Here is a 115,343-nt window from a genome sequence, read left to right as displayed (position 1 = left end):
AATTCTAAAAAACAATCCCGTCTGGTAGATAAGGTCATACCGTTCCCCAAGGCTGACCAGCATTTGCCAAGCCTGGCCCATGATTATTCCTCTTTTCTAAATATTAATCCATGTCTTATAAAATATGCTTCGGATTCATCATGTTTGCGTAAAAGGGCCTGCCGGGAATCTGCCCCTCCGGGCCGGCTTAATTCCTCTTCATGTTTTCAGAACAAAGACGCATTACGATAAAGGCCAGGAAAAGACAGAAGCGGCCGGTTTTATTCTAAATAAAACCGCACGCATTCCATCTCTTTCTGGCCTTTGGCAAGAGTGTATCTGATTATTTCACTTCCTTGATCCAGTTATATCTGGGGTCATCCGTCCGTGTTGTCCAGGGATTGCCCGGAAGATGGCGGATCATCCAGCAATAGTACATGGGAAATCCAGGTGCCGTTACCTGGGGGTGGGTCCTGCCGCCGGGAATGGCCGCACAGCTTCCATCCTTGATCTTAAAGACGTCTTCCCCAATAAAGCAGCCTCCAAAGCCCTCCGGCCGCTCAAAACGGTAATAATAGACCTCAGGCTGAGGATGATCATGAGGGGTGTAGCTGGACCAGCCTCCCTGGTGTGTGATGACTTCCCCGTTTACCATATTGGAGTAGGGGGCATTATTGTAGTCAAAGATGGTACGGACCGTCCGCTTCATCTTGTTTTCCCAAAGCCCTTCACCAAAAGTATCATTGGTGCAGTCCTCCGGCCTATAAAAAACGCTGTCAAATTCCTGATCATTTTTCGTAGACTGAACCAGAACCTGACTGTCTTCCTTCGCCAGCACGTTCACCAAAACGCCCCTTGAAACATGCAGGCAGTACGGCCCTTCTTCCATCAGGCTGCTTCGTTTTCCCCATTCCTTTCTGTCTTCCCAGGAAAACCGGATCTCCCCGGTAAGGAGAAGGACTGCCATCTCATCCGACCGGCTGGTAAAGGACCGCTCCTCTCCTGCCTTCATCTCATAAATGGCAATGTCCATCAACATATCATTTTCCCTATCCCCTGCTTTTGTCAGGGTCTTTACTCCTTTGAGATCAAATTCCGGATAACTGAATATTTCGCTCATGGCAGCTCCTTTCTCCTCCTGTCTCCTATCTCATGAACCTGCGGTTCCTGAGCAGCATTCACCGTTCGCGCCGATGAGCAAGCTCATCTTCGCTCTCTTGCGCTCATTACATCATGATTTCAGAAATCTTTACAGGCCGGTGCTCCTGCACGGACTTTTTGGCGGCGATCCCCATTAATACAGGCTTTAATCCGTCTTCCACACCAAGAGGGGTAGGAGTATCATTCTCAATGGCCTCAATGAAGCAGTTCACTTCCTTTGCAAAGGACTGCATGTAGCGCTCTAAGAAGAAATAAAGGGGTTTTTCACCTGTAACTCCATCAGCGGTGCTCAACACAGCGCTGGATTCGGTATCATTAGCGGTTGCTACCATGCCCTTGGAGCCAAATACTTCTGCCCTCTGGTCATAGCCGTAAGCGGCTTTTCTGGAATTATCAATGACTGCTATGGCGCCGTTCTCCATCTTCAAGGTGATGACAGCCGTATCCACATCTCCGGCTTCCCCAATGGCCGGATCCACTAAAACAGCGGACTGAACGTAAATTTCCTCTGCATCGCAGCCTGCTAAGTAGCGGACCATATCAAAATCATGGATGGTCATGTCTAAGAACATGCCGCCGGATACTGCTGCATATTCTGCGCTAGGCGGCTCCGGATCTCTGGAGGTCACCTTAATGATGTGAGGCTCGCCTACTTTTCCGGCTGCCACTGCATTTCTCACCGCTTCAAAGTTATGGTCAAAACGGCGGTTAAAGCCTACCTGATATTTCACCTTACTGCTCTTTAATGCTTCCATGACCTCTTTGATCTTTTCAATGTCATGATCAATGGGTTTTTCACAAAATACGTGCTTTCCCGCTTGAATGGCTTCAACGGAAATGGGGGAATGGGTGTTGGTAGATGAGCAGATCAGCACTGCGTCGATCTCCGGATCTGCTAAAATCTCCTTGTAATCCTTGGTGGTATTGGGAACTCCCATGCTTTTTGCCCATTTCTCTGTTTCCTCATTCATAAACGGATCGGCAATGGTTTTGATCTTTCCGTTCTTTACCAGGTTGCAGATGCTGGTAGTATGTACTTTTCCAATTCTTCCTGCTCCAATAATTCCTACTGTTACCATAATATCTTCTCCTCTCTCTTTCTTCCTCTTAAAGACCGGTCTTTTCGGCGATGAATTTCCTTGCGCAGATGGCATATTCCAGTGGATTTGCCTTTGCAGGATCCTGCTCTGCTTCCACTACCATGTATCCCTTATAGGCAGCCTCTTCCAGCACCTTAAAAATCGGATCAAAGTCAATGCAGCCATCTCCCGGAATGGTGAACGCCCCTGCCCGGACCCCTGCCAGGAAGCTCATCTTTTCATCTCTTACCCTTTTTACGATCTCAGGGCGGATGTCCTTTAAATGTACATGCTTGATGCGTCCCACATATTTTTCCACCATTGCCACCGGATCCTCGCCGCAGTATGCAAAATGGCCGCTGTCAAAAAGCAGGCTCACATATTCCGGGTCAGTGCCCGCCATCATGCGCTCTACTTCCACAGCGCTCTGGACAACGGTTCCCATGTGATGATGGAAGGTCAAAGCCACCCCGTATTTTTCCTTGGAAAGTTTTCCAAGGCGGTTTAAGCCCTCACACAGCAGATTCCATTCCCTGTCATCCATCTCATGTTTTCCTTCAAACACCGGCTGGTCTAAAATCCCCTGGGTGCTGTAGCTTTGCTCGGAAACACCTACCACCTTAGCTCCCATGGCCGCCAGGAACGCCACATGCTTTTCAAATTCTTCTTCCGTCTCCTCATATGGCCTGCTGATCAAAAAGGTGGAAAACCATGCATTGCAGATCTCTACGCCCCGAAGATCCAATGCCTTTTTTAAAGTTTCCACATCTCTTGGATATTTGTTGCCCACCTCGGAACCGGTAAATCCGGCCAGAGCCATCTCACTGACACACTGTTCAAAGGTGTTTTCCTTCCCCAAATCCGGTAAATCATCGTTGGTCCATGCGATTGGTGCGATTCCTAATTTTACTTTCTCCTTGTTTAACATCTTTGCATCCCCCTGTTTCATAATATTTTTTATACCGCCGTTTTTACGGCGGATACCCTCTTTGTCATTTAAAATCCAGTCTCATGCAGCCATATGTATTTCTCATCTTCATTACGGTCAGTCTGATTCCACGGATTACCATCCAGATGGAGGATCATCAATACTTTCTGGCTTCATTTCTTCCTTCCTTAACCTTTTCCCACGCTTCCCTCACGCTGCTTTTTTCTGAGGTCGTGGCAATTCCTACGTTCCACCAGGATTCATACCCATCCGACATGGTCTTAGGGATCACCTTTAAATCAAACAGGCAGGCCCTTTCCTGTGTTTTGGCATCTTCCAGAGCCTCTTCCAGTTCTTTGATGGTTCTGCAGGTATATGCTTTCAGGCCGTAGCCCTCCCCGATTTTGGCATAATCAACGGGAATTAAATCCCCTGAGGGCTTTTTCCCGTCCGTATAGCGGAACTCCGTGGCAAGGCTTCCCATTCCATGGTTCATTTCCAGATTATTGATGCAGCCAAAACCGCAGTTATCAAATATCAGAATATTGACCTTCTGCCTTTCCTGCATAATGGTCATGATCTCACTGTGGAGCATCTGGAAGCTGGAATCACCTACAACGCAGTAAACTTCCGTTTCCGGCTCTGCAAATTTAACGCCCAGAGTGGCTGCCACTTCATACCCCATACAGGAGTACCCGTACTCCGCATGGTATCCGCCCCGTTTGTCAGTGGTCCACATGCGCTGCATACAGCTTGGGAGGGAACCTCCTGCCGTAATGATGGTGGCATCTTCATCAATAACCCTTCTGATTGCTGCAAGAGCGGCGGTCTGGGTGATCGTTCCATTGGTTAGGCGGACAAACTCCGGAATGGTCCTTGGATCCCGCGCTTTTATGTTGGGTTCAAAATCATCTCCAGTGTATTCAATGCTGCCTAAACGCACCATCTCTTCATCCCATTTTCTTTTTGCATCAACGATCTCGTTTTTGTACTGGGACACATACTGTTTTTTTCTAAGCTTCTCCGCCAGGGCCTGAACAGTTACCTTTGCATCCCCCACAGCCTTGACCGCATCCATCTTATATGCATGAAATCTGCTGTTATTGATGGTAACAAATCTGACATCTTCCTTTTGATACAGCCATTTAGAGCTTGTGGTAAAATCGCTCAGCCTGGTTCCGATGGCAATCACCACATCTGCATCCTTTGCGATCACATTGGAGGCATAAGTTCCGGTAACTCCGATTCCGCCAAGGCAATAGGGATGACTTGATTTACAGGCACTCTTCCCTCCCTGAGTCTCTCCAAAGGGTATTTTAAATTCCTCGCAGAATTTTTCTACGGTTTCTCCCGCATCAGAGTAGCGGACTCCCCCGCCTACAATTACAAGGGGCTTCTTAGCTTCTGCAAGGATGTCTGCGATCTCATCCAGTTCTTCTTCTACTGCAAGAGGTCTGGTGATCCGGTGTACCCGCTTCTTAAAGAAATAATCCGGAAAATCATAGGATTCTCCTTCTACATCCTGACAGAGGGAAATGCAGCACGCTCCGGTTTCTGCCGGATCCGTGAGCACACGCATGGCATTGATCAAAGCGCTCATGATCATTTCCGGTCTGGTGATCCTGTCCCAGTATTTGCATACCGGTTTGAACGCATCGTTGGTTGTGATCGCAAGGCTGCTGCTTTGTTCAAGCTGCTGCAATACCGGGTCAGGCTGTCTGGAGGCAAAGGTATCCGCCGGAAATACCAGCAGCGGAATGTTATTAACCGTTGCGGTAGCACAGGCTGTTACCATATTGGCCGCACCCGGTCCCACAGATGAGGCGCATGGAATGATTTTCTTCCGGATGTTCTGCTTTGAAAATGCGATGGCAGCATGGCACATTCCCTGCTCATTTCTTCCCTGAAGCACCCGAAGCTGTCCAGGGTCCGCATCCAGAGCCTCACCTAAGCCAACCGCGATTCCATGACCGAAAATAGTAAAAACACCTTCAACAAACTTTGTTTCCACTCCATCTGCAGAAACATACTGGTTATCCAGGAACTTCACAAGTGCCTGTGCTGTTGTCATCCTTATTGTTTTTGACATGTTCCGCTCTCCTTTATATTTTTATACACGGGCGATCATTTCACCAAACTTTTCCTTTTCTTCTTTTATAAATGCATGCACTTCCTCAGGTGTTGGCAGGGAATCCGAACAGTTGTTGCTCTTTACCATCATAGAAGCCTCTGCTGAACCAAACTCCAGACAGTCTATGATATCCCAGCCCTGATACAGGCCATAAAGGAAGCCTGAACCATATCCGTCGCCGCCGCCAAATCCTTTTCTGGCCTCCACCGGGAACGGTTTGATGGAAAATGACTGTCCGTCACTGGTATATGCGGTAGACCCCTTCATTCCATGCTTAATGACCACGATCCTGGCGTGATAGCTCTGCCACAGGACTGCACTTTCTTCGTCTGTCATGCCCTGTTGGATCAGTTTTTCCGTCAAGTTAAATTCTTCTCTTGAGCCCATAATAATGTCAGCTTCTTTGGCAACTGCAGAGTAGTAAATGGATATTTCATCCCCGTTTTTCCAGTTATATGCTCTGTAATCAATATCAAAGATAATTCTTACATCGTTTCTCTTTGCCAGCATGACCGCCTTAAGGGCTGCTTCTCTTGACGGGCTTTGTGCAAGCGCCGTGCCTGATATCAAAATTGCTTTTGCCCTTTTGATATACCCTTCGTCTATGTCTTCTACGTCCAACTGTAAGTCAGCAATGCAGTTCCGGTACATCAGGATATTGCTGTCACTGGAAGAAAGCATTTCTGTAAAGGTCAGTCCCAGCTTTTCTCCATTTTTGCATTTTGTGATATGAGAGGTATCGATCCCTTGTTCGTTGAAATAATCCACTACAAATTCACCGAACTGGTCATCGGATACTTTCCCGATGAATCCCGCCTTCATGCCATGTCTGGTCACACCTACGGCGATGTTAGCCGGAGAACCGCCCACAAACTTTTCAAACATGTGCACTTTCTTTAAGGGCTTGAATTCTTCTTTCACATACTCATTGTAAGCCGGATTGAAATCAATTGCCACCCTTCCAAGAAGAATTAAATCCATCTCTCTGGTTTCATCAAATTTTACATATTCCATCGTTGCATTTCTCCCATCCCGTTTTGCGTGCCATTGTTCTTATTTTCTCCCGGTAAGCTATGTTTCTTATTGAATTTTTCCGGTCAGTTTTCGAATCCTGCTCCCGTCATCCCCTTAAAACATGTCAGACCGGCAGCCATTTCATGGCGTGAAAAAACACACTGCAAGGTTTTGATCCGCCTTGCAGGGCGTTTTTATCTATCATTGGCCGGTAACCTTTAGATTGTTCCATCCCAGGTATTCACGTTTGTGGATTCTCCGGTTTCTTCGTCGAACCATCTGGTGGTTACAACTTTATTTTCCGTGAAGAACCGATATCCATCCTTGCCTAAGCAGTGCAGATCTCCGATAAATGACAGCTTATTGCCGTTGAAAGGAAACATGCCAACCGGAACCGGAATTCCCACGTTGATACCGATCATACCGCCGTCCGTGTGTCTGGCGAATTCTCTGGCATAGTGACCGTTCTGAGTAAAGATAACAGAACCGTTTGCATATGGATTGGCATTCATGATCTTCAATCCTTCTTCAAAAGTCTTCACTCTCTTAATGCACAGCACCGGCCCGAAGATTTCTTTTTCCCCTACGCTCATGCCGGGAGTCACATGGTCAAAGATTGTGGGCCCTAAATAAAAGCCGCCTTCACAGCCTTCCACTACAATATCCCGTCCATCCAGTACAAGCTCTGCGCCTTCTTCTATTCCTGTCTCGATCCACTTTACGATGGAATCTCTATGAGCCTTATTTACTACCGGACCCAGTTTTGTACTCTTATCATAGGCCGGTCCCACTTTAAGAGTCTTGGCCTGAGCGATGATCTCCGCCACAAGGGCATCTGCGATTCCCTCCTGTACCACTATAACGGGCAGGGCCATACACCGTTCTCCTGCGCATCCGAAAGAAGAATTGATAATTCCCGCCGCTACACGCTTGACCGGAGCATCATTTAAAACCAGGGCATGATTCTTGGCTTCACAGAGAGCCTGAACTCTCTTACCCGTGGCCGCAGCCGTGGAATAGATATGCATACCTACAGAGGTGGAACCCACGAAGCTGATGCCTTTGATATCGGGATGAGTGAGAAGAATCTCTGCCTCTTTTCTGGAGCAGGTAACAATATTAATAACGCCGTCCGGCAGTCCTGCTTCTTTATACAGTTCTGCTATGCGCATACAGGACTGAGGAGTAAAGGATGCTGCTTTAAGTACGATGGTGTTGCCGCAGGCAATACACATGGGAGCCATCCAGCCCATAGGGATCATAGCAGGGAAATTAAATGGCACGATACCGGCAAATACACCTAAAGGCATACGGTACAGCACCGTATCAAATCCGGTGGAAGCATCCATCAGGCTTTCTCCCATCATCAGTGAAGGGGCACTTATGGCCTGTTCGGTTCCTTCTTTGGCTTTCAGTACATCGCCCTGAGCCTCTTCCCAGTTTTTACCGTTTTCCTTTGCCACCAGCATGGTCAGTTCGTCCATATGCTCCATGAGCAAATCCCTGAGCTTATAGAGTACCTGAACTCTTTTTACCACAGGGGTAGATGACCAGGACGGAAACGCCGCTTTAGCTGCCTCCACCGCCTCTTCCACTTCTGCCGGAGTACAGCATGGTACCTGGGCAATTACTTCGCCGGTACTGGGATCATAGGCATCAGAATACTTATCTGTCATTGATTCCTTCCATTGACCATTTACAAGATACTTTAATTTTTTTACTTCTCCCATTTTTATATCCATTCCTTTCTCTTCGCTCAAGACACAAAACGTTATGAAAAACGGGTTCTTTAAGCGGTTTTATTTTTATAATTTTTATACAGGGAACTCGGTACACTGCAAATCACGAAAAAATGCTCGGATTATCCGGCGTTCCGGATAACCATCTTTATATATGTAGTCCGCCTTTTTAAGCACAAATAAATGGGCTTCGGACACGTAACCTCATTCTTATTGTTAATCCGGCAAGATCCTGTTCCGGCAAATCTATCATGGCCGGAAGTTTTCCTTCTTCAAATCCGGTATGTAAACCTTTCATTACATCATACTGATTTACGCAAGCGGCTCCACACACTGGAAGATCCGGATATGCTGCTTTACATTCTCATACACTCCCCGGACCATAGCTTCATTCAGCCCGAAGTAATCATGTTTTCCTTCCGATTCCAGATACTTTCCAGCTTCTTTCGTAAGACTGTCAAAGCTGGCCGTTGCAATGTTGATTTTCCGGATTCCAAGGCCTATGGCTTTCCGGAAGTCCTCTGGGGTAATTCCGGTCCCGCCGTGAAGAACCAGAGGCACATGGGTCTTCTGATCAATGGCTTCCAGAACATCAAAGGCCAGTCTGGGAGCCACCGGATAATTGCCGTGGGCATTGCCGATGGCTACTGCCAGTGCATCTACCCCGGTCCTCTGGCAAAAAGTTCTGGCATCATCAGGATTGGTACAGCGGATTCCCTCATCAACGCTCCCATCCTCACTGCCGCCCACCAGGCCAAGCTCCGCTTCTACGGTCGCTCCGTATTCCCTGGCCAGATTCACCGCTTCCAGGGTCTTTGTTATATTTTCTTCAAAGGGAAGGGTAGAACCATCCATCATCACGGAGGTGAACCCATAATCCAGCGCCTGCTTTAACACCTCAACGGTCTTGCCGTGGTCCAGATGAACGGCAATATCCACCTTTGCATTCTTTGCCGCCTCCACCATCATGGGCCCCATAAGAGTCATGGGGGAATGGGGAAGGCGCACTTCCGCGATCTGTAAGATAATGGGGGTGTTCATTTCTTCAGCCGCCTTTACAGCTCCCTTCACCATCTCAAGGTTTCCCACACTGAAGGCTCCAACCGCCATGTTCTTTTCTGAAGCCTGATTCAGCAATTCCTTCATTTTTACTAATCCCATACTTCTTCTCCTTTATCCGGTTTTCAATCCCACAGACTGTGGAAAATCTCCGCCACATCATCCCCAGCCATCTCTTTTCTGGTATTGGAGGAACTCCCCTTTTCAGCGCTATAAGGAAATTGCATTTCTCCCCCTGATAGCTATTCGGTCCGGCAGCGATCACAGCATCCCCAGGCTCTCCGCTGATTCCTGAAAAGATATTGCAGGCAATTCTCTGCTCTTCCAATGCCCTGACCAGAGCATCAATATTTCCTGACTCCACCATCACTTCATCAGTAAAGGAAGCGCTTTTTTCTCCTTTTCCTTTTATGAGTATGTTTTGATTCTATTCATGTCATATTATGGCTATATTTTAGCATTCATTTGAAAAATAGTCAAGAAATTCTTCTGTATTTTTTCTATTTATGGTTATGTTTTGGTTACTTCTTGATATTTTCCAAAGCATCTGTTATAATCTTACCATAACAGCATGCCAAAGTGGCTGCCAAGTAAGGAGCACACCTATGAGAATTTCCCGTATCGATCAACTGGAACAATATATATTGGAGCACAAGACAGTATCCAATGATGCCCTGTGTGAAGAATTTGAAATTTCAAAAAATACCCTGCGCCGGGACTTGGAGATCCTTGTCTCCAGGGGGACCGTGGAAAAGGTTTACGGAGGCGTGGTCGCATGTGAAAATACGGCAGCCATTCCGAATCTGGTCACCTTCCATGAACGTGCCGGAAGAAATGCCCAAAGCAAGCAGAGGATCGCCGCTTTAGCCGCTTCCTTTGTCCGGGAGCGGGATATTATATTCATTGACAGCGGAACCACTACCATGAATATTGTGGACCACCTGGCCCATTTAAGCTCGGTTACAGTCATTACCAACAGCCTTCAGGTCATTAACAAGTCCATGAATTATCCCAACATCAACTTAATTGTCCTGCCGGGATCTTTAAAGAGGGATACCGCTTCCCTGGTGGGCAGCTCCTGTGTGGAATACTTAGAGGATTATAACATTGTCCGGGCATTTATGGCCTGTACAGGGCTCTCCATCCAGGCCGGAGTCTGCAATGCTTCCACAGAGGAATACACCATTAAGAAAACGGCATTAAAAAAGAGCCAGAAGCATTACCTTCTGGCAGATTCCTCAAAGTTTGGCCGCACCTCTCTTATGACCTTCGGAGAGATCGGGCAGTTTGATTCTATCCTGACCGACCGGATGCCTGATGACGCCTTCTGCTCCTGCTGCAGGGAGTTAGGCTGTGCCATTGAGATGGCCCCTGAACCATAGGCAGGATCTTTGCCTGCCATGCAGAAAAAGCGTATCCCGGAGTTTCTTCCTGACCGAACTCCCAGATACGCCTTTTATATTTTTCGTTAAATTTTCTCCAATATTTTTCTAAGAGCTTCATAAGCCATGGTAAATGCTTCTTCTCCGCTCATCTTTCTCTTCTGGGAGGAATTTTGCTCCAAAGCGTTAAAGCCTGCAAAATCGCTTAAATGAGGCTCAAGGGATAAGAATCCCTCATACCCCCCGGCCTTCAGCAGCTTCAGAATCTCTTCCACATGTCCGTCTCCCATGCCTGCCGGAACTACGCTGGCATCAGACCACAGGGCATCCTTTACATGAATGTAGGCGATATAGGGCTTTAACAGTTCATAAGCTTCCAGGGTCTCCTGTCTGCACTGGACGAAATTGGCAAAATCAAAGACAGCCTTAAAATGCTTCCCATGGAATTCCTTCATGATCTCCAGGCAGCGGTCCGCCACATCTCCGTAAATATCCTTTTCATTCTCATGAAGAAGCACAGCATGGTTGGCCTTTGCGTAATCCGCAAGCTGTCCCAACTGTTCCATGACCTTTCCCCGGTACGGGACATAACTTTCATTTTCAGGCATGAAAAAGCTGAACATGCGAATGTATGGAGCTTCCATCTCGTGGGCAATTTCCACTGTGTGCCTGTAAAGCTCCATGTGAGGGGCAAAATCATCGGTGATCTTGATTTTTCCAATGGGAGAGCCTACAGAGGACAAACGGATTCCCCCTTCCTCAAGCTGCTTTTTGATTTCCCTTACCTCGTTTATGGAATGCTCTACCAGGCCCTTTCCGTTAACGCCCCGCATTTCCACATGATGAATTCCCAGCTTCCTTAATACATCAATCTGCTTACCTAAGTCCATATCGATTTCATCTGCAAAACCTGATAATTGAATTCCATCCCACATAATCATTTCTCCTTTTTATCTCCTAATAGCTTCCTTTTGTGTCAAATACCACGCCGGTCCCTTCTTTTTTCCCGGATTCCCTGCGGCGCTTATTAAGCTCCTCCAGGAATAAGTCCTCGTCAAAGGGGATCTCCACCTCCCGCTTTAACCAACTGGACAAATGCATGGCGTTTGATAAGGTCAGCCCATTGATTCCTTCCATGCCATCGGCAACCAGAGGGGTCCCGTGAAGGATCTTCCCTGCAAATGCCTTTAAAACTCCCACATGCTGCTCATTCTCTCCGTCTGTCTCAACCTCTGTCACCGTGCATTCCGGGGTATCAAACCCGCCCTTAGCCGTCTTGCAGAAGGTACGCTCGTTTTCCGCCAGCTTATGAAGCATGAGCTTGTCGTTTTCACAAACCAGCTTGCCCATTTCCAAAGTGATCTCAAACCGGTTGGTTCCCGGCGCGTCTGCAGTGGTGGTGACAAAGACTCCTGTAGCCCCGTTGGGATATTCCATATAAGCCGTTACATCATCTTCCACTTCAATGTCATGCCATTTTCCGTTGTGGCAGAATGCCTGTACCTTGCAGGGCATTCCGCAGATCCACTGAAGTAAGTCCATATTGTGAGGGCACTGGTTTAACAGCACGCCTCCCCCTTCTCCGTCCCAGGTGGCTCTCCAGCTTCCTGAATCATAATAAGACTGGGTACGGTACCAGTCTGTCACGATCCAGTTGACCCGCTTAATGGCCCCCAGCTCTCCGCCTGTCACAAGTTCATGCATTTTCCGGTAAATACAGTTGGTCCTCTGGTTGAACATCATGCCAAAGACCCGGTCGCTCTTTTTCGCCGCTTCGTTCATTTCCCGGACCTGCTTCGTGTAAACTCCCGCAGGTTTTTCACACATCACATGAAGTCCGTGGTTCATGGCGTCTATGGTCAGTTCCGGATGCTGGTAGTGAGGCACTGCAATCAAAACCCCGTCGCATACACCTGCTGCTATGAGATCTTTTCCCTCCTCAAAAACAGCAACCGACTCCGGCAGATGCTCCTTTGCCCAGGCTCTTCTGCACTCCTGGCGGTCTGCTACAGCCGTCACTTCCATCTCCGGGACCTTTCCTTCCAGAATGTTCTTTAAGTGGCCGGTTCCCATGTTTCCAATCCCGATAATACCCAGTCTTACCTTGTTCATGTCTTATCTCCCCTCATTTCTTGCAGAATCATAAATATCCATCATGGTGTAAAATGTATTCTGAACCGAGGCTAAGTCATTGAAATAATCTCTCCCGGTTTCCAGACAATCATAAAAATCCCGGATACAGGCCTGGTGACCGTTTCCCCAATAGGTCTTTCCCGGAAGGGAAGCTTTTTTCCCCTGCCAGATCACCGGCTCCTCCTGTTCCCCGGTCTGATGCCAGACAGAATTTCCTTCCAGGCGGACAAAGCCCTTTTCACAGACAAGTTCTAAGAAAACCGGCGCATCCACGGCGTAAGCAGTTGTTGCATAAAAGCTGGCGCTTACCGGCTCCTCTCCTTCTGTAAAGGCCATGTAAGCTTCCAGGGTGTCCTCCACCTCCACGATCCCTTTTAAATGATGGTTGCTCATGGCCGCCTCTGTTCTCACAGGCGTTCCAAGCCAGGACAGGAGTAAGTCCAGAGCGTGAATGGACTGGTTGATCAAAGCCCCGCCGCCTTCTGTCTCAAGCTTTCCTCTCCAGCCGCTTTCTGTGTAATAGGGAGCATTCCTGTGCCAGGTCACAAAGGCCCTTCCGCCTTTTATTCTGCCAAGCATTCCCTGGGCCAAAAGCTCATTTACCTTTTTTGTGGCTTCATTATACCGGTTCTGGAAGCAAATGCCTAACCTGCCCCTGCTCTGGGCGGAAATTCTTAAAAGCTCTTCAAACTGTTCTCTGCTTATGGCAGGCGGCTTTTCCATGAATACATGAAGGCCTTTTTTTAATGCCTCTAAGGTCATGGGCACATGGCAGTGGTGAGGAGTGCAGATATGGACTACATCCAGTTCTTCCTTCTCAAGCATTTCTTCCATGGATCCATAAGCCTTTGCTTTTCCAGCCGTAAACCGGGCCGAATATTCCTCCGCCCGTTCTAGCCGTATATCTGCCAGAGCGCAAAGCCCGGCCTCCTCTATCTCCTTCAGTACCATGGCGTGAACTCCCCCGATGTTCCCGCAGCCAATTATCCCAACCCGAACCATGATTGCCTCCTCTTTTCTTTTTTTTCATTTTGTGATAGATTTATTATATAATGTTTTTAACGCAATTTGTTTGCGCAGATTGACAAGAAATATGCGTAAATTGTTTACTTCAGGAGGATCTTATGAAAAAGGAAAGCCCTTACCATTACAGCGAATTTTCCGAACCCTTCAGTTGTGATTTTACCACCAGCCAAATGGCCGGAAACGTGGATTTTCACATGCATAACAGCCATGAAATCTATCTGCTCATGGACGGCAATATCCAGTACTTTGTAGAAAACGCCTGCTACGATATGAACCCGGGAAGCCTGATCCTGTTTTCCAACCGGGAAATCCACAAGGCCATCAATACCACTAACGAAGCCTTTACCCGGCTGGTCATCCACGTAAACCCAGCCTTTATCCGCCCTTACTGCACTCCCGACACCAACCTGCTGGGATGTTTCCACCGGGAACCGGCCAAAGGCAATCTGGTCCTGCTTTCAAAGGAGGAATACGGGCACCTGGTTTCCATGGCCCAAAGCCTTCATGAGGCAATAAAAAAACGCTGCACTTACGGCAGCGACTTAACGGCAATGACCACATTGATTCAGATTCTGATTCTCATTAACAAGGCCTGGCAAAAGACAAGCTCTGCCAGAACAGCCCCAAAGCCTCACCGGGCCCAGGCGATTATGAGCTACATTGATAAAAACTTAACATCTCCCATGACCCTGGATTCCATTGCCCAGGCTCTTTCCCTTGATAAATATTATATCAGCCACTTATTCAAATCCGAGACAGAAAGCAGCATCTTCCAGTACATCGTGGTAAAACGGGTGGCCCTGGCAAAAGAGCTTCTCTCCCAGGGGCACACGGTTTCAGAGGCCTGTCATTTGTCGGGTTTTCATGATTATTCCAACTTCATCCGCACCTTCCGCCAGACCACAGGCTATACGCCCGGACAGTTTAAAGGGTTAAACCATTAGGCTTACCGGTGCTTATAGGCAGGATCTGCCGGATATCCGCCCCGTATCTTCTGCATTCCACGCTGCAGGGCGTCCTTTGACTGCTTCCAATCCGCATCCCGGTTTAAGTAATCAAACTTCTCCACGAACCAGTCGATATCGCCGGAGATCCGTTCCATATTCTCTTCCATAAGTTTAAAAATGACAGGATAGAACTCGTTCCGCTCCCTGTCATTTAAATGCTCATCTGCCCCGCTGCATAAGTCTGCAAAATGGCGCAGGCAGAATCCCCTGCTTTTTTCCAGCCTTTCCCGAAAGACAGGATCCTTTTTGTACAGGTGGAAAAAGGTGACCACATACCGCTCATAGGTTTCAGAAAACCGGTCGCATATGTAGCAGGTCTTCATCTTCCCCTGAATCCAGGCGCCCACGGAATTGTGATTCCCCGTCTTTCCTGTAAGCCGCTCTTTTAAGGAGGTTTTTCCGGGAGTATACTCCTTAAATTCCTCCTTCATTTCCTTTATCAGATTTTTATAATAGGTTTTTAGTATCCAGCCGTTTCCCAGGGCGTTGCCGTAATCAAACATTTTCTTTTGATGAATCCGGCAGAAGCCTGACCGGTCCGTGGCTTCTCTTGTATCGCTTTCCATATAAGAAGCGCAGGAACCTAACACAAAATCCATAAGCTCCTGTTCCGCTTTTCTCTCAAGAAAGCAGAACAGGCACTCATCATCGGCATCCATGGCATCATTTAAGGGAATCTCAAATAATTTTTCCTTCATCACTTACACCTTAAACCGGTAGCCAACTCCCCAAATCGTCTCAATATACTGGGGTTTTGCCGTATTGAATTCGACCTTTTCCCTGATCTTCTTAATATGGACGGTAACCGTGGCAATATCCCCGATGGATTCCATATCCCATATTTTATTAAACAATTCTTCCTTGGTAAATACATGGTTTGGATTCTGGGCCAGGAATGTTAAAAGGTCAAATTCCTTGGTGGTAAAGTTCTTTTCCTCTCCATTGATCCATACCCGCCTGGCTGTTTTATCGACTTTAAGGCCCCGGATCTCAATGATTTCATTATCCGGCACTCCGCATCCGATGAGCCTTTCATAGCGGGCCAGATGGGCTTTCACACGGGCTACCATCTCACTGGGGCTGAAAGGTTTTGTAATGTAATCATCGGCTCCCAGGCCCAGGCCGCGGATCTTATCGATATCTTCCTTTTTGGCGGAAACCATAATAATGGGGGTGTTCTTTATCTCCCTGACCTTCCGGCAGATTTCAAATCCATCCACTCCCGGGAGCATTAAATCCAGGATCAACAGATCAAAATCCTCATGGAGCGCCATATGAAGTCCTTCTTCCCCGTCATTTTCGATCTCAACTTCAAATCCGCTCAGCTCCAGATAATCCTTCTCCAGCTCTGCAATGCTCTCTTCATCTTCCACAATCAGTATCCTGCTCATTCCTGTATGACCTCCTGGTATTTTCTCAAAACAAAATGTATCTCTGTTCCAATGCTTTCCTTGCTGGTGGCCCAGATCCGGCCTCCATGATCCTCAATAATCTTCTTAACGATGGACAGGCCGATCCCGCTTCCGCCCTGAGAAGAATTCCTGGAGGAATCGGTGCGGTAAAACCGGTCAAAGATGCTGGGCAGATCCTTTGCCGGGATCCCTTTTCCGTTATCCTCGATCTCCACCTGGATGAAATCTCCTACATCCTTGATCCGGATATTGATGATTCCGTTCCTTTTATCCATATATTTTACAGAATTGCTGACAATATTATTAATGACCCGGCGAAGCTGCTCTGCGTCCGCAATGACCACTACGTCCTCATCCACATAATTAAAGTATCCCAGCTCAATGCCCCGGTCTTCCATCTCAAGCCCTACTTCATCCACGCAATCCCTGAAATAGCCTGCCACATTGATCTTGGAAAAGGTATATGGAATCTTATTGGTGTCAATTTTGGAGTAAAAGGTCAATTCATCAATCAGCTTGTCCATGTCATTGGCCTTATTGTAAATGGTGCGTATATAACGGTCCAGCTTTTCCGGAGAGGAAGCCACTCCATCCATGATCCCTTCCACATACCCTTTAATAGCGGTGATGGGAGTCTTTAAATCATGGGATATATTGCTGATCAGCTCCTTGTTTTCCTTATCATACTCCACCTTTTCCTCTGCGGATTCCTTAAGACGGATCCTCATCTCCTCAAAATCCTGGCAAAGCTGCCCGATCTCATCGTCATTTTCCACCTCAAGAGAGAATTCCAGATTCCCATCCCGAATCTTCTTGGTGGCAACCTGAAGACGCCCCAAGGGGCTTACCACGGACCGGTATACCCACATCATCAAGATGGCATCGGTAAACACGATGATCATTATGATGGCCATGAGCATTTCCGCCATCATGACCTTGATCTCAGGAAGAAGGCCGTTTACATTGGAAACAATGAACACACTCCCCTTATTCCCATCGGGATAAAGAAAATCCATCTGCTTTACCAGATGCTGGGTTTCCCCATCCAGATAGATGGCACCGTCAATGTTGCTGTCCATTTCTTCGTATTTGGGAAGCTGGCCGTAAAGGCCCTGGGTAATGTGGCTGTTCCCGTCAAAAATAAGGGAGTCTTCCTTTCGGACGATCATATAAGCATATTTTGAGGTCAGATTATCGTTAAGCTTTACCAGATAATCTGTATCCAGAAACTGCCCGGGGTCGCTTTGAAGGATCTGACTGATTTCCTTTTGCTCCGTCCTGGTCAGACGGTTAAAGATCTGCAGGGAATTGCTTGACAGAAGGTCGATCTGCTCCGTCAGATTATAGGCTTTCCGGAACGCCTTCATCTGGTAATTGCCAAGACCTGCAACCACTGCAAAAATCAGGGTCAGGGGGATTACCGTTATAATCAAAAATGCCACGACCAGACGGGTTTTCAATTTTAATTTCACTATTCTCGTCTCTCCCATGCTCTGAAACTTCATTTATAACGAAAAATTAATATTACTTACGGGTATTATAACACACATGGGCAAGAGAATTTATAAAACAATTCTAAAATTTAAGACATTACTGCAAAATAACCGGATTTTACCATTTATTTGTTTCAATTTATTGTTTTCTCACGGAAGAAAAAGCGGCTGCAGATCAGGCTCTTCTGCCGGAGGGCAGCGGCTTAAGCAGCCATACGGACTTTGTCCAGGGCCCGGAGCAATGGGGAAATGCTTTTTGATCCATTGGTGGATTTTCTCATAAAAAAATGCTGTATCCCTCCAGTAATGAAAGGATACAGCATACATAATTATTTCATATTTCCCCTTTATTTACAGTTCCTTTGGATCTATACCAAAATGATCAAAAAGGATCGTTTCCGCTTCCCCATTCCATAATCCCTTATGGGCCTTACAGGATTCACTGAGTTTCTTAAACAGCGGATCGTTCTTTCCCAGCTCTTCAAAATCGTCAATGGCTGTTAAAGGCATATCAAATTGTGTATAGGTAAGCTTCTTTCCTCCAGGAATGGAAGGCAGATTCTTTGTGGCCTCTGCAATGCTGTCGATCCCACCCACATGGGTCACCATAACAGCCGCTTCGATGGCGCCTTCTGCCGACAGCTTATTGGCCTCCACCAAATCATCTGTGTTTCCGCCGGTAGTACCCATAATATGAGTGCTTGTGTAGTGGCAGTTATAAAGATTGATTTCCGCCTTAAACTGGCTGTCTGAAGGACCGGCAAAGAAGTTCATGCAGCCGTCAAAGGCCAGAAGCTTATCTCCCATCTCTGCAACCTCTTTTACAGGAACATATACGAACACATCATCATAGCCCTTGCCATTGGTGATCGCCGTCAGTTCAGAAATTGGATCAGCCATTTTAGCTGTATTTACGTAAAGAAGCTGGATTCCTCTCTCCATTGCTGATTCTTCCGAAATCACTTCCTTTGCCCGGGCAATCCGCTCGTCACTGATATCCGTGACCACGATCCTCTTAGGCTTATTTTCAAACTGAAGGCCATAGCTGACTGCTCCCAGTCCCATAGGGCCACAGCCTCCCATGATCAGGAGGTTTCCGTCCACTTTTGTTCCCATGGCATGATCATAATTTCTTTTGTTGGTATGGTAGTTGGCATGGAATCCACCTATAATACAGCTCATTGGTTCCCCCAAGGATGCCTCAAAAAAGCTCTCTCCCGTGTAATCCAACAGGCAGCCCAGCTCCATAACCTCCTTTGGCATAATGCAGTAAGTACAGGCGCCTCCGCAGAATTCATAAGAATATCCCGGGGAATCCAGTTTTCCCATATAATTTAAAGCAGGCTGCAGAGAAAATTTCTGCCCCGGCTGGAACTGTCCCTGCCACTTTTTACCGACTTCCACAATCAGGCCTGAACATTCATGGCCAACGATCACCGGATTGGTATCTATATTCTGAGGCGCTCTTTTATGCTTTTTCCCCTGCTTTACCAGCTTATAGGTGGACATGCAGATACTGTCGCTCATGATTTTTACAAGAACCTCATCCTCCTTGATCCGGGGAAGCTCAAACTCCTCCAGTCTCAAGTCATCCGTACCATACATTCTTACCGCTTTTGTTTTCATATTTCCATCCTCCAACCTTATTCATCAAATTTCACTCTATATTTCCAACAGCTCTACCTGCCTGGCCAATTCATCTACCAGACTGCGGTGGGGCGGCTTGGTCCCTATGCTGGTGACTGCGCCAGCCGACGCCCCCATGCATAAGCGGATGCAAGTTTCCAGGGGAAGCTTTTCATCCCAGCCGTAAGCCATGGCCCCTACCAGGGCATCCCCGGCTCCCACGGTGGAATGCGCTTTTACCCGAAGCCCCGGACACCGGTACCCTTTTTCCTTTGTTAAAAATATGGCTCCCATCTGTCCCAGGGAGATCGCAGCCATGGAAGCACCATGGTCCAAAAGCCTCTCTCCCATGGAAACCAGCTCCTGCTCAGAAGCCCTGTAATCCATCTGGTAATGCCGCTCCAGCTCGGAGCGGTTAGGCTTTAACATATCAGGCGCCCCTTTTAGGGATTCAGAAAACAGCGGGCCGTCTGCATCCAGCAAAACCTTTGCCCCTTTCCTATGAACCTGTTCCGTGATCCTGCGGTATATATCAGTTGGTATGCCTGCCGGTATGCTTCCTGCCAGAATAAACAGGGTATCAGGCTTTGCATAGCCATCCAGCCTGTTAAGTAAATCCTCCAACTGTTCCTTTGATACCTCCGGTCCAGGCTCATTAAGCTCTGTCACTTCTCCTGTTTCCTCCACCACCTTCAGATTCGTTCTCGTCTCCCCTTTTACTTCTACGAAATCTGTCTGGATACCAAGGTCAGCCAGGACCTGTCTGATGATAGTGCCGCTGGTTCCTCCCACAAAACCCGTGGCAATGCTTTCCCCGCCTAATTCCCTGATTGTCTTGGAAACGTTAATGCCCTTACCTCCGGCATCCAGCTCCACACGTTTTATTCTGTTTAAATCTCCCCGTTCAAATTTGTCAATGTCCACCGTTTTATCAATGGCAGGATTCATGGTAACTGTAACAATCATCAGGAACACCCCTTTCCAGTAAACATGGTATGGATCTCTTGTGCACTGCACTTAGTGATCCGCTCCACATCCGCCGGATCAGCAAGACACTCCGCAATGACGGAAAGTATCTCCAAATGTTCCTCTCCTGCCCCTGCAATTCCTATGACCAGCTTTACCATTTCTCCTCCCCAGTCTGTTCCTTCAGGAAATACCATAACTGCGATGCCGGAGCGCCTGATGTTTTTTTTCGCTTCTTCCACACCGTGGGGAAGTGCGATCCCATTGCCGATGTTGGTGGGAAATGACAGCTCCCGCTGAAGCATTGCCTCTATGTAGGATTCCTCCACGCAGCCGCTTTGGCAAAGCATCTGTCCCACTTCCCTTATGACCGCCTCCTTTTCTCCAGATCTGCAATTCAAACGGATATTACCAAGTTCCAGAAGCTCTGTATTCTTCTCTTCATTCTTTTTTCCGTATCCAAACACACTCTTGCCCTCCTGTGTCAACGTTCTAAGTAAATTATAGGGGGTGCATCTCCTCTTTTTCAACGAAAACAAAATGGCATTTGGCGCCATCTGATGGCGCCAAATCTGAAATGCATCATAAAAAGGCGGGATCAATATCCTTATCCGATTGCAATTACTAAACGGCTTGTAGGTGCTGTATTGTCAGAACATGGAACTCAAAAAAAGGTTTATAAGCCCATAGAGCTTATAAACCTTTTTTTGAGTTCAGGAAAATGTATAACACCTGTCTATTTTTTTTGATATTCATAAGTAAAATGGTAAATCATCGCCTGATGAAATTTTTCATAATCGTGCTCATAAAGCGCTTTTATTATACGTTCGTGCTTTTCAATCGTTATCTCAATGGATTTCGAGGAGAGCTTGGTGGTGTAATATTTGTCATAAGCCCAAAAGAAATCAATGATGGAGGAAAGGAGTACATTGTCTACTTTGGAAAACATGGTCTTATGGAACATGGCATCCGCTTTTGCAAATTCAATGCCAAGCGGCTTTGTTCCGCCATTGTCCACACCAAGAAGGCTTCGCATGATGGCCACCTGTTCATTCATCCGGTCAATATCCATCAGCCCCAGACTGCAGAAGGCTTTCTGATCAAAACCCAGCTCCAGGACATGACGTAACTCCTCAATATAATCCTTAATCTTGCTGTCATTGGAAGCGTCTACGTGAGAAATCAGCGAAGACATGAAAAAATCGGAGTTAAATTCTCTGATAATGATGCCGACACCTGGCTTTGAGGTCACGACGCCTGTGATTTCCAGGGATTTAAGTGCTTCCCTGAGTACGTTCCGGCTCACACCTAATGACTCGCAGATCTCCATTTCGGTGGGAAGTTTATCTCCTGGCTGAAGATCATGCTCCTTGATATATTGCTTGATTTCATCGTATACCTGTAAATACAACTTTCTGGTTTTTAAATTTTTCATCAGTCAACAATCCAATCTTAATTATATTTGTAGTACAAAGTATTAACTTTCACAATATTATAATTTATAAATATAAGTGTGTCAATGAAAGAAACATAAAAACTAAAACAAAAAACTTTTCGAAAGAAAAATATGTGAAAAATAGACAAATAATAGTATGATATTCAGCGATATTGTTAGTTGACATTTTAAAAAAAGTTAATTAAACTTAAAATATCAGTTACAAGTTTATAGTTTATACTACAAAGTACAAATTAAAAATGGAGGTTAATTATGAAACAAAAAAAACTTGTGAGCATCATATGTGCTGCATCCCTGGCAGCTTCACTCTTGAGCGGCTGCAGCGGAAAACAACAGCCAGCATCAGAGACCACAGGAAGCGGGACAAAGACGGAGAATGCCAGGTCCGGGGATTCGACGACAGGGATTCAGGGTACAGAAAACAGTGAAAAGCTTGGAACACCACTTGCAGATTTAAGAGTCAGACAGGCCCTGGCTTATGCAATTGACATGGATGCAATTGTTGGGACACTCTTTAACGGCAAAGCGGAGGCAGCAAAAAGCTTTACCGCCCCCGGAGATTGGCTGAATGCAGATATCCCTACATATAAGTATGATCCGGAAAAGGCAAAAGAGCTTTTAAAGGAAGCTGGCTGGCCATCGGATTATACCCTTGATGTGGTATATTATTACGATGATCAGCAGACCGTTGACCTGATGACCATCATTGGGCAGTACTGGCAGGAGGTAGGGGTTAAGGCCCAGTTCAGAAAGCTGGAAGGTGATCTGGCCGCACAGCTTTGGGTACCTCCGGTGGACCGGGTAAAAGGTCCTTCTGCAGTAAAATGGGATCTGGCTTATGCTGCGGTGGCTGCATTGGCAGAATCCGAATTCTATAACAGATTCAGTTCGACTGCTTCCAATAACTCCACCGTTCCAAAGCAGGAGGGGCTTGATGAATTAATTATTTCTGCCAATGGGACTATGGATACCAACGAGCAGAAAAAGGCGTTTGGTGAAATCCAGAATTATGTGGCAGAGAATGTTGTTGCACTGCCTCTTTATCATCAGGTCTGCTTTATTTATACCAGCAAAGATCTTGATATGGCAGGGGCAGGATTCGGGAATGATCAGTTCTCATATGAGAAGCACATCCTGGACTGGAAGATCAGCCGGGACGACCATACTTTGTATACAAATGGCGGGCCGCAGGAATTTTTCTGGTATCCTTTGGTAAATCCGGGACTCCTGATTAATACGGAATTGATTTTTGATAAGCTTATAAACGCAGATGAGAACCTAAATCCTAAGGAAGGTATGCTGGCCCAGGACTATAAGGTAAGTGAGGATTCCAAATCCATCGAGTTTACGCTTCGTGACAATCTGAAATGGCACGATGACCAGCCTCTTACGGCAGAGGATGTCCAGTTCACGATTGAGCTTATGCTTAAGGCTCCCGGTACCAATGCGGTTGCTTCGGAAGTCATGAAGGCAATCCATGGCGCCCAGGACTTTATTGACGGAAAAACGGACCATTTAGAAGGCGTAGTAACCGATGGGAATAAGATCACGGTCAATTTTGATCAGGTTTCCGCCAATGCACTTTTAGTATTTGCTCAGTGGCCCATTCTTCCCAAACACTGTCTTGAAAATGCAGACCCGGCAGCTCTGCAGCAGGATGGATTCTGGCAAAAACCAATCGGATCCGGACCATACAGGGTTGATGACGTCGTGCTGAACAATTACGCAACCTTAAAAAGATGGAATGGCTATTACAAGACCGGAAACGGCAATATCGAAACAATTTACATGTTTGCAAGCAGTGAAAATGATGCAAATCTTGTAAAGAATGCGGGAGCAGGCAAGATTGACTATGCATGGTCTAAGTCTACGGATGAAGCAAAGGCAATCGAAACCATGGATCGTATGAAAGTCAATACGGCAAATATCAGATATACAAGATGCTTTTTTATCAATCAGTTTCCCCATGACGCAAATATTAAGTAATCTCAATTGATGAAGCATATAAACGGTGGATCTGACACGGTTCACCGTTTATAACAGGAGGAATTAAATGGCTACTTATACAATCAGAAAGATTTTATCATTAATTCCAATGATGCTAGTCATCAGCTTTCTCATTTATTTGGGAATTGAACTGATGCCAGGCGACGCGGTTGATTTCCTTATTCCGCCGGATGCGCTTTCCACTATGTCGGCGGAACAGCTTGATCAGATGAGAATCTCTCTTGGCCTGAATGATCCGTTTGTCATCCGGTACTTTAAATGGCTGATGGGTATCCTGCACGGTGACTTTGGCTACTCCCTTCAGTCTGGAGTACCTGTTGCGGAAATTATGAGAAATCATATTTCGGCAACAATTGAATTATCTGTAGCATCCCTGATCATGTCTTCCGTATTCGGTATTTTTCTGGGGGTGATCAGTGCCCTGAAAAAGGGAAGTGTACTGGATCATATCCTGGACATAGTGGGAATGATCGGTGTGGCGATCCCACAATTTTTATTCGGCCTCATCTGTATCAATGCACTGGCTCTGCATCACAGCATTCTCCCGGTAGGAGGGCGGATGGCTTATGCCGGACAGAGCTTCATTCAGAGATTGCCGTACTTAATCATGCCGGCTGCGGTCCTGGGCTTTTCCATGACAGCCGGTGTTATGCGGTATGCGCGGGGCAGCATGCTGGAATCCATGGGCAGGGATTATATGAAGACCGCAAGATCAAAAGGAATCCCAGAGTGGAGGGTGAATCTCCTGCATGGTCTCAGGGCGGCGGTGACCCCTGTTGTGGTATTGATCGGATTCCGACTGCCCATGCTAATCGGAGGTGCTGTTGTTGTGGAGGAGGTATTCCAGTGGCCTGGAATCGGCGGCCTGTTCATCAAGGCCGTGCGTGCGCAGAACACTCCTCTTGTCATGATGATTGGATTTTTTTCCGTGCTGATCGTTCTGGTGTCAAGCATTTTGGTTGATTTAGTCACCGCTATGCTGGATCCCCGAATAAAACTGAGTTAGGAGGAATGGGATCTATGAGTGCATTAGAGAAAAAAATGGATCGTATCCTTGCTCAGGAGGAATCCGGGAAAGCAAAGAAACGGTTGAAAAGCAGGGTGTTAAGGAAAATGCTTGCCAATAAACTTTCCATTGCGGGTCTTATTATTTTTATTATTATCTTTTTTATCTGCTTTACAGCTCCCCTTATCACGTCCCATTCCTCTGCCAAGATCGATTTAAGGAGCATCCTGCAGGCGCCGTCAGCGAAACACATTCTTGGTACGGATAAAATCGGACGTGATATTTTTGCAAGGATCTTGTATGGAGGCAGAATTTCCATTGCGGTAGGATTAGGATCTGCGTTGATTGCTACGCTGTTCGGTGTTTCTCTGGGTACAATTGCGGGTTATAAAGGAGGGCTGGCAGACGGGATTGTCATGAAGTTTTCAGAGATCTTAATGGCGTTTCCCCAGATGATAATGGTACTGATCCTTGTGACCATAACCGGGCAGAGCCTGTGGAATCTGATTTTCATATTTTCCATAACCGGCTGGCCATCCATGTACCGAATGGCCAGATCCCAGATGCTTTCTCTTCGGGAGGAGGAATATGTCCAGGCCTTAAAGGCGTTTGGCATAGGATCCATGAGGATTGCTTTCTTTCATATGCTTCCAAACGCAGTTGGCCCTATTTTTGTTAACATAACATTGTCAACGGCTATGTTCATTCTTCAGGAGACATCACTTAGTTTCCTTGGGCTGGGTGTTCCGCTGGAGGTGGCTACCTGGGGAAATATACTAAATGCGGCGCAGGATATTATGATACTAAGGGATGCATGGTGGGTTTGGCTACCTACCGGTGTTGTGGTAACCCTGTTTGTTATCAGCATCAACTTTATTGGCGATGGCTTAAGAGATGCAGCAGATCCGTCTCAAATTGGTTAAGGAGGAAAGTCAGATGAGTCATGATACGGTAGTAAGTGTTAAAAACCTCCATGTGAACTTTTATAATAATGATCGCTGCAATCAGGTAATCAGAGGAATCAACTTTGATTTAAAAAAGCGAAGGATTCTATGTATCGTAGGTGAGAGCGGTTGCGGAAAATCGGTTACTGCAAATTCTATTATGGGACTGCTTCCGGATCTTTCCAGGATTGAAAAAGGTGCGATTCATTTTTTTAACGATGGTAAGGATATCCGGATCGATCAGCTAAAGAGAAAAGGAAGTGAAATGCGTAAGATTAGGGGCAGCGGTATTTCCATGATATTCCAGGATCCCATGACGGCGCTTAATCCGGTGTTTACCGTTGGATACCAGATCAATGAAGCACTTCTATCTCATGGGAGAGCGAAAAACAAAGCGGAAGCAACAAGGGCTACCATCGGACTTTTGAAGGAAATGGGAATCCCGATGCCTGAAAAACGGTTTTATGAATACCCTCATCAGTTTTCCGGAGGAATGTGCCAGCGCGCGATGATTGCCATGGCAATGAGCTGCAGGCCCAAAGTACTGATCGCAGATGAACCGACTACGGCCCTGGATGTAACGATTCAGGCTCAGATATTCGAATTGATGCTGGATTTAAAAAATAACAATGATACCGCTATCCTGTTGATTACCCATGATATGGGGGTAGTGGCCGAACTGGCAGATGATGTTGCGGTGATGTATATGGGAAATATCGTAGAGTGCGGAGAGGCTACGTCGGTCCTGACGAAGCCTTCCCATCCTTATACAAAGGCACTTCTGAATTCCATTCCTGTTCTGGGACGAGGAAAAAAGCAGAAGCTTGAGCCCATTAAAGGATCCACTCCGGATCCTTATAACCGTCCGCCAGGCTGCCAGTTTGCGCCAAGATGTCCATATGCCGCACCGGTCTGCGAGGAAAGGCTTCCGGATGAGCATTGGACCACTCCCGGGCATATGTGCCGGTGCTGTCATGACCGTTTAAAGGAGGAGGGCCAGCAACATGAATGAAAACAAGGAGAGGAAAGAAATATTAATCTCTGTGAAAGGATTAAAGACCTACTACCCGGTCAGGAAGGGAATATGTAAAAGGACTGCCGGTTATGTAAAGGCGGTGGACCACGTGGATCTGGATATTTTCAGGGGAGAAATCCTTGGAGTCGTGGGGGAATCGGGCTGTGGAAAAACCACGTTGGGGAAAAGTATTCTGCAACTGATCAAGCCGTTTTCAGGAGAAGTGATCTACCATTTTCCAGAAGGTGAGAAGGACATTACAAAGGTACCGAAAAAGGTACTGGACGATGCACGTAAAAAGATGCAGATCGTTTTCCAGAACCCCTATTCATCTCTTAATCCCTCTTTTACCATATTCGGTACGATGCAGGAGCCGTTGATCCGGTTTGGAATGAAAAGCAAAAAGAAAAGGCGGAAGAAGATAGCAAAACTTCTGGAGGAGGTAAATCTTCCCCAGGAGTACATGGAACGGTATCCCAATGAGTTTTCCGGAGGACAAAGACAGCGGATCGGCATAGCAAGGGCGCTTTCCGTGGATCCCGAGTTTATTGTATGTGACGAAGCGGTTTCTGCACTGGATGTTTCCATTCAGGCCCAGGTTTTACAACTGTTAAAGGAATTGAAGGAAAAGAAGAATCTGACCTATATGTTCATAACTCACGATCTGTCTGTAGTCGAGTATATCAGTGACCGAATTGCAGTAATGTATCTGGGACATATTGTGGAACTGGCGGAGACCCAGGAGATTTTTGAGAATACCCTGCATCCATATACGGAAGCCCTGTTAAGCGCCATTCCCATTGCTGATATTAACAGGCGCCGTAAGAGGATTCCGCTGCAGGGAGATGTCCCAAGTCCGGTGGATCCGCCCGGTGGCTGCCCCTTTCATCCCCGCTGCCCTAAATGCGTTCCTCGCTGCAGGACGGAAATACCCGGAGCACACAGAATCGATCATAACGGCCATGAGCATCTGGTATGCTGTCATTTGGCCGAAAACTTATAAATCTGGAGGTTAAAATGAGTAAATATAAAATTACGGATATTAAAGGAGTTATTCCTGCAGCCATGTCATTTTTTGATGAAAAGGAGAATATAGACGAGGCCTGTACAAGAAATATGACAGAATTTATGATTGGAGCAGGGGTAAATGGATTTTATTTAACCGGAAGTACAGGAGAATGTTTTACCATGACACCGGAAGAAAGAAATCGTGTAGTGGATATCGTTATCGACCAGGTAAAGGGAAGGGTACCGGTAATTGTTCACGTAGGGGATATCGGAACCAGAAAGAGCATAGGGCTGGCAGAACATGCAGAAGCAGCAGGAGCAGATGCCATTTCATCTGTTCCTCCTTTCTATTGGAAGTTTTCAAAAGAAGATATTTATCATTACTATAATGACATTGCAAAATCCACCAGTCTTCCTATGATTGTTTACAACATTCAACTGGCTGGAATCATGGACAAAGACTTAATCCTTAAAATCGCTGAGATCGATCATGTAAAAGGATTGAAATATACCGCCAGGAGCCATGATGAGATGGGCTCTATAAAAGAAATGCTGGGAAAGGATTTTATGATCTATTCGGGATGCGATGAGATGGCTTTTTCCGGATTGTGCTTTGGAGCGGACGGGCTTATTGGCTCCTTCTATAATGTCATCCCGGAAATATACCAAAAAATATACCGATGCGTTCAAAACAGCGATGTACCGGGCGGCATCCGACTGCAGCGGATTGCAGATGAATTTATCTTTGCCTGCCTACAATACGATTTTCCCTCCTGTGTACATAGCCTGATGAGATGGCGAGGGCTTGAAGGAGGATATTCCAGGCGGCCATTCTATAATTATAAGGATGAAGAGCTTGCTGATTTAAAGATAAAATTAAGGAAAATCAGGGAAAAGTATCAAGCTGAAGATCTGGATATGTTCCGTTTTTAGGCTGCTGGGAAACCCCATTTTTGAACTGCAAAATGGGGTTTCTTATTCTATTGGGACATCTGCCTTTTATCCATGATATTCAGTGGAGAAAAATCAGTTAACAATTACCCATATAAATCACATCTTATCCAGATAATGTCTGAAATATTGATTCAAATACTGGGAAACAAGAGCTCTTATCTCTTCTTTTCCTCCATATCTCACGGCTTCCAGAAACTCTTCCTCCTCGATCAGCCGCTCGCTTAACACCCCAAGGATCTCGCTGTTTTCTGCCCCATGGTCATCTTTTGGCACCAGCATGACCAGGACCACACATACCCCCTTAAAATAAGGGTCTCTAAAAACCGCTCCGTCTTTTGTCTGGCAGACCGAAAACACCGGCTTTACCACACCTTCGGTCCTGGCATGAAGCAGGGCAAAGCTGAAATCGGGGAATATCTGGCTGCACAGCCGTTCTCTCCTCATTAAATCCTCTTGGATCATGCTCTGCCGGTCTGCGTAGGAAGCCAATTTTTCGCTGACGGCAATCAACAGTTCCTCAAAGGTGATCCCATTGTCAACCCGCTGGTATTCCATGAATCTTATGACATTTTTGATCTGAACAGCCATGAAATTCACCTGATCCAACTGAATGGTAAACTCCTGGTTATCCTGCTTTTTAGGCATATATTCACACTGGCGCACCTTTCCAGAAATCCGTTCCATCTCTTCAGCGGAAAGCATGGGGCTTACAAACAGGATATCCGCCTCCTCTTTAAGGGGCACTGTGGATACAAAGAAATCCGTCTTGCTCAGCACATAGGGAGATAAGTCCGTCATTCCATAAACAGACAGGTCCACCCTGTCGGAAAAATCCCTGGCTATTTTAGAAGACATGAGCCGGGAAATCCCGATCCCGCTGGCACAGACAATCCCTATATTTACCTTTCTCCGGCTTTCCTTCCTGCTTTCCATCCGGACCTCTGCCGCACCGAAGTGGACGGCAAGAAACCCGATCTCCGGCTCCGGCACCTCATACCCATACCGCCTTTCGATCACCCTGGCAACGGTCCTGCACCGTTCAAATATGGCCGGATAATCCTGCTTGATCTGCTCCAGCAAAGGGTTCTGGATCTTCATCCCATTGGCAAGGCGGACCAGAGTAGGCTTTAAATGGGCGATCAGACCCTGGATCACAAATTCCTCATCCTGCTTCAGCAGATAGGCAATGCCGTCGTTATAGCAGTCGATCATTTCATTGACCACCTCCCACAGCTCTCTGGATTCCTCAATTTCACTTCTTGACTTCTCGTCAATATTCAACTGCTGGATCTTAGAGCCTTTGATGTGAAGGCAGATATAGGCGCACTCAATTTCAGGAATCTGAATCTGAAATTCTTCTTCCAGAGATTTGGTGATAGTTTCCGCCAGGTCATAATCCTGGTCTTTCTGCAGAAAATCCGCCATAAGAGGGTTTTCTTCAATGATCTCCTGCCTGCGGATCCGGTTTACGGCAATCGCCACATGGATCACCAGCCCAAGGTAGGAATCCTGGGTCAGGTTAAGTATGCGCTTATCCCGTATCCTTAAAATGCAGGCTGTTACCCGTTTTACAATATCGTCATCCAGGATTCTGTAAATGTTCCTCTCACTTTTATTCTGAATCACATTTAACACGGACTGGTTCCGGTCTTCATACATCCCCTGTATGATCTCCGTATGGATATTTTCATCAATAAACACCCGCAGGGCCCGGCGGAAATCACGTTCACTGCCCTCAATGAACACGCCGTACCCGGGCTTTCTCTTTATCTCCAGATGACACTTGTAAAACCACTCCTTTACCGCCTCCAGATCCGAGCTGACGGTGGCCTCGCTGACTCCGAATAAGTCACTGTAATAATACAGCTTTTTCAGTGTCTTATCCTTGAGAATTTCCAGAATCAGTCGCTTCTGGCGTTCGATGCGGTCAGAAACATCAAGGGCATCATCAGCTTCCAGCTCAGCCTTTAAGGCTTCCATCTGAGCCCTGTCTCCCTCCAGCCAGATACCGGTCCCTGTCTTGGAGCAAAAGGTCAGCCCGTATTTCTTCAATGTCCTGGGAATGTATTCCAGCTCCCTTTGTACCGTTCTTTTGCTGATATGGATCTGATCTGCAAGCTGCTTCACAGGAACAGGCCCATTCTCTTCCAGAAGAGCCAGAACGATCTGCTGCATCCTGGGCGTAAAATCATTACCTGCCATCTCCTCCACCTCCCATTAACCAGTTCAGGAGTTCCTTATAGCCAGACATATCCGTCAGATTATCCACAGTAAAGCATGGGATATGAATTCCCGACAGAAAACGGGCAAAATCCTTCTGACAGACAACGGCATCTGCATCCGCCGGAATCCGGTCAGCCGACACATGGAATACTTCCACGCCTGTCAGGCCTTCCAGCCTCAGTTTTTTCTTAAACAGGGCACTGGCCATGGCACTGGAGCCCATTCCCACATCACAGACAAAATATATTCTGGCATGTTCCATTCTCTTCATCGGCATCTTTTCATCTTTCTGTTCATTTCCTTTTTCAATCGCTGCTTTCCCCTTTTTCCCCGACATGATCAGGCAGGATAAGAGGCAGGTCACCACAGCGGAAACAAGGATTCCCATAGCAATGCCCAGCCAATGCTTTTTGTCCGCCATAATCAGTATGGTGATAATGCTTCCGGGAGACGCCGGCCCCAGAAGCCCGCTGTCTGTCATCATGAAACAGTAATTTCCTGCAATACTGCCGGCTATGGCAGCAGCCAATAATCGGATGTCTGACAGCACATAGGGAAAATAAACCTCATGGATGCCGCCTAAGGACTGAATAATAAGGCTGGAAACCATTTGTTTTCTCATGTTCCGGTAAACCAGGGCATGAGCAAGAAGGATCCCAAATCCCGGCCCCGGATTGGTCTCCAGGAGAAACAAAATGGAACTCCCTTGGGTTTTCAGTTGTTCCAGCCCCAGAGGCAGAAAAAACCCGTGATTGATCCAGTTATTAAAAAAAATAATTTTTAACGGCTCTACCACAAAACTGATAAAAGGAATGATTCCCTTTTCTATCATAAATGACAGGCCATTTCCCAAAAAGCCCAGCAGCCATTCTGCCACCGGTATCAGCAGGAAGTAAGCTGCTGCTCCTGCCAGCAGCCCCAGCCCTGCTATGTATAGGTTGCTGAAAAGCATCTCAAACCCGGCAGGAATCCGGTGTTTGATCCGGTCCAGCCCTTTCCGGCAGAGAAAACCGGCGATGCTGCCAGCTATGGCAGACAGGATCATGGCAGAAGCAGGTTCTGTCATAACAACAGCAGAAGCGGCAAGGGTGCCGGCTAAACCGCCGACATCCCCGCCGCACACTGTGCCTGCTTTATATCCCATAAACACAGGAATCACCAGAAAAGATAAAATATTGGACATTTCATACAGGTGCCGGTTCTGGAATATTCCCGCTGAAAAGACTGACAGCAGCCCTGCTGTCACAAACAAAGGTATGCACTCAGCAATCACCCTGCTATAATACTTCAGTACTCTCCCCGCTACTTTCATCTATGTAATTCCCCTTTTGAATCCGTTATACATAAGTTATAAATGGTGTATTTTAGATCCGCAGTGGAGGTGGTAAAACCGTAGGTTTTACCACCTCACGGGCATTCGTCCTATGAAATAAGACAGGGATAAAATTTCTTATGTGCAAGCACAACGAAATTTTATCCCTGTCTTATTTCGCACTGCTCATTGCTTTCGTGTACATTATACCATGGTTTGCAATCGGATACCAGAAAGGCTGTTCTTTTTCTATAAATTTATTTCATTGCTTTTTAACGATTCTACCAACTGGTCATATTCCGGAGCTGCCAGAAAATTGGTGATCAAAACCAGTTGTGCCTCTGAATTGCTGTGAGCCGCACGTTCCCTCAATTCTTTATGAGTCACCACAATCTGGGCATCCTGGGGAATTGAGGACACTGGTGCGTGAGCCACCTCAATATCTCCGAATCCTGCTGCTGCCAGCTTCTTTTTCAATACCGTGGCGCCCATAGCGCTGGAACCCATACCTGCATCACAGGCAAATACGATTTTTTTAACATTTCCCCCAGAAACTGCTTTCTTTTCCACTGTATAATTTCCCTTGGACTCCTGCTTCATCTGCTTAACCTTATCTTTAGATTCATCCAGATCTCCGCTTTTTCCTGCAAACCGCAGCAGAGGAAGAGCCACAAGGAAGGAAACCGCAGCAGCTACCACAACACCTGCCAGCACGCCAAAGTATCCGCCTCTTGGTGTCATTGCAAGTACGGCCAGGATGCTTCCAGGAGATGCCGGTGAGGTCAATCCCACACCAAGGAGCTGGAATACAAAAATTCCGCTGGCTCCGCCTGATATAACCGCCAGAAGTAAAAGAGGATTCATCAGGATATATGGGAAGTAAATCTCATGGATTCCGCCAAAAAAGTGAATGATAATGGCGCCAGGTGCCGAACTCTTGGCAGATCCCTTACCTGCAAGGCAGTAAGCCAGTAAAACGCCCAGCCCAGGTCCCGGGTTTGCTTCCAGAAGAAAGAAAATGGATTTTCCGATTTCCTCTACCTGCTGGATTCCCATAGGTGAAAGGATTCCATGGTTGATCGCATTGTTTAAGAACAAAATCTTGGCAGGTTCAATAAAGATACTTGCCAGAGGAAGCAGCTTATTGTCCACAAAGAATCCGACGCCTGCCTCCATTACCCGGTTCATTACCTCAACGAAAGGCACAACTCCCTTCAGTGCGATAACTGTCAGGATCGCACCGATGATGCCCATGGAAAAGTTATTTACCAGCATCTCAAATCCGGCAGGGATCTTGCTCTCCACCTTGCGGTCAAACTGCTTAATCACCCAGGCGCTGACAGGTCCTACGATCATCGCACCGATAAACATAGGAACACTGGAACCTACGATCACGCCCATGGCTGTAATCGCACCGATCACGCCGCCCCGCTGACCGTAAACTGCCGTACCGCCTGTATAGGCGATCAAAAGCGGCAGCAGCATACTGGCCATAGGAGAGACCAGGGCACCCAGGGTTTCATTGGGGTACCAGCCCGTGGGAATAAACAATGCCGTAATCAGTCCCCATGCAATAAATGCACCGATGTTCGGCATTACCATACCGCTTAAAAAGCGGCCAAATACTTGTACCTTCTCTTTCATATTACATACCCTCACTTCATTATATAGTATTTACTCTGTGATCCGTGGAAGGTATGATTGGCCAATCAATTCCTTTTCATAGCCTTATTATAATCAATGACAGCTTCAGATTTCAACACGAAGAAACGGGGATTTGGCGCTAGTTTTAGTGCCAAACATTAAAGACCATAAGGCCTTTGCCCCATCCCTTCATGAAATTCACGTATAACCTGTTTCAAAGCCTTGTCCATGAGGATCCGTCTCATAAAAATCAGTCTTATAGGAATTGGCCTTATAGGAATCAGCCTTATAGAAATCAGCCGTATAAGAATCAATCTAATGGAGGGAAGTGGGAGAAATGATGCTTTAAGAAAGTACAGACCATAGGGGCTGGAAGTTTATCTGACTTTATCCATATACATATAGAAAAGGATGCCCCTCATCAGCTATGGATCAACTGATTTTGCGGCATCCTTCTCATATGTTAGATATTATAAATATTCTTTTAAAAGGGACACTTTATCAAGCTTTTCCCAGGGCACGTCTAAATCATTTCTTCCAAAATGACCGTAAGCCGCAGTCTGTCTGTAGATGGGGCGGCGTAAATCCAGCATCTTGATGATTCCGGCCGGACGAAGGTCAAAATTCTGGCGTATGATGTCCACAAGCTTTTCATTGCTCAGTTTTCCGGTTCCAAAGGTATCCACCATGATGGAAGTGGGGTGAGCCACGCCGATGGCATAGGAAAGCTGAATCTCGCACTTGTCGGCCAGACCTGCTGCCACCATGTTCTTTGCAACGTAGCGGGCAGCATAAGCAGCGGAACGGTCCACCTTGGTACAGTCCTTGCCTGAAAATGCGCCGCCGCCATGACGGGCATAGCCGCCATAGGTGTCTACGATGATTTTACGGCCGGTTAAGCCGCTGTCTCCGTGAGGGCCTCCGATAACAAAGCGCCCGGTGGGGTTAATGTAGAATCTGGTATTATCATCCACCAGCTCTGCCGGCAGAACTTCGTCAAATACATATTTTTTAATGTCTGCATGAATCTGTTCCTGGCTCACGTTCTCGTCATGCTGAGTGGATAAAACCACGGCATCCAGACGGAGAGGTTTGCCGTCTTCATCGTATTCCACTGTTACCTGGGTCTTTCCGTCGGGACGGAGATAAGTCAGTGTTCCATCCTTGCGGACCTTTGTAAGCTTAAGAGCCAGCTTGTGGGCAAGAGCGATGGGGTATGGCATGTACTCTTCCGTTTCGTTACTGGCAAAGCCAAACATCATTCCCTGATCCCCTGCTCCGATGGCATCGATCTCTTCGTCAGACATTTTGTGTTCCTTTGCTTCCAGTGCACGGTCAACGCCTAAGGCAATGTCCGGCGACTGCTCATCCAGGGCTACCACAACGCCGCAGGTATCGCAGTCAAACCCGTATTTTGCACGGTCATAACCGATTTCCCTTACGGTCTCCCGTACCACTTTTTGAATGTCTACGTAGGCATGGGTGGTTATTTCCCCCATAACCATAACAAGACCTGTGGTACAGCAGGTTTCACAGGCCACACGGCTCATGGGATCCTGCTTTAACATCTCATCCAGAATCGCATCGGAAATCTGGTCACACATTTTATCCGGATGTCCTTCTGTAACGGACTCGGAAGTAAATAATAATTTTTCCATGTTGTCATTTCCTCCTTCTTGCTACGCTCTTTGGGCAGAACCTACCCCGTTTCACCGGGTGTATAGGTACGTCCCCAGGGCGTTCCTCCTTGATATCACATGGGGGAATAACAAAAAGAAAAGTCCGCAGCAACGCGGACTTGATTCAACAATGTATCAAATCCTCTTATTGCTCGATTTCTCGCTCAGGTTGGCACCTTCCAGCCGCTCTTTATGGCGAAGCGCCATCATTTCCGGTCGGGGTTGCCGTGACTTCACAGATCCTTTGTATCTCCATCACTCTGAATAAGGGATATTACGTACTTTTCATTTGTTATTCAATTGTATGCAGCATTCACTGCATTTATATTTTATCGTATTTAAAAACAACTGTCAAGGAAATTCTGGCCTTTACAGCAATGAATAAAGTTCTTGCAAAAACCGGTACCCTATTGTATAATGACGCTATTCTTTTTATTTTCGCCATATGAAATCTGCGGAATGCGCACAGCGCAGACCGTGGGTGGATGGCACTCTGGAGACGCCTGCAATCATGCAGGGGCCGAAGGGGCAAGCGCTTAGGCGCGAAACTCTCAGGCAAAAGGACAGAGGCGATTTTTTCCCTTTCTTTTTGGAATATCGCATGATCTCTGTTTTTTTGTAAGTGGGAGTATATCCCACTTTTTTTGTACAAAAAATTATGAAGGAAGGGAAGTAGTAAACTAATGCAAATAATTGTTGAATTTTTTAACAAGCTGGACTCAGCGATATGGGGGATACCCATGATCGTACTGCTTTTTGGCACCCACCTGTTTATGACCGTGCGCACGGGCTTTGTACAGCGCAAAACCTTTACAGCCATTAAGCTGTCTGTAACAAAAGACCCTGATTCACCAGGTGAGGTCAGCCAGTTTCAGGCCCTGACTACTGCACTTGCCTCCACCATCGGTACGGGCAATATTGTAGGTGTAGGTACGGCGGTATTCTTAGGCGGTCCGGGGGCTGTCCTCTGGTGCTGGCTGACCGGTGTATTCGGCATTGCTACCAAATATGCAGAATCCCTGATTGCGGTCAAATACCGTGTGCAGACCAGAGACGGCCGTATGCAGGGCGGTGCCATGTATGTACTGGAACGGGCACTGGGTCTGAAGTGGCTGGGAACACTCTTTGCCCTGTTTGCCATGTTTGCTTCCTTTGGCATTGGAAGCGGTACACAAATCAACGCCATTGCGGAGATCATTGAAAACAATGTACCTCTGCCCATCCCCCGCATTGTAATCGGTCTTGTCTTTGGCGGCATCACCGCTGTGGTCATTATCGGCGGCATCAAGTCCATTGCAACTGTGTGTGAAAAGCTTGTACCCTTTATGGCGTTTTTCTATGTGGCCGGCTGCCTGATCATTCTGGTTATCAACGCTGATTTCATCATTCCGGCACTTAAGGCGATTGTAACCCTGGCCTTCCAGCCCGGCGCAGTTGCAGGCGGTCTGGCTGGCCGCGGTATTATGCTTGCCATGCAGTACGGTATTGCCCGGGGCCTGTTTTCCAATGAGTCGGGTATGGGGTCTGCGCCGCTGGTGGCTTCGGCTGCACAGACTCGAAATCCCGTACGTCAGGCACTGGTGTCCTCAACCGGTACTTTCTGGGATACGGTCATTGTCTGCCTTATGACCGGTCTGGTTCTGGTTTCGACCATCATGAAAAACCCGGACATCAACATGGATATGATCCAAAACGGCGGTCAGATGACCACCGCCGCTTTCAGCCAGATCCCTGTCCTCGGCCCGGTGATTCTGGTAATCGGCATCATCACCTTTGCCTATTCCACCATACTTGGCTGGTCTTATTACGGGGAACGCTGCTGTGAGTACTTATTCGGCACTAAGGGTATGCTGCCCTACAAGATCATCTTCATTGCAATCGTCGTTATAGGCCCTGTGCTGTCCCTGGATTTAGTGTGGACAATTTCGGACATTCTCAACGCACTGATGGCGATTCCCAATCTCGTGGCTGTGCTGCTTCTGTCAGGTGTGGTGGCTAAGGACACCAAGTATTATTTAAATCATTTGGATGAAAGAGACGAAACACCCATTCCGGTTATAGATAAATAAAAGAATGCCTCAAAAAATGATATCATAGCATACCGCCATAAAGCAGGTATTACCAGACATCATTTTTTGAGGCATTTTCCATTTCATTAGCTAAAAGGATTTAAAACAGAATACATGGGGTGTTTTTTCCTGGCCCTCCGGGTAGAGCTTCCGGTAAATCTCCTGCCACAAAGTTCCTATTGCATCCTCACCTTCCCGTATATCTTCTACGATCAAACCGCCGTCCTTCATCAACAGCTCATACGCCTGATCAAATTCTCCAAGCTCCTTTAAGGCAATAATGTAGTAAAGCCTTATTCTGCCTTCCCCTGCGATGTTATCCGGAAGGCCTAAGTACAATTCTTTCATCTCACCGTATGCGCCACAATCATTTAACAGTTTAAATACATCTTTTGTATAAGACAGGCTATTACGGTATCGTTTCATGCCTTCTAATGCATAAGATACGGCACTCTGCTTATCCTTCTCTAACTTATAAACCGCGGCTAACCCCAGTTTTGCCCATGGATTTTCGGAGCAGTTATCTGAATTCAAGAAATTTTTCTTTGCTTTTGAAAAATCCCTGCAATAATAGGCATGAAAGCCAAGATGAAGCCAGGCATACCAATTATGGGAATCTTTTTCCTTAACGTAATCACTTAATCTCTGGTAAAGATAATTGTCCAGAAAATAATCTTCCGGCGCCTGCATCGGATCGGGGGAAGAAAATTTTCCCCTCTGTAAGAAGTCTTCCCATTCCTTTTGCCTGGTATCAGGACTGCTAAAATCCAGTTGGGGGGCAAGAGGAGGAAGATGGCGTTCTTCCCGCAGCCGGTTTTCTAATTTACCATATCCGCTTCCTCTATGGATAACGGTTCCTTCTGTTTTTGCCAATTGACGGGTCTTCAAAAGTTTCTCTTCCAGAGTATTAAATTCAGCCAGCTCACTTATACAAGAGCAAACCGCTTTCTGTGCTGATGGGAAATCCTGCAGAGCATCCTTTGATATCTGTACCGGGCCATATTGCTCAATCCATTCCCAGGCAGTATTGGGGGCCATAGGAATACAGCCGTATTGGGTTTTGCCAAGACCAGCCTGAATCTCCACATATCTTCCTGCCTCTTTTGTCAGGAATTCCTGCCACCGGTCAGACCCCTCGCTCTTCCCCCAGCAGAAAAGCTTGCGCCCTCGAAGGCGGTTTGTGGACATCTGGAGCAATCCATAACCCTCTTGATTTACATTTGCAATGAATTTTAATTCTTTCTCCGGAATATCAAAAAAATAATCTACCTGAGTCTCAATGTTACCATAGTCTGTCACATCAGTGTCCCGGACGTAAGGTATGGATACCTTCTCTATTGTGCCGCCGGTATTTGTATATGCCTCCTTTGCAGGGACAATCACTCTCCCGCCCGGATACTCCGGAACTGCCATATTGCTCCACCAGTACATGGGAACAACCTGTTCATTCTGGTTATGGATGCGCATTCTGCAGTTTAAGTATCTGCTCTCTTGATCAAGCCAGAAATCAATCTGATATGTTACTTTTCGAATCCGTTCAAACTCATAGAACCGTAAAACAGGTGTGATCCCATCCTCCAGGCTCAGTTTGGCGGTGAATACCTGGGACATGGTGAAAGGATGATGTCCGATCATTCCAATATTCCATTCCACACCTCCGCTGAACCAGGCATTTCGCAGCGCAAGATTGCTTGGGCGTATGACATCATTGGTATATAATAAGTTTGTTCCAGTCTCCTTGTCAATTAAACTCCAGAGCCTTCCGCCATAGGTTGGAAGAAAGGTCGCCTTCAGATAGTCATTTTCAAGGATGGCAACAGAAACCTCCTCCGGTTTTAGTTTACGGTTATAAGTATTTTGCAGGCGGTATGGATAAACACTTTGAAGCTGGCCATAGCCTTCATAGATTTCTTCATATTCATTGAGTATAGAATTCACTTTATTTTGTATGTTGAGTTCTCCCAAAATATCCGGCAATACGGAATCCGGCCCTAAATCGCTGACTTCCATGCTGATTTCTGAAAATGTTAATTGCGGTTCCATTCCAATCCCCCTCTGGCGGCTTAATGTTTCCTTTATAATCTATACTTTGTATGGCATCCTCTATTTTAAAGTAACTTCCTTCCCTGTCATTCCTTATCCCCCCTAATGAATTTCAAATGATACCGGCTTACCCTTTGACCCCGCCTCCGGTAATACCGGCAATGATCTTCTCCGACAAAAAGATATAAAGGATAAAGGTAGGAAGAAATACAATGATAACGGAAGCAAACATCCCTGACCAGTCTCCCGTATATTTCATGGAGTTGATCATGGAATACAGTCCCACCGCAACCGGCCGCACCCTGTCGGAGTTGGCAAAAATCAGGGAAATGAAATACTCATTCCATATATTGATAAAGTTGAAAATAGTTACCGTTATGATTCCGGACTGGGCCATGGGAAACATGATCAGCCAGAAAGCCTTCATGGGAGGACAGCCGTCAATGGCTGCCGCTTCCTCGTAAGCCCTGGAAATATTGGCAAAAAATGTGAGGAGAAAAATCGTTGTATAAGGAACATTGATCCCCACGTAAAGGAAGATCAGCACCGCCTTGTTTGCAACATAGTTGTTTAACACGTTCATTCCGGCGATCAGGCTGAACAGGGGAAGAACGATCATTACCACAGGCACTCCCATGGCGGATACAAGACTGGTCTGGATCGTTTTATTCCCTGCAAATTTAAAACGGGACAGCACGTAGGCGGCAGGTGCGCAGATCAGAACCAGAAGCGTACAGGAAACAACGGAATACATCAGGGAATTAAAGAAAATGGTGGACACATTGGAATTGGTCCATGCCTTTACATAGTTTTCAAAATGGATCCCCTGGGATAAGATACGGCCTGAAAAAATGGCCTTTGTGGTAGAAAAGCTGGCGGCTACAACCCAGCCCAGCAGTACAAGTGTAAATAAAATCCAGACAGTCAGGAGCAGATATCCCGGAAAAAGCCTAAGCTCTCTTTTCCAGTTAAATGGCTCCATAGATTTTCCCTTTTTAGCCATAAGTTTCCCTCCTTAGAATTCCAGATCATCATCTTTTATGAGTTTATTGCATATCAGGAATACCGCTACCACACAAATGCTTAACAGAACGCCGATTGCTGCTCCCAGGCCTGCATTCCGTTCCGTCATGCTGTTGCCCGCTCCAAAGATCATCATGTACATGTAAACCATGGGGGTAATGGTCTGGGTATCCGCCGTAACCGTTGAGAACAACTGGGACCAGACAAAAAAGCCTACTGAGGTGACGCTCCACATGGTGATATTGGTCTTAAACACCCCTTTTAGCAGGGGAACGGTAATGTAGCGGAACTGGTTTATCTTATTTGCCCCATCCAGAGTGGCTGCCTCATAGTAGTCCTCTCCGATCCGTTCGATTCCGCTTGCAAATATCAGCATGTGGTATCCTACCATACCAAAGCAGTAAGCAATGAGAAGGGCCATGAATTTGTGATCGTTATCAAGCCATTGGACCTTAGACAAATACGTAAGACCCAAGGATGAAAATACATCTTTAAGGAGACCGAACTTAGGACTGTATACATACTGGAGCCACATGGTGGCAAGGGCCACTGCACTGACTACGTTGGGAAGATATATCATAGCCCTGAAAAAGCTTTTAAAGCGTATCCCGCTGGTGATGATAACCGCAAATAAAAGAGCCAGGGACATGACGATCAATCCGCCGATCAGCCAGATGCGGAACAGATTCCACATGGATATGCGGAATAGGCTGGTTCCCGCAAGCTTGCTGTAATTGGCAAGTCCTGTAAACTGCCATTTGGCCATAGAATCCGTGATTCCTTCGATTTTAAAGAAGCTCATTAAAATCGTCCTGACAATGGGATAAAGGAATACAAGGACAAACATTAGGATCGCCGGTGTTAGAAATACGGCAATCATGGTCTTATTCTTCTTCACGTTAAATACCTCCCCCGGCTTTCCTTAATCGCATGGTGACACCGCCAAGGCGGTGTCACCTTATAGAATCTTACTGATCCGGATTATTTGCCTGCTGCCTTAAGAGCGTCTACGAATTCTGCTGCCGTAGTGGAACCGCCGCAAAGCTTCATAAAGTTCTCCTTGATAATTGGTGTTAAGTCTGCATTGGCTTCCGCTCCGGCTGCCCATGGATACCGTACGGTAAGGCTTTCCATTACAGGCTTCACGCTGGCAAGCTGTGCCGGCCATTCTGCATTTCTGGAATCTGCCGGGATGCCCATTGACATTTCGGACATCTTCTTGTCAAATTCCCCCTGGGTAATGTACTGGATCAGCTTAAATGCATTTTCTGCATTTTGGGAATTCTTATTGATAGCTAAAACCTGAGCGCCGAAGTTGGCAGCATTGGTTCCATCCTTTCCGCCATCCAGTGCAGGGTAACTGAAGCAGCCCCACTTAAAGTCTTCTCCTGCCATATCCTTTACTTCGTTTGGAAGCCAGGAACCGTTTAAATACATGGCGGCTGTTCCCATGGCGAGCTCCTGGTTCTGTCCTGCAGGCCATACGTTAGAAGCGATGGTCTCAGAAAAATATCCCTTCTTTGCAAAGTCCTCATAAGCCTGAGCCGTCTTAAGGACTGCGGGGTCATCCCATTTGCCTTCTTTTACAATGGCTTCCGTTCCCGGTTCGCCTAAAAGTCTGGCCATGTGATAGCCAAACATGGCTGTAATATAAGCGTCATCACAGGTAATAGGGGTATAACCTGCATCCTTGATCTTCTGGCATGCTGCATCCAGCTCTTCCCAGGTCTTTGGCACTTCCTTGATTCCTGCTTCATCAAAAATGGACTGGTTATAGAAAAATGCAAATACATTGGGCTGGTAAGGAATGGATTTTAATGTGCCCTTTCCCACTTCCCTGCAGGCCGCCATTAAGCCTGCATTGGCATTGGCTTCATAGTCCCCAGCCTTTGCCAGTTCTTCCAGATCCATGAGATACTGGCCCCATGTAGTATTCACACGGTCAATATCCTCGTCAAACAAGTCAATGTTGGTTCCTGCATCCAAAGCAGGCTGCAAGCCTTCCCTGATACCTGTACGTCCCTTGAACTGAATATCCACCTTGACTCCTGTATCTGCAGTAAATTTTTCAACAGCCAACTGAATTGCCTGGCCCTGAGGCTCCGTTGCCTCCCACATGGTCCAGTAGAGGAGCCCATCTCCGCCACCTGCAGTTGTTTCCTTGGGTGCCTCAGTCGAAGCCCCGGCAGCCGTTGTGGCTGCTGTAGTAGCTGTGGAATTTCCTCCTGCGCATCCTGCCAGAAGGCCGGCAGCCATAGCCGCACTCAGCATCATACCCATAAATCTTTTTTTCATAATTTTACCTCCCTCTGTGATCCAACTTATCTGTTGGATGTTCTTGGTGAGTCTATATTATTACACTTTTGGGCAAAATGCTTTGTACAAAAGGTTATCATTTTTAACATTTTAGTTTTTTATTATTTGCTTTTTTCATAATTAGAAGTTAAAATACAGATAACTTCTATGCTATTTGCACAACATCATTTTGTGAACAGGCGGCATTTGACATATAGAAACAGGGGGAACGTATGAAATATAAGTATACAGAACTGAGAGAAGAGCTGATCATACACCGGATCATCAGCATCCATTATTTTGAATACATGAGTGACTTCACCTTTGCAGGGGAATCCCATAACTTTTGGGAATTGCTTTGTGTGGATAAGGGAGAGGTGGACGTGGTGGCCGATCACGAACGGCTGACCCTTCACAAGGGAGAGGTGATTTTCCATCAGCCAAATGAATTCCACAGGGTCCTGGCCAATGGGGTCATCGCCCCTAACCTTGTTGTCATCGGGTTTGACTGCCAGTCACCCCATATGGCTTTTTTCAAAGAGCAGATCCTGAAGGTGGGACAGGCGGAGCAGGAGCTACTGGCCCATATCATTGCAGAAGCACGCCTTTGTTTTGAGGGAAGGCTTGATAATCCTTATCAGGAGGTGCTGGTGAGAAAGGACCATGGGCCTTTTGCCGGAGAGCAGATGATAAAAACCTATCTGGAGCAGTTCCTGATACAAATGTACCGCCACTCTCTCCTTACCCGCCAGGCTCCGCCCCTTCATAAGAACACCCCTTCCGCAGAAGATATCTATGAAACCATCCTGCGTTATTTTGAAAAGAACATCTGCACCCAGCTTACCATTGACCAGATCAGCCGGGATAATTTAATCAGTACTTCCCAGCTAAAAAAGCTTTTTTACGAAAAGGGAAATACAGGCGTCATTGAATATTTTAACGGCATGAAAATAGATGCGGCCAAGCAGCTTATTCGGAACCGGCAGCTTAATTTTACCCAGATCGCCAATTACCTGGGTTATACCTCGGTCCACTATTTTTCCAGGCAATTCAAGCATCTGACCGGAATGACTCCTTCTGAGTATGCAACCTCTATTAAAAAGCTGTCTGAAAAAAATGTGCTGCGGGATACAAGTCTTTAGGCTTTTGCATTGCATCTTATTTAAAAATGACCTGATTGTCAAAAATTAAACGATGTTCTATATAGAAAACCTATGACCCCTTTATTTTATGAAAGAGTCATAGTTTTTTTCTATGGATATGGATACTTTTTTGATATTACGTAATACCCCCGTTTCCATGTTATTATTTATAGTAAAATAAATGGAAAGGATTTTCCCCATATGAAAACATCTGTTATTGGCTACCCAAGAGTGGGAGCCTTAAGGGAGTTAAAATTTGCATCTGAAAAATACTTTAAAAAAGAACTATCCGCAGATGAATTGCAGGCAACGGCAAGAAATCTACGAAATACACATTGGAACACACAAAAGAATCACAGGACCGACTTTATTCCAAGTAACGATTTTTCTTTTTATGACACGGTTCTTGACACTGCAGTTCTGTTAAATGCGGTTCCGGCCCGATACCGCAATCTGGCACTGCCGCCTCTTGATACATATTTTGCCATGGCAAGAGGTTACCAAGGCCCAAATGGTGATGTAAAAGCCCTTGCCATGAAAAAATGGTTTAATACAAACTATCATTACATGGTTCCGGAAATTGATGATAATACAGAAATACGGCTTGAAGGAAATAAGCCATTTGACGAGTTTGAAGAGGCGGGAACACTGGGAATTAAAACTAAGCCTGTTTTGATTGGAGCATTTACCTTTTTGAAACTGGCAAGGTTTACCGGCGAAAAACGCGAAAAAGATTTTACAGATGCCGTCATATGGGCTTACTTACAGATCCTCACAAAGTTTAGTGAAATGGGGGCTGAATGGCTGCAATTTGATGAACCATGGCTTGTACACGATCTTACTGATGAAGACATTCTCTTATTTAAACAGCTTTACAGCGCCATCCTTTCTGTAAAAGGAACAGTAAAGGTGCTTTTGCAAACGTATTTTGATGATATACGTGATTGTTATCAGGAAATTATAGAAATGGATTTTGATGGGATCGGAATGGATTTTATTGAGGGCAGGAAATCCCTGGAGCTTGTAAAGACAAACGGGTTCCCCTCCGGTAAAATGCTGTTTGCTGGTATCGTAAACGGCAAGAACATCTGGAAAAATGACTATAGGAAATCTTTTGATATTATTTCTGAACTGCAAAAACACTGCAGCCATGTTGTCCTTGGAACATCCTGCTCGCTTTTACATGTTCCCTATACCTTGGAGAATGAAACAAAACTGCCAGAGCAGCAAAAGGGCTATTTTTCATTTGCCGCAGAAAAACTTGGGGAACTCAGAGAATTAAAAGAAATCTGCTTATCTCAAAACCCTTTAGAAACAGAGGAGTTCAGGAGAAACGTCAATCTATTAAGGGAAGACAGAAATTGCACCAATGAGAAAGTGCAGCAAAGAGTATGGAAAATTGAGGAAAGTAAATTTACGCGGCTTCCGGAGTTTTCAGCTCGTGAAGCGATTCAACAAAAGAAGTTTGATCTTCCATGTTTTCCCACCACAACAATTGGCTCTTTTCCGCAAACAGCCGAGGTAAAGGCCAACCGTACTGCCTTCCGAAAAGGCAACATTACAGAAACACAATACCGGGATTTTGTTAAGGAAAAAATCTTTGAATGCGTCAAGGTACAGGAGGAAATCGGACTGGATGTCCTGGTACACGGTGAGTTTGAACGCAATGATATGGTGGAATATTTTGGTGAATGCCTGGATGGGTATTTATTTACAGAGAAAGGGTGGGTGCAGTCCTACGGTACCCGCTGTGTAAAACCTCCGGTCATTTGGGGCGATATTTCCAGGGAAAAGCCCATGACTGTTGAATGGTCTGTTTACGCCCAAAGCCTTACCAAAAAGCCCATGAAGGGCATGCTCACAGGGCCGGTTACAATACTGAACTGGTCCTTCCCCAGGGAGGATATTTCACTGAAAGAAATCGCGTACCAAATCGCGCTGGCTATTGGTGATGAAGTGCTTGACCTGGAATCAAACGGCATCAGAATCATTCAGATTGATGAAGCAGCTCTTAGGGAAAAGCTCCCTTTAAGAAAATCCGACTGGGACAGCGAATATCTGGCTTGGGCAATTCCTGCCTTTCGCTTGGTACACAGCGGTGTAAAACCTGAAACGCAAATCCATACCCATATGTGCTACAGTGAATTTACGGATATTATTCCTGCCATTGACAATATGGACGCTGACGTGATTACCTTTGAGGCGTCCCGTTCGGATTTGATGATCCTGGATTCCCTGAAAGAAAATCATTTCAAAACAGAGGTTGGCCCCGGCGTTTACGATATTCATTCGCCAAGAGTCCCGTCTGTGGAGGAAATAGAATCAGCTCTCCATGAGATGCTCAAAAAACTGCCAAAAGAAAAGTTATGGGTAAATCCGGATTGCGGACTAAAAACACGGCAATATGCAGAGACAAAATCCAGTCTTGAACATATGGTTCAAGCAGCAAGGCGGTTAAGAAATGAAATTATCTAACATCTTAAAAAGTCAGGTAACGCTTTCCTTTGAGATTTTTCCGCCGAAAAGAACCGGCTCCATTCAGACAATTTACGATACCCTTGACGCATTGCATGAACTAAGCCCCGACTTTATCAGCGTAACCTATGGAGCAGGGGGCAGCGGTAACGGTCAGGCTACCTGTGAAATAGCATCCACAATTAAGAATCAATACAAAATTGAAAGTTTAGCCCATTTACCTTGTGTTGGCTTAAGGAAAGAAGATGTGCTTACTCAGTTGGAAAATTTCAAGGAAAACGGTATTGAAAACATCCTTGCCCTTCGGGGAGATATTCTAGATCCCAAACTGCCCAAAGGGGACTTTACCTATGCCAGCGATATGATTGCGTTTATTAAGGAACATGGGGATTTTGACATAACAGCAGCCTGCTACCCGGAAGGTCATACAGAATCAAAGAATCTCATTGAAGACATCCAGAATTTAAAGAAAAAGGTGGATTCAGGCGCAAGTCAGTTAATTACGCAGCTTTTCTTTCATAATGACTATTTTTATAGATTTCAGGAGCGTTGTTCCCTTGGGGGAATCCATGTTCCCATTGAAGCTGGCATTATGCCTGTCGTTAATAAAAAGCAGATCGAGCGCATGGTATCCCTTTGCCACGTAGAACTTCCTCCAAAATTTATCACAATGATGAACCGGTACGAAAATAATCCGGAGGCAATGCGTGACGCAGGCATTGCTTATGCAATTGATCAAATTGTTGATCTGGTTGTGCAGGGTGTCAATGGCATTCATCTTTATACAATGAATAACCCTTACATCGCTGCAAAAATATATGAAGCGGTTCACCGGCTGATTGCAGAGTAATAAAACAAAGACTTCATTGGGATGCAGTGAAGTCTTTGTTTTTCCTATTTCAGGGACGCTGCAGCAGAATCATTACACTCCCAAGGCTATTTACTTGTCCGGCTTATTATAAAATCTTAAATTCCTCTTCCTGGTTTAAAACAGTTCTTACGTCTTTTTTCATTTGGTTTATTTTAATCCGTTTCAATGAATTCATAAATTCCAAAAGGAAATCTATCTTATTTTTCATCCCCTGAATTTCCATCTCTACATTTCCGTTCTCAAGGTTCTTTATCCAGCCGGTTAATCCCAATCTTAATGCCAGCAGTTCAATTTCCAGGCGAAAACCAACGCGCTGCACTCTTCCCGAAAAAACCATATGATACCGTATGATTTTATCTGGTTTGAATTCCGGAATATCAGCTCTTTTCACCTGCTCAATGACATAATTATTCCTGATTTGTTTAAACATCTTTTTAATTTTCATCTTTAACCTCAAAAAATTCAATTTTATAAACAAAATATATTATAATTCCTGGGGTTATCCACAGCAGGCTGCCAATTTTCAACTATTTTTTAACAAAGGATAATCTGCCTGCCCTCCATATCCCTTCAAAGGCGTTGATGAGTGGAAAAGAAATAGTGAAAAAGCTCTATAGAATGTTTTTAGTAAGACGAAAAATGATTTCTACAAAATGACGTACCTGAAAAAAACAGCCTTATTTATTCTGTAAAAAGCATCTGCCCCGGCTGACCATCCATGAGATCAGCCGGGGCAGGCTTTAAAGCACAGGTCTTAAACCTTTACCTGTACCCGTTTGGATTTCCGGACTGCCATCTCCAGGAATCCTCACACATTTCATCAATTCCCCTGGTCGCTTCCCAGCCAAGTTCCTCCTTTGCCAGGGCTGCCTCCGCATAACATTCTGCAATGTCCCCTAGGCGGCGTGGTTTAATGGAATATGGAATAGGTTTCCCGCATGCCTTTGAAAACGCCTGGATCATCTGAAGGACGCTAAAGCCCTGGCCGGTTCCCAGATTATAAATGCGGACTTCAGGCTCTGAGGAGGCAATTTTTTCAAGGGCTTTTACATGTCCAACGGCTAAATCCACCACATGAATGTAATCACGTACCCCGGTACCGTCAGGCGTGTCATAATCGTCTCCAAATACGCCCACTTCTTTTAACTTGCCCACAGCTACCTGGGTGATGTAGGGAGTCAGGTTATTGGGAATTCCCGCAGGATCCTCCCCGATCAGACCGCTCTTATGAGCGCCTACCGGATTAAAGTAGCGCAGAAGGATCACGCTCCACTCCGGATCTGCGGTATGAAGGTCCGTAAGAATCTGTTCCAGCATGCTCTTTGTCTGTCCATAGGGGTTGGTGATCTCTCCCTTTGGGCAATCCTCGGTAATGGGTACAAAGGCCGGATCGCCATACACGGTGGCCGAGGAGCTGAATATGATGTTCTTTACATTATGCCCTCTCATTACATCGCACAAGATCAGAGTTCCGGTGATGTTATTGTGATAATATTCCAAAGGCTTTGCAACCGATTCTCCCACGGCTTTTAATCCGGCAAAATGGATGACAGCATCAATCACCTCATTATCAAATATCTCCTCTAATGCATTACGGTCTAAAAGGTCTGCCTCATAAAAAGTCACCGTTTTTCCGGTAATGGCTTCTACCCGCTCCAAGGACACCTTAGAGGAATTACAAAGGTTATCCACTACCACAACTTCATGTCCCTGTTCCAAAAGCTCGATACATGTATGGCTGCCGATATATCCGGCGCCTCCGGTTACCAGTATTCTCATGCTCTCTCCTCTTTCCTATTTATACTTTGAATACGAATGGATCAAGCGGAAGCGCTTGCACTTCCATTTGACCCCCAAATACAAGAGTAAAACATTTATTTTTCACTCCTGCTGACAATTTGTTCCATTTCTTCCCACTTCTTCTCCATGTCGGCCACAAGTGCAAACTGGGTCCTGGTCCTATCCAGATTGTGATTTTCCCTGCTTGTATGGAAATAGGTGTCTCCCTGAAGGAAATCCGTTAAAAAGCGCACGCCGCACTCAAAGGTCATGAGCTTTGCCCCCATAGGAAGCATCTTCTTTTCATCCGGTGTCAGACTTCCCTTGCACCCCTCCAAATACCCTTTGGTATAGGTCTCAAACAGGGGCAGGGATAAGGTTACCTTACTCACATCAGGCTCATCCTCCTCTGCCGTATTGGCTCCGAAGCGGATAGAATCCCCAAAATCAAAGATAGACAGGCCAGGCATAATGGTATCAAGGTCAATGATGCACAGTGCTTCTCCGGTTGCATCATCGATCATGATGTTATTAAGCTTGGTATCGTTGTGGGTAACACAGAGAGGGAGCCTGCCATCCTTTAACATGTCCATGGCAACGGACGCCTCCTCTTCCCGGTCAAGGACGAACTTTATTTCCTCCTCTACCAGATGTGCGCGTCCGCAGGCATCGGCCTTCACAGCCGCTTTAAAGGCTTCCAGACGCACCGGGGTGTTGTGGAAATTAAGTATGGTTTCTGCCAGCTCATCGGCCGGATATTCCGCCAGTTGGCGTTTAAACCGCCCAAAGGCCTTGCCGCTCTGATAAAAATCCTCCGGATTTCTCACCTTATCATAGGTGGTGGCCCTTTCAATAAAGAGGTAGCCTCTCCAGTAATTCCCGTCGCTGTCCTGGCAGTAATCTTTCCCGTCCCTGGCCTTTATGATATTAAGCGTCTCCCTGGCCGGATCTCCTCCCTGGGCCTGGATCCGCTCCCTCAGGAAGGAAGTAACACCTGCAATGTTCCTCATAAGGGAAACCGGGTCCTTAAAGACCTCATGGTTGATCCTCTGGATGATGTAGTGTTTTTCCCCTTCTCCTATCTTGCAGATCAGGCGAAAGGTATCATTTATATGGCCGCTTCCATAGCGCTTCCAGGAAACCGGCTCCCCCTCAAAGGCCAGAAGTCCAATGGCCTCTTTTATTTTTCCGCACTGTGCGTCTCCCATCACTTTTCCTCCCATAGCTTTTCCGGATACAGGCCGGCTTCTTTCAGTCCTTTGATGGCACTCACTACTGTCTCTTTATCTTCCTTGTAAGTGACTCCGTACCAGCGGTCCACACTCTTTAATACAGAAACCTCTGCCCTGCCTTCCTTTAACAGCTCATCCACCACAAAGGGAAGGAAGTATTCACATTTCACCGGATTTTTCGGAAGCTCCCTGTCTAAAAATGCGGCAAACCGTTCCTCAAGCTCCTTTAATACGCTGTTTGTAAAGCCCCACATATTCATGGAAACGATGGTGTCCTCTCCCAGCTCGGTCCAGGTTTTCCCGTCGTCCTCGGTAAATTCCGCCTTGGCGCCGTGTTTTTCGATCCTGGTCCGCTCGTGGATGTCAACAAGCTTTCCTGCTTCATCGGTGCTGCACACGCCTCTTGCCACATGGCCGTTTTCCGTCAGGGTGTTGTAAAGCTGGTAGCCCACCATGGTGTACTGGTACCTCTCCCCATCAGAAACCTTGTTAAGCTGGTTATAAATAGACACAAAGGCGCTTCTGCCGTAATAATCATCTGCATTAATGACTGCAAAGGGTCCGTCTACCACGTCCCTGCAGCATAAAACAGCATGGGCTGTTCCCCAGGGCTTTCCTCTTCCTTCCGGCACTTCATATCCTTCCGGAAGCATGTCAACCTCCTGATATACGTATTCCACCTGTACATGAGCCGCCATGCGGTCTCCGATGTTTTCCTTAAATTCTTTCTCAATGCCCTTTTTAATAATAAAGACAACCTTTTCAAATCCAGCATAAACCGCATCATAGATAGAGAAATCAATGATCTTGTTTCCATAGGCATCCACAGGGTCGATCTGCTTTAAGCCCCCGTAGCGGCTTCCCATGCCTGCTGCCATAATTACCAGAACCGGTTTCTTGTTCATCGCTGTTACCTCCTAATTTCTATTACCCCCAGTATAATGAATGGGAACCAAAAGATATTTGCACTATTTATTATTTAATTTGCATTATCGTACTCTTCTGGCTATTCTGCCATGGAATGTGCTATAATGATTGCTGTATAATCATTGTGGTGTTGGGTTCACCAAATGCCGCTATGGGGTGCTTGGTGAACTGCTTTTATGGTATCATGTGCAAAAGAGCACATGATCAACATTCGTCCTTCGCCTTAAGAGCAAGCTCTCAGACTCACTTGCACTCATGGTATACGGTCCATAACCACAATCACAGCTACCGAAAGGAGGTTTCCATGGCATATAAGAGTACCCTGCTGCGTTCCTCAGCCGTTGTAAAAAAAGTCATAGCCATCCATTACTTTGAATACATGAGCGATTTTTCCTTTCCAGGGGAAAGCCATGACTTCTGGGAGTTTGTCTGTGTTGATAAAGGAGTCATCGATGTAATGGCCGGTGAAAAGCGGATTCCGTTAAAGAGGGGAAACATTATCTTCCACAAGCCTGGAGAGTTCCACAATATACTGACCAACGGGACCATTGCCCCCAATCTGGTGGTGGTAAGCTTTGAGTGCAATTCGCCCTTTATGAAGGCATTTGAAGGAGAGGTCCTGTCCGTACAGGAGACGGAAATGGCTCTGCTGGCACAAATCATCATTGAGGCCAGGAATGCATTTTCAGAACGGCTTGACGACCCGTACCAGGAGGAACTGGTTCGAAGGCAGCCTCCCCTGTCCTTTGGCGCAGAGCAGCTCATCGGGAATTATCTGGAGGAGCTGATCATCCACCTTTACCGCAGGTATTTTTTAAATACGGAGCAGATCTCCACCGGGCGGATCACGGAAAGCCCCATGCACGGAGATGCCCATAACCGCATCGTCCGCTATATGGAGGAGCATATAGGAGAACACCTTACCATTGAAACCATCTGCCGGGATAATTTAACCGGACGGTCACAGCTTCAGAAAATTTTCCATAAGGCCTACGGCTGCGGGGTCATCGATTTTTTCTCCGGCATGAAGATCGACGCAGCCAAGCAGCTCATCCGCAGCAACCAGTTGAACTTTACTGAAATTGCGGACCGCTTAGGCTACAACTCCGTCCATTACTTTTCCAGACAGTTTAAAAAGCTGACCGGGATGACGCCGTCAGAATATGCCACCTCCATCCGTTCCCTTTCGGAAAAAGGTACGGAAAAACCTTAGCCCAGCAGCAGCCAGTCAGGGGAACATGCAGGCATGTTCCCCTGACTGGCTGCCCGCGCAAATAGGAAAAGGCGGGAATTTTCCCCGCCTAACCCACTTTTAATTTGAATTTTCTTACTTCATTCTCAGAATCCACTTTTTCGATCATGGCACCAAGGCCCTGAAGCTTTTCTTCAAAGCATTCATAGCCCCTCTGGATATATCCGATCTCCTCCACAACCGTATAACCGTCCGCAGCCAGTCCGGCAATCACCAGTGCCGCACCTGCACGAAGATCAGGAGCGTTGACAAACGCCCCGGTAAAGCCGCCTACGCCATCAATAACAGCTACATTTCCTTCCACCTTCACATTGGCTCCCATGCGGGATAACTCATCCACATAGCGGAAACGGTTCTCAAAAATGCTCTCTGTAACCACGCTGGTGCCTTTTGCAAGGGCCAGGGTCACCGTCATCTGAGGCTGCATGTCGGTTGGAAATCCCGGATAGGGAAGGGTCTTGATGTCCGTATGCCTCTGGTTGGATTTACCTACCACGCGGACTGCGTCATCAAACTCCACCACCTCGCATCCCATCTCCAGAAGCTTGGCAGTAATGGCCTCTAAGTGCTTTGGAATGACGTTTTTCACCATAACGTCTCCCTTGGTAATGGCAGCCGCACACATAAAGGTACCGGCTTCGATCTGGTCAGGGATGATGGAATACTCGGTTCCATGGAGCTTTCTCACTCCCCGGATGCGGATGGTATCCGTACCTGCTCCCTTGATATTAGCTCCCATGCTGTTTAAAAAGTTTGCCACGTCAACCACATGAGGCTCTTTTGCCACATTCTCCAGGATCGTCTGTCCCTCAGCAAGGGTCGCCGCCATCATAACGTTGATGGTAGCCCCAACGCTTACTACGTCCAGATAGATATGGCTTGCCACCAGGTCAATGGCATGGGCGATCACAGCCCCCCGTTCAATCCTTACATCGGCTCCAAGAGCGCGGAATCCCTTAAGGTGCTGGTCAATGGGTCTGCTTCCGATATTGCAGCCTCCCGGAAGCGGGACCTGAGCGCTTTTATATTTACCAAGCATGGCTCCGATAAAGTAATAGGAAGCCCTGATCTTACGGATGTAATCATCATCCACCAAAACCTCACGGATGGTCTTTCCATTGATGCGGACCGTATGCCTGTCGATCCGCTCTACTCTTGCACCAATCTCCTCTATCGCCTCAAGCAACACATTTATATCTCTGACATCAGGCAGATTATCAATCAGAACATCCTCATCCGTCATGATCGCTGCTGCTAAAATTCCCAAAGCGGCATTCTTTGCCCCACCGATGGTCACTTCACCCACCAAGGGATTTCCGCCTTTCATAATATACTGCTCCATTTCACACCTCTGATTATCAAGTTATCTATTACAAAATTCTTAAATTTTATCCATTAGCCTTTAATGATTATAACATATCTTACGAATTTGTAAAGAGAACGCACTTTCTTATTCCGTAAATACTCCGCAGACAAAGTCATTTCCCTGGCCTGCAAAGTATGCAGAGGCATCGTTTAAGCCCATCTTCTGGCTCTCTCCTGATACCGGATTATAGACAGTCACATTATAGGAATCATAGCCGGAAAGGAGTACATAACCGCCCTGAAGGTTATAGGCGGCCACCGGGCAGCCATGGCCGATGAAATACAATACCTGGTTTAAGGTACATCCTCTGGCATCCATCATAAGGACTCCATCCCCGTAAAAGCTGTTTGACTTAAATCCTTCCAGATTCCTTAAAAAGGCGGCTCCTGTTTTCAATGGCTCTTTCATGTTGCGGACCGGCGGACGGTTTACCCGGTTCCATACGATCTCCTGGTTCTTATCCGTCACAACTCCCATTTTATCATAGGCAAGAGCAAGGGCATTGGTAAAGCTGCGGCTGCTTCCAAGATAACGGCCTCCCCCATAAGCATAAAACCTGTTTTCCTGGGTTCTTCCATTGCTTCTTAATTCCACCACTTCCGTGGTTTCATAAGCCACCTTTTTAGGAACCGTGATCTTTACATCCCTGCTAGCCGTGTCTTTATCCAACTGGACAAAATAAAGCTTTCTCCGGTCCTCTGAGGCATACCAGCCAATGCCTTCCATCTCTCCGCCTGTAAGCTCCTGGTTGCAGACAATGGTATCCTGCCTGGAAGCCACATAGGACTGGTCTCCTGATTTAACCACCTGAGTTAAATGGATCCGGCTGGCATCCACGGACACATCCGCAATGTAAACATTCTCATTCTCATAATCCTTAACGATCTTTCCGCTTTGGTCCATGATCTCGATCCGGTACATGGGAGCATCCTTTGTTCTTCCGTTCTGCACCCACACATCGCCTTTCCGGGCGATTCCGTAAATGAAATCATCCCCAACAAATCCAAGGGGCCTGTAAATGTTATCCTCACCGCCGGTTATCTCCCTCTTTACTCCAGTATCCAGATCCATAAGGTGAACCACTCCGGCTCCATAAAGATCACTGCCTTCCTGCCATGCAAAACGGCGCGACCTGCTGCTGACCGCATATCCGCCTTCCACCAGGGAATCCGCCAGGACCATGTATTCATTGCTGTTTAAATCAATGCCGTAAACTGCCCGGTCCGCCATCAGATAAAGCATTCCGTTGGATCCCACATGGGCCAACTGGCTCATGTCTTCCTTCAGCATATCAAAGGACAGGGTCACAGGTGTGAAAAAACGTTCCGTGGTGGCATTGTCCTGACTGCTGTATTGATACATGGCAATCCCCAGGCCTCCCTCATGAATGCCCCGGTTCATATATCCATAAACCAGAAAATCCACATCTCCGTTATCCCTTACCGACAGGATCTTGATATCATGCTGGTTGTAGCTGCTGCGAAGCCCATCGTCTTCACCGCTTCGGAAAGAGAACACTTTTACCGCATGCTCCCTGCTCTGGTCAAAGGTCCATAGATCCCGGTTCACCACATAGGCCAGGAAGTCTCCTGACGGGCTTTTTGCGGTCCGTATTTCATCCTGGTTGGAAATGCCCAGCATAATCCGCTTTCCGGAAAACAGCCCCTTTTGGCCGGAAAATATCTGATTGGTATCCCGTTCAAAATCCATAAGGTAGATACGCCTGCTGTCCCATTTCATGGTAAAGCTGTCCTTCACCTCATACAACTCCTGAATGTCCCCTTCTCCGGTCCTGGACACCTCATAGTCCAACTGGACACTGCACATAATTCCGTTTAAATCCTTTAACGTCACCCTGATGTCTCCTACAGGCTTAATATCAAGCCCTCCCCACGTAAGCTGGGAAAAGCTGGAGCGGATGGTCACATGGCCAAGGGAGCTGTTGTCCTCTCCTTCACTGCTTTCCAGATAAGTGGTAAGCTGACGGGCCTGGTCATAATCAAAGGTTTTAGTGGTGAAATCCACTGCAAAATCAATCATATCCTTTGCATTGGTGCTGTCCGTCCACATGATACGGGTATAGTAAAACAGCTTCCCGTTCCCGGAGGTATCCAGGGACAGGATGAGTAAGTATTCCTTATCCTTTGTCAGAAGGTTCTGGATCGGAAGGGTTGCCGTGACGCCTTCTTCTCCCTGGTTCCATTTATCTATGGTTGTCCGTTCCACCAGACGTCCCAGATCCATGCTTCGAACCTCATATTCTATGCCCTGAATGCTGCCTTTATAATCCGATATCTGTATGTTCATGGACCGGTCGGGAGGAAGGACCGTAAGGGCTTCCCTGGAAACCGCCTGCTTCATATCCTGGGTATAACCATGAAGAAGGTTCACTTTTCTGCCGTACATATCCGAATATACCACGGGCAAGGATGCTTCATCCATGGAGGTATACACCATAATATCGCTTTTTTCCGTATTTTTCTGGTTCCACACAAAATAAACTGCGATTGCCGCAATAAAAACCGCAGATAAGATCCCTATTTTTTTTATCAATCGATTCATCCAAAACTTCCTCTGCTTCCGCATTTTTGTATACTAATGAATCAAAGGGATATGCAGGCATATCCGGCTGATTCATAAACAGGAGGTTGAAAGATCCATTTCTTTCAGCCTTATCTTCTTTATTGTATACAATAATATCCAAAACTACAATGAAAACTTTCTTAAACATTCGTTAAGCAGCACCTGGAACAACCGGTGCTGAAAGCCACATAAAAGCAGCTATCCTGCCAAGAATTGCTGAATAGCTGCTTTCCTTTTTTCCCTATTTGCAGAGTCCGCCGCGGCATCTTCTGCGATGCATCTCATTAAGAAGGAGTACATTGACGACACCATTTAACCAGCCGTCATTATACCGGGGGCCCCATGGTCCCCAAGGTCCCTTCTGTCCCGGCGGGCAACACGAGCCTCCAGGCGGGCCCCACGGCCGTCTTCGTCCTGGCGGTCCCCATGGTCCTCCCGGCGGGCCCCACGGTCCTCTTCGTCCCGGAGGCCCCCATGGCCCTCTCGGTCCCGGCGGGCCCCACGTGGACCCCCGATCCTGTGTCAGCATATCCGCTTCGTCTGTTTCGTCTGCCTCCCAGTCCGGAGTTTCCGTTCCCTCTACGTATGCCTGTTCTCCATCTTCTGTTTCCTCTGTCATTTCATCCGCAATGACACCATCCCTGTGTATCTGGTCGCATATGGAATCGCAAATCTGATTGATCATCATACGGTCCGGATATTCGTCATACATGGGACTGTTTTTATAATCCAGATGATCACACGCTGAAACTACATATTCCTGCAAACGTTTCATATGTCCCGGGTACATTCCCTGAAGATATTCCAAATCCTGTACGATGAGATCTTTTCTTTCCAAGGGACGCCCTGCAGCACTCCTGTCGCCATAAAGCATATATGGCTTTAACTCCTGATAGCTGTTTCCATAAGTATTATCCGGGTCAATCGGCACGGTGGTTATCACTCCCTGCTTTCTGCTTATACAACACCATAATATGCAAAAAAGATATAAAAAGTGCAGAATTCCCATGAAATGAAACACGGTTTTCTGATGGGCTGCCAATCAGAAAACCGTTTATTTTTATGATTCAATATGGAACAGACGCTCCGGATACACTTCTTCTGAAACCAGGTTCCTGATCGCCGCCGCAACAGCAGGCTTGTCCTCTTTATAGGTCACGCCAAACCACCGGTCCTTCGTTTCAAGGACCCTTACCTGGGCTTTTTGGGAATGGACAAGCTTATCAATGATTTTAGGAAGCAGATATTCTGTTTTCACATCCCCTTCCTTTATGCTGTCCAAAAACTCCGGAAATCCTCTCTCCAGTTCTTCAAGAAACGCAGGAGAAAGTCCCCACATATTCATGGAAACATTCTGGTTCAGAGGGATCACCACTGGTGTTCCTTCCTCGCTGCGGCCTTCCGCCCGGTCTTCCTGCCGCTGGATCTCATATGTTTCCGTTACCCCTATGAGTATCCCATTTTCATCCACCTGGCAAACACCACGGGTCACTCCCCCGTTCTCGCTTAAGGTGTTTCCCAGAATAAATCCTCCCATGCAGATATCAAAAGGCTTTGCTTCGGGATCCATCTCATTTACCAGATATTCATGGATCTTTAAAAAGCCTTCTTTTCCATAATAGTCATCCGCATTGATTACTGCAAAAGGTTCATGGATCACGTCTTTTGCACACAAAAGCGCCTGTCCGGTTCCCCATGGCTTGGTCCTGCCGTCCGGCTTTGTATAGCCTGTTGGAAGGTCATCAAGCTCCTGATAAGCGTACTCCACAGGAACGATCTTTTCGATCCTTTTACCAATGATTTCCTTAAAGTCCTGTTCTAAATCCTTTCTTATGATGAACACGACTTTGTCAAATCCGGCCTTCAGAGCATCATATATGGAATAGTCCATGATAATCTCACCGCTTGGTCCTACGGGTTCCAGTTGTTTGATTCCTCCTCCAAACCGGCTGCCAATGCCCGCCGCCATAATCACTAATGATGTCTTCTTCATAACATTATCTCCCTGTTTGTTTAATCTGCCTAATATTATATCACAAAAGAAAGGTTTAATCCATAGATACCGGATTATCCGAGGTCCCTCTTCTCATTTACAAAGATTCATTTATCATAGAAAAAGAGTGTTGCAAAAGCGAACTTTCAGAAATCGCTTTTACACCACCCTCGACTTATCACATAGAATTCTTTTCACCATATTTTTGCCTGCTCATTGGCCTGATTCCACCATGGATGCCGGGCTTGGAGCCGTGATAATATGAAATATTATAATACAATGAGGCACAATCAGACAGCCGGATTCTTTTTACAATATCAAAAATGTTTCAGCAGCCATACAGACATATCACAGGCCTCACGGTTAGCCCATGTGAAATATGGAATAAGTGTCATAGGAACCGTGCGGTAGCGGTTTGCAGCCGGAGCATAAAGGGGTGCCCTCTGTCCATCAGCTTCTCTGGCATATGCTTGTGTATGAAGGACAATAAAAGTGCGGCCTGAAATATTGATTTCTGCTTCCTCCCATAAAGGATTTTCCGGCAGGGACAGATCAAATAAGTTTTCATTTTTCTGGTCTATGCCTTCTGCACAGTAGACTACAGGCCCCCTCATGACGGCTGTGCGGCCACAGCAGGAAGTCACCTGTGGAGAGGCTTCCACAAGACGGGGAACCATGGGAAGCCGAATTTCAATGACAGTTTTATCTGTACAGCCTTCTGCCATTATATATCCATTGGAATCAATGACGAATTTGACAGCAGCTCCGTTAATTTTAAGCTGTGGACTGCGGCACCATCCCGGAATTCTGAGAGCCAGGCAAAAGCTTCCCTGACCTGATATTTTGATGGTGATTTGATCTTTAAACGGATACTCCGTTTCCTGTCTTAAAATAAAGGTATTTCCGTTAACCTCCATCTGAACTTCGGCTCCCATGTAAAGATGGGTGTACACCGTGTTCTCTTTTATGGTGTACATATAATCTCCTATGAAAGAGATAAAACGAAGCAGATTAGGAGGACAGCAGGAACAGTCAAAAAGCTTTACTCTCCTGTATATGGGAAGGCGTTCTTTTAAATTGTCCAGTTTATCTGAATAATAAAGGCTTCGCCTGTAATCAACCTTCAATGGATTTTCATAAAAGAACTCATCTCCGCTTAAAGAAATTCCGGCAAGCACCGTGTTATATATGGCAAGCTCCGCAATGTCATCATATCTGGTGTCCGTTTCTGCCTTCCACAAGTGACGGCAGAACATGGCAAGAGCGATGGAAGCACAGGTTTCAGCGTAAGCTGTGGTATCAGGCAGATCATAGGAATAGGTAAATGCCTCTCCTGCATGGGTGGAACCTATGCCTCCTGTCAGGTAAAGTTTATGGTCTGTAATATCACAAAACAGCTCTTTACAGGAATCAAGCATAGCTTTATCCTCATTGATCTCAAAAAGCTCCATCATACCGCAGTACAGATAAAGAGCTCTCACAGCATGGCCTGTGACCTCCCTTTGTTCTGTCACCGGAAGGTGGGACTGGGTATAATAAAGAGGCATAAACGAATCATCTCTGCTGCTTCGGCCTCTTGTATTCAGGAAATAAACAAGAAGTTTCTTATACTCTTCTTTTCCTGTAGCTTTATAAAGCTTTCCCAGAGCCAGTTCTATCTCTTCATGTCCCGGAGTATCAAAGCCTCCACTGTGTTCCTGCTTAAATATGCGGTCTGCGAGCTGTACATATTCCTCAGACAGCAATAGCAGTTTATCTTTTCCTGTAGCTTTCTTATAAGCGAGAGCTGCTTCTATATAGTGGCCCAGGCAATAGAGCTCATGATCCATGCGGTTTTGAAGCACATGATCAGGGTCTGCTGCCAGAAAATAGCTGTTAAAATATCCGTCTTCACGCCTGTTTCTTTCTATGGCTTCCACCACATGATCTATAATAGCTTCCAGCCTCTCATCTCTTTTTTTAACCAGTATGTAAGAAATTCCCTCTATCCATTTGGCTATATCTGAATCCCAGAATATGTGGGGTTTTCCCAGTTCCCCTTCCTTCCATTCATAGGAAGCGGCCTTAAAACGGCCGCTTTCGCTGAATCTTTCATACACTGCCCCTGCGGTAACATCTTTGTTAATCTTCTGCTGTTCTGCCCAAAAGCCATTATTAATGGTGACTTTCTCAAAGCCCACTTCTCTCATACCTTTCTACCCCTCACTCATAATAAGGAAACTGTGAAACTCTCAATCTGGTACAGCCAAAAGGAATCAATTCCAAAATCTCTTCATTACCGTGGTTTGTCACAGGGCTGACCGGAATATCTCCTGCACTGTCATTTTCAAGAATCCAGTTATCCACCCTGATTCCCGTTCCAGTCAGCGTGACCGGAGGATTGGATTTTGAAAAGGGAACAGCGCTTACTTCATGTTCTGATACCTGGACTCTGCCTCCCTTTTTCAGAGCATAATTCCAAGGGCTTTCAGAAGAAATCATATAATCCTTAACCCCGGCACATTCCTTATATACGGTGAAATGTTCCTTCATATTGAGGCCATAAACCAAAGGCCCTCTTTCTATTGCCACACTGTCTTTATACCAGGAGCTATAGACAATATCCATAGGAAACACCACGTCTATCCTGTTCATTGGAGACAATAAACCGCTGATCTCAATAAAGAAAGAATTGATCTCCACCGTAACTGCTTCCCCTCTGATTAATTCTGCCCTGGGTTCACTGCACCAGCCAGGCACTCTGATTTTCAGCTTCATGGGCTTTTGCGGAGCTTTCAGGACTTCATATCTGAGGGTATCTTTAAAAGGATATTCCGTATCCAGCCTTACAGAAACCTCTTCTCCATCCAGACTGGCAGCTACAACAGAGGGCGCCAGCACCAGGGAGATGAGAGTATCCTTTCCTTCTTTCATCCACAGACTGTCTGCAAGCTTTGGCCAGCCCTGGTGCATATTGGCTGTGCAGCAGCCAAAATGAGGCTCCAGGCCGTACATATTGGAGGTATCATCATTGTTAAACCAGTTTCTTTCTGCCTTGCTCACAAGCACCTGGTTGGACTGCTGAAGGTACTGGTGGCCCATACAGTCCTCTGTCAGAGTGGAAGGCAGAGCATTATAAGCCAGCCTCTCCAGCATATCTGCATACTCCATATCTCCGAATATCTCCAATAAAACCTGAAGGCTGAACATGTATTCCACTACAGAACATAGCTCTGATCCCTGAATGGGAGAATTTCCGCTTAAATGTTCATCTCCATTGACTGCGCCAGAGACAACACCATGGTATTTCTTCAGGGTTTCCATGGTCTTTTTGCCAAGGTCACAGAGGCTGCTTTTTCCTCCAAAATAATATTCCAGAGCCGGATATTTTAAGCCCATAGTCACATTGACAATATGTGTGGCATGGTATTTAATGATCTTGTCTGTTCTGTCTCTGGCCTCCAGTAGAAGCTGTTGCCAGTTATAATAATAGGACGCAGGCCTTATAAATGGAAAGTTCTCAAAAAGGTCAGACCAGTCAAGAGCCTGCTTTTCCATCTTGTGGGCGAAGTCTGTAAGGCCTGTTTCCCCGGTTGCTTCACAGTACCATTTCAGACAATATAAAAGTTCCCCCACTCTGGCAGAAGACCAGTCCTCCATAGGACGTATATCCACAGCTTTGTCCAGATATGTAAAATATTTTTTCATAAAAGAAAAAACTTTGGTATCTCCTGATATTTCTTCATACTGAACCAGAACCTTCAGCATAACGAATCTGGACCAGTAGTCCTCTCTGCTGGCAAAGGGGCCGAAATTCCCATCCTCAGTCTGACTGTTTAAGGTCCAGTCAATAAATCTTTGGCACAGAGCCATTTTTTCCTCATTTTTTAAGTAATAGGCCAGAGGAAGCAGTCCGTCAAGATAATAAGGCCCTCTCTCCCAGTTCTCTCCTGTCCCTCCCAGCCAGCCTGAATAACTTCCCACGCTGTCCCAGATCTCATAGAGCTTTCCGCTTAAACCGTTCATCTGGATTTCCAGTTGGCGGAAAAACCAGCCTTCAGGCTGAATCTCCGTAATTTTTAATCTGTCATACCTTTTGTTCATACAGTCCATCATGTATCTCCCTCTGTCACTTTTATTGGTCTTAAATCTATTTTACAGCCCCGCTCATCATACCTTTTACAAAATACTTCTGCAGAAACAGGAAAAGAATCATAATCGGAAGAAGGCCTATATAAGCGCCTGCAGTCAGTATCCCCCAGTCTGTGGAATACTCTCCCATGGCCATATTCACCAGGCCCACATTAAAGGTCTTCGTCGCCTTCCCTGCGAAAACAAGAGCTGTCAGATAATCGTTCCATGTAGAATAAGCCACATAAACTGCAATTGTCACCACACCCGAAGCTGCCAAGGGCATGTATATCTTAAAGAATGTAGCAAAATTTCCTGCTCCGTCAATGAGAGCAGCTTCAGCTAAGTCCTTTGGTATCATATCAAATGTGCTTTTCATCATGTAGATGCAAAAGGGTGACTGAAAAGTGGCATAGATCAGAATAAGAGCCGCTTTTGTATTTAACAGCTTCAGTTGTGACACAGTGTTGTAAAGAGGCACCATGAGAGCCTGGCTGGGCACCATAATGGCAGCCAGAATCAGGGTCAGCCACAGATTTTTACCAAGCAGCTCCAGCTTGCTGAAGGCATAACCTGCCAACAGGCTTACAATACAGACAAGGAGTATGGTCAGCCCGTCTATGACCACTGAATTCATAAAATAAGTTCTGTACATCCCCTCTTTTTCTGTAAAAATACGGACATAATTAAACCAGGAAAAGGATTTTGGAAACAGTGTGGGAGGATTTGAATAGATCTCCCCCTTATCCTTAATAGATGTAATAAAGGTCCAATACATTGGTGCCAGATAAAAAAGCACCATGCATATATTAAGACCCAGAATAAACTTTATAGTACCACGCTTTTTCATAAACCTCCTCCTCACTCCGTAGGATCTTTCAGCACCTTAAATTCAAACCAGCTAAGCACAGCCAGAATCACAAGCAGAATCATGGACATGGCGGAACCGTAACCGAATTTGTAATAGCTAAAAGATGTGCTGTAAATGTAATGGACAATGGTGGTTGTGCTGGAGGAAGGCCCTCCCTTTGTCATGATGTTAAACTGTTCAAAGGCTAGAACAGAACCAATGACCGATATCACCATAGCCAGCCCCACCTGTGACCGTATAAGCGGAAGTGTGATTCCAAAAAACTGCTGAATCTTCCCTGCTCCATCAATGGAAGAGGCCTCATAGACCTGTTCATCTACAGACTGGAAAGCGGATAAGAGAATCAGCATCGTAAAACCGGCCATCTTCCATGTGACCATATATACAATAGCCGGAAGCGAAGTGGAAGCAGAACTCATCCAGGAAATATTCTCTTCAATGATTCCCAGAGATACAAGAATATAGTTGAGAATTCCATAGAGGTCATTGTATATCCAGATCCAGACCATGCTGCATGTGGTAAGGGATATGACTACAGGAGCAAAATAAATGGTTCTGAATATCCCCACTCCCCGAAATGTGTGATTGACCAAAAGCGCCAGAATAAAAGCCAGAATAAACAGACAGGGTGTAACAAATACAGCATATTTCATTGTAAAAATAAGAGAACGGACAAATTTATCATCTAAAAAGGCATTAAGATAATTACTGAAACCAATAAATTTCCGCTCTCCCAGCAGTTGCCAGTTAAAAAACGACATATAGACAGCTTTTATAAAAGGGTATACAAAAAATACCAGATTTAAAACAATTGCAGGCACTACAAAAATGGTATTATTCAGCTTCTTTTTTGTAATATTCCCTGACTTTGCCAATGCTTTCACCTCCTTGTAGCAAAGGAGAGGCTGCAGGAAGGATTTTTAAGGAAATCCTTCTGTGCCCCTCCTTCCTTCTGTTATTCTGCAAGTATCTGATTAATTTTCTCAACAGCCTTTTTAGAAGCTTCCTCCGGTGTCATCTGGCCGTTTAAGGCAGACTGAACACCGTCCAGGAAAGGTGCATACATCTCATTATATTTAAGGCTGTATGGTGCATGGCCCACTCTTAAGGCTTCCTTCATAACCTGAAATTCAGGTTTATCATTAAAATATTGATTGTCAAACAGATCAGAGCGTGCAGGAAGCATGCCGTACTGAGCCAGTTCTTCCACCTGAATTTCCTCAGACAGACAGTACTGAATAAAATCCCAGGCTTCATCAGGGTGGCTGCTGCCTTCTACCATGGCAATGCTGTCTCCTCCTGAGAAGGAAGCAAAATTCTTGCCGTCCGGAGAAGGAATCAGGCAGACACCTACATCAAAGTTCACTTCATCTGCAGTCAGCATATTCCACACGGCTGCGCTTCCCAGCACTACCATGCCTGCTGTGCCCGTCTTAAAAGCGTCCTGAGACTCAGTCCAGCCATAGCTGGTAATTCCTGAAGGAGTTACCTTATATTTATTAGCCAGATCACAGATAAACTGAAGTGCACCTACAGCTTCAGGCTGATCCAGCATTGACCTTGAACCGTCACTTGCCAGCACTTCACCGCCATTGCTCCAGATATAAGGAACATAGGTAAACATCATGGTTCCTGCGTCTGCTGCTCCATATACATAACCATAATGACCATCTTTCGTCAGTTTCTGCGCATACTCTGTCAGCTCATCCCAGGTCTTGGGTCCCTGCTCCGGATCAAGACCTGCTTCCTTAAACTGGTCCTTGTTGTATAAAAGAACTGACACATCAGGCCCAAAGGGCACTGCGTACTGTTTCCCTTCATATTTTGCCAGATCCAGAAGGCCTCCGCTAAAAGTGTCCTTATATTCCAACTTATCAAAACGGTCCGTAATATCTGCCAGAGCTCCTATGGATGAGAAATAGGGAACAAGAACACAGTCCATAGATACAATATCAGGTGTCTGCCCTGAAGATATGGCAAGAGCAAACTGATCTGATACATTCTCAGGCTGCATCACTTCAATTTTAATTCTTGGATTCTTCTCCATATACTTTTTAGCTGCCACAGTCATCATGTCATAGAAACTGTCTCTCACCCAGACCTCCAGTTCCACAGCCTCTCCCCCGTCAGCCTTTGTTGTCTGATCCTCTTTTCCTGCTGCTTCTGCCTGTGTTGTCCCCTGTCCTCCTGCAGTTGTCTGCGAACCGCCACCAGAACTTCCACACCCCATCAATGAAAGTGCAGTCACTGCTGCCAACGCCAAACTTAAAATTCTTTTTCTCATTAAAACCCCTCCTCTGTTTTTACAATAATTGATAGTTGTTTTTACCATATTCAAATTATATCAGATAATTTTTTTGTAATAAATACACAAAATTAGCGCTTATTTGTAAAATATTAGCGCCAATACTTGTAATATATTCGCAGAATAAAGAGGTGGTTTCATACTGGATAATGCTGTATAATACTTGATATAAAAGGATTCTTTGTATCTTTATATTATAAGAATATTAGCAATCTATGGAGGAGTATTATGGAATATATTACTATAAATATACCGTCTTATCCTTATTTTATTATTGCAGGCGATGCCCTGTATCGGCCAGGTGACTGCCACAGAAAAAGAACAGCCATTGGCTGTTTTGATGTGCTTTTTGTTGAATATGGGGAATTGTTTATGAGAGATGGAAAGAACTCCTATCATTTGAAGAAAAATGACATTCTGGTTCTTCATCCTGAAAGAACTCATTATGGATATAAGAATTGCAATAGAAAAACATATTTTCACTGGCTGCATTTTGGAACAGGCTGCCCTTATTCCTTTTCCGATACCTTTTCATTCCCCCACAGCCAGAGAATGAAAACTTCTATCTACCGCCCAATGTGTACCCAGATGGTTTTACCCACTTATCAGACCCTGCCTTCCAAAACCTTTGGAACAGTTCTCTCCGTGATGGAGCAACTGGAGACACAGCATGTGGACAAATATATACAGAGCACCACCAATATGATCGTAGATGCCAACTCCCTCCCCAGCCAGGAAACCTTTCTAAAGCTTCTGTCCAACCTGACCATGAATCAGAATGACGGCAGCAGCGCCAACCCTACAGCTACCCTTTGTATGAACTATCTGCAGAACCACTATGAACAACCTGTAAGCCTTGAGGAGCTGGCCAAACTGGCCAACTGCCATCCCACCAACATCATACGCTGCTTTAAGAAGGAATACAACACCACACCCGCTCAGGCTTTAATTGAGCTGCGTCTTCAGCACGGAGCCAGCCTTTTGATCTCAACAGGGCTGACCTGTTCGGAAATCGCCTTTAACAGCGGCTTTTCCTCTCTTTCTTATTTCAGCAAAACCTTTAAGAAGTATTACCATATGACTCCTCAGGAATACAGAACCAGGGAATCAGGAATGCCGGTGTCTACCTAAAGAAAAAGGGGGTGCTACAAAACTTAGCTTACGCTAGTTTTGCAACATCCCCTTTCTTTACTTTGTAAGTGAAAGCCTTATAAGAGCCTTTTTCAAAGCTGTTTCTGCTCTTATGATATCGATCTCTCCGCTCAATTCCTTTAAGCGGCGTTCTGCACGGACCTTAGCCTCTTCTGCACGGTTTGCGTCGATTTCTCCGGGCCATTCCACAACTTCCGCCATAATGACGATCTTTTCCGGTAAAATCTCAATAAAACCAGACATCAGGGCTGCTTCCTTCACTCCGTCCTCCTGGTGGATCTTTAAGATTCCAGGGGCAACGATGGCAGTCATGGGGATGTGGTTCCGGTATACACCGATATCCCCTTCCCTGGTAGTAAGCTCCACCATGGAAGCCTCTCCCTCGTAAAACTTCCGCTCCGGAGTAATGATATGCAGTTTGAATAAATCAGCCATATTCCCACCCCCTATTTTTTCACACGGGCAAGAACGTCCTCAATGCTGCCTGCATTTAAGAAATAACTCTCCGGAATGTCATCATGCTTTCCTTCCAGTATCTCTTTAAAGCCCTGAATGGTATCAGAAAGCGGCACATAACGGCCTTCCAGACCGGTAAACTGTCCTGCAACGAAGAAAGGCTGAGACAGGAATCTCTGGATCTTTCTTGCGCGGGACACCGTGATCTTATCTTCCTCAGAAAGTTCATCCATACCTAACATGGCAATGATATCCTGAAGCTCTTTATACTTTTGAAGTACTTCCTGAACCCCTCGCGCAACGCTGTAATGTTCCTCTCCTACGATACGGGGATCAAGAATTCTTGATGTAGAGCCAAGGGGATCAACCGCCGGATAAATACCCAGCTCCACGATGGAACGGTCAAGAACCGTGGTTGCATCCAGATGGGCGAATGTGTTTGCCGGAGCCGGATCCGTAAGGTCATCGGCCGGAACGTAAACTGCCTGAACTGATGTGATGGAGCCATTCTTCGTGGAAGTGATCCTCTCCTGAAGAGCGCCCATCTCAGTCTGCAAGGTCGGCTGGTAGCCTACTGCAGAGGGCATACGTCCAAGCAAAGCGGAAACCTCGGAACCTGCCTGGGTGAAACGGAAAATGTTGTCAATGAACAACAGCACATCCTTACCGCCCTGGTCACGGAAATACTCAGCCATGGTAAGGCCTGTAAGGCCCACTCTCATACGGGCTCCCGGCGGCTCGTTCATCTGCCCGAATACCATGGTTGTTTTATTAATAACGCCTGATTCCTGCATCTCGTGATAAAGATCATTTCCTTCACGGGTGCGCTCGCCAACGCCGGTGAATACGGAATATCCGCCGTGCTCTGTGGCGATGTTACGGATCAGCTCCTGAATTAATACGGTTTTACCTACTCCAGCACCACCGAAAAGGCCGATCTTACCACCTTTTTGATAGGGGCAGAGAAGGTCAACGACCTTAATACCGGTTTCCAGAACCTCTGTTTCCGTTAACTGCTCCTCAAAGGTGGGAGCCTGTCTGTGAATCGGAAAACGTTCCTTTACTTCCGGTGCCGGTTTATTATCGATTGGATCACCCAAAACGTTAAAGATACGTCCCAGAGTCTCCTCTCCAACCGGTACGGTAATCGGAGCGCCGGTAGCTGCAGCGCCCATACCACGTACCAGTCCATCGGTGCTTCCCATGGCGATACATCTTACTGTATCATCGCCAAGATGCTGGGATACTTCAACAACCAGTCTGCCGCCATCCTTAGTCGTGATATCAATGGCTTCATTGATATCCGGCAGCTTGCCCTGGCTGAACTTGATATCCAGTACGGCACCGATGATCTGGGTGATCTTACCAATATTTTGTCCTGCCATCTTGTTTCTCCTTCTTTTTATATTTCTCTCTTTTCTAACTTCAAACTGCGCTTACGCTTGCTTTCGTTAAGAAGTTTGCCATGGAAGTTCGGCTCGCCTTAGGGCTCACCGAACGGCTATTTTTCTAAATTCAAGCCGCGCTTACGCTTGCTTTCGTTAAGAAGTTTGCCATGGAAGTTCGGCTCGCCTTAGGGCTCACCGAACGGCTATTTTTCTAAACTCAAACTGCGCTTACGCTTGCTTTCGTTAAGAAGTTTGCCATGGAAGTTCGGCTCGCCTTAGGGCTCGCCGAACGGCTATTTTTCTAAACTCAAACTGCGCTTACGCTTGCTTTCGTTAAGAAGTTTGCCATGGAAGTTCGGCTCGCCTTAAGGCTCACCGAACGGCTATTTTTCTAAACTCAAACTGCGCTTACGCTTGCTTTCGTTAAGAAAAATATGCCTATGAAATCGCATTGGCACCGGCTATGATCTCGGTAAGCTCCTGGGTAATGGAACCCTGTCTTGCCCTGTTATATGCCAGTCCAAGTTCTTCTATCATCTCTTCCGCATTGTTGGTCGCAGAGTCCATGGCCGTCATTCTGGCGCCGTTTTCACTTGCTACGGCTTCCAGCAGGGCGCCATAGATCAGGCTGCTCATATACTTTGGAATAATGGAATCCAATACCTCGTCCTCATCAGGTTCATAATTCATTAAAGTCAGGTCCGTCTTTTCGCTTCCCTCTTTCAGTTCAACCGGGAGAAGCTTTTTAAGAGTCGGTATATGGGTTACGGTATTCTTAAAAGATGTATAAGCCAGATAAATTTCGCCTATCCGGTTCTGTCCAAAAACGTCCAGAAGCTCCATGGTAATATCGGCCGCATCCCTGTAGATCGGCTCATTGATCACCTCGGAATAATCCTCTGCGATGGTATATCCTTTTCTCGCCAGAGATTCCTTCCCTTTCCGTCCGATGGCATAAACATCCGTCAATTCCGGCGTAAGCCTTTCATCCCCATTCACCAGCTTGGCAATGTTGCTGTTATAGCCCCCTGCCAGTCCCCGGTTGGAAGTGATGACAATGACTGCCTTCCTCTTAGAATCGCCTGCTTTTAAATACTTATGGTCAATGCTGCCGGATTTGCGCAGTATAGAACCAATGGTATCATACATCATTTCGTAATAGGGCTTGGATTCCTCCGCCTTTGCCTTGGACTTCTGCAGCTTAACGGTAGATATGAGCTTCATGGCCTTCGTAATCTGTTCGGTACTGGAAATACTGTCTCTTCTTCGTTTGATATCCCTAATGGATGCCATGATTGTTCACCTGCCTTTAAAAAACACCTGCTTTGCATTCGTTAATTGCCTTTACCAGCAACTCCTCTGTCTCAGGCGTGATCTGCTTCGTCTCCCGGATACTTGCGGGAATCTCAGAATATTTGCTGTCAATGAATCTGGACAAAGCCTTTTCAAAATCAAGGATTTTCCTGGTAGGAATATCCAAGAGAAGCTTTTTGGTGGCCGCAAAGATAATGATGATCTGATATTCAACCGGAATCGGCTGATACTGGCCCTGCTTTAATACCTCTCTGATCCTTTCGCCCTGGGCAAGCTGCTCTGCGGTCTCCTTATCAAGCTCGGAACCAAACTGTGCAAAGCTTGCAAGCTCCCGGTACTGGGCCAGTTCCACACGAATAGGCGCTGCGATTTTCTTCATTGCCTTGATCTGGGCGGAGCCGCCTACACGGGATACGGAAAGACCTGCATTGATGGCAGGACGGAAACCGGAGTTAAACATCTCTGTCTCCAGATAAATCTGTCCGTCTGTAATGGAAATAACATTGGTCGGAATATAAGCCGATACGTCACCTGCCTGTGTCTCAATAATTGGAAGTGCCGTCAAAGAGCCTCCTCCAAGTTCTTCTGAAAGTCTGGAAGCTCTCTCCAAAAGTCTGGAATGGAGATAGAAAACATCACCAGGGTAAGCTTCACGGCCCGGTGCTCTCTTAAGCAGCAGGGACAGGGTACGGTAAGCGGCTGCATGTTTACTTAAGTCATCGTAAACTACCAGCACGTCATCTCCGTTCTCCATCCACTCCTCTCCAATGGCACAGCCAGAGTAGGGAGCAATATACTGAAGAGGAGCTAAATCGGAAGCAGTGGATACCACAACGGTGGTATAATCCATTGCGCCGTACTCTTCCAATGTCTTAACAATGGTGGCTACTGTAGATGCCTTCTGGCCGATGGCAACATAAATACAATGAACCCCCTGGCCCTTCTGGTTAATAATGGTATCAAGGGCAATCGCCGTCTTACCGGTCTGGCGGTCGCCGATGATCAGCTCACGCTGTCCTCTTCCAATGGGGATCATGGCATCAATGGCCTTAATACCGGTCTGAAGAGGGGTGTCTACTGATTTTCTTTCAATAACTCCGTGAGCCACGCGCTCAATTTTGCGGAATTTGTCTGTCTGAACCGGTCCTTTTCCATCAATGGGCTGACCTAACGCATTTACAACACGGCCTGTCAATGCATCGCCTACAGGTACTTCCACCACTCGTCCGGTAGTCTTTACCGTATCGCCCTCGCTGATAGCGCCGGTACCCAGTAAAACCGCACCAACGTTATCCTCTTCCAGGTTGAGCACCATGCCGTAGATTTCTCCCGGAAATTCAAGAAGCTCTCCCTGCATGGCATTCTCAAGGCCATGGATACGGGCAATTCCGTCTGCCACCTGAATGACTGTACCCACATCAGAGACATCCAGTTTCGTTGAATATCTTTGAATCTGTTCCCTAATGACGGAACTGATCTCTTCTGGTCTTAAATTCATTAAGGTTTGCACCTTCTTTCTAAGATTATTAATGATGTCCGATCTGCCTGAAAAATAAGCTCAAAAAAAGGAAATCATGTTAACTGCAGCTTCAATAAGCCGCGGCGCAGTTCATAGATCTGCGTCTTAATGCTGGAATCCACCACCCGGTCCCCGATCCGGATCACCATGCCGCCAATGATTGACGGGTCTACCTGATAATCCATCTCATATTCCACATACCTGGTCGTATTCAGCAGTTTTTCCACCAACCGGGCCTTCTGCCCCTGGTTTAACTCAACAGCGCTGGTCACATGGGCCACGCCGATCTTCTTATATTCCTTGACAGCATTCACGAAGTATTCACAGATTGCCGGAATCTCCTTCTGTCTGCCTTTGTCGACAATGACTGTCAGAAAACCCATCAGATCATCTGATACTCGTCCGTCGAAAACATTCTTAATAATACCGACTTTTTCTTCCTTTACAATCTTCGGATTATCAAGAAGCTCCGCCAAAGACTGATTCCCGCGCCAGATCACCTGCAGGCCTTTCACTTCCTCAAACAAAGTGTCCACTTCCTGCTTTTTCAGAGCTTCTTCAAACAATGCATCGCCGTATACTTTTGATACTAGCTTTGCCATGTGCTCTCTCCCATCTCTTTCAAAGTCTCGTCAATCAGGGCATCCTGCACCGTAGTGTCAATGGAAGCAGCCACGACCTTACCGGCCATAACAGAAGCGATGGATATGATCTGATCCTTCATATCATCAAGCGCTTTCTTTCTCTCCAGTTCCACCTCACGGCTGCCCCGTATTACAATGCGCTCCGCTTCTTCCCTGGCTTCTGCAATAATCTCCGCCTCACGCTGCTTGGCTCTTTTTCTGGCATCCTCTAAGATTGCTTCTGCCTCTTTCTTCACTTCATGAAGCCTGGCTTCATATTCTTCCTTCATTGCATGCGCAGCTTCCTTATCGTCGGCAGCGTTTTTTAATTCTCCCGCAATCTTCTGTTTTCTTCTTTCCAGGGATTCCCGTACCGGATTGAACAGCATATAGGATAACGCAAAAAACAGAATGAATATGTTAATGCCTGTCACAAATGAATCAAAAAGCAACTGTGGGTCAAATCCCAATAATCGATCCAAGGTTTCGCCTCCTCTCGCTCTTTATTCTTTCCCCATTCTACCGGCAGGGCTTTCGCCGCCTGCCATTCCACTCTTTAGCTGAATGGCTTTAAGAACATGAGGATAGCCGCAACAGCGAAACCATAAAGACCTGTTGTCTCGGCAACGGCCTGTCCTAAAAGCATGGTAGATGTAATATCAGACTTTGCGCCCGGATTGCGTCCAACTGCAGCAGCCGCATGTCCAGCCGCAATACCCTGTCCAATACCAGGTCCGATACCTGCGATCATCGCAAGACCTGCACCAATTGCTGAGCAGCCTAAGATAAAATCCTGTCCTGAAAATCCGTTCATAGAAAAATTCCTCCTGAATTTAATATTATTGAAGCTTAATCCATCTTATCATTGACATATACCATTGTCAGCATACAGAACACATAGGTCTGGATACCGCCGGAAAATACGTCACAATATACATGTAAAAATGATGGGATACCGATATTTACAAAGATTGGCATCATCCCATACCACAATCCCATAATAACAACACCTGACATCATGTTGCCGAATAAACGGAGCGCCTGAGATAATGGATTTGTAATTTCACCGATTAAGTTAATCGGGAACAAAACCGGAAACGGCTTAAACATGCTTGTCAGATGTCCGATTCCGTGATTCTTGATTCCCTGATATTGCACGATACAGAATGTGAAAATACCAAGCATGAATGTAACGCCAAAGTCTCCTGTCGGTGTTCTCAGACCAAATAAACCGCCAATATTACAGAACAATATAAAAATAAAAATAGTTCCAATATAATTAACAAACTTCTTTGCATTATGACCCATAGTACTGTTCACCAGGTTGTCAAGCGCTTCCACAGAAAACTCCACAATGTTCTGGAAGGTTCCAGGCACTTCTGTAGCCCGCTTCATTTTCCGGTTAGCAATTACTGCTAAAATCAAAATTACGATTGTCACAATGCTAAGGCCTATCTCTGTGGTTGTTACCCATAGCTCCTGTCCAAAGGCCTGAAACTTAGTAATGCCTTTGATCATAAAGTCCACATTATTGGCACTCGCAACGACCATACGCTTAATCCTCCTTTCTTGAGAGATCCCACTTGACCGCAAGAAGATTACTCTCCCTTTGTCTTAAGGGCGGCGATCCTATGGATTACAGGCTGTAAAAATGCTCCAGCCTTGAGTCCGAGGACTCCGATTACTACTGCGACCGGATTAAACCAGTCCGAAAACCGGATAATGACTGTTACCAGTACAACAATAAGCAACAGATAGCGGATAACTGCACTGATTATACTCTGCTTTTGAACAATCTTCGGATCCTCCGTCTTCATAGAGCGCTCAAGAACCAAAACCATGGATAAAAACATGGCCATGGCTATTACCATTCCCAAAAGCAATCCCGCAAAAACAGCACGTTTGGGATACATAAAAAATGCCCCAATCATAGCTGCCACCGTGAAAAATACAATTCCGGCCGAAACCTCAAGCATCAGATTCTTTGTTTCCTTCCCCATTACAAATCCTCCTGTCTACGAAAGCTTCTCATCGTCATGTCCTTTCACCCGGCTTGGCTGCTTCGGTTTTTGCACCTTGGGTCTTTCTTCTTCCTGCCGCTCCATGCGCGCCTTCTGATCCTCATTCTGTTCTTCCCTTTCATTCATGGCAAGAGTGGTCTTGGCCAGCTTATAGGCATTTAATCCTCCTGCCATAAATCCAAGAAGCAGAAATAATAACATCAGCTTTGTTCCCGCATACCGGTCAATGTAGTAACCGGCAAGAATACAAAAAAATACAGGTGCCATGACACTTAACCCCAATTGGGTCACCATCATGAAACTTCTCATTACGCTCTTATTATGGCGCATAATTCCACCTGCTTTCTGCATCCTGCACATATACTTGGTATTATACCTAAAAAAAATTGTTTTGTCTATTATATACGGAAATTTATCTGGGTTTTAAAGGAAGGTGTATATAATATCAGAAATTGTATACCCACGGTAGATCAATATCTTTAAAAATTCTTGACACGTCAAAAAACTCCAGGGTTTTACATGATTTAAACAAAAAAATCTAAAAAAAATTCTGGTTTTTACGAGAGCGCCCGTAAAAACCAGAATTTCTTCAAATATCTAATTACGCTTCTTTTGTACCTGGAAGAATTATTTCAACTTCTGCATGTGGACGTGGAATTACATGCACTGATACCAGTTCTCCTACACGCTGAGCTGCTGCTGCACCTGCATCAGTCGCTGCCTTAACTGCTCCTACGTCACCTCTTACCATAACGGTAACAAGACCGCCGCCTACAAACTCCTTGCCGATCAGGGTAACATTTGCTGCCTTTACCATAGCGTCTGCTGCTTCGATGGATCCAATTAAACCTTTTGTTTCAATCATTCCTAATGCATCGTATTTCATTTTAAAATCCTCCTGATTTATAATTAATTTTTAATGGTTCACTTACTTTACAATCGTTACGCTTGAAGAGCTGCCTAGTCCCATGGCATTTGCTTCTTCCGTATCAAGATGGCATTCCAGGCTGGATGTATCGGTTACGCGGATTGCCGTATGATGAAAGACACCGCCCCGGATCCCCTCTGTCTGAATGCTTACTGTCTCTCCGTCATGAACACCGAATTTCAAGGCATCCTGAGGAGTCATGTGAATGTGTCTCTGGGCGATGATTAAACCTTCCCTGGCCTGAACAGAGCCCTTGGGTCCCACCAGAGTGATTCCCGGTGTTCCGGCTAATTCACCGGACATCTTAGGCTGAGAATTTGTTCCAAGCTTAAAACAGTCTGCCGCCAGAACCTCAACCTGGGTCTGTTTTCTCACCGGACCTAATATGCGGACCTTTTCAATGGCTCCTTTGGGACCGCATATGGTGACCGTTTCCTTGCATGCATACTGTCCCGGCTGGGATAACTCCTTTAGTTTGGTCAGTTGGTAACCCTGGCCGAAAAGGATATCCAAGTCTTCCTGGGACAAATGCACATGGCGGTTGGAAACGCCAACTGGTATTCGAAACTCTTCTGTTCCGGATTCCGTTTTCACGGCTTCCATTAAGAGCTTGATTACCGCTTCATACTTATCCATTCCTGTTCTCCTTTCCTGGTTCCCTTTATTGGCCCTTCATGGCCAGTACGATCTCCTTTACAAGCGCTGCCAGTTTCTCATTTTCATCGTTTCCTCCCTGGCAGGAAGGAGCGGTCGCACTTTCCTTTTTATCAAAGGAAGCTACGAAGTCGGCAGGGCTTAAAGAAGCAGCCTGGGATTTTTCCTTCCATTGGAAGGTTGGATCATCTTCTGCAATGGTAGAACAATCCTTTAAGCCAAAAGCTACCTTTTTCACATTGAGAAGATGTTTCGGGCTTACGTTTTCAGAAACAGAGCTTCCGCCGCAGGTTCCGCAGCCTAATGTAAAGGAAATCGGAAGGCCTGTGCTGATTCCGGTTCCGCCCTGGCTTCCTCCAGTATTGACAAGGATCCTGGAAGCAGGCTTTGCAGCAAACTTAAGAACCATATCCCTGTCCTGGGTATGAATGCTCATGGTATGTCCGATTCCGTTCTGTAACAGGCGGATGCTTAAGCCGCAGGCCTCTTCCCAGTTCTTTACGGTATAAAAACCAAGTACGGTTGTCAGTTTCTCGTAGGATAACGGATATCCCTCTCCAACGCCTTCCTGTTTTCCGATGAGGACTTTGGTTCCTTCCGGGATCTGGATTCCTGCTGCCTGTGCAATTACCTGGGGAGAACGTCCCACAAATTTGGCATTCATGTTATGGCCGTTCTTAAATAACATGGCACAAACTTTGTCGGTTTCTTCCTTTGTCATAAAGTAACCGCCCTGGCTTTTTAACTCCGCTACCACTTCTGCGTGATTGCTCTCCTCACAGATGATGGACTGCTCGGAAGCACAGATGGTACCATAGTCAAAGGTCTTGCTGGCAAGGATGGTTTTTACCGCCTGTTTCACATCTGCCGTCTTTTCTATGTAAGCCGGGGAGTTTCCTGCACCTACGCCAATGGCCGGCTTTCCTGCGCTGTATGCAGCTTTTACCATACCCGGACCGCCGGTTGCGATGATAACGGAAACTTCCGGGCACTTCATCAGCTCATTGGTAGATCCCATGGATGGCATGGTCACACAGCCGATGATCCCTTCCGGTGCACCTGCTGCAATTGCGGCGTTCCGCATGACCTCTGCAGCCTTTAAGGTGCATTTTGCAGCAGAAGGATGGGGAGAAAACACAATTGCGTTTCCGGATTTAATGGAGATCATGGATTTAAAAAATACGGTTGAGGTTGGGTTGGTAGATGGAATAATTCCCATTACAAGGCCTACGGGTTCTGCCACATCAATGGTTTTATTCACCGTATCCTCCGCAAGGATCCCTCTTGTCTTCATATCCTTTATTTCTTCATATAAAAGAGTGGAGGCAGCGTGGTTTTTATATGCCTTGTCAATGACCTTTCCAAAACCGGTCTCCTCAACAGCCATTTCTGCCAGGCAAAGAGCGTGTTCCTCTCCTGCCTTTGCCATGCTCTTAAGTATGGTGTCAATCTGTTCTGCCGTAAATCCGGCAATTTTTTTTGCGGCAGCTTCGCCGCATCTTGCTAAGTCCCTTGCTTCCTGGATGGAACGTAAATCATAATCAAAATTTTCCATTTGACCGTTCTCCTTTCAACTAATCATTCTGTCCATAATACTTCCCGAATTCTTCCAGCAGCAGGGTTTTATTTGCCTTTGAAATTTCCCGTCCGGCTATAGTAAATTCCGGATATTCACGGGCAAGGGTTCTAAGCTCTGTTACCTTCATATCTTCAAGTATCTTCATGGTTTCTTCCAGACCATCCTGCTTCATCCACAGGTCTATTGTTTCTCTCTTTATGGTATCCACCGTTTCCGGTTCATTGGAAGATTCCAAAACCGGCTCCTCTGTCAGGATCTCTTCCGGCACCATGGCAGGCGGCTCTTCTTGGATTTCCGGAACTGATTCCTTTTCCGGTTCATCCGGAGTACCTCCTCCAATGACAGCCGTCAGCTCATCATGAGGCCTGGCAATCACATGGCGTGTTACTAAAGCCCCGCTGTTTATGCGTTCTACCGCTGCAGCTCCGGCGTCCACCGCTGCCTTTACTGCCGCCACATCGCCGGTCACCGTAACAGCCACAAGACCTCCGCCGACTTTGGTCTTTTCCAGAAGAGACACGTCTGCCGCCTTTAACATGGCATCTGCCGCCTCAATGGCCACCAGCACGCCTTTTGTTTCTATAAAGCCAAGTGCCTGCATTGTTTACCTCCTTAAACCAAGTCAGCCCAGTTTGCCGGATACGTTGCGTAAAATACTCTTGCTTTATCAGGGGAACCCCAGATTACCTTGGAGCCTGACGGCACAAAGAGCACATCTCCTGCTTTTGCCGTGTAGGTCTTTCCGTCAATGGTAATAGTCAGGGTTCCTTCGATTACATAATCAATCTCTTCATAGGTCAATTCCCATTCAAAGCTGGAATGGTCGATCACAAGAAAACCTGCGCTGATATGGGACTCGTCCTTGCTTACCAGCTCCTGGTAGTAAGCCTTGACCGATGGATCACCCGTATCAAATACATCCATTTTTACAGAACTTCCACGGACCACCTTAAGACCGTTTCCATGGCTTTCTGACTCATAGGGTTTTAAAATATCATTTAACAGCCCCTTTTCCATCAAAGTCTTCAGTACCATATAAATTTTCTCGCTGTCCATATCCAGACCTGCAAAAACTGCCGGGGCCTGTGTCTGCTCCTCTGCCTTATCACAGAATTTGATGCCAAACCCATCGGCTGCATCCTTTGCAGAGGGAGTGATGATACTTCCGCTTTCCATGTAAAATATCTTTTTTCCCTCAGCGTTTAACTTTTCTACATCTTTTGCACAAATCAACTGCTTCATATGATCACTTCCCTTCTAAATAAATTGGCAATCTTCATCAATAATCCCAATCACTACGGCATCTACAGGAATTTCGTCACTTCCCAGCATCCGTCTGGCAGAGGATCCGGTGGAAACGATCACACGGTCACCGATTCCTGCGCTGATAATATCCGCTACGATCAGCCGTTCGCCTTCCCGTGTGCCTCCAATGATCTCGGCAAGCATAAATTTATACCCGTTTAAGGACTCCGCTTTTCTGGTGGCCCATATGTTATCAATCAATCTGGCCGCTACCATTCCTCCACCCCTCTCTTCTCTCTTTGCTTGATCTCGTCTATGGCTGCCTCAACCGATGCCGTATCTCCAAAAATCGCCAGCATGATCATGTTCTGGGGGCAGCTTCCTCTGATATCTTCTACCGTAACACCTACTGCTTTTTCTGCCACATCAGCAGCACAAACCATTTCGATGATTCTTCCCTGTATCAGTCCTACTGCATCCGCCGGTCCTATGGGAGAGGAGGTGCCGGAGCCCTTCCTACGGTTTAGAATATCCATGGTTCCCTGTGACGGTGATTTAATTATACGGTATTCCATACTGTCCACATCCTTTATGCCTGCTCTTCCTGCGTACAGGAAAATGCGATTCCAAGAGGAGTTACAAACATTGGGTTCTCAGGTTTCCGCGTCCTGATTCCCGTCTGTTTTTCAATGATTGCTTCAAGCCCGGTGAGGCAGCAGGTCCCGCCTACCAGATAGATTTCCTGTACATCGTGCCCTTTAATATGATGGCTTATGATGGAAGCCACCTTCTCCACAACCGGTTTTAAAACCGGAAGCAGTTCTTTATGGTTTTCTTCCTTTCTCTTATAAGCCTCCGCCTCCTGAAAGGACATTTGATAAGCACCGGAGATCACCAGGGAGAAATGAGTCCCTCCTGTGGGTTCATCCGCTACATACACCACCTTTCCATCCTTTAGAATGGAGATTCCGGTGGTGCCTCCTCCGATGTCAACGACTGCACCGTTCTTTATTTTTAAAACTGCGTTTGCCGCCGTAGGTTCATCGAGAAGGGCTGTGATCTCAAATCCAGCGCCCTGTACCACGTTTTTGATGGCTCCTCCGTCCAGGGAATCCGTACCCGGAGGTATGGCTGCAGCCGCAAAATATAGTTCTGTACCCAGCTTTTCCTCCAGCTCGTCCTTCAGCTCCCGTACAATCCGGATGGCACCGATGTAATCCACCACCATTCCATCCCGGACCACATCCGCATACCGGTAAGCGCCTGCCACAGGTTTGTAATTCTCATCTAAAACAGCCAGTACCACACACGCCGTTCCCAGATCGACTCCGGTATAGTAAACAGAGGAGCCACCCTTTACGGGCTGCTTAACAACTGCTTCAAACTGGCTCACCAGCTCATTGCAGCCATCAAATGTTATTTCTTCCTTTGACATGTTTTTCCTCCATATTCCAGACATATCATCTGCGATAAGCGGTTGATGACGGGATTTAGGTTTTCGCGATCTGCTTCAGCCGCCAGCTCTCTTGTGCTGCAGCGCAGGCGGTGCAGAAGAACGATTTCTTTCCCCTTTTCTGACTGTGCATGAAAGCCTGTTATTTCAAAGCAATCCTCTGAGTGCTCATTTAAGCTATTCTCATGAAATCCGGTGCAGGGCTTAAACCCGGATTCTTCTTCCCGGCCCTCTTTCCCCAGATTGGAGAGTTTTCGTTCCAGGCCAAATACTTCTTCTGCCAACAGTACGTCCAGGCTTAACAGTTCAAGGCCCACTTCCAAAAACTGTGCCTGAAGCGTCTTCTTTTTTAATAAGAAACGATCCCGGCAGATTTCTTTTTCCGGTGCTTCTTCTTTTTTCTCAGCAGGCTTTACACTTTTTTGTTTTACCAACATGGGATCGTCACTTATGGGAATCTTCTTATCCACCAGGAACTGGCGCGCTCCGGGTGTCAGTCTGGTTCCCACAGGGAGATCATAAGAGGTAAAGGGTTGTCTTTTGAATAAAATCCTCAAATCGTCTTCCGTGATGAATTTCATTAATAGCCCCCCTTACACAGTTTCCCATAGATGGCTTCAATCTCTTCTACCGCAGGCACTCTTGGGTTGGTCAATGTGCAGCTGTCAGCCAGGGCTTTTTCCGCCATTTCCCGTACAGCCTGTTCAAATTCATCTTTATCAACTTTTAAATCAGTAATCTGCTGAGGTATCTTAATCTTGTTCATCAGATTCTTAATGTGACGCACCAGGCCGTGTACCGTGGCCTTATCCGTTCCGGCTGCAATTCCAAGCATATTGGCGATTGCCACATACCTGCCGCAGGCTCTCTGTTCGCCGGCGTCTTCCAGTCCGGCATTGTAGCTGATGACATGAGGAAGCAGGATGGCATTGCTTCTTCCGTGAGGAATGTGAAACCGTGCTCCCAGGGCATGAGCCATACTGTGGCAAAGCCCTAAAGAAGCTCCGTTAAACGCGACTCCGGCCAGACAGGATGCATTGTGCATGTGAGTTCTGGCTTCCATGTCACTTCCTTCTTCAACGGTACGCGTTAAGTATTTCCACACCAGTCTCACGGCCTTTTCTGCACAGGCATCGGTAAAATCACCTGCATTGGTTGAAACATAGGCCTCCAGGGCATGGGTCAGAACATCCATTCCTGTATCCGCCGTAATGTGAGGCGGAACCGACACCGTAAAGCGGGGATCAAGAAAAGCCACATCCGGCACCATGTGTTGGGAACGCAGGGGGTATTTGGTCTGGGCCTGAGGGTCGGAGATCACGGAAAAACTGGTGACTTCACTGCCGGTACCGCTGGTTGTGGGAACTGCGATCAAAAACAGTTTCTCATTACCCATCTGACTGTAGATGTGGCTTGCAGCCTTTGCCGTATCAATGGCAGAGCCGCCGCCAAAGGCAATCACTGCATCCGGGCCAAAGCACTTCATTTTGCCGATGGCCTTTGAGACCACTTCAATGGTGGGATCGGGCACTACTTCAGAAAACACTTCATAGCTGCTCCCCTTTTCCTGCAAAAGCTCTGTGATCAAATCCACCTTTCCGGACTGGGCCATAAAGGGGTCACAGATAATATAAGCCTTTGTCACGGGAAGTTCCTTTATCTTGTCCAGACAGGAAGATCCCATATATATCTTTGTATTCATTACAAATTGCTCCACGTTACATTTCCCTCCTTTCCTTATATTTGCCCACGTTCTCTGGGCATAGAGGTATGCCCGCAGGGTGTTTCTTCTTAATTTGCCCACGTTCTTTGGGCATAAAGGTATACCCGCAGGGTATTTCCTTTTATTTTAATACTTCCATTAATTCATGAAGACCTGTCTTTTCAGACAGATTGATATGGTAATAAGGTTCCCGGACCCCGGTTTTTTTTAACTGACGGGTACACCAGCCATCATTTTCCGGTTTTTCTCCGTTTCCCGTAATCACGCCGATCACTGGAACCCGGAAGGCTTTCGCAAAGCCAGGGGGGTAACTTTCCCGGCATGATGGCTGGTCTACCAGCATCAGTACATGGGAGGCATCCTGTGCCGCCGCAATGATATGTTTGTGCATCCAGGGACTTTCTAAGTAAGCCCCCGGCACATCCAGTGTTTTTTCCCCATATACCATGTTCTGGGTTCTCCTGGCTGGACCGGTAAAACCGTTTATGGCATTTGCCAGGGAAGTTTTCCCGCTGCCGCAGGGACCGATGATCATGATTCTTTTTTTTCTCATGTTTTTGTTACCGCAGGCACCATATAGCCCAGCCCGCGTTTTAAGGTGTCACATACCGCAGTCAAAGCGGTTTCCACACTGTCCACATCCCCTGCAATGATCACAGAGCCTGTGAAACGGTCTAAGAATCCAATTTCAACATCTGCTGCCTTTGCCGCAATGTCCGCCGCAATGATGGAGGTTTCAAAGGGGGAAAGGGTGAGAATTCCGATGGCTCCCATTTCATCAATGCCAAGGCATTCATACACCTCCCGTATGGGAGATGCGATCACATGGGCTATGGTCACCTGCTTGCCCGGAACGGACTCCTCTATGACTCGCTGCATCTCAATCACAGTCTCTTCCCCTTTCTTAGTGCTTCACCACAGTGACTGGGAACTGATATTCCTTCATCCACCCTTCAATCCGGTCTAAATCCTCTGCGCTTAGGCTTGGATCACCTTCTATGGGGTACTCCATGTCAAGCTGATTGTATTTGTTGACGCCCAGCTTATGGTATGGAAGTAAATCAATTCCCTTAAAATTTTTATAATCACGGAAGGGCATCAGGAATTTAATGACATCATCAATCTCTTTCCGGCTGTCGTTGATTCCCTTTAACATGGGCATGCGGACCTTCACATTGTAACGGCGGTGAAGCAGCTCCTTAAGATTAGTCAGGATCTGTTCATTGTTCACACCTACCAGATCATTGTGGCGGACTGGGTCCATATGCTTGATATCAAACAGGAATAAGTCCACATACTCCGCTATTTTTAAAATGGTTTCTGTTTTTGTATAACCGCAAGTCTCAATGGCTGTGTTGATCCCTTCCTGCTTGCAGGCCATTAGCAGATTTAAAGCTGCTTCCGGCTGGGCAGTCACTTCGCCGCCGCCAAGGGTCACGCCGCCGCCTGAAATATCATAAAAGGCTGCGTCCTCTTCTACAATCTTAAGCAGTTCTGAAATGGACTTAACCTCTCCGGCAATGGTCAGCGCTGCATTGGGGCAGACATTTTTACATTTCATGCATCCAATGCAATCCTTTTCCCGCTGGATTTCATGCTTTCCCGTCTCTTTGGACATCACATGGATTCCTACGGGGCACACACCAGCGCACGCCCCGCAGTTCATACAGGAATTTTGCTTATACATCACCTGGAATTTCCGCACCATTCCTTCTGGATTGGAGCACCATTTACACCGGAGGGGACAGCCTTTAAAGAATACCAGGGTTCTGATTCCCGGCCCGTCATACATGTTGTACTTCTGCACGTTAAAGATAAACGCTTTACGTTCAATCTCTCCTGTCATTCCATGGTCCATTGTGATTGTTCTCCGTTTTCTTTTAGAAATGTGTCAGCATGGTTCTGCTTATGATCTCATCCTGTACATCCTTGCATAACTCTACAAAGAATGCGCTGTAACCGGCTACGCGGACGATTAAGTCGCGGTACAGCTCCGGATGCTTCTGTGCTTCGATCAGAGTATTGTTGTCTAAGTAGTTAAACTGCATCTCGCCGTTACCGAACATACAAGCGGTACGAAGCAGGGTGATAAGGCTCTCTTCCCCTTCCGGTGTATCCAGAAGTCCTGCCATGATCTTAAAGTTATGAACCATACCGATGTTCATGCTGTCATTGGACAACTTGGATACGGACTTGATGATAGCGGTCGGGCCTTTGAAATCAGCACCCTGGGTTGGACTGATGCCGTCTGACAGGGGCAGCCATGCCTGGCGGCCGTTGGCGGAAGCGCCTGTCAACTGACCAAATGGGGTATTGTTGGAAATGGATAAGGTACCATGGCTTAAAACTGAGTATAAGGTCTTATATTTTCTGTGCTCATGCTCTGTAAAATCAACCAGATCTGCAGCAATTAAATCTGCATAATCATCGTCATTTCCGTATTTTGGTGCATTGAGGCAATCGGTGCGGATCTGATCACAGCCTGCAAAGTCAGCCTTTAACGCTTCGTTCAACTGCTCCAGAGTATATTTCTTGTCATCAAATACCAGCTTCTTGATCGCTGCCATGGAATCTGCATAAGTAGCAAGTCCTGACCATACAACACCAGGTCCGAAGTTGTACATTGCGCCGCCTGCGGATACATCCTTGGCCTTTTCCATACAGCCTTCGTACATGATGGACATGAGTGGCTTTGGAGCTAAGTCTCTGTGAATCCGCTGGGAAATTACGGTGGCAACATCAGTCCACTTTGTAATATATTTGATCTCTTCTTTTACAGCCGCTTCAAACTCTTCGTAAGTTTTGAAGTTGTTTAAGTCACCCATATCCGGGCAAACCTGCTTGCCATACCATAAGGGAACTCCTTTGTTTAACACAAGCTCAATACAGATTGGCCACTGGGTATAAGCAGTGGAGGTCCACTGATACAGACGTCCTGATTTCTGAGGTTCTACACAACCCATCAGACAGTAATCACGTGCGTCTTCAATGGATACGCCTTTTGCAAGCATCATCTTAATATGGGCATCGTCAAAATGGCATGCCGGGAATCCCATACCGGAACGAACCACATCTACGATCTTTTTCATGTACTTTTTCGGGGACTTGTTGTGGATACGGCATGCAAGAGACGGCTGGTAAATCTTTACATGACGGACTGCATCCATAAGTAAGTAAGTCAAATCATTGGTTGCATCGTGTCCGCTGCGGGTCACGCCGCCGACACACATGTTTACGAATGGCTGGTAGCCTGCGAAGAATTTGGAACCGCCTTCGCTGGTGATCCACATCATCTCAGACATCTTGATCAGCATACAGCCGGCAAGCTCAAATGCCTGATAATCATTTATACGTCCGGATTCAATATCATCTTTGTAGAACGGATACATATACTGATCCACACGTCCGATGGACATACCGGTCTGATTCTCTTCTACTACAAGGAGAGATTCGATGGTCCATACAGCCTGAATGGCTTCCCAGAAGGTTCTTGGCTTGTGAGCAGGAACGTAAGCATTAACTTCAGAAATCTTTAACAGTTCTGCCTTACGCTTTGGATTGGTTTCCTTTGCTGCAAGCTCCGCTGCATACTCGGAAAGTCTTTTTGCGTAGATCATAACCCCTTCTGTTGTATCGATAATGGATTTGTAGAAATAAATCTTCTCAATATCATCAGGGTTCTCATATTTCAGTTCTTCTAAATGATCCTTGGCTTCCTGCTGAATATCCAGCATGCCCTTCTTCATAAGGATCACATCATAGCCGGGGTTGGAATCTCCGCCACCATTGATGGCATGGTAGGAGCAGTCAGATACAAAGGATTCTCCTGACAATTCCCATACGCCTGCCTCACGGTACTGATCCTCACAATACTCATCTACTGATTTGCCTGCCCAGTAGGGGAACAGCTCTTCTTTCATGATTTTCTTGTCTTCATCGGAAATATAAAATGGATCCTGAGGGCGTGTTCCGATGGTATCGATCTCATCCACCATCCATCTCCATGCGATATCCGGAGAGAACGCACCTGCACGGGGAGCGCCGCAGGGAGCACCTACGATGAGCTCGTTGTCCTGAATTACAAGGGGTGCTGTTTCACAGCAGTAACGGAAACATTTTGCACGAAGCATGATCTTTGGCATACCAGGATTTTCTTTTGCGATCTTGGTAATGGCCCGTGCACGGTATGTTGTGATGGATGGTTTATGTTTTAAATAATTTTCCTTTAATTTCTGAAGTCTTGGAGTAATCCCCTCCGGTATTTCCGCTCCTTCCGTGCAGCATGCTGCAGCCTGAGGAGCAGGCTCTTTTTTGTTGATTTCATCAGAAACAGTTTCAAACATTTTCATCAGAGAAGCTCTTTCTTCCGGTGTCATGTTCTTCGTTGCTTCCACAAATTTATTTGAAAATTCACGAATATCCAATCTGATTTCCCTCTCTTTCAATTATTTGCCGCCTAATGAATCAAGCGGATATGCTTGCATATCCAGTTGATTCACAAATTCAAGGTTGAAAGACGCTTTTCTTTCAACACTTATCATCCAGCTCTTTGGACAAGGCTTCTAAAATCTGCTTCAGAAGCGCTTTTGCATCTTCGCAGTTCCCCTTTGTCTCAGGAGCTTTCTCATATCCGCCTGAAGCTTTCTCTGTTGCCCCAAGGAATTCCTTCGCGTCCCGGACTCCATATCCCACGTTCCGTATGTAGATGAAATTCATGGGGGAAACGTTGTCCGCCGTGATTCCGGCACCAGCCGTAATGCTTCCTAAGGTCATGGCCGGAAACAGGTTGGTGGTGGCTCCCATGCTGCCCAAAGTGGCGGGGGTATTGACAAGAACTCTGCCCACCGGCTTCTTTAAAGCGAACTGGCGTATTACTTCCTCATCCCTGGAATGGATCACCAGGGTGTGTCCATGGCTTTCATTAACCAGAAGGCTCATGCATTTCTCACAGGCATACATCCAGTCATTTTCGATGTAATAGGCCAATACAGGGCACAAAAGTTCTTTTGCAAATGGATTCCTGTCAGAAATATACTTTTGCTCCGAAACCAGCACTGTTGTGGACTCCGGCACAGCAAAACCTGCCCTGACCGCAAGTTCTGCTGCCGGTCTGCCCATAATTTCCGTATCCGCCTTCCCGCTTTCCAGGCAGAGGAGCTGGGTCAGCTTTTTCTCCTCTTCCTCATTCATGAAGTAGGCGCCGTTCTTTAACATTTCGGCCTTTACTTCTGCTGCAATGAGGCTGTCCACCACCATATACTGCTCGGCCGCAGACACGATGCCGTAATCAAAGGTGCGGCTGGCAATGATATCCTCTACCGCCTGCCTTACATCGGCAGTCCGTTCCACAAAGACCGGTCCGTTTCCCGTACCGCCGTAAATATAAGGTTTTCCGCTTTCTGCCGCCTCCCGGCACAGCTCCGGCACTCCGGTGTTGACCACCATGGCCGCTGCCGGGTGACGGATCAGCTCCAGGGCTCCCGCCCTTGTCACTGTCTTTAAATACCCGATGGCTCCTTCCGGAAGTCCACAGGATTTTCCTGCTTCCATGAGCCGGTCAAGGAGCCTGCCCGTTACCTTCCTTGCCCTTTCATGGGGAGCGATCACAATGGGATTGCCGGACTTAACGGCGATCAGTACGTTGTAAATCGCAGTGGAAACCGGGCTCACTGCCGGTGTCAGGGCGGCAATCACGCCCACAGGAACGCCTACCGTCATGGTCTTTAACCGGGAGTCTTCTTCCAAGATGCCGACGCACCTCATATCCTTTAAACGTTCCGGCAGGAAATTGCAGACAAAGGTGTTTTTCACGTACTTGTCCTGGAAACGTCCATATCCGGTTTCTTCCGCGGACATGACCGCCAGCTCCTCCGCCATTTCCTTTGCCGCCCCAGCCAGGGTGCCGGTAATGAGATCAAGCTTTTCCTGGGGAAAGGTGAGCATGGTCTTTCTGGCTTCCCGTGCACTTTCCATTAAAATCCTTGCCTCCTGTATGGAGAGCAGATCTTTATCTACAAAACTCATTTCCTATTCTCCCTTCATCCGGGATGCCTGCTATTCCTGTACAGGAGCAGTTACTAAGGCATATCGTCTGATGATTTTTTCAAGATGGGGATGAGGTCTTGGAATGACGATTGAGCTGTAAACTTCCGCTCCCATATCCTTTACCGCCTTGATTCCCGCTTCTACAGCCGTCTTGCAGGCTCCCACATCTCCCCGTACCAGAACAGAGATATAACCGGAAGCTACATTTTCATATCCCACCAGTTCCACATCAGCCGCTTTGCACATTGCATCAGCCGCTTCCAGAACAAATACCAGACCAAATGTTTCTATTGCACCTATGGCTTCATATCTTTCCATATCCTGTTTTCCTCTCTCTATGCGTCAATATCGTGCACGGATACAATGTCCCCGACCTCTTTGATCGGTCTTGGCATCACGTTCTTCGCTGTCATCTTGCCAATGGCTGCCGCTGCTTCTGCACCTGCCTCTACGGAGGAACGTACCGCTGCCACATCACCCTTTACCATAATGGTCACCAGGGTGGAACCTACGTTTTCATAGGAAATCAATTCTACATCTGCTGCCTTGAGCATTTTGTCTGCTGCTTCCAGTGCAGGAACCAGTCCAACAGTCTCTACCAGCCCTAAGGCTTCCTCACCGTAATATCTCACCTTTGTAAACCTCCTCTTTTTTATTTGCGGTATTTCTTATCCACATATTTGTCAACCGCGCTTCTTCCGTCATCGTTGATTTCGTAGCACATACGCAATTCCCCGTTCTGATCCAGATCATAGTTGCATAAGCTGACCATACCGTTTGCTTCCAATGACATGACATGATCCAAATAACGATCTTTTGTAAACTGGCGTTCTCCGCCGTAAAGGGGCTTTAAAGCCTCCATGATCTGGCCGATGTCCGCATTTTTTACCCCGTATAAATAATTCAAAACCGCTGTTCTTGCAGGTAATAACATTTCTTTATTCCCCTTTCCTAAATAAATCCAGTGGATTCATGGTTACCACAATGGCACCAAATACGATTACAAGAGAACCGATTACAATCGTAGGGGTCACTGCCTGTCCCAAAAACAGGATACAGAAGAAAACTCCCCAGAACGCATAGGTTACATTTAAGGACATTCCCACAGCGCATCCAACGGTGGAATTGCTCTTATACCAGCAAAGGAAGGACACTGCTGCACTTAAGCCGGCTACTGCAAGCCAGATGGCTGGAATTCCTGCGAAAAGGGTTCCGCCCAGAAGTCCCATGCCTCCAACGATGGGCAGGATTACGAATAAATCCACAACACCGGAAATAAGCTGGCGTAAGTTTACTGCCACATCGGTATCGATCATGGCTCCGCCGTAAGTGGCGAATACCCCTTCCAGGGCCCAGCAAATGGCTGCAATAAAGGAGAAAATAATTCCCAGTGTAAAGTTATCGCTGCCTTCCGGCTTGGTCCAGTTGATGATGATGGCTCCGGCTACGCATACCAGCATACCCACCATAACTCTCTTGGTGATTTTCTGTTTTAAAAAGATCCATGCAAAAATTGCTCCGAACAAACTGCATAATGCGGAAATCGGAATCGCATAGGCACCTGCCATGGCAAGGCCTACAAGATAAGCACCATTGGCAATGGGACCTCCAAGAAGGGATCCGATGACGATCATTTTACCAGGGAATGTATTAAGGCTTCTTCCCATCTCACGGATACGGCCGCTTTTTGCATTATAAGCAGTCAGCCAGATTCCTGCGAAAAGGTCGTTTAAGCCGGAGCACACGTATGGTCCTGCCAAAAGTCCTGCCGCACTGGCAAGAGGTTCATAATATCCGGCCACCAGCACAAGCACGGTATAGATACCGTATGTAAGTCCGGATAATGCACCGGTTGTCATTCCGGTTGTCCTGAATTTTTTGTTGACCGCCGCCATTTTTGCATCCGCGGATGCAGATGTCATTCCTTGGTTACTCATTATTTACACTCCTTTTTATCTTTTGGAAGAATGATTTCAACCTCAGCGTGTGGACGAGGGATTACGTGAACAGAAACCAGTTCTCCAACTCTCTGGGCTGCAGCCGCCCCTGCATCAGTGGCTGCCTTTACAGCCCCTACGTCGCCTCTTACCATAACGGTAACAAGACCGCCGCCGACAAATTCTTTTCCTACCAGAGTTACGTTTGCTGCCTTCACCATTGCATCTGCAGCTTCAATAGAACCGATCAGGCCCTTTGTCTCGATCATTCCTAATGCATCAAATTTCATTGTTTACTTCCTCCTTTTTCATGAGCAATTCAAATGGGTCTACGGATACTAAAACCGCGCCCAGAATGATAATAATGGAACCAATGATTATGGTCGGGGTCACAGGCTGTTTTAAAAACAGGATACAGAACAGCACGCCCCAGAACGCGTAGGTAATATTCAGTGACATTCCCATAGCGCAACCTACCATACTGTTGGATTTATACCAGCATAAGTAGGATACTGCGGCGCAAAGTCCGGAGACCAGCAGCCACATGACCGGGGGCAGAGAGAAAAGGGTTCCTTTTAAAAGTCCCATGCCTCCTACCAACGGCAGAATAACAAATAAATCTACAATACCGGATAAAAGCTGGCGAATGTTGATCACCACATCGGTATCCAGCATGGCGCTTCCGTAAGCCGCAAATACACCTTCCAGAGCCCAGCCAATGGCCGCAACAAAGGCGCAGATGATCCCAAGGGTAAAATTAGTGCTGCCTTCCGGCCTCACCCAGTTAATGACAATGGCCCCCACCACACAGATCAACATTCCCATGCCGACCCTTGGAACGATTTTCTGTTTCAGGAAAATCCTTGCGAACAATGCTCCAAAGAGAATGTACATGGCGGAGATCGGTATGGCGTAAGCTCCTGCCATGGCAAGTCCCATAAGGTAAGCACCGCTTGCTATGGGTCCGCCCACCAGGGAGCCGATCAGGATGATTTTTCCCGGGAACAGGCTTAAGCTTCTTCCGATTTCCCGGATCCTTCCGGTCTTTACGTTATAAACGGTCAGCCAGATGCCTGCAAATAAATCATTCAGGCCTGAGGCTACATAGGGAACAGCAAACAATCCTACTGCTCCGGCAAGGGGCTTGTAATAACCGGCGATCAAAACGAATGTGGTATATAACCCATACATAAGACCGGATAATAAGCCTGTTGTAATGCCAATTGCTTTAAATTTTTTTCGTGCTTCCGTCATCTAAGTTTTCCTTCCCGATTTGAATACTGCACAAAATTCAAGTTAGCCTGTTTCTCTGCTTTTTTCTTTACGTTCAGCTGAAAACGTCAGAAAACACATCACGCCAGTTAAAGTTACAAATTTTATGGAAACGCTTTGTGTTTTTCTATGCATTTAGTATAAATCTTCCCCCTATGGGGAATGTCAACCGGTTTTTAAACTTTTTTATGCTCCAAATATTGGGAGCAAATAATAGCTTTAAGTACAGTTTTACTGATTCCTGTTTTGGGCGCCATATCTGGCCACATCACAGGAAACAAAAAAGACCCCCTGGTACAGCATCCCGAAAGGCTGCTGTACCAGGGGGCCGGCGGATTCAACATGCTCCCTTATTCTCTGTATATCGGAACAATTACCTCTGAAACAAACTCAGCCGGATTTCTGGTGGTCCAGTAATCCACCACATACCGTTCAAAGCTTTCTTTCCCGCATTTATAGCCTTTTTTAACCGCCCAATTAAGTATTCTCTTATACTCTTCATCAATGGTCTCATGTTTACCGATATGATAAACCGATGCAGCCATAAACCCTCCATAGGTCTGCCGGTTTAAGCAGTCCTTGCATGGATGGATGGCCTGCTGCATGATCTTGGTACGGCGGCACCTGCCTGTCATCTTTTCCTCAAATGATTCAAACTTTAAAATTACCGGCCCTGTGATTTCATTCTCCGCTGATTCCAGATGGTTGGTCCATTCTATATTGATGATGGATTCCATATAATTGTAGTCAAAATCCTGTTCCATACCGCAATAAGTCACAGGCTGTATATACTTTACGGAAATCTCATTAACATCATTCTGGAGCACCAGTCTGGCTTCCTGTATCAGTTCATACCAGTCTTTAACTGCAATATAGCTGTTATGGATCTGCTGCTCCTGAAGGCGTAGCTGGTCAATCTTGTTGCGGAAATTCTGCTCCAGGTAATAATAAGTATTGCCTTCCACCAGGCCCTGCATCTCTTCCAGTTTAAATCCCATTTGTTTGTAATATTTCACAATAGGAACAGTCAGAAGCGTTTCTTTGTTATAATACCGATAGCTGTTTTCCTTACAGATCATATCAGGAGATATAATCCCGATTTTATCATAAAACCGCAAGGCTTTTGTTGAAATGTTACAGAGCTTACTCACTTCCCCAATTGAGTATAAATTTTTTTCTTCCATTAGAAACCCCCATAAGTATATTCCTTTGTCTAAGTGTTCATTGTTAGATTAACGTTTCATTTATGAGCTTCTTTGTACTGATGAACTTAGTATAATCCTTCCTGTATAGGGGAATGTCAACAACTACTTATGTAATCTATAATATACGAAAATGACGTCATCCGAAAGCAGTAAAAATCTGGAACAACGAATCTGGAAAGCAGACATGGCAGCCGGAGCACGGTTTCATTATACAAATATGCAAAAAAAGACCACCGGCTTTTCCGATTATCCGGATGCCCCGTGGTCTGTTCCTGCACCTTTATCTTAACTTTTCAATCATTTCCAAAACTTCTTTCTTGGATTTCACTCCTACGGAAGTGGCTGCTGCCTTGCCATCCTTGAAAAGCACAAGCGTGGGAATGCTCATAACCTTAAACTGGCCTGCCAGATCCGGATGCTGGTCTACGTCCACCTTTCCCACCTTTACATCGGGAAGGTTTCCTTCTGCAATTTCGTCTATTACAGGTGCAAACATCTTGCAGGGACCGCACCAGGTCGCCCAGAAATCCACCAGCGCAATGCCGCTGCTCTTTGCTACTTCCGTTTCAAAATTTTCCTGTGTCAATGTTATTACTGCCATATTATGTTCCTCCTTCTTAACCTGCTCTTTGTGTATTCACAAAAAGCGCCATTTATTCATTATTCACAGCATTTCCCTTGATCCCGGATATGCCGGTGCATCATATAATGAACTGTCCATCCTTTGCAATTGTTTCCAGCTAACAGACTTCTTTTTATAGTTTTATCATTATTGCCTTAAATATCCCCGTTTTTGGATTATTGCCAGGGGGAAACTGTAACCTTAGAAGTTTCAGTACCTTTACTGTTATTATAAAAGTTACAGTTGTATTTGTCAATAGATTTTTTTATTTACTTATAAAAGTCCAGGCCCAACTGTCCGGCTCTTTTCAGAAATTCCGCCTTAAGCTCCTGCAGTCCGTCACCGGCTGATTCTTCCCCGGTTTCGGACAGCTTCCCATATTCCAACGTCTCAGAAGAAATTTTACCGCCCTCATAGCCGCCGCTGAGCTTCAGTCCCAGGCGGAACCTTTCATTATGATAAGTGATGTTAAGTTCCGGTATCTGGAAAGCCCTCTTTCCTTCCTGGCCATTGCCGAAATAGACCCTTGAACTAACACCAAGCTCCCTTCCCTGGAGACTTACCCAACCATTCATTGACAGCCCTTCATGAGGCTCCAGAAGCAGGCTCATATCAGCCAGGCCCTCTATGCGTATTTCCGTTATATGTAGCTGTTTATCAATGGTAAACAAAATCTCCTGTGTGTCTCCCTGGGTTTTCCATTCCTTCAGCATCTGCCCCCATTCTTTCATATCCTTTCCAGGGCCTTCCTCAAGGAGTTCTCCGATTTCACCTAAATAAGCATCAAAAAGGCCGGAGGGAACCAAGGCCTTAATTGTCACGCCATTCTTATCCCTTCCCATAAATTCCATGCCGCTTTGGTTCATCATGTGGACCGTATCTTTTTTTAAGGTTTTCATCCGGTCCTTTAACTTGACTCTGTCTTCCGGGACAATGGAAAATCCCACGGACTTTTTCAATTCTTCCTGGCTGGTCCTTATGGATGCCCCTGTAATTCCCGGTACGGAGATCACCGCATTCTCCCTGTCCGCCCAGTAATGGATCCCGTCTCTTATGGCTCCCAGAAAATACACGTCAAGGTTTCCCTGGGCAAAGGTGTTTTCCTCATTCCTTTGTTCCTTCCAGGAGATGCCAAACCCTCCCGGAAGCACCAGTACCGAATGACCGTTCCATTCCACTTCATCTGCCACCAGTTTTAGAGAAGTTTCCTCAGCCCCTTTCCCTTCCAGGTCCTTGCCCCATAGATCCATTAACCGTCCCCTGGTCTGCAATGCCGAACGGGTCAAGTAAAATCTGGCATAATGCATAGGAAGGCAGCGCCATGCCAGTGCTCCAAAAACAACAAACAGCAGTGTCAATGCGCCGATCCACGTCAGCCGCTGTTTCATTCCCAAGGGCTTTTTTTCCTGCTTTTTCTTACATAATTCCTGTCTGGCTGAGTTTTTCTTCAAAAAATTCATTCAGTTTTAACACCTTCTTCCGCAATACGATCCCGATCAGCAGTGATATGGGAATATAGACCAGCACGTTTCGTATATCCCTCCAATAAGCATCCTCATAAATTCCGCCTACACACTCTCTCATGGCATTTATGAGATGGGTAAAGGGGAGCAGAGGGTTCACGATCTGGAAAAACCGTGGAGTCACCTGTATGGGAAAGGTGCCGCCGGAGCCTGCTACCTGAATGACCATAAAGACAACAACAATAGCTTTGCCCACGTCTCCAAAGGAAACTGTCATGGCATAAATGATATTGGTGAATACAATGCTGGCGACAACGGCTGCCAGCACAAATCTTCCCGGATAAAGGCACTGGATCTTCAGCATATATAAATCTCCCAGGGACACTACCAGGGCCTGAGCGATTCCAAACAGCATAAAGGTGAGATACCTTCCAAAATAAGTTTCATACAGCTTAAGCCCCTGAGACCTGCTCTCTTCCACCTTGCATTTTACCAGTGCCACCAAAATAAGTCCCCCTACCCAAATGGCCAGAATGGTATAGAAAGGAGCCATGGCAGAACCATAATTTTCTACCGGGTAGACCTTGTTGGTAACCATATCCGTAGGCATCTTGAGGAAATCACTAAGCTGCTCCGGATCATTTTTCATGATGTCCATGATTTTCTTCAACTGCTTATTATCTGCCAGCTTATTCACATCGTCAATCATATCATCCACCCGTTCCTGACTTCTGTTCATCAGGCTGACGGCGCTGTCCAAAGCCTGGATCAGGCTCTGGGATGAAGCTGTTACGCTGTTAAGGGTGGTATCGATCTGTTCCACCATGCTTCCAATGCTGTCCAAAGCCCCTGCAGTGGCTCCCAGGGTATCATAGGTCTTATCAAGGCCGTCCTTTAAGGGGATCTCCACCTTGCCGTTATAAAAATCAAGTATGCCTGATATGGAATTGTAAGCCGTATCAAGAGAATTCCCGATGTCTTCCTTCATGTTATCCGGCAGCTTTTTTGTCTGTTTCACGGTCTGCTGGGCCGTCTGCAGCTTTTTGACCAGATCCTGCTGCTGCTTAACCGTATCGGAAAGCTGCTGCTGAAGGTCTGTTACTTCTTTTAAGGGAATGGGCAGCTTCTGGTTGATCTCCCCTAAAATCCGGCTTACGCTGTTGCACTGGCTGATGCTCCCTGAAACCAGATTTTCCATGGCTTTTAGTGCGTCCAAAACCCCATCCGCAGACGTATCCGTAAGCCTGCCGATCACCTGAAAGGATTCGTACACCGATTCTTCTATCTCCATGATATTATCCAGGGTATCCTTAAGGCCTCCGGTCATTGTATCGGAAAACCCTCTGGAGGAATCAATCAGGGTTTTTGCGCTTTCGGCTGTTTTTCCGCCTGAATCAATCATTTTGCTCACATCAGGAAGAGTCCCCTTCATTCCGTCGTTTAAGCTGTTGACGGTGCGAAGGGTGGACTGAAGCATGGTGATGGTATCCACCAACTGATTCAAATCCCCTTTAACCTTTGTAAGAGAGCTGACGGCATCGTTCCTGTCCGTTTCCTTGTCTGTATCCCAGTCGGCGGAATATTTGTTCAGGATCTTTCCAACCACCTTTGAGGTGGAATTGATAAAAGTCTCATTGATCTGCTGCTGTACGCTCTCTACGCCTTTGCCGGTGATCTTTGTGGCAATGGCATTTTTCTTCTCATTTACATAATACTGAAGCACCGGGCGCTCAATGTGAGAAGTCAGGACGCTTGAGATTTTCTGGCTGAAGTCCTCCGGAACGATGACAGCCGCATAATATTTCCCGGATTCCACTCCATCAATGGCCTCTTCCTTGTTGACAAACTGCCATCCGATCTGCTCATTTTTTCTCAGCTCATCCAGGATCATTTCACCGATATTAATGGCAGAATCATCAATATCCGCGTCAAATATACTGTCAATGGAAGCTCCTTCATCCTGGTTCACAACCGCAACCTTAAGTCCCTTTGTATTGGCATAAGGATCCCAGCCTGCAGCGATGTTAAACCATGCGTATAAGGCCGGAATCAGCATGAGACCCAGTGAGATAATAAGGGCCACCGGATTAAATGCAATGCGCTTTAAATCACCGGCAAAAATTTTTATTATGTTTTTAATATGTACCATGTGTGCCTCCTTGGTATATCGGCTTTCAGATTTAGCATTTCCGTATTATAATATTTTCCAGCGCCAAATGCAATGCCTGATATCCAATATCTTTTCAAAGAGCGCAAAAAAGCTGCTAAGGGACTCTTTGTATTAAAATACATTCAGTCACTTAACAGCTTTTCACATTTTGATATAAAAATACTTTTCAAGGGGCATTTAGTCTACATACGGTTCTTTAGCTCTTCCATAATGGAAACACTTGCCGTGGAACCGATCCTGCTGACTCCAAGCTCTATCATCTTTAAGGCTGTATCCAGGTTCCTTACTCCTCCTGCCGCCTTAATCTTAATTTCCTCCCCCACCATCCGCTTCATCAGTGCCACATCTTCATAAGTAGCTCCGCCTGTCCCAAAGCCGGTGGAAGTCTTGATAAAATCGGGACGCACGTTTAAAGCAATCCGGCACAGCTCCTCCTTCTCCTGATCCGTCAAATAGCAGTTTTCAAAAATCACCTTTGATATTACCTTGTTTTTTCTGCACACTTCCGTGATTTCTGCCATTTCCTTCTCTATAAAGCTGTAATTTTTCTCCTTCATTTCAGTAATGTTGATCACGTAGTCGATCTCATGGGACCCGTTTAAAATGGCGGTCCTGGTCTCATTCACCTTATCTTCTATGGTGGTCTGCCCCAAAGGGAACCCAATGGCAGCGCCCACATGGACAGGGCTTCCTTTTAACAGCTTCCGGCAGCGGACTACCTGTGCCGGGTTAATGGCTACCATTTTAAAGCCATATTCCATGCTTTCCTCACAAAGCGTTACAAAATCCTCATGGGTGGCCCAGGCTCTTAACTGGGTGTGGTCAAAATAAGCGGCCAGCTCTTCCTGGCTGATCTGAATATTCCCCATAACCGTCTCCTTTGCAGCTTTAATCATCATCATCCTCATTCTCATAATTTTCCGTCTTGCATGCGGCAGTATCTTTCATTTTCTTTAATAAAGGATGCTGCTTCCAGCGGTTTAAGGCTGTGGTCGCCTGATAAGCAAGGATCTGGAAAAACGGCAGGAAGCACAGCGGAGTCAGCAGCTCAGGAAGCTCAAAGGAAAGGTTTAAGATCCCTTCCCCGGTGCAGCCAGGCTGATTGGTTATGAGGAACGATCTGCCGGTCACCTCCCGGCACGCCTTAAAGATGGTCTGGATCCGGCTGCTGCTGTTTCCTCCATCAATGAGAAATACCGTGTAGCCAGGGGTCATCTGAAGATTCGGCCCATGGAGAAATTCCTCAGATTCATACGCAACAGAGGGGATCTTTACGGTTTCTCCGATCTTTAAGGCCCCTTCCAGAGCCGTGCCGTAATTGGCTCCGCATCCGCACACATAAGCGTTTGTCATGGAAGTGAATTCCTTATAATGGTCTTGGTAGAATTTCATGGTTTCCTTTTGTACTGTCTCATGGATCCCGACGGCCTTTTCCATATCACGGCACACTGCCTCAGCCTCTTCCTCATTCATCAGACCTTTTCTTACGGCCGCCTCAAGAGTGAATAACATCAGAAACAATGCAAAGGATGTCACACCCTTTGTCACATATCCTACGGTTTCCACTCCGACCCCATAATCGATCAGCACATCCGCATAATCCTTCAAATCACTGGAAATACTTCCTGTAATCCCTATGGGAACACGTCCCTGTTCACGGATCATATTCAGGGCATCAATGGAATTGGTGCTGTATCCGCTTTGGGAAACCACAAAAACAAAATCCCTGTCACTAAAGTCATGTTCACTGGTAAGAAAGGTAAAAGGTGATACGATCTTTACTTCCGACTTTAAATACTTCCTCATAAACTGGCGGGCGCAGTATGAACCATTGTAGGAGGAGCCGGACGCCACGATCCAGATGCTTTCGTAATCCCCCTTTTCATATTCTGCAATCAGGGGGGCCGTCAGCTCTTTCCGGCTTCTAATATTTCTAAGCATTACCTCAGGAGACTCCTCCACATACGTCATCATTGTTTCTTTGATTCTTTCATTCATTTTGTTACCGCTCCTTTTTTGTTTTAGTAAAAATGAGACAGAAGGTGTTTTGTGCAATAATTATATCATATCCCTAATTATAGTCAATAATGTATTAAAAAGATACAAATATTTGTAATTACATATTGACAAACTTTCTCCATGAGACTATGATTTATTTATACATTATTTATACTTTTTTTATAAATGGGAGTGAAAATTTTAAAAAAAGCACAAAATATCAGAGGGATACAAAATTTAAAAAGGAGTGACAAACATATGCCCAACATTCTATTAACAAGAATTGACAACCGGCTGGTACATGGCCAGGTGGGATGCTCCTGGGTGGGAGCCATCGGATGCAACCTGATCGTAGTGGCAGATGACGAGGCTGCCGGCGATCCGGTCCAGCAATCTCTCATGAAGATGACCGCAGATTCTACCGGAGTAGGGATCCGGTTCTTCACCCTTCAAAAGACCATTGAGGTCATTCATAAAGCAGCTCCAAGCCAGAAGATATTTATTGTAGTACGAAATCCCCAGGCAGCCAGAGTCCTGGTGGAGGGCGGGGTCCCCATTGATAAGCTCTGCATCGGAAACATGCATGTGGCTCCTGGAAAAAAGGTGTCCAATGAACCTCACGTATATGTGGGAGAACAGGATTTAGAGGATTTGAGAATGATCCGGGGGAAAGGGATCGATGTGTATATCCAGATCGCCCCTGGGGATAAGAAGCATGATTTTGAGATAAAGTAAAAGCTCGTGATGAAAACCGCAGGAAAAACCTGCGGTTCATAATAAAAAGGAGGGTTTTTTATGCAAATCACTTTAATCCAGGGGATTTTGCTGGCCTTACTGGCCTTTATCTGTGCCTGTGATGCCTGCTGGGAAGCATTTTTCTGGTTCCGCCCCATCGTTGTCGCATTCTTCGCCGGAATCATTCTCGGCGATGTGCAGGTTGGCTTAGCCGCCGGTGCCGTTGCAGAACTTTCTTATCTGGGACTGCTGACCGTAGGCGGTACGGTTCCGCCTGATCCCCTTATGGCAGGTATGATGACAACAGTCATTGCATTCACCACCGGCCAGAGCGTGGAAACGGCTCTGGGACTATCATTGCCCTTTGCTTTGCTGGCGCAGTGGGTGGGAATTATCTGCAACACAACCTTTGCAGGTTTTTTACGTCCTCTGGATCATGCATGTGAAAATGCAGACACAAAGAAATTTACACAGATCGTTATCCTGGGAATCGTAATAAAAGCAGGTATCTACGCTCTGATCACCTTTCTGTCCGCATTTGCTCTCCAGACCCAGATCGCAGGATTTGTCAACATGTTCCCGGAATGGCTGATCCACGGTTTCGAAATATCCGGCGGCCTGCTTCCTGCAGTCGGTCTTACCCTGTTATTAGTTGTCATGCTTAAGAAGCAGAACGTGGCATATCTTTTTATAGGCTTTTTAATGATGACATTCTTAAAGCTGGGCAATATCCTTCCCGTAGCTATTGCAGGAATCGCTGTTGCTTTCATTGGCTATCTCAATGATGAAAATATCAAAAAGAACGCCATAACTGTAGGAGGTGCTGACGATGACGGTATCTAGAAATAAATTGACGAAAAAAGATGTCAACCAGATGAGCCTGCTTTCCATATTGGAACAGTCCTGCTTCAGCTTTGAACGCATGCAGGCCCCCGGCTTCTGCCTTGGTTTGCTTCCCGGATTAAAAAAGATTTACGGCAACCAGAAGGAAGAAATCGCAGATGCCATGAAAAATAACATGGACTTTATCAACACCGAACCTCATATGGCCACCTTCCTTCAGGGACTTGTCCTTTCCCTGGAAGAAAACGGGCAGGACAGGGCTCTGATCAAGAACATTAAAACCGGCTTGTTCGGCCCCCTGGCAGGACTGGGAGATGCTATTTTCTGGTTTACCCTGCTTCCCATATCAGCGGCGATCTGCTGTTCCCTTGCCAGCGGCGGCTCTGTACTTGGTCCCATCCTTTATATTGCCATCTGGTTTTTAGGCGCCATATCAAGACTGTGGTTCGGCCGCATGGGATATAACATGGGCGTGGGCGCCGTTGACTTAATCAGCTCCAATGCCAGCGCCATTACAAAGGCGGCCGGTATCCTGGGCATGATGGTCGTAGGCGGGCTGGTACCAAGCTACGTATCTCTCCATTTTGCTGAAACGCTGGTAGCTCCCGGCGGTGTATCCATACAGGCGATCTTCGATTCCATTATGCCCAACATACTGCCTCTTGGGTTTGTATTCACCCTTTACTGGCTGTTTAAGAAAAAACATGTTAATACGCTGATGCTGATTATTTTCATTATACTTGTATCAATCGTATTGTCTTTCTTTAAAATCATGTAACTCACGGAAGGAATCATATAGAATTCTGCCGGGGGCCGTACAGGAAGATCAGGAAGAATTTTCCTATCTCCTGTATGGCCCCTGCCCATGTGAAAGGGATGTCAGCAATGATCAACTTTAATGAAGAACAGATGATAAAAAACGGAGAGATCATTTACAGTCAAAGAGAATCCATTGAAAAAATCGCCGATGCCCTGTCAGAGGAAGGATTTGACCTTTTATTTTTCACCTCCTCCGGCGGGTCTATGGCTATGATGCAGCCCTTTGAGATGTGGATCAGCCAGAAATCGGCCATACCCTCAGGCTCCATGATCTCTGCGGATTTAACAGCCATGGGCTGCAACCGGATCACGGACAAATCCGTAGCATTCCTCACCTCAAAATCTGGAGACACCCCGGATACAATAGAAGCCGCCCAGTACTTAAAGCAGAGAGGCGTGCGTCTGGTATCCGTAACCGGCGTCCCGGACTCCCCTCTTGAGAAGCTTTCGGATTTCTGTATCACCTATGGGGAGGGACGCCCTCAGGAGCTGGTATTTTATCTTCTCATAGGCCGGCTTCTCTGCAACCGGGGTGCTTTCCCAGACTATGCCCAGTTTGCAGACGAACTGAAACACCTGGCAGCCGCTCTGGTGGAGGTGCGGAAACAGGCAGACCCGTTCTGCCTGGAGTATTCAAAAAAATATTGCAGGGAGCCTTATCATATCTGGATCGGCTCCGGGGATCTTTGGCCTATGGCATACTCTTATTCCATGTGTACCCTGGAGGAATCCCTGTGGCTTAAGACAAAATCCGTAAGCTCGCCGGAATTTTTCCATGGAACCCTGGAGCTTTTAGAGGAAGACGTTTGTGTAACCCTTCTGATGACCCAGGGGCCTACCAGGTTTCTGGATGAAAAGGTAAAGGCTTTTGCCCAACAGCACACAAAAAAATTCACCTGTTTTGATGCAGAAAGTTATGCCCTGCCAGGCATCAGCAGCCCCTTTCGAAGCCTTCTTTCCCCTGTGATCATGGCAGCAGTGCTCCAGCGGGTCAGCAAAAATATGGAAGCAGTCACCGGCCATTCCCTGGACATCCGGCGGTATTACAGAAAAGGCGGCTATTAAACAGGAAGGAGGCATTGGAATGAAATTTCTCGGTTTAGGTGATAACGTCATTGACTATTATGTAAATACAGGAACCATGCATCCCGGCGGAAATGCGGTCAATACGGCTGTCCACGCTTCCAGGCTGGGAGCTGAGGCCGCTTATCTGGGCAATCTGGCTGACGACGAACCGTCAGAGGTAATCCGCAGTGCCCTTAAAGAGCACAAGGTGGATTTTTCCCACTGCACAACGGTAAAAGGAAGCACAACAAAATGCTGCGATTATACCGTGACCGGGGGAGAGCACCACTTTGCCGGAATCAGGCTTGGAAAAAACTGGTCCGGCCCAATGACTCTGGAGCAGCACCACCTGCAGTATATGAAGGATTTTGATATCATCCATAGCTGCTGCAATGGAAAAATGGAGTCTGAAATCTGCAAGGCCGGCCGCCTTCCTCCATTGCTCACCTATGATTTTTCTGTAAAGGAAAAATACAGGACAAATCAGTATTTATCCCTTGTATGTCCCTGGCTGGACCTTGCCCTGTTTTCCTGCGAACCAATGGAAGAAAATGATGCCTTCCATTTCTGCCACAGGTTCCACAGTCACGGCGCAAAGCATGTCCTGCTCACCATGGGGCAGGCAGGCTCCTATGTCTCTAATGGGGAGATCCTTGTAAAAGGGAACGTATTTATGGTGGATCCGGTGGACACCATGGGAGCCGGGGATTCATTTCTGACCGCCTTTATCTTAAGCCTTGCTGGCCAAGGCTGGAAAAAAGGCAGCCGTATGGGGGAACAGTCCCTTAAAAAAGCCCTGGAAGACGGCGCCCGCTACGGGGCAGAAAACTGCATGGTAAAAGGCGGCTTCTGATGCCGTTTCAAGCACCGCGGACATCAAGCATGATATCCGTCAAAATAACGTTGCAGGTAAAATTCCCCGATGGTATACTGTACAAATGGGATTTCCCTGCTATGGAGGTGTTACATGAAGTTCGAATTTATACAAATTGATAAATATAGTCCGGTTCCATTGTATGAGCAGCTAAAAGCCTGTCTGATCAAGGCCATCCGAAACGGAACCCTGACTCCTGGGCAAAAGCTGCCTACAGAAGATGAAATATGCCGCAAATTCACCATATCCCGCCCCGTGGTCCGGCAGGCTTACGGGGAACTGGACAAGCTTGGATTGTTGGAACGGAAACGGGGCTCAGGAAGCTTTGTGAAGTCAAATACAGACCGGGGAGTATTTTTGATGCAGCTTGTCAGCTACAGCGAAGAGCTGGCCATGATCGGCATGAGGGCCGGAACTGATTTAAAGAAGAAGGAAGTCACCTCCTATCATGCACAGATTTACGAAAAACTCCGTTTGGAGCCTCAACAGCACTGCCTTCATCTGGAACGCATGCGTTATGCGGACAAACGCCCGTTTACCTATATAGAAAATTTTGTACCCATGGATCTGTTTCCGGGAATTGAAAATCATGATTATGGGACAGAATCACTTTATCATATTATGAAGGATGTGTATGGCATCTATCCGGCCAAGGCTGTGCGGTCCATACGGGCGGAAATCATTGATCCTGTACAGGCCCGGCTGTTTCATATTGAGAAAGGTTCTCCGGTCCACATGCTGGAAAGCATCGCCTACGACCAGTATGACCGCCCGATTGACTACAGCATAGAAACTTATCCCGGCAACACACACCGGTTTGACTTTGTTGTTTACAGAGAATAGAAATGAATGGAGAAACGCCCGAAAGGCATACCTTTACACCCGATAAAGCGGGGTGGGCACTGCCCAGAAAGCGTGGACAGGAAAGAGGGAGGAAATTATGATTGGAATCATTATTACAGGACATGGAACATTTGCAACCGGCATTTCAAGCGCACTGGAGCTTCTCACCGGCCATCAGGATTTTTTGGCTCCAATAGATTTTAAGGAGGACCACAGCGAGGACCAGCTAAAGGAGAATTTAAAAGCTGCCTTTGAGCGCTTCAAGGACTGCGAACAAATCCTGGTCCTGTGCGATATTCTGGGAGGTTCTCCCTTTAAAAATGCAGTGCTCTTAAGCTTTGGAGATGAACGGATCAAGGTTCTTTACGGAACAAACCTGGGTATGGCCGTGGAACTGGCCATGCGCTGTATGACAGGAAAGGTTCCGGAAGCAGACGCTCTGGCGGATGAGCTCATTGAAATAGGAAAAACACAGATCGGAAAATACCGGTATGAACCGGTAAATACGTCTGAAGAATCAAAGGAAGGAATTTGATCAATGATAAAAGCAGTTATATTTGACATGGATGGGGTTTTGATTGACAGCGAGATCGTATACTTGGATCACATGCATGAAAAGCTGAAGCTTAAGTACCCGGATATCAGCAGAGAGGCGTTGTTTGCCGTGGTGGGCTCCACCACAAAAAGGACCATGGAGATTATAAGCGGCGTGATCGGGGAGGATGTGGATTCCCTTGATTTTCACGAACTGTATGCCGGAATCTGGGCTGACTGCCGCCTGGATTACCCCTCCATTCTGAGAAAGGAAGTTCCGGAACTTCTAAAGGAAATCCGCCGCAGAGGCTATCTGGTGGCCCTGGCATCTTCTACCAGCAGGGCAGGAATCGAAGAGGTCCTTACCACCTGCGGCCTGAAGGAAAATTTCAACTATATTGTAAGCGGTGAGGAATTTAAGGAAAGTAAGCCGAATCCGGAAATTTATCTCCATACTGCCGACACCCTTCATTGTTCGCCCGCGGAATGCCTGGTGGTGGAGGATTCCACCTATGGGATCATGGCAGCACATGGGGCAGGAATGACAGTCGCTTCCCTTATTGATGAAAGATTCAGCTTTGACCGGAGTCTTGCAGATTATTCTATCAATGGACTTTGGGAGGTGTTGTCCATTCTGGAGGCATTAGAATAAAAGGCATGACAGCCCTCCAAACTGAACTCTTCTGTGTTACATCAGTGTGGAGGGCCACCCAATCTTTGGGATGGTAAATGGCAAGAGTAAATTTCATTTGTCCATGACTAAATTCCGGATAAGGCAGGAGATTTTTTTTATTTTACGGTCAAAAAATTGATTTTAATCTCTTGCATTTTTCAAAAACATATGATATAATCCCAGTGTTATAGCAATTGAACAAAAATAGAATTGCTTATGCGCGAGTGGCTCAGTTGGTGGAGTACGACCTTGCCAAGGTCGGGGTCGCGGGTTCGAGTCCCGTCTCGCGCTCTTTTAATTGGTAGCGGAAGTCTTGATTTTAAAGGACTTCCGCTATTTTTGTATCTATATCAGCCTGCAGACAATTTACAAAGCTTTTGCAGGATATTGATGGATTCTGGTACTAAGACAACAAATCCAGCCCAGCTTGTTTTGGTATGCTCCACAACAAAAAAAGCTGATGACAAAGGGACAGGTCAATGGCTCCTTCTCATTGAAAACAAGTCGTTCATTGGATTGAGATGTGATAAGATTATAGGCAGGAAACAATCGTATCACTGCAAGGGATTGGCCTTCCATCATACATAGATAGATGGGAGGTGGTGCGGATGAATTTTGAGTTTAAGGATTTAATGGCCTTTGGAACATTCATTCTAGCATTACTTACTTTTATTTTTGTTAATTGTAAGTAATATTTTCTTAGGCCCAGAATTGGGCATAGAAAAACCACCCTTGTAAACTTTTGGCGAGTGGAGAGGGTGGAGTTTCTACTTTCATTCAATTGGCCAATCCCCTGTAGAGGGGCGGTTGTTTCTTTGTGATTCTAATATATCACAGTCAAGGGAAATTTGCAACGGTGTTGTTTACATAACTTTAATAAGTATTTTGATCTGGCAGGCAGAACCATCCTGCCGGCACAGCCCTGCACCGTACACCAAATGCGGCATTGACAACTTCAAATTCAGTAGCTTTTTTCAGGAAAGAATGATAAAATAACAATAGAAATTGCATACAAGTTCCTATGCATTCCCACCTTGTCCCCACATGGCAGCCTTACTAATGCCGCGTTCCGGACAAGCCCAGACAAAATTATGAAATTTGACAAATACAGGACAGCACACCAACGCCCAAGGCGTTATTTACTTGACCTGTGCCGCCGGTCCAGGCGGCAGAACGGAGTTTTACATGTCACTCATCCCGTTTCAAAAATTACCTCCCCGGAGACACACGGAAGATGCACGCCAATATGCATACCGGATCATCCGGCATTTCATTTTGAATCTTCATCTGCCTCCGGGCCGTAAGATGAACGAGGTAGAACTTGCCGATGTTCTGAGCATAAGCCGGACGCCGGTCCACGATACGCTCTATAAGCTTTCCCGCAAAAATCTGGTGGATATCATCCCCCAGAAAGGCGCTTTTGTATCCAGGATCGACATCCACCGGATCCAGCAGACCTTGTGGATCCACAAGCAGCTTGGAACAGCGATGATTCAGAACATCTTCATCCGGAACGTGAAACGGCCCCAATTTGATATTCTTTATCATAACCTGATGCAGCAGGAGGACTACCTGGCCCAGGGCGATTTATCCCAGTCCGTCCGGCTGATCACTGATTACTACCGGCTCCTTTATGATCTGGCAGGCAAGATGGACTACATCTGGGAACCTGTACAGAAAGCCGGCATGGACTTACAAAGGCTTCTTTACCTGTCCGTCTCCGACGCTTCTGTAACAGAGGACTTCCTAAAGGATCTCACTGCCCTTACCGATGCGCTGGCAGCCCGGGACACGGACCGTGCCTGCACCATTTACCATCATCACCTGGCCCGTATCCTTTTACTCATATCGCCTTTAACAGAGCGCTATCCCGACTATTTTATTGAAAGCATTAAGGAACGTACCGATAATCTTCAGGAACAGAAAGGGCTTCTTTATGAAAAATGATTTTTATCAGAACATGTTTACACTGGCCGGAAAAAAGGCCCTGATTCCAGGAGGAACCGGGGGCCTGGGAAGCGCCATAGCCAAAGCATTTCTCCATAGCGGGGCTGATGTGGCGGTGTGCGGCGGACATCCGGAAAAGGCTGCAGACCTTGAAAAAGAGGCACAGCAGGCAGGCCGCAGCTTTCTTTCCCTGCGCTGCGACATCCGTGACCGGAATGACGTGACAAAGATGCTTGATCAGGTGGAAAAAGCATTTGGCTCCATAGATATCCTGGTTAACTGCGCAGGCATGAACCGTCTGCTTCCGGCGGAGGATTATGATGAAGAAACCTTTGAACAGGTCATGGATCTGAATGTAAAAGGCACTCACACGGTAACACGGGCTGTTGGAAAGCGTTTCATGATCCCCAACCGGTACGGACGCATCGTCAACCTCTCTTCCGTAAAAAGCTTTATCGGTACAAAGCAGGATTATATCGCCTATTGCGCCAGCAAGGGCGCGGTCAACATGTACACAAAGCAGTTGGCTTGTGAATGGGGAAAATACGGCATTACCTGCAATGCCATAGCCCCGACCTTTGTCCGGACTCCTATTAACTCATTTCAGTTGGATGATCCTGTGTTTTTAGAAAAACTGACGGACCGTATCCCTCTTGGGCGCATTGGCCGGGAAGAAGATATTGCCGCCGCCGCACTGTATTTATGCAGCGATGCCGCTTCCTTTGTGACCGGCCAGATTCTTGGGGTGGATGGCGGATTAACAGCCATGCAGTAACAGGCGGCCGCCAGAGAAAACATACAAATAATCATCAAACAGGAGGAATTTGCCATGATTTTCGGAAACATCTATAAACCCATGCTGGAGGAGCAGCTTGCCGTGCTGCCAGGTCCCCTGGGCAATGCCATCCGTTTTTTAAAGGACAATGACATGGCCGCTCATGAGCCGGGCGTATTTAACATAGAACTGGACGGCCTGCCCGTCATCCTTCAGGTCCTTGATTTAGAAACAAAAGACCGGGAAAGCCTTCGCCCGGAAATACACAGAAAAAACATAGATGTACAGTTTCTTGCCAAGGGCGGTCCTGAAGAGGCCGGCTTTTACAGCAAGGAGGAAACCGGGCAGGTGGACGAGGACCTTCTTGACACTCCCAGGGACATCCTTTTCTTTTGCAATGATCCTGAGGCTCCTGAGGGACGCATCCGCCTGATTCCAGGCTCCTATGCCATTTATTTCCCATGGGATGTCCACATCCCCGCCATACAGGCCGGAGATGATCCCAAAGCCATCCGCAAGATCGTCATCAAGGTGCCTCTTGAAAGCTGTCTGCCCGGCAGCGGCCGGTAGGGGGGAGAATCATGAGCCTGAACCAATACCTGACCGAACTTTCCTTAAAGGACCCGGATCAGCGCCGCGTGGCTCTGGAAAAGGTCTTAAAGCAGGAAAACCTGCCCTTTGAACGTCAGGAAGAAGCCCCCTCCCCAAAAGCTCCCAGAGGGATCGTCAATTATCTGATCTCTCCGGAAACCAGCGGGCCCAGCCTCCTGTTCTGCGCCCATCACGATGCAGTTTTCGGAAGCTTTGGGGCCAATGACAACGGAGCGGCCCTGTGTATCCTTATCGCCCTTGCCAAAGCCCTTCGCGCCGAAGGCATTCCTGCGCGCTTCGCATTTTTTGACGGAGAGGAAACAGGCAATACGGGAAGCCGCCTTTACGTCAGTCAGATGGACCGCCAGGCCATCACCGGCGTGATCAATCTGGATGTATGCGGTTACGGTGACACCATTGCAGTCTATGACCGGGGAAATGCAAAAAAAGCTTCTGTGCGCCCCTTCTGTGATCAGGAAATCCTGTCGGCCCACAATGGCCTTCTGGTAAAATATCTACCCAAAAGTGATGAAGCCTCTTTTTCAGGACTTCGCATTCCTGCCATCAGCATATCGGCCATCCCCCGCTGGGATATCCAGTATCTAAACGCCCTTTCCAGCCTTGGCAGCGGATTTCTGGGCCATCCCCCGGAGTTTGACATGATCCTCAGCCAGATGGATGTGTCGACCACCATGCATGGCGGCTACCGGGATTCTCCTGAATGGGTGGAGCCGGAAGCCATGACCCGCATTTACGATTACCTCATGGATGCGCTGCACGCACCGGAAAATAAAAAAAAGCGGTTCCTTCTGTTTTAAATGCAGAAGGAACTGCTTTTTTAAGTGGTAATTCTTAAAAGTCAAAGGTCAGGACGATTTTTCGGATAGACGGATCATGGCTGTCCACAAAGTCAAACGCCTCCTGAGCCTGGATCAGCGGGAAGGTATGGGAAACGGAACCGCTTAAATCCAGCTTTCCTTCATGGATCAGCTCAATGGCCTTTCCGAACATTTTATTCTGCAGACGGGAGCCCCTTACATCCAGTTCCTTGGAGGTAACGGCAAACTGGGTGATCTCCGTGGGGGAGGTGGAAAAGCCCATGGTCATGACCCGTCCGGCGTTTCCTGTGGCCTGGAGAAGCTGGATCAGAGAATCCTTGCTGCAGACGGCATCAATGGAAACCGTAGCTCCTCTCATGTGGGTATACTCTTTCACCTTTTCCTGTAAGTCTTCCTTTAAGGTGTTGATCGTATAAGCAGCCCCGTTCTCTTTGGCGGCTTCCAGCTTATCATCCTGGATGTCCGCAACAATGATATGATCGCAGATCAAACGGGCAGTCTTTAAAATAGAGCTTCCAAGGGCGCCGGAACCGTAAATCAAAAGCATGTCATCCTTGTTTAACTCTGCGCGGGTACAGGACTGGATGCCGATGGTGGCAGGCTCGATCATAACGGCATCTACATCAGAAAGGGAATCCGGCAAAATATAGCAGTCTGACTCCGGTACAGCCATGTATTCACGGTAGCCGCCGTCAATGTGGACACCACGAACTGCCAGATGATCGCAGACGTTGCCCCGTCCCATGCTGCAGGGATAGCAATGACCGCAGCTTGTCACCTGATTGATGATCACACGGTCACCGACTTTTACATTTGTGACAGAAGGGCCTATTTCCGCCACTCTTCCCACCATTTCATGGCCGATGATCCTTGGATAGGTAGCCGCAGCATTGGTTCCGTGATAAATGCCCACATCAGAGCCGCAGATTCCAGCAGCAGTCATTTTAATCAGCACGTTATTCTTTTGGTCAATGACCGGCATCTCTGCATCAATGACCTTTAATTCATAAGGTTTTACAATTTGTACCGCTTTCATAAGTCTTAAATCTCCTTTATCGTTTTTAAACCTGATTCCGGTGGATTATATAGAAAAACACTAACGGATTTCTAAGTACTGCTTAAGCACCTGATCCATCTCGGCCTTCTTTTCTTCTGTCAGAGGCAGCATGGGTCTTCTCACCTCTCCTGCCGGGATCCCCTGGCTGGAAACGACATACTTTAAATTTGCGCAAAGTCCGTTCTTTAAAAGTACATCCAGGATGTTGTTGCATTTGGACTGAAGAGTTCTGGCTTCCTCTTCCTCTCCTTCCAGATACAGCTCCATCACACGCTTAAACTGAGGCAGCATGAAATTGAAGCTGCTTCCGATAAAGCCTTCGCAGCCAAAGGCAAGAAAGGCCACCATACAGCTTTCAAAACCGCCGTAGCAAATGATATCAGGATTTATATTTCTCATCCGTTCCATTTGAAGCAGATTTAAATTGGTATGTTTTACGGAACCTATTGCGCCGGATTTTAAAAGTGCCTGGATATCCGGGTGGGTGAGCGAAAGTTCCCTGTGGGTGCTGGATGGAATGTTATAATAAAGAACCGGCTGGCCGGCTGCCTCCGCAATATCGTAGTAATACCCTGCGATCTCTTTTTCGGAAAATCCGAAGTAAAGAGGAGGCGTGGCTGCTATATTCCGGATGCCCATATCCTTTGCCTGCTTTGCATAAAACACGGCTTCCTCCGTACTGATGGACCCAACATGGGCGAATATATCGGCACGGTCCACATATTCTGAAGCCAGTTCAAAGGAACGCACCCGCTCCTCCCTGGTCAGCAGAAAACATTCCCCTGAGCTTCCTCCTATAAAGAATCCATCCGCTCCTTCTGAAAGATTTCTCTCCCACAATTGTCTGACGGCCGATTCATTGATCCTGCCATCCTCCTGGAACGGCGTAATGGAAGCAACATATATTTTTTTCATGATTTGTAATCCCCCTTATGATTTTATCTTTCCCCTAATCATTCTGCAAATGCCTTCTCCGGATCAATCTTTCCAGGCAAAAGGCAAAGAGACCGGTATCCGGCAGTGCATACACCCTGCGTCAGGAATCCAGCCTCTTTCCATATCTTTTTACCGGCTCTTGTCTTCCATAGCGTGTACCATTTCTACCACAAATTCGTGGGTCGGTACCGGAATGCCGCATTTCCTTGCGGCTCTTACTACGGAGCCGCTTATGTTATCCACCTCTGTTTTCCGTCCGTTCTGAAGATCCGCACGGATGGAGGTGCAGCCATTAGGAGACATTTCTGAGGTCTTTTTCACCTTTTCCATGATCTCCTGGTCATCCGCATGAAGGCCCAGGCCACGGGCCACGGCAGCCGCCTCTTTGATCAGGCCGGCAGTCATGTTCCATGCGTGTTCATTTGCCGCAATATACCCCATATCCACCTGAAGGATGCCTGTAACTGCGCTCAATGATACATTCGTAAAAAGCTTGTTCCAGATAAGCTGCTGGATATTGGAATGAATATTCACCGTAAAACCGCAGCATTCAAAGGCATCCTTCAGCTTTGGAAGGAACTGCTCCTTATCTTCTGTCAGCATTCCTACGTTGGTATTGCCGGAACCCCCTCTTTTCACATAGCCAAGGCCTAAAACTGCGCCATTGTCTTCTGTGGTACCGATGATGATATGATCCCTGGAAACAAACTCTTCCAGGGTATCCTCATGGCCGGAACCGTTTTGAAGGGTCATCACATAGGTCTCAGGGCCGATCAAGCTCCTGTTTGCCTCTAATGCTCCTTTGGAATACAAGGATTTGACAAACAGAAGGACAATATCCACCGGCTCCATGCCAGCCGTGGAGGTAACGGCACTGGGGCGGTAGATGTGCTCCCCGCCATTTTCCAGAAGCCTGATCCCTTCCTTTTCAATGTGTTCCACAACAGCAGGTGCCGTATCCACCATATATACTTCATTGTTCAGGGATAAATGGGAACCATAGATAGAACCCATGGCCCCTGCCCCTATGACTGCAATTTTCATAGATTTCACCCTCTATTATTTGGAGAATTCCCCAATTCCCTCAATGGCATATGCGCGGATCGGGCAGGAATCCAGTCCTTTGATGGGAATGGGCGCATAGGACATGAAGAATGTGTCAGTGGTCAGCTCTTCTAAATTCTTTAATACCTCTAAGAATACCACATCCACCTCCATCAAAACGTCATGGAATGCACAGACATCCTCGTTGTTGCTCTCAATGGAAACGCCGTCGCCAAAGCCAACGCATTTTACCTTCTTCTCCTTTAACCATTCTGCTGTCTCGCGGCAGATGAAAAGGCGCTCATCCTCAGGAGTATTGGAAGCAGGAGTAAAGGGAGGAATCTTCCGTGGAGAATCCAGGATCACGATGTCGCCCTCTTTGATGCGGCCGCCGCAGGCTTTTTCTAAATCCTCTCCCTTGATCTTGCCGTTAGGCTCCATATGAGTGATATTCACATAAATAGCACGTCCCATAAAGGTGCTGATAGGAAGGCCCTGCACGTCTGTCCAGTTGTCATTGTGGTGATACGGACATTCCACATGAGTTCCTAAATGGCTGGTTAAGTCCATGATGGTGTGGAAATCCGGAATGGGGCCGCCTGTATTGAAGCGGAATAAATGGCAGCGTCTTGTCTCTGTTGCAGGATCAAGCTGCTTTGTTAAATCAATTACTCTCAACCCATTTCCTAATTCATATGCGCTCATTTTTTGTACCTCCTGGTTTATAAAATAGTTTATATTTTCTTAACCAATTATACCAGTATACCGGTATACCGGTCAATCTTTTTTTATTGACTTCACGGTTTTTTTCAGGTATGATATTTCCCGTAGCACTTATGGCCAGACAAGGATGTCTGGTATTTCCAAATACGACAGGAGTTTTCCATGAACGATACCGGTTCCCTGCAATTTCAGGCTTATCATACAATCAAAGAACAGATCCTTTCCAAGTCACTTGACTCGGAGGTTTTATATTCGGAAACCAGGCTGGCAAAGGAGCTGGGCATTTCCAGGACCCCGCTGCGTGAGGCCCTTCAGTATCTTTCCCAGGAAGGCTATATCACCATCATTCCCAGCCGCGGATTCAAGATCCGGCGTCTGGACAAGGAGACCATGCGGGAATCCATCCAGATCCGCTGTGCCATTGAGGGCTTTTGTGTCCATCTGGCCGCCAGCGGTGAGGATGAAAAACGGTTTCACAAGCTTTTAAAGGATATGGAAGAATCTCTTGCCAGGCAGAAAACCGCCCTTTCCTCCAAGAATTTTCCGGATTCCTTTACGGAAGAGGATCATCAGTTTCACTTGCTTTTGGTCCACTTTGCTGAAAACAGTGAATTTGACCATCTGTTCCAGCGCCTTCTCTATACGATCCATCTGACCACGGCCAATGCCTTGTCCATTGCCGGCCGCGCACAGACAACCTATGAAGAGCATTTATCCTTTTACAATCATTTGAAAAAGGGAGAGGGCAGCCAGGCCTACCAGGTCCTCATCGCACATCTCACGATGCCTTTAAACATGAATATTATCTGACTTCCTCTGTCCGGCCTGGATATTGCCATGCCGGACAGATTTGTTCTTTAAAGGGCGATCTTGACTACGACCTTCTTTACATCACAGGGCTCTCCTGCCGCACAGCGGGGCTTGTGGGCATCCTCAGGAGCCACTATGATCAAATCTCCTTCTTCCAGCAGAACACTGCCGCTAAGCTCCGGCTCTTCATAGAAGATCACATCGTTTGCCTCAATCCGTTCCTTCACCTTCAGGCCATCCCTTTTGCAGACGCCGAACTGTTCCCTGCCGGAAACCATGTACTGGATATCAAAATATTTCTCGTGAGTCTCAAAGGATCCTTTCTCCGCCGGAAACGTGGTGTACTCCTGTACATTTGCCACTACAGTATCTCCCTTGATGGGATAGCTTCCTGCCGGTAAAGAATTGATATCCGTTTCTCTCAGCCACTCATAGGCTGCCCGGAATTTGTCTACCAGATAATCGTATTTTTCTGCAACTGAAATATTAGAAAAAAGCATAGGTTTTCTCCCTTCTGCTCCCCATGAAGAGCAGTTCCTTTTTATTTGCTGGCAATATCCTTTGTATTAAGTTTTCCTTCTGAAATGGCAACCACCTGGGCCCACACAGAATCATCCACGGATACGCCGTCCTTCACGCTCCGCTCTCTGGCGGATACGGTCCGCTCTCCGGGACAGGTAACCTGGCCGCCTTCCTGTTCCGGGTGGCTTGCATCTGCTGCAGCAACCCGGCGATTGAGCATTTCCTGGATCTCTTCCTTTGTTCCGAAAAGATATGGGTCATAGGCGATGAAAATCTGGCAGCATCCGGTACAGCTTCCTCTTCCTTCTCCATCCAGATCAGAACCGCTGTTTCCATTTGCCATAAGAGCTGCCGCTAAATCCAGGGCAATGGCCATGCCGCTTCCCTTCCAGTATCCGGTGGGCAAGATCCTCATGCTGTCTTCAATGGCTCCCGGATCATCGGTTAAGTTTCCTTCTTTATCAAAGCCTCCCGGGAATGGAAGCTTCTTTCCTGCCAGGCGGTAAACTCCCAGCTTTCCGTAAGCATACTGGCTCATGGCCATATCAAGCACAATGGGGCCATCCTCTCTGGGAATGGCAATGCAGAACGGGTTATTTCCCACGCCCGGCTTGTCGCTGCCCCATAAAGGCATACAGCTTTCCGTATTGATCCAGCTCATGCCCATAAAGCCGGCTTCTGCCATTCTCCATGCATAGGTGCCGCCCCGCATCCAGTGGGTGGTATTCCTTAAGGCAACGCAGCCGATTCCATGTTCCTTGGCAAGTTCCATGGCCCGGTCGGCACAAAACAGGGCGTTGGTAATGCCGATTCCCAAATGTCCGTCATAATTTTCAACGGCTCCCCTGGCTCCTACAAGCTCCGGCTTTCCTTTGGGATCCACCCAGCCTTTCTGCACGTATTCCACAAAACGGGGAACCCGGTTCAGTCCGTGGCTCTCCACCCCGTCTGCACTGGACTGGGCATGTATGGTTGCACAGACCTCAGCCTGTTCCATGGTAAGCCCCACATTTAACAACGCTTTCTTTACTGTCTCTTTTACAGTATCATAAGGAATTTTTAAGCTCATATCTTCTCCTGCTTTCTTTTAGGCGGTCCGAGGCGTTCTTCCCGCGCAGATCATCATTTCTTCATAAAGTCCGCTGGCTTCTTCCGGTGAATAGCCATATACCAAAAATACATCCATTACATAGGGGGAATAGGTAATTCCCATGATTTCCTGGGCAA

General features: G+C 46.6%; 111 protein-coding genes, 1 tRNA gene and 2 riboswitches (2 of these 114 cut by a window edge). Of the genes, 28 read left to right on the top strand and 84 right to left on the bottom strand.

Going from position 1 to position 115,343, the window contains the following annotated elements; translation table 11 throughout:
* From ACYVD3_RS02930 to ACYVD3_RS02890, 9 genes are all read right to left on the bottom strand, one after another.
* Positions 1 to 81, bottom strand: the 5' end (the start) of a protein-coding gene (locus tag ACYVD3_RS02930; RefSeq protein ID WP_460641009.1) for an MgtC/SapB family protein. The gene continues 612 nt to the left of window position 1, outside the view; the window shows 81 of its 693 coding nt (coding positions 1–81); its start codon is at positions 79 to 81; its stop codon lies beyond the left edge, outside the window.
* A gap of 241 nt (positions 82 to 322) precedes the next feature.
* Positions 323 to 1,099: a 5-deoxy-glucuronate isomerase gene (locus tag ACYVD3_RS02925; protein WP_460641008.1), complete on the bottom strand. Its 777-nt coding sequence runs from the start codon at positions 1,097 to 1,099 to the stop codon at positions 323 to 325.
* Positions 1,100 to 1,205: 106 nt separating this feature from the next.
* Positions 1,206 to 2,219, bottom strand: a complete 1,014-nt coding sequence (iolG, locus tag ACYVD3_RS02920) for an inositol 2-dehydrogenase (RefSeq protein WP_460641007.1) — start codon at positions 2,217 to 2,219, stop codon at positions 1,206 to 1,208.
* A gap of 28 nt (positions 2,220 to 2,247) precedes the next feature.
* Positions 2,248 to 3,147, bottom strand: a complete 900-nt coding sequence (gene iolE, locus ACYVD3_RS02915; protein ID WP_460641006.1) for a myo-inosose-2 dehydratase — start codon at positions 3,145 to 3,147, stop codon at positions 2,248 to 2,250.
* A gap of 157 nt (positions 3,148 to 3,304) precedes the next feature.
* The gene (iolD, locus tag ACYVD3_RS02910; protein WP_460641005.1) at positions 3,305 to 5,236 is read right to left on the bottom strand and encodes a 3D-(3,5/4)-trihydroxycyclohexane-1,2-dione acylhydrolase (decyclizing); all 1,932 of its coding nucleotides are present in this window, start codon (positions 5,234 to 5,236) and stop codon (positions 3,305 to 3,307) included.
* 21 nt (positions 5,237 to 5,257) lie between these two features.
* Positions 5,258 to 6,292, bottom strand: a complete 1,035-nt coding sequence (gene iolC / locus ACYVD3_RS02905) for a 5-dehydro-2-deoxygluconokinase (RefSeq protein WP_460641004.1) — start codon at positions 6,290 to 6,292, stop codon at positions 5,258 to 5,260.
* A gap of 218 nt (positions 6,293 to 6,510) precedes the next feature.
* A complete protein-coding gene (locus ACYVD3_RS02900; RefSeq protein WP_460641003.1) occupies positions 6,511 to 8,034 on the bottom strand; it encodes a CoA-acylating methylmalonate-semialdehyde dehydrogenase in 1,524 nt (507 codons plus the stop codon).
* Positions 8,035 to 8,343: 309 nt separating this feature from the next.
* On the bottom strand, positions 8,344 to 9,192 hold the full coding sequence (locus ACYVD3_RS02895; protein ID WP_460641002.1) for a class II fructose-bisphosphate aldolase: 849 nt from the start codon (positions 9,190 to 9,192) through the stop codon (positions 8,344 to 8,346).
* On the bottom strand, positions 9,107 to 9,457 hold the full coding sequence (locus tag ACYVD3_RS02890) for a hypothetical protein (protein WP_460641001.1): 351 nt from the start codon (positions 9,455 to 9,457) through the stop codon (positions 9,107 to 9,109). Before ACYVD3_RS02890 ends, ACYVD3_RS02895 begins: the two co-directional genes overlap by 86 nt.
* A 238-nt stretch (positions 9,458 to 9,695) precedes the next feature.
* Here ACYVD3_RS02890 and ACYVD3_RS02885 point away from each other — a divergent pair, with 238 nt between their 5' ends.
* A complete protein-coding gene (locus tag ACYVD3_RS02885) occupies positions 9,696 to 10,472 on the top strand; it encodes a DeoR/GlpR family DNA-binding transcription regulator (protein WP_460641000.1) in 777 nt (258 codons plus the stop codon).
* An 86-nt stretch (positions 10,473 to 10,558) separates the two neighbouring features.
* Here ACYVD3_RS02885 and ACYVD3_RS02880 read toward each other — a convergent pair whose 3' ends face one another.
* Genes ACYVD3_RS02880 through ACYVD3_RS02870 form a run of 3 tightly spaced genes read right to left on the bottom strand, consistent with a single transcriptional unit; the run spans position 10,559 to position 13,607 of the window.
* Positions 10,559 to 11,407 carry a sugar phosphate isomerase/epimerase family protein gene (locus ACYVD3_RS02880; protein WP_460640999.1) on the bottom strand — a complete coding sequence of 283 codons (849 nt, stop codon included), beginning with the start codon at positions 11,405 to 11,407 and terminating at the stop codon, positions 10,559 to 10,561.
* Between the two features lie 22 nt (positions 11,408 to 11,429).
* Complete coding sequence (locus tag ACYVD3_RS02875) at positions 11,430 to 12,584, bottom strand: Gfo/Idh/MocA family protein (protein ID WP_460640998.1); 1,155 nt, start codon at positions 12,582 to 12,584, stop codon at positions 11,430 to 11,432.
* A 3-nt stretch (positions 12,585 to 12,587) separates the two neighbouring features.
* The gene (locus ACYVD3_RS02870; RefSeq protein ID WP_460640997.1) at positions 12,588 to 13,607 is read right to left on the bottom strand and encodes a Gfo/Idh/MocA family protein; all 1,020 of its coding nucleotides are present in this window, start codon (positions 13,605 to 13,607) and stop codon (positions 12,588 to 12,590) included.
* 122 nt (positions 13,608 to 13,729) lie between these two features.
* Here ACYVD3_RS02870 and ACYVD3_RS02865 point away from each other — a divergent pair, with 122 nt between their 5' ends.
* Positions 13,730 to 14,575, top strand: coding sequence for a helix-turn-helix domain-containing protein (locus ACYVD3_RS02865; RefSeq protein ID WP_460640996.1), 846 nt, complete (start codon positions 13,730 to 13,732; stop codon positions 14,573 to 14,575).
* 2 nt (positions 14,576 to 14,577) lie between these two features.
* On the opposite strand, the gene ACYVD3_RS02860 is transcribed toward ACYVD3_RS02865, so the two are convergent.
* The 7 genes from ACYVD3_RS02860 to ACYVD3_RS02830 form a co-directional block, all read right to left on the bottom strand.
* Positions 14,578 to 15,336: a DUF6062 family protein gene (locus ACYVD3_RS02860; RefSeq protein WP_460640995.1), complete on the bottom strand. Its 759-nt coding sequence runs from the start codon at positions 15,334 to 15,336 to the stop codon at positions 14,578 to 14,580.
* 3 nt (positions 15,337 to 15,339) lie between these two features.
* The gene (locus tag ACYVD3_RS02855; protein WP_460640994.1) at positions 15,340 to 16,029 is read right to left on the bottom strand and encodes a response regulator transcription factor; all 690 of its coding nucleotides are present in this window, start codon (positions 16,027 to 16,029) and stop codon (positions 15,340 to 15,342) included.
* Positions 16,026 to 17,555 carry a sensor histidine kinase gene (locus ACYVD3_RS02850; protein ID WP_460640993.1) on the bottom strand — a complete coding sequence of 510 codons (1,530 nt, stop codon included), beginning with the start codon at positions 17,553 to 17,555 and terminating at the stop codon, positions 16,026 to 16,028. The genes ACYVD3_RS02855 and ACYVD3_RS02850 overlap by 4 nt, the downstream gene beginning before the upstream one ends.
* Before the next feature lie 339 nt (positions 17,556 to 17,894).
* Positions 17,895 to 19,169, bottom strand: coding sequence for a zinc-binding dehydrogenase (locus tag ACYVD3_RS02845; protein WP_460640992.1), 1,275 nt, complete (start codon positions 19,167 to 19,169; stop codon positions 17,895 to 17,897).
* Between the two features lie 36 nt (positions 19,170 to 19,205).
* Positions 19,206 to 20,135, bottom strand: a complete 930-nt coding sequence (pfkB, locus tag ACYVD3_RS02840) for a 1-phosphofructokinase (protein ID WP_460640991.1) — start codon at positions 20,133 to 20,135, stop codon at positions 19,206 to 19,208.
* Entirely contained in the window at positions 20,135 to 20,602 is a 468-nt protein-coding gene (locus tag ACYVD3_RS02835; protein WP_460640990.1) for a PTS sugar transporter subunit IIA, read from the bottom strand. The genes pfkB and ACYVD3_RS02835 overlap by 1 nt, the downstream gene beginning before the upstream one ends.
* 269 nt (positions 20,603 to 20,871) lie before the next feature.
* Entirely contained in the window at positions 20,872 to 21,570 is a 699-nt protein-coding gene (locus ACYVD3_RS02830) for a FadR/GntR family transcriptional regulator (RefSeq protein ID WP_460640989.1), read from the bottom strand.
* A gap of 273 nt (positions 21,571 to 21,843) precedes the next feature.
* Between ACYVD3_RS02830 and ACYVD3_RS02825 the strand changes: the two genes are divergently transcribed.
* The 6 genes from ACYVD3_RS02825 (at position 21,844) to ACYVD3_RS02800 (ending at position 28,504) form a co-directional block, all read left to right on the top strand.
* Positions 21,844 to 23,577 (top strand): ABC transporter substrate-binding protein, encoded by a 1,734-nt coding sequence (locus ACYVD3_RS02825; RefSeq protein ID WP_460640988.1) that lies wholly within the window; start codon positions 21,844 to 21,846, stop codon positions 23,575 to 23,577.
* A gap of 67 nt (positions 23,578 to 23,644) precedes the next feature.
* On the top strand, positions 23,645 to 24,604 hold the full coding sequence (locus ACYVD3_RS02820) for an ABC transporter permease (protein WP_460640987.1): 960 nt from the start codon (positions 23,645 to 23,647) through the stop codon (positions 24,602 to 24,604).
* Between the two features lie 5 nt (positions 24,605 to 24,609).
* The gene (locus ACYVD3_RS02815; RefSeq protein ID WP_460640986.1) at positions 24,610 to 25,527 is read left to right on the top strand and encodes an ABC transporter permease; all 918 of its coding nucleotides are present in this window, start codon (positions 24,610 to 24,612) and stop codon (positions 25,525 to 25,527) included.
* A gap of 13 nt (positions 25,528 to 25,540) precedes the next feature.
* Entirely contained in the window at positions 25,541 to 26,560 is a 1,020-nt protein-coding gene (locus ACYVD3_RS02810; RefSeq protein ID WP_460640985.1) for an ABC transporter ATP-binding protein, read from the top strand.
* Positions 26,553 to 27,566 (top strand): ABC transporter ATP-binding protein, encoded by a 1,014-nt coding sequence (locus ACYVD3_RS02805; protein WP_460640984.1) that lies wholly within the window; start codon positions 26,553 to 26,555, stop codon positions 27,564 to 27,566. Before ACYVD3_RS02810 ends, ACYVD3_RS02805 begins: the two co-directional genes overlap by 8 nt.
* A 14-nt stretch (positions 27,567 to 27,580) precedes the next feature.
* Positions 27,581 to 28,504 carry a dihydrodipicolinate synthase family protein gene (locus tag ACYVD3_RS02800; RefSeq protein WP_460640983.1) on the top strand — a complete coding sequence of 308 codons (924 nt, stop codon included), beginning with the start codon at positions 27,581 to 27,583 and terminating at the stop codon, positions 28,502 to 28,504.
* A 117-nt stretch (positions 28,505 to 28,621) separates the two neighbouring features.
* On the opposite strand, the gene ACYVD3_RS02795 is transcribed toward ACYVD3_RS02800, so the two are convergent.
* From ACYVD3_RS02795 to metK, 4 genes are all read right to left on the bottom strand, one after another.
* On the bottom strand, positions 28,622 to 30,727 hold the full coding sequence (locus ACYVD3_RS02795; protein WP_460640982.1) for a BglG family transcription antiterminator: 2,106 nt from the start codon (positions 30,725 to 30,727) through the stop codon (positions 28,622 to 28,624).
* A complete protein-coding gene (locus tag ACYVD3_RS02790) occupies positions 30,717 to 32,060 on the bottom strand; it encodes a protein-N(pi)-phosphohistidine--sugar phosphotransferase (RefSeq protein ID WP_460640981.1) in 1,344 nt (447 codons plus the stop codon). Before ACYVD3_RS02790 ends, ACYVD3_RS02795 begins: the two co-directional genes overlap by 11 nt.
* A 249-nt stretch (positions 32,061 to 32,309) precedes the next feature.
* Positions 32,310 to 33,704: a PTS mannitol transporter subunit IICB gene (locus ACYVD3_RS02785; protein ID WP_460640980.1), complete on the bottom strand. Its 1,395-nt coding sequence runs from the start codon at positions 33,702 to 33,704 to the stop codon at positions 32,310 to 32,312.
* 470 nt (positions 33,705 to 34,174) lie between these two features.
* A complete protein-coding gene (gene metK / locus ACYVD3_RS02780; protein ID WP_460640979.1) occupies positions 34,175 to 35,362 on the bottom strand; it encodes a methionine adenosyltransferase in 1,188 nt (395 codons plus the stop codon).
* A 163-nt stretch (positions 35,363 to 35,525) separates the two neighbouring features.
* A riboswitch (SAM riboswitch) is annotated at positions 35,526 to 35,654 on the bottom strand.
* 212 nt (positions 35,655 to 35,866) lie between these two features.
* Positions 35,867 to 35,959, top strand: a riboswitch (glycine riboswitch).
* A 107-nt stretch (positions 35,960 to 36,066) separates the two neighbouring features.
* Between metK and ACYVD3_RS02775 the strand changes: the two genes are divergently transcribed.
* A complete protein-coding gene (locus tag ACYVD3_RS02775) occupies positions 36,067 to 37,452 on the top strand; it encodes an alanine/glycine:cation symporter family protein (RefSeq protein WP_460640978.1) in 1,386 nt (461 codons plus the stop codon).
* 90 nt (positions 37,453 to 37,542) lie between these two features.
* Here ACYVD3_RS02775 and ACYVD3_RS02770 read toward each other — a convergent pair whose 3' ends face one another.
* The 4 genes from ACYVD3_RS02770 to ACYVD3_RS02755 all read right to left on the bottom strand — a co-directional run bounded on the left by ACYVD3_RS02770 (position 37,543) and on the right by ACYVD3_RS02755 (position 42,813).
* Entirely contained in the window at positions 37,543 to 39,495 is a 1,953-nt protein-coding gene (locus ACYVD3_RS02770; protein ID WP_460640977.1) for a DUF5107 domain-containing protein, read from the bottom strand.
* A gap of 127 nt (positions 39,496 to 39,622) precedes the next feature.
* Complete coding sequence (locus ACYVD3_RS02765; RefSeq protein WP_460640976.1) at positions 39,623 to 40,498, bottom strand: carbohydrate ABC transporter permease; 876 nt, start codon at positions 40,496 to 40,498, stop codon at positions 39,623 to 39,625.
* A gap of 12 nt (positions 40,499 to 40,510) precedes the next feature.
* A complete protein-coding gene (locus ACYVD3_RS02760; protein ID WP_460640975.1) occupies positions 40,511 to 41,416 on the bottom strand; it encodes a carbohydrate ABC transporter permease in 906 nt (301 codons plus the stop codon).
* A gap of 83 nt (positions 41,417 to 41,499) precedes the next feature.
* The gene (locus ACYVD3_RS02755; protein ID WP_460640974.1) at positions 41,500 to 42,813 is read right to left on the bottom strand and encodes an ABC transporter substrate-binding protein; all 1,314 of its coding nucleotides are present in this window, start codon (positions 42,811 to 42,813) and stop codon (positions 41,500 to 41,502) included.
* A 233-nt stretch (positions 42,814 to 43,046) separates the two neighbouring features.
* On the opposite strand from ACYVD3_RS02755, the gene ACYVD3_RS02750 reads away from it, so the two are divergent.
* The 3 genes from ACYVD3_RS02750 (at position 43,047) to metF (ending at position 47,280) form a co-directional block, all read left to right on the top strand.
* Positions 43,047 to 43,955, top strand: coding sequence for an AraC family transcriptional regulator (locus ACYVD3_RS02750; protein ID WP_460640973.1), 909 nt, complete (start codon positions 43,047 to 43,049; stop codon positions 43,953 to 43,955).
* Positions 43,956 to 44,156: 201 nt separating this feature from the next.
* On the top strand, positions 44,157 to 46,430 hold the full coding sequence (gene metE / locus ACYVD3_RS02745) for a 5-methyltetrahydropteroyltriglutamate--homocysteine S-methyltransferase (protein WP_460640972.1): 2,274 nt from the start codon (positions 44,157 to 44,159) through the stop codon (positions 46,428 to 46,430).
* Positions 46,417 to 47,280 carry a methylenetetrahydrofolate reductase [NAD(P)H] gene (gene metF, locus ACYVD3_RS02740; RefSeq protein WP_460640971.1) on the top strand — a complete coding sequence of 288 codons (864 nt, stop codon included), beginning with the start codon at positions 46,417 to 46,419 and terminating at the stop codon, positions 47,278 to 47,280. Before metE ends, metF begins: the two co-directional genes overlap by 14 nt.
* 106 nt (positions 47,281 to 47,386) lie before the next feature.
* Here metF and ACYVD3_RS02735 read toward each other — a convergent pair whose 3' ends face one another.
* The 4 genes from ACYVD3_RS02735 to ACYVD3_RS02720 form a co-directional block, all read right to left on the bottom strand.
* The gene (locus ACYVD3_RS02735) at positions 47,387 to 47,746 is read right to left on the bottom strand and encodes an acylphosphatase (RefSeq protein ID WP_460640970.1); all 360 of its coding nucleotides are present in this window, start codon (positions 47,744 to 47,746) and stop codon (positions 47,387 to 47,389) included.
* A gap of 317 nt (positions 47,747 to 48,063) precedes the next feature.
* Entirely contained in the window at positions 48,064 to 49,080 is a 1,017-nt protein-coding gene (gene galE, locus ACYVD3_RS02730) for a UDP-glucose 4-epimerase GalE (RefSeq protein ID WP_460640969.1), read from the bottom strand.
* A 95-nt stretch (positions 49,081 to 49,175) separates the two neighbouring features.
* A complete protein-coding gene (locus ACYVD3_RS02725) occupies positions 49,176 to 50,288 on the bottom strand; it encodes a phosphotransferase enzyme family protein (RefSeq protein WP_460640968.1) in 1,113 nt (370 codons plus the stop codon).
* Positions 50,288 to 51,217, bottom strand: coding sequence for a nucleotidyltransferase family protein (locus ACYVD3_RS02720; RefSeq protein WP_460640967.1), 930 nt, complete (start codon positions 51,215 to 51,217; stop codon positions 50,288 to 50,290). Before ACYVD3_RS02720 ends, ACYVD3_RS02725 begins: the two co-directional genes overlap by 1 nt.
* 326 nt (positions 51,218 to 51,543) lie before the next feature.
* On the opposite strand from ACYVD3_RS02720, the gene ACYVD3_RS02715 reads away from it, so the two are divergent.
* On the top strand, positions 51,544 to 52,452 hold the full coding sequence (locus ACYVD3_RS02715) for a helix-turn-helix domain-containing protein (protein WP_460640966.1): 909 nt from the start codon (positions 51,544 to 51,546) through the stop codon (positions 52,450 to 52,452).
* A gap of 88 nt (positions 52,453 to 52,540) precedes the next feature.
* Here ACYVD3_RS02715 and ACYVD3_RS02710 read toward each other — a convergent pair whose 3' ends face one another.
* From ACYVD3_RS02710 to ACYVD3_RS02670, 9 genes are all read right to left on the bottom strand, one after another.
* The gene (locus ACYVD3_RS02710) at positions 52,541 to 53,833 is read right to left on the bottom strand and encodes a UDP-N-acetylglucosamine 1-carboxyvinyltransferase (RefSeq protein WP_460640965.1); all 1,293 of its coding nucleotides are present in this window, start codon (positions 53,831 to 53,833) and stop codon (positions 52,541 to 52,543) included.
* Between the two features lie 108 nt (positions 53,834 to 53,941).
* A complete protein-coding gene (locus ACYVD3_RS02705; protein WP_460640964.1) occupies positions 53,942 to 56,419 on the bottom strand; it encodes a hypothetical protein in 2,478 nt (825 codons plus the stop codon).
* A 262-nt stretch (positions 56,420 to 56,681) separates the two neighbouring features.
* Positions 56,682 to 57,383, bottom strand: a complete 702-nt coding sequence (locus tag ACYVD3_RS02700) for a hypothetical protein (RefSeq protein WP_460640963.1) — start codon at positions 57,381 to 57,383, stop codon at positions 56,682 to 56,684.
* Positions 57,384 to 57,500: 117 nt separating this feature from the next.
* Positions 57,501 to 58,433: a sugar phosphate nucleotidyltransferase gene (locus tag ACYVD3_RS02695; RefSeq protein ID WP_460640962.1), complete on the bottom strand. Its 933-nt coding sequence runs from the start codon at positions 58,431 to 58,433 to the stop codon at positions 57,501 to 57,503.
* Positions 58,434 to 58,750: 317 nt separating this feature from the next.
* A complete protein-coding gene (locus tag ACYVD3_RS02690) occupies positions 58,751 to 60,622 on the bottom strand; it encodes a glycoside hydrolase family 127 protein (RefSeq protein ID WP_460640961.1) in 1,872 nt (623 codons plus the stop codon).
* 13 nt (positions 60,623 to 60,635) lie between these two features.
* A complete protein-coding gene (locus ACYVD3_RS02685) occupies positions 60,636 to 62,528 on the bottom strand; it encodes a beta-L-arabinofuranosidase domain-containing protein (RefSeq protein WP_460640960.1) in 1,893 nt (630 codons plus the stop codon).
* A 34-nt stretch (positions 62,529 to 62,562) separates the two neighbouring features.
* Positions 62,563 to 63,393 (bottom strand): carbohydrate ABC transporter permease, encoded by an 831-nt coding sequence (locus ACYVD3_RS02680; RefSeq protein ID WP_460640959.1) that lies wholly within the window; start codon positions 63,391 to 63,393, stop codon positions 62,563 to 62,565.
* Positions 63,394 to 63,404: 11 nt separating this feature from the next.
* Positions 63,405 to 64,289 (bottom strand): carbohydrate ABC transporter permease, encoded by an 885-nt coding sequence (locus ACYVD3_RS02675; protein WP_460640958.1) that lies wholly within the window; start codon positions 64,287 to 64,289, stop codon positions 63,405 to 63,407.
* Positions 64,290 to 64,369: 80 nt separating this feature from the next.
* Positions 64,370 to 65,698: an ABC transporter substrate-binding protein gene (locus ACYVD3_RS02670; protein WP_460640957.1), complete on the bottom strand. Its 1,329-nt coding sequence runs from the start codon at positions 65,696 to 65,698 to the stop codon at positions 64,370 to 64,372.
* Positions 65,699 to 65,947: 249 nt separating this feature from the next.
* On the opposite strand from ACYVD3_RS02670, the gene ACYVD3_RS02665 reads away from it, so the two are divergent.
* Positions 65,948 to 66,850, top strand: coding sequence for a helix-turn-helix transcriptional regulator (locus tag ACYVD3_RS02665; protein WP_460640956.1), 903 nt, complete (start codon positions 65,948 to 65,950; stop codon positions 66,848 to 66,850).
* A gap of 57 nt (positions 66,851 to 66,907) precedes the next feature.
* Here ACYVD3_RS02665 and atpC read toward each other — a convergent pair whose 3' ends face one another.
* The 37 genes from atpC to ACYVD3_RS02480 all read right to left on the bottom strand — a co-directional run bounded on the left by atpC (position 66,908) and on the right by ACYVD3_RS02480 (position 98,486).
* Positions 66,908 to 67,306 carry an ATP synthase F1 subunit epsilon gene (atpC, locus tag ACYVD3_RS02660; RefSeq protein ID WP_460640955.1) on the bottom strand — a complete coding sequence of 133 codons (399 nt, stop codon included), beginning with the start codon at positions 67,304 to 67,306 and terminating at the stop codon, positions 66,908 to 66,910.
* Between the two features lie 11 nt (positions 67,307 to 67,317).
* A complete protein-coding gene (gene atpD, locus ACYVD3_RS02655) occupies positions 67,318 to 68,712 on the bottom strand; it encodes a F0F1 ATP synthase subunit beta (RefSeq protein ID WP_460640954.1) in 1,395 nt (464 codons plus the stop codon).
* Positions 68,713 to 69,153: 441 nt separating this feature from the next.
* Positions 69,154 to 70,008: an ATP synthase F1 subunit gamma gene (gene atpG / locus ACYVD3_RS02650; protein ID WP_460640953.1), complete on the bottom strand. Its 855-nt coding sequence runs from the start codon at positions 70,006 to 70,008 to the stop codon at positions 69,154 to 69,156.
* Positions 70,009 to 70,024: 16 nt separating this feature from the next.
* Positions 70,025 to 71,527 (bottom strand): F0F1 ATP synthase subunit alpha, encoded by a 1,503-nt coding sequence (atpA, locus tag ACYVD3_RS02645; protein WP_460640952.1) that lies wholly within the window; start codon positions 71,525 to 71,527, stop codon positions 70,025 to 70,027.
* Between the two features lie 74 nt (positions 71,528 to 71,601).
* Complete coding sequence (gene atpH, locus ACYVD3_RS02640) at positions 71,602 to 72,150, bottom strand: ATP synthase F1 subunit delta (RefSeq protein WP_460640951.1); 549 nt, start codon at positions 72,148 to 72,150, stop codon at positions 71,602 to 71,604.
* Positions 72,138 to 72,653 (bottom strand): F0F1 ATP synthase subunit B, encoded by a 516-nt coding sequence (gene atpF / locus ACYVD3_RS02635; RefSeq protein WP_460640950.1) that lies wholly within the window; start codon positions 72,651 to 72,653, stop codon positions 72,138 to 72,140. The genes atpH and atpF overlap by 13 nt, the downstream gene beginning before the upstream one ends.
* Before the next feature lie 74 nt (positions 72,654 to 72,727).
* Positions 72,728 to 72,985: an ATP synthase F0 subunit C gene (gene atpE / locus ACYVD3_RS02630; protein ID WP_013274565.1), complete on the bottom strand. Its 258-nt coding sequence runs from the start codon at positions 72,983 to 72,985 to the stop codon at positions 72,728 to 72,730.
* Between the two features lie 35 nt (positions 72,986 to 73,020).
* Positions 73,021 to 73,722, bottom strand: a complete 702-nt coding sequence (gene atpB, locus ACYVD3_RS02625; RefSeq protein WP_460640949.1) for a F0F1 ATP synthase subunit A — start codon at positions 73,720 to 73,722, stop codon at positions 73,021 to 73,023.
* Between the two features lie 47 nt (positions 73,723 to 73,769).
* Entirely contained in the window at positions 73,770 to 74,171 is a 402-nt protein-coding gene (locus tag ACYVD3_RS02620; protein ID WP_460640948.1) for an ATP synthase subunit I, read from the bottom strand.
* A 15-nt stretch (positions 74,172 to 74,186) separates the two neighbouring features.
* Positions 74,187 to 74,522 carry an AtpZ/AtpI family protein gene (locus ACYVD3_RS02615; protein ID WP_460640947.1) on the bottom strand — a complete coding sequence of 112 codons (336 nt, stop codon included), beginning with the start codon at positions 74,520 to 74,522 and terminating at the stop codon, positions 74,187 to 74,189.
* A gap of 271 nt (positions 74,523 to 74,793) precedes the next feature.
* Complete coding sequence (eutM, locus tag ACYVD3_RS02610) at positions 74,794 to 75,078, bottom strand: ethanolamine utilization microcompartment protein EutM (protein WP_460640946.1); 285 nt, start codon at positions 75,076 to 75,078, stop codon at positions 74,794 to 74,796.
* Positions 75,079 to 75,120: 42 nt separating this feature from the next.
* Positions 75,121 to 75,756 carry a phosphate propanoyltransferase gene (locus ACYVD3_RS02605; protein ID WP_460640945.1) on the bottom strand — a complete coding sequence of 212 codons (636 nt, stop codon included), beginning with the start codon at positions 75,754 to 75,756 and terminating at the stop codon, positions 75,121 to 75,123.
* Positions 75,757 to 75,781: 25 nt separating this feature from the next.
* A complete protein-coding gene (locus tag ACYVD3_RS02600) occupies positions 75,782 to 77,329 on the bottom strand; it encodes an acetaldehyde dehydrogenase (acetylating) (protein WP_460640944.1) in 1,548 nt (515 codons plus the stop codon).
* A gap of 19 nt (positions 77,330 to 77,348) precedes the next feature.
* Positions 77,349 to 77,954, bottom strand: coding sequence for a BMC domain-containing protein (locus tag ACYVD3_RS02595; RefSeq protein WP_460640943.1), 606 nt, complete (start codon positions 77,952 to 77,954; stop codon positions 77,349 to 77,351).
* A gap of 11 nt (positions 77,955 to 77,965) precedes the next feature.
* The gene (locus ACYVD3_RS02590) at positions 77,966 to 78,595 is read right to left on the bottom strand and encodes a cupin domain-containing protein (protein ID WP_460640942.1); all 630 of its coding nucleotides are present in this window, start codon (positions 78,593 to 78,595) and stop codon (positions 77,966 to 77,968) included.
* A gap of 15 nt (positions 78,596 to 78,610) precedes the next feature.
* Complete coding sequence (locus ACYVD3_RS02585) at positions 78,611 to 78,874, bottom strand: EutN/CcmL family microcompartment protein (protein WP_460640941.1); 264 nt, start codon at positions 78,872 to 78,874, stop codon at positions 78,611 to 78,613.
* Complete coding sequence (locus ACYVD3_RS02580; protein ID WP_460640940.1) at positions 78,868 to 79,173, bottom strand: BMC domain-containing protein; 306 nt, start codon at positions 79,171 to 79,173, stop codon at positions 78,868 to 78,870. Before ACYVD3_RS02580 ends, ACYVD3_RS02585 begins: the two co-directional genes overlap by 7 nt.
* Positions 79,174 to 79,187: 14 nt before the next feature.
* Positions 79,188 to 80,033 (bottom strand): ethanolamine utilization protein EutJ, encoded by an 846-nt coding sequence (gene eutJ / locus ACYVD3_RS02575; RefSeq protein WP_460640939.1) that lies wholly within the window; start codon positions 80,031 to 80,033, stop codon positions 79,188 to 79,190.
* Entirely contained in the window at positions 80,015 to 80,632 is a 618-nt protein-coding gene (locus tag ACYVD3_RS02570) for a hypothetical protein (protein WP_460640938.1), read from the bottom strand. The genes eutJ and ACYVD3_RS02570 overlap by 19 nt, the downstream gene beginning before the upstream one ends.
* Positions 80,632 to 81,768, bottom strand: a complete 1,137-nt coding sequence (locus tag ACYVD3_RS02565; RefSeq protein ID WP_460640937.1) for a 1-propanol dehydrogenase PduQ — start codon at positions 81,766 to 81,768, stop codon at positions 80,632 to 80,634. The genes ACYVD3_RS02570 and ACYVD3_RS02565 overlap by 1 nt, the downstream gene beginning before the upstream one ends.
* Before the next feature lie 127 nt (positions 81,769 to 81,895).
* The gene (locus ACYVD3_RS02560; protein ID WP_460640936.1) at positions 81,896 to 82,327 is read right to left on the bottom strand and encodes a EutP/PduV family microcompartment system protein; all 432 of its coding nucleotides are present in this window, start codon (positions 82,325 to 82,327) and stop codon (positions 81,896 to 81,898) included.
* Positions 82,324 to 82,653, bottom strand: coding sequence for a BMC domain-containing protein (locus tag ACYVD3_RS02555; RefSeq protein ID WP_460641034.1), 330 nt, complete (start codon positions 82,651 to 82,653; stop codon positions 82,324 to 82,326). The genes ACYVD3_RS02560 and ACYVD3_RS02555 overlap by 4 nt, the downstream gene beginning before the upstream one ends.
* A 25-nt stretch (positions 82,654 to 82,678) precedes the next feature.
* Complete coding sequence (cutD, locus tag ACYVD3_RS02550; protein ID WP_460640935.1) at positions 82,679 to 83,632, bottom strand: choline TMA-lyase-activating enzyme; 954 nt, start codon at positions 83,630 to 83,632, stop codon at positions 82,679 to 82,681.
* 22 nt (positions 83,633 to 83,654) lie between these two features.
* Positions 83,655 to 86,198 carry a choline trimethylamine-lyase gene (gene cutC, locus ACYVD3_RS02545; protein WP_460641033.1) on the bottom strand — a complete coding sequence of 848 codons (2,544 nt, stop codon included), beginning with the start codon at positions 86,196 to 86,198 and terminating at the stop codon, positions 83,655 to 83,657.
* Between the two features lie 103 nt (positions 86,199 to 86,301).
* Positions 86,302 to 87,798: an aldehyde dehydrogenase family protein gene (locus ACYVD3_RS02540; RefSeq protein ID WP_460640934.1), complete on the bottom strand. Its 1,497-nt coding sequence runs from the start codon at positions 87,796 to 87,798 to the stop codon at positions 86,302 to 86,304.
* 30 nt (positions 87,799 to 87,828) lie between these two features.
* On the bottom strand, positions 87,829 to 88,137 hold the full coding sequence (locus ACYVD3_RS02535; protein ID WP_460640933.1) for a BMC domain-containing protein: 309 nt from the start codon (positions 88,135 to 88,137) through the stop codon (positions 87,829 to 87,831).
* 17 nt (positions 88,138 to 88,154) lie between these two features.
* Complete coding sequence (locus ACYVD3_RS02530; RefSeq protein ID WP_460640932.1) at positions 88,155 to 88,451, bottom strand: BMC domain-containing protein; 297 nt, start codon at positions 88,449 to 88,451, stop codon at positions 88,155 to 88,157.
* Positions 88,452 to 88,471: 20 nt separating this feature from the next.
* Entirely contained in the window at positions 88,472 to 88,753 is a 282-nt protein-coding gene (locus ACYVD3_RS02525; RefSeq protein ID WP_460640931.1) for a hypothetical protein, read from the bottom strand.
* Between the two features lie 4 nt (positions 88,754 to 88,757).
* Positions 88,758 to 89,756, bottom strand: coding sequence for a DMT family transporter (locus ACYVD3_RS02520; RefSeq protein ID WP_460640930.1), 999 nt, complete (start codon positions 89,754 to 89,756; stop codon positions 88,758 to 88,760).
* A complete protein-coding gene (gene eutM, locus ACYVD3_RS02515) occupies positions 89,756 to 90,046 on the bottom strand; it encodes an ethanolamine utilization microcompartment protein EutM (RefSeq protein ID WP_158417209.1) in 291 nt (96 codons plus the stop codon). The genes ACYVD3_RS02520 and eutM (ACYVD3_RS02515) overlap by 1 nt, the downstream gene beginning before the upstream one ends.
* Entirely contained in the window at positions 90,036 to 91,010 is a 975-nt protein-coding gene (locus ACYVD3_RS02510; RefSeq protein WP_460640929.1) for a DMT family transporter, read from the bottom strand. Before ACYVD3_RS02510 ends, eutM (ACYVD3_RS02515) begins: the two co-directional genes overlap by 11 nt.
* 368 nt (positions 91,011 to 91,378) lie before the next feature.
* Positions 91,379 to 92,212 (bottom strand): MerR family transcriptional regulator, encoded by an 834-nt coding sequence (locus tag ACYVD3_RS02505; RefSeq protein ID WP_460640928.1) that lies wholly within the window; start codon positions 92,210 to 92,212, stop codon positions 91,379 to 91,381.
* 301 nt (positions 92,213 to 92,513) lie between these two features.
* Positions 92,514 to 92,870, bottom strand: a complete 357-nt coding sequence (trxA, locus tag ACYVD3_RS02500; RefSeq protein ID WP_460641032.1) for a thioredoxin — start codon at positions 92,868 to 92,870, stop codon at positions 92,514 to 92,516.
* Positions 92,871 to 93,124: 254 nt separating this feature from the next.
* On the bottom strand, positions 93,125 to 94,315 hold the full coding sequence (locus ACYVD3_RS02495; protein ID WP_460640927.1) for a hypothetical protein: 1,191 nt from the start codon (positions 94,313 to 94,315) through the stop codon (positions 93,125 to 93,127).
* Complete coding sequence (locus ACYVD3_RS02490; protein ID WP_460640926.1) at positions 94,272 to 96,467, bottom strand: YhgE/Pip family protein; 2,196 nt, start codon at positions 96,465 to 96,467, stop codon at positions 94,272 to 94,274. The genes ACYVD3_RS02495 and ACYVD3_RS02490 overlap by 44 nt, the downstream gene beginning before the upstream one ends.
* 203 nt (positions 96,468 to 96,670) lie before the next feature.
* On the bottom strand, positions 96,671 to 97,390 hold the full coding sequence (gene deoC / locus ACYVD3_RS02485) for a deoxyribose-phosphate aldolase (RefSeq protein ID WP_460640925.1): 720 nt from the start codon (positions 97,388 to 97,390) through the stop codon (positions 96,671 to 96,673).
* Positions 97,377 to 98,486 (bottom strand): SIS domain-containing protein, encoded by a 1,110-nt coding sequence (locus tag ACYVD3_RS02480; RefSeq protein WP_460640924.1) that lies wholly within the window; start codon positions 98,484 to 98,486, stop codon positions 97,377 to 97,379. The genes deoC and ACYVD3_RS02480 overlap by 14 nt, the downstream gene beginning before the upstream one ends.
* Positions 98,487 to 98,744: 258 nt before the next feature.
* On the opposite strand from ACYVD3_RS02480, the gene agaB reads away from it, so the two are divergent.
* The 13 genes from agaB (at position 98,745) to ACYVD3_RS02415 (ending at position 109,003) form a co-directional block, all read left to right on the top strand.
* The gene (gene agaB, locus ACYVD3_RS02475; protein ID WP_460640923.1) at positions 98,745 to 99,221 is read left to right on the top strand and encodes a PTS galactosamine transporter subunit IIB; all 477 of its coding nucleotides are present in this window, start codon (positions 98,745 to 98,747) and stop codon (positions 99,219 to 99,221) included.
* A 60-nt stretch (positions 99,222 to 99,281) separates the two neighbouring features.
* A complete protein-coding gene (locus tag ACYVD3_RS02470) occupies positions 99,282 to 100,064 on the top strand; it encodes a PTS mannose/fructose/sorbose/N-acetylgalactosamine transporter subunit IIC (protein WP_460640922.1) in 783 nt (260 codons plus the stop codon).
* Positions 100,051 to 100,842: a PTS system mannose/fructose/sorbose family transporter subunit IID gene (locus ACYVD3_RS02465; protein ID WP_460640921.1), complete on the top strand. Its 792-nt coding sequence runs from the start codon at positions 100,051 to 100,053 to the stop codon at positions 100,840 to 100,842. The genes ACYVD3_RS02470 and ACYVD3_RS02465 overlap by 14 nt, the downstream gene beginning before the upstream one ends.
* A 107-nt stretch (positions 100,843 to 100,949) precedes the next feature.
* The gene (locus ACYVD3_RS02460) at positions 100,950 to 101,948 is read left to right on the top strand and encodes an SIS domain-containing protein (RefSeq protein WP_460640920.1); all 999 of its coding nucleotides are present in this window, start codon (positions 100,950 to 100,952) and stop codon (positions 101,946 to 101,948) included.
* 19 nt (positions 101,949 to 101,967) lie between these two features.
* Complete coding sequence (locus ACYVD3_RS02455) at positions 101,968 to 102,801, top strand: PfkB family carbohydrate kinase (protein WP_460640919.1); 834 nt, start codon at positions 101,968 to 101,970, stop codon at positions 102,799 to 102,801.
* 114 nt (positions 102,802 to 102,915) lie between these two features.
* Positions 102,916 to 103,665, top strand: coding sequence for a GntR family transcriptional regulator (locus ACYVD3_RS02450; protein ID WP_460640918.1), 750 nt, complete (start codon positions 102,916 to 102,918; stop codon positions 103,663 to 103,665).
* Positions 103,666 to 103,762: 97 nt separating this feature from the next.
* Positions 103,763 to 104,200 (top strand): PTS sugar transporter subunit IIA domain-containing protein, encoded by a 438-nt coding sequence (locus ACYVD3_RS02445; RefSeq protein WP_460640917.1) that lies wholly within the window; start codon positions 103,763 to 103,765, stop codon positions 104,198 to 104,200.
* 3 nt (positions 104,201 to 104,203) lie between these two features.
* On the top strand, positions 104,204 to 104,851 hold the full coding sequence (locus tag ACYVD3_RS02440; RefSeq protein WP_460640916.1) for an HAD family hydrolase: 648 nt from the start codon (positions 104,204 to 104,206) through the stop codon (positions 104,849 to 104,851).
* A gap of 239 nt (positions 104,852 to 105,090) precedes the next feature.
* Positions 105,091 to 105,163: transfer RNA gene (locus ACYVD3_RS02435), tRNA-Gly, on the top strand.
* An 894-nt stretch (positions 105,164 to 106,057) separates the two neighbouring features.
* Positions 106,058 to 106,819, top strand: coding sequence for a GntR family transcriptional regulator (locus ACYVD3_RS02430; RefSeq protein WP_460640915.1), 762 nt, complete (start codon positions 106,058 to 106,060; stop codon positions 106,817 to 106,819).
* Entirely contained in the window at positions 106,809 to 107,594 is a 786-nt protein-coding gene (locus ACYVD3_RS02425; RefSeq protein ID WP_460640914.1) for an SDR family NAD(P)-dependent oxidoreductase, read from the top strand. Before ACYVD3_RS02430 ends, ACYVD3_RS02425 begins: the two co-directional genes overlap by 11 nt.
* A gap of 54 nt (positions 107,595 to 107,648) precedes the next feature.
* Positions 107,649 to 108,164 carry a NanQ anomerase/TabA/YiaL family protein gene (locus tag ACYVD3_RS02420; protein ID WP_460640913.1) on the top strand — a complete coding sequence of 172 codons (516 nt, stop codon included), beginning with the start codon at positions 107,649 to 107,651 and terminating at the stop codon, positions 108,162 to 108,164.
* Between the two features lie 11 nt (positions 108,165 to 108,175).
* Positions 108,176 to 109,003 carry a M28 family peptidase gene (locus ACYVD3_RS02415; protein WP_460640912.1) on the top strand — a complete coding sequence of 276 codons (828 nt, stop codon included), beginning with the start codon at positions 108,176 to 108,178 and terminating at the stop codon, positions 109,001 to 109,003.
* A 34-nt stretch (positions 109,004 to 109,037) separates the two neighbouring features.
* Here ACYVD3_RS02415 and ACYVD3_RS02410 read toward each other — a convergent pair whose 3' ends face one another.
* The 4 genes from ACYVD3_RS02410 to ACYVD3_RS02395 form a co-directional block, all read right to left on the bottom strand.
* On the bottom strand, positions 109,038 to 110,060 hold the full coding sequence (locus ACYVD3_RS02410) for an alcohol dehydrogenase catalytic domain-containing protein (RefSeq protein WP_460640911.1): 1,023 nt from the start codon (positions 110,058 to 110,060) through the stop codon (positions 109,038 to 109,040).
* A gap of 60 nt (positions 110,061 to 110,120) precedes the next feature.
* Positions 110,121 to 110,996 (bottom strand): dihydrodipicolinate synthase family protein, encoded by an 876-nt coding sequence (locus ACYVD3_RS02405; protein WP_460640910.1) that lies wholly within the window; start codon positions 110,994 to 110,996, stop codon positions 110,121 to 110,123.
* Between the two features lie 150 nt (positions 110,997 to 111,146).
* Positions 111,147 to 112,061, bottom strand: a complete 915-nt coding sequence (locus ACYVD3_RS02400; RefSeq protein WP_460640909.1) for a ketopantoate reductase family protein — start codon at positions 112,059 to 112,061, stop codon at positions 111,147 to 111,149.
* 15 nt (positions 112,062 to 112,076) lie between these two features.
* On the bottom strand, positions 112,077 to 112,766 hold the full coding sequence (locus ACYVD3_RS02395; RefSeq protein ID WP_460640908.1) for a cyclase family protein: 690 nt from the start codon (positions 112,764 to 112,766) through the stop codon (positions 112,077 to 112,079).
* Between the two features lie 180 nt (positions 112,767 to 112,946).
* On the opposite strand from ACYVD3_RS02395, the gene ACYVD3_RS02390 reads away from it, so the two are divergent.
* Positions 112,947 to 113,594: a GntR family transcriptional regulator gene (locus ACYVD3_RS02390; RefSeq protein ID WP_460640907.1), complete on the top strand. Its 648-nt coding sequence runs from the start codon at positions 112,947 to 112,949 to the stop codon at positions 113,592 to 113,594.
* A 47-nt stretch (positions 113,595 to 113,641) separates the two neighbouring features.
* On the opposite strand, the gene ACYVD3_RS02385 is transcribed toward ACYVD3_RS02390, so the two are convergent.
* The 3 genes in view from ACYVD3_RS02385 to ACYVD3_RS02375 are tightly spaced (at most 41 nt apart) and all read right to left on the bottom strand, a layout consistent with a single transcriptional unit that may run on beyond the window.
* Entirely contained in the window at positions 113,642 to 114,094 is a 453-nt protein-coding gene (locus tag ACYVD3_RS02385) for a NanQ anomerase/TabA/YiaL family protein (RefSeq protein ID WP_460640906.1), read from the bottom strand.
* Between the two features lie 41 nt (positions 114,095 to 114,135).
* On the bottom strand, positions 114,136 to 115,185 hold the full coding sequence (gene yiaK, locus ACYVD3_RS02380) for a 3-dehydro-L-gulonate 2-dehydrogenase (protein WP_460640905.1): 1,050 nt from the start codon (positions 115,183 to 115,185) through the stop codon (positions 114,136 to 114,138).
* Positions 115,186 to 115,203: 18 nt separating this feature from the next.
* Positions 115,204 to 115,343: the final stretch of a hypothetical protein gene (locus ACYVD3_RS02375; protein ID WP_460640904.1), read on the bottom strand. The gene runs 637 nt beyond the window's last position; 140 of the gene's 777 nt are visible here — the last part of the coding sequence; its start codon lies beyond the right edge, outside the window; the stop codon is at positions 115,204 to 115,206.

This window comes from Lacrimispora brassicae (genome assembly GCF_054772055.1).
Note: the sequence above shows the minus strand (reverse complement) of the source record. Positions and strands in the feature narration are given on the sequence as shown.

Coding starts and splice junctions, on each gene's coding strand:
- atpG (WP_460640953.1), bottom strand. CDS start 70,008: ATGGCATCCATTAGGGATATCAAACGAAGAAGAGACAGTATTTCCAGT.
- ACYVD3_RS02505 (WP_460640928.1), bottom strand. CDS start 92,212: ATGGAAGAAAAAAATTTATACTCAATTGGGGAAGTGAGTAAGCTCTGT.
- ACYVD3_RS02490 (WP_460640926.1), bottom strand. CDS start 96,467: ATGGTACATATTAAAAACATAATAAAAATTTTTGCCGGTGATTTAAAG.
- ACYVD3_RS02895 (WP_460641002.1), bottom strand. CDS start 9,192: ATGGGATTAGTAAAAATGAAGGAATTGCTGAATCAGGCTTCAGAAAAG.
- ACYVD3_RS02525 (WP_460640931.1), bottom strand. CDS start 88,753: ATGTTATTACCTGCAAGAACAGCGGTTTTGAATTATTTATACGGGGTA.
- ACYVD3_RS02685 (WP_460640960.1), bottom strand. CDS start 62,528: ATGATGGACTGTATGAACAAAAGGTATGACAGATTAAAAATTACGGAG.
- ACYVD3_RS02480 (WP_460640924.1), bottom strand. CDS start 98,486: ATGAATGAAAGAATCAAAGAAACAATGATGACGTATGTGGAGGAGTCT.
- ACYVD3_RS02460 (WP_460640920.1), top strand. CDS start 100,950: ATGATCAACTTTAATGAAGAACAGATGATAAAAAACGGAGAGATCATT.
- ACYVD3_RS02580 (WP_460640940.1), bottom strand. CDS start 79,173: ATGGAATACCGTATAATTAAATCACCGTCACAGGGAACCATGGATATT.
- ACYVD3_RS02925 (WP_460641008.1), bottom strand. CDS start 1,099: ATGAGCGAAATATTCAGTTATCCGGAATTTGATCTCAAAGGAGTAAAG.
- ACYVD3_RS02775 (WP_460640978.1), top strand. CDS start 36,067: ATGCAAATAATTGTTGAATTTTTTAACAAGCTGGACTCAGCGATATGG.
- atpC (WP_460640955.1), bottom strand. CDS start 67,306: ATGGCTGATTTATTCAAACTGCATATCATTACTCCGGAGCGGAAGTTT.
- ACYVD3_RS02755 (WP_460640974.1), bottom strand. CDS start 42,813: ATGAAAAAAAGATTTATGGGTATGATGCTGAGTGCGGCTATGGCTGCC.
- ACYVD3_RS02855 (WP_460640994.1), bottom strand. CDS start 16,029: ATGAGCAGGATACTGATTGTGGAAGATGAAGAGAGCATTGCAGAGCTG.
- ACYVD3_RS02385 (WP_460640906.1), bottom strand. CDS start 114,094: ATGCTTTTTTCTAATATTTCAGTTGCAGAAAAATACGATTATCTGGTA.
- iolC (WP_460641004.1), bottom strand. CDS start 6,292: ATGGAATATGTAAAATTTGATGAAACCAGAGAGATGGATTTAATTCTT.
- metK (WP_460640979.1), bottom strand. CDS start 35,362: ATGGAAAAATTATTATTTACTTCCGAGTCCGTTACAGAAGGACATCCG.
- ACYVD3_RS02790 (WP_460640981.1), bottom strand. CDS start 32,060: ATGAAAGTAGCGGGGAGAGTACTGAAGTATTATAGCAGGGTGATTGCT.
- iolD (WP_460641005.1), bottom strand. CDS start 5,236: ATGTCAAAAACAATAAGGATGACAACAGCACAGGCACTTGTGAAGTTC.
- ACYVD3_RS02800 (WP_460640983.1), top strand. CDS start 27,581: ATGAGTAAATATAAAATTACGGATATTAAAGGAGTTATTCCTGCAGCC.
- agaB (WP_460640923.1), top strand. CDS start 98,745: ATGCCCAACATTCTATTAACAAGAATTGACAACCGGCTGGTACATGGC.
- ACYVD3_RS02705 (WP_460640964.1), bottom strand. CDS start 56,419: ATGAATCGATTGATAAAAAAAATAGGGATCTTATCTGCGGTTTTTATT.
- ACYVD3_RS02885 (WP_460641000.1), top strand. CDS start 9,696: ATGAGAATTTCCCGTATCGATCAACTGGAACAATATATATTGGAGCAC.
- ACYVD3_RS02880 (WP_460640999.1), bottom strand. CDS start 11,407: ATGTGGGATGGAATTCAATTATCAGGTTTTGCAGATGAAATCGATATG.
- ACYVD3_RS02870 (WP_460640997.1), bottom strand. CDS start 13,607: ATGGTTCGGGTTGGGATAATTGGCTGCGGGAACATCGGGGGAGTTCAC.
- ACYVD3_RS02770 (WP_460640977.1), bottom strand. CDS start 39,495: ATGGAACCGCAATTAACATTTTCAGAAATCAGCATGGAAGTCAGCGAT.
- atpA (WP_460640952.1), bottom strand. CDS start 71,527: ATGAATTTAAGACCAGAAGAGATCAGTTCCGTCATTAGGGAACAGATT.
- eutJ (WP_460640939.1), bottom strand. CDS start 80,033: ATGTCAAAGGAAGAAATAACATTTGATGGCTGCAATGAGCTGGTGAGC.
- ACYVD3_RS02495 (WP_460640927.1), bottom strand. CDS start 94,315: ATGAATTTTTTGAAGAAAAACTCAGCCAGACAGGAATTATGTAAGAAA.
- ACYVD3_RS02510 (WP_460640929.1), bottom strand. CDS start 91,010: ATGACGGAAGCACGAAAAAAATTTAAAGCAATTGGCATTACAACAGGC.
- ACYVD3_RS02425 (WP_460640914.1), top strand. CDS start 106,809: ATGAAAAATGATTTTTATCAGAACATGTTTACACTGGCCGGAAAAAAG.
- iolG (WP_460641007.1), bottom strand. CDS start 2,219: ATGGTAACAGTAGGAATTATTGGAGCAGGAAGAATTGGAAAAGTACAT.
- ACYVD3_RS02765 (WP_460640976.1), bottom strand. CDS start 40,498: ATGGCTAAAAAGGGAAAATCTATGGAGCCATTTAACTGGAAAAGAGAG.
- ACYVD3_RS02805 (WP_460640984.1), top strand. CDS start 26,553: ATGAATGAAAACAAGGAGAGGAAAGAAATATTAATCTCTGTGAAAGGA.
- ACYVD3_RS02860 (WP_460640995.1), bottom strand. CDS start 15,336: ATGAAGGAAAAATTATTTGAGATTCCCTTAAATGATGCCATGGATGCC.
- eutM (WP_460640946.1), bottom strand. CDS start 75,078: ATGAAATACGATGCATTAGGAATGATTGAAACAAAAGGTTTAATTGGA.
- galE (WP_460640969.1), bottom strand. CDS start 49,080: ATGAGAATACTGGTAACCGGAGGCGCCGGATATATCGGCAGCCATACA.
- ACYVD3_RS02450 (WP_460640918.1), top strand. CDS start 102,916: ATGAAGTTCGAATTTATACAAATTGATAAATATAGTCCGGTTCCATTG.
- ACYVD3_RS02810 (WP_460640985.1), top strand. CDS start 25,541: ATGAGTCATGATACGGTAGTAAGTGTTAAAAACCTCCATGTGAACTTT.
- ACYVD3_RS02465 (WP_460640921.1), top strand. CDS start 100,051: ATGACGGTATCTAGAAATAAATTGACGAAAAAAGATGTCAACCAGATG.
- ACYVD3_RS02890 (WP_460641001.1), bottom strand. CDS start 9,457: ATGGTGGAGTCAGGAAATATTGATGCTCTGGTCAGGGCATTGGAAGAG.
- atpH (WP_460640951.1), bottom strand. CDS start 72,150: ATGGCAAAGCTAGTATCAAAAGTATACGGCGATGCATTGTTTGAAGAA.
- ACYVD3_RS02785 (WP_460640980.1), bottom strand. CDS start 33,704: ATGAAAGAGAAGGTACAAGTATTTGGCCGCTTTTTAAGCGGTATGGTA.
- ACYVD3_RS02865 (WP_460640996.1), top strand. CDS start 13,730: ATGAAAAAGGAAAGCCCTTACCATTACAGCGAATTTTCCGAACCCTTC.
- ACYVD3_RS02410 (WP_460640911.1), bottom strand. CDS start 110,060: ATGAAAGCGGTACAAATTGTAAAACCTTATGAATTAAAGGTCATTGAT.
- ACYVD3_RS02845 (WP_460640992.1), bottom strand. CDS start 19,169: ATGAAAACAAAAGCGGTAAGAATGTATGGTACGGATGACTTGAGACTG.
- ACYVD3_RS02815 (WP_460640986.1), top strand. CDS start 24,610: ATGGGATCTATGAGTGCATTAGAGAAAAAAATGGATCGTATCCTTGCT.
- ACYVD3_RS02520 (WP_460640930.1), bottom strand. CDS start 89,756: ATGAGTAACCAAGGAATGACATCTGCATCCGCGGATGCAAAAATGGCG.
- ACYVD3_RS02615 (WP_460640947.1), bottom strand. CDS start 74,522: ATGCGCCATAATAAGAGCGTAATGAGAAGTTTCATGATGGTGACCCAA.
- ACYVD3_RS02875 (WP_460640998.1), bottom strand. CDS start 12,584: ATGAACAAGGTAAGACTGGGTATTATCGGGATTGGAAACATGGGAACC.
- metF (WP_460640971.1), top strand. CDS start 46,417: ATGAAATTATCTAACATCTTAAAAAGTCAGGTAACGCTTTCCTTTGAG.
- ACYVD3_RS02540 (WP_460640934.1), bottom strand. CDS start 87,798: ATGAGTTTTGTAGATAAAGATCTGCTCTCCATACAGGAGGCAAGGATT.
- ACYVD3_RS02680 (WP_460640959.1), bottom strand. CDS start 63,393: ATGAAAAAGCGTGGTACTATAAAGTTTATTCTGGGTCTTAATATATGC.
- ACYVD3_RS02570 (WP_460640938.1), bottom strand. CDS start 80,632: ATGAAATTCATCACGGAAGACGATTTGAGGATTTTATTCAAAAGACAA.
- ACYVD3_RS02900 (WP_460641003.1), bottom strand. CDS start 8,034: ATGGATATAAAAATGGGAGAAGTAAAAAAATTAAAGTATCTTGTAAAT.
- ACYVD3_RS02470 (WP_460640922.1), top strand. CDS start 99,282: ATGCAAATCACTTTAATCCAGGGGATTTTGCTGGCCTTACTGGCCTTT.
- ACYVD3_RS02850 (WP_460640993.1), bottom strand. CDS start 17,555: ATGAAGTTTCAGAGCATGGGAGAGACGAGAATAGTGAAATTAAAATTG.
- ACYVD3_RS02670 (WP_460640957.1), bottom strand. CDS start 65,698: ATGAGAAAAAGAATTTTAAGTTTGGCGTTGGCAGCAGTGACTGCACTT.
- ACYVD3_RS02715 (WP_460640966.1), top strand. CDS start 51,544: ATGGCATATAAGAGTACCCTGCTGCGTTCCTCAGCCGTTGTAAAAAAA.
- ACYVD3_RS02710 (WP_460640965.1), bottom strand. CDS start 53,833: ATGGAGCAGTATATTATGAAAGGCGGAAATCCCTTGGTGGGTGAAGTG.
- ACYVD3_RS02735 (WP_460640970.1), bottom strand. CDS start 47,746: ATGAAAATTAAAAAGATGTTTAAACAAATCAGGAATAATTATGTCATT.
- cutD (WP_460640935.1), bottom strand. CDS start 83,632: ATGGACCATGGAATGACAGGAGAGATTGAACGTAAAGCGTTTATCTTT.
- atpB (WP_460640949.1), bottom strand. CDS start 73,722: ATGGTCGTTGCGAGTGCCAATAATGTGGACTTTATGATCAAAGGCATT.
- ACYVD3_RS02400 (WP_460640909.1), bottom strand. CDS start 112,061: ATGAAAATTGCAGTCATAGGGGCAGGGGCCATGGGTTCTATCTATGGT.
- ACYVD3_RS02620 (WP_460640948.1), bottom strand. CDS start 74,171: ATGGGGAAGGAAACAAAGAATCTGATGCTTGAGGTTTCGGCCGGAATT.
- ACYVD3_RS02600 (WP_460640944.1), bottom strand. CDS start 77,329: ATGGAAAATTTTGATTATGATTTACGTTCCATCCAGGAAGCAAGGGAC.
- ACYVD3_RS02795 (WP_460640982.1), bottom strand. CDS start 30,727: ATGGCAGGTAATGATTTTACGCCCAGGATGCAGCAGATCGTTCTGGCT.
- ACYVD3_RS02440 (WP_460640916.1), top strand. CDS start 104,204: ATGATAAAAGCAGTTATATTTGACATGGATGGGGTTTTGATTGACAGC.
- ACYVD3_RS02590 (WP_460640942.1), bottom strand. CDS start 78,595: ATGAAGCAGTTGATTTGTGCAAAAGATGTAGAAAAGTTAAACGCTGAG.
- metE (WP_460640972.1), top strand. CDS start 44,157: ATGAAAACATCTGTTATTGGCTACCCAAGAGTGGGAGCCTTAAGGGAG.
- ACYVD3_RS02720 (WP_460640967.1), bottom strand. CDS start 51,217: ATGAACAAGAAACCGGTTCTGGTAATTATGGCAGCAGGCATGGGAAGC.
- ACYVD3_RS02750 (WP_460640973.1), top strand. CDS start 43,047: ATGAAATATAAGTATACAGAACTGAGAGAAGAGCTGATCATACACCGG.
- ACYVD3_RS02595 (WP_460640943.1), bottom strand. CDS start 77,954: ATGCAGGCACTTGGCTTTATAGAAACAAAAGGCGTGCTGGTGGCCATT.
- ACYVD3_RS02445 (WP_460640917.1), top strand. CDS start 103,763: ATGATTGGAATCATTATTACAGGACATGGAACATTTGCAACCGGCATT.
- yiaK (WP_460640905.1), bottom strand. CDS start 115,185: ATGAGCTTAAAAATTCCTTATGATACTGTAAAAGAGACAGTAAAGAAA.
- ACYVD3_RS02820 (WP_460640987.1), top strand. CDS start 23,645: ATGGCTACTTATACAATCAGAAAGATTTTATCATTAATTCCAATGATG.
- ACYVD3_RS02395 (WP_460640908.1), bottom strand. CDS start 112,766: ATGAGCGCATATGAATTAGGAAATGGGTTGAGAGTAATTGATTTAACA.
- ACYVD3_RS02420 (WP_460640913.1), top strand. CDS start 107,649: ATGATTTTCGGAAACATCTATAAACCCATGCTGGAGGAGCAGCTTGCC.
- iolE (WP_460641006.1), bottom strand. CDS start 3,147: ATGTTAAACAAGGAGAAAGTAAAATTAGGAATCGCACCAATCGCATGG.
- ACYVD3_RS02415 (WP_460640912.1), top strand. CDS start 108,176: ATGAGCCTGAACCAATACCTGACCGAACTTTCCTTAAAGGACCCGGAT.
- ACYVD3_RS02390 (WP_460640907.1), top strand. CDS start 112,947: ATGAACGATACCGGTTCCCTGCAATTTCAGGCTTATCATACAATCAAA.
- deoC (WP_460640925.1), bottom strand. CDS start 97,390: ATGATGATGATTAAAGCTGCAAAGGAGACGGTTATGGGGAATATTCAG.
- ACYVD3_RS02825 (WP_460640988.1), top strand. CDS start 21,844: ATGAAACAAAAAAAACTTGTGAGCATCATATGTGCTGCATCCCTGGCA.
- ACYVD3_RS02695 (WP_460640962.1), bottom strand. CDS start 58,433: ATGAAGAAGACATCATTAGTGATTATGGCGGCGGGCATTGGCAGCCGG.
- ACYVD3_RS02430 (WP_460640915.1), top strand. CDS start 106,058: ATGTCACTCATCCCGTTTCAAAAATTACCTCCCCGGAGACACACGGAA.
- ACYVD3_RS02535 (WP_460640933.1), bottom strand. CDS start 88,137: ATGGAAAGATATGAAGCCATAGGTGCAATAGAAACATTTGGTCTGGTA.
- atpD (WP_460640954.1), bottom strand. CDS start 68,712: ATGGCAGGACAAAATATTGGTAAGATCACCCAGATCATCGGTGCCGTA.
- ACYVD3_RS02405 (WP_460640910.1), bottom strand. CDS start 110,996: ATGAAAAAAATATATGTTGCTTCCATTACGCCGTTCCAGGAGGATGGC.
- ACYVD3_RS02665 (WP_460640956.1), top strand. CDS start 65,948: ATGGAATATATTACTATAAATATACCGTCTTATCCTTATTTTATTATT.
- ACYVD3_RS02830 (WP_460640989.1), bottom strand. CDS start 21,570: ATGAAAAATTTAAAAACCAGAAAGTTGTATTTACAGGTATACGATGAA.
- pfkB (WP_460640991.1), bottom strand. CDS start 20,135: ATGATTGTTACAGTTACCATGAATCCTGCCATTGATAAAACGGTGGAC.
- ACYVD3_RS02560 (WP_460640936.1), bottom strand. CDS start 82,327: ATGAGAAAAAAAAGAATCATGATCATCGGTCCCTGCGGCAGCGGGAAA.
- atpE (WP_013274565.1), bottom strand. CDS start 72,985: ATGAACGGATTTTCAGGACAGGATTTTATCTTAGGCTGCTCAGCAATT.
- eutM (WP_158417209.1), bottom strand. CDS start 90,046: ATGAAATTTGATGCATTAGGAATGATCGAGACAAAGGGCCTGATCGGT.
- ACYVD3_RS02690 (WP_460640961.1), bottom strand. CDS start 60,622: ATGAGAGAAGTGGGCTTTGAGAAAGTCACCATTAATAATGGCTTTTGG.
- ACYVD3_RS02585 (WP_460640941.1), bottom strand. CDS start 78,874: ATGGTAGCGGCCAGATTGATTGATAACATATGGGCCACCAGAAAAGCG.
- ACYVD3_RS02725 (WP_460640968.1), bottom strand. CDS start 50,288: ATGGGAGACGCACAGTGCGGAAAAATAAAAGAGGCCATTGGACTTCTG.
- ACYVD3_RS02605 (WP_460640945.1), bottom strand. CDS start 75,756: ATGGATAAGTATGAAGCGGTAATCAAGCTCTTAATGGAAGCCGTGAAA.
- ACYVD3_RS02555 (WP_460641034.1), bottom strand. CDS start 82,653: ATGCAGCGAGTCATAGAGGAGTCCGTTCCGGGCAAGCAGGTGACCATA.
- ACYVD3_RS02455 (WP_460640919.1), top strand. CDS start 101,968: ATGAAATTTCTCGGTTTAGGTGATAACGTCATTGACTATTATGTAAAT.